At 65.9% G+C, this 114,558-nt stretch carries 97 protein-coding genes and 1 pseudogene (1 of these 98 only partly in view); 45 read left to right on the forward strand and 53 right to left on the reverse strand.

Annotated features, from left to right (window positions below):
• Positions 1 to 412: 412 nt before the first annotated feature.
• Positions 413 to 736: a DUF6457 domain-containing protein gene (locus ACTHQX_RS13655; RefSeq protein WP_236805365.1), complete on the forward strand. Its 324-nt coding sequence runs from the start codon at positions 413 to 415 to the stop codon at positions 734 to 736.
• Positions 737 to 910: 174 nt separating this feature from the next.
• Here ACTHQX_RS13655 and ACTHQX_RS13660 read toward each other — a convergent pair whose 3' ends face one another.
• Complete coding sequence (locus ACTHQX_RS13660; protein WP_236805364.1) at positions 911 to 2,809, reverse strand: BCCT family transporter; 1,899 nt, start codon at positions 2,807 to 2,809, stop codon at positions 911 to 913.
• Between the two features lie 390 nt (positions 2,810 to 3,199).
• On the opposite strand from ACTHQX_RS13660, the gene ACTHQX_RS13665 reads away from it, so the two are divergent.
• Positions 3,200 to 4,450, forward strand: coding sequence for a macrolide family glycosyltransferase (locus tag ACTHQX_RS13665; RefSeq protein WP_236805363.1), 1,251 nt, complete (start codon positions 3,200 to 3,202; stop codon positions 4,448 to 4,450).
• Here ACTHQX_RS13665 and ACTHQX_RS13670 read toward each other — a convergent pair.
• The 3 genes from ACTHQX_RS13670 to ACTHQX_RS13680 all read right to left on the reverse strand — a co-directional run bounded on the left by ACTHQX_RS13670 (position 4,447) and on the right by ACTHQX_RS13680 (position 7,271).
• Positions 4,447 to 5,253: an IclR family transcriptional regulator gene (locus tag ACTHQX_RS13670; protein WP_236805362.1), complete on the reverse strand. Its 807-nt coding sequence runs from the start codon at positions 5,251 to 5,253 to the stop codon at positions 4,447 to 4,449. The genes ACTHQX_RS13665 and ACTHQX_RS13670 overlap by 4 nt on opposite strands.
• 78 nt (positions 5,254 to 5,331) lie before the next feature.
• Positions 5,332 to 5,904, reverse strand: coding sequence for a GNAT family N-acetyltransferase (locus ACTHQX_RS13675; protein ID WP_236805361.1), 573 nt, complete (start codon positions 5,902 to 5,904; stop codon positions 5,332 to 5,334).
• Between the two features lie 47 nt (positions 5,905 to 5,951).
• Complete coding sequence (locus ACTHQX_RS13680) at positions 5,952 to 7,271, reverse strand: LuxR C-terminal-related transcriptional regulator (protein ID WP_440157903.1); 1,320 nt, start codon at positions 7,269 to 7,271, stop codon at positions 5,952 to 5,954.
• Between the two features lie 140 nt (positions 7,272 to 7,411).
• On the opposite strand from ACTHQX_RS13680, the gene hxlB reads away from it, so the two are divergent.
• Both hxlB and hxlA read left to right on the forward strand, forming a co-directional pair.
• Positions 7,412 to 8,029 carry a 6-phospho-3-hexuloisomerase gene (hxlB, locus tag ACTHQX_RS13685; protein WP_236805360.1) on the forward strand — a complete coding sequence of 206 codons (618 nt, stop codon included), beginning with the start codon at positions 7,412 to 7,414 and terminating at the stop codon, positions 8,027 to 8,029.
• A gap of 77 nt (positions 8,030 to 8,106) precedes the next feature.
• The gene (gene hxlA, locus ACTHQX_RS13690; RefSeq protein ID WP_236805359.1) at positions 8,107 to 8,730 is read left to right on the forward strand and encodes a 3-hexulose-6-phosphate synthase; all 624 of its coding nucleotides are present in this window, start codon (positions 8,107 to 8,109) and stop codon (positions 8,728 to 8,730) included.
• On the opposite strand, the gene ACTHQX_RS13695 is transcribed toward hxlA, so the two are convergent.
• Both ACTHQX_RS13695 and ACTHQX_RS13700 read right to left on the reverse strand, forming a co-directional pair.
• Positions 8,727 to 11,246: a family 78 glycoside hydrolase catalytic domain gene (locus tag ACTHQX_RS13695; RefSeq protein WP_440157790.1), complete on the reverse strand. Its 2,520-nt coding sequence runs from the start codon at positions 11,244 to 11,246 to the stop codon at positions 8,727 to 8,729. The genes hxlA and ACTHQX_RS13695 overlap by 4 nt on opposite strands.
• Positions 11,247 to 11,306: 60 nt before the next feature.
• Positions 11,307 to 12,311, reverse strand: a complete 1,005-nt coding sequence (locus tag ACTHQX_RS13700) for an EAL domain-containing protein (RefSeq protein ID WP_440157791.1) — start codon at positions 12,309 to 12,311, stop codon at positions 11,307 to 11,309.
• 101 nt (positions 12,312 to 12,412) lie between these two features.
• Between ACTHQX_RS13700 and ACTHQX_RS13705 the strand changes: the two genes are divergently transcribed.
• Positions 12,413 to 13,057, forward strand: a complete 645-nt coding sequence (locus ACTHQX_RS13705; RefSeq protein WP_440157792.1) for a TetR/AcrR family transcriptional regulator — start codon at positions 12,413 to 12,415, stop codon at positions 13,055 to 13,057.
• A gap of 28 nt (positions 13,058 to 13,085) precedes the next feature.
• Here the strand turns inward: ACTHQX_RS13705 and ACTHQX_RS13710 are convergent, their stop codons facing one another.
• Entirely contained in the window at positions 13,086 to 13,793 is a 708-nt protein-coding gene (locus ACTHQX_RS13710) for a TetR/AcrR family transcriptional regulator (protein WP_440157904.1), read from the reverse strand.
• An 82-nt stretch (positions 13,794 to 13,875) separates the two neighbouring features.
• On the opposite strand from ACTHQX_RS13710, the gene ACTHQX_RS13715 reads away from it, so the two are divergent.
• Entirely contained in the window at positions 13,876 to 15,138 is a 1,263-nt protein-coding gene (locus ACTHQX_RS13715; protein ID WP_440157793.1) for a glycoside hydrolase family 1 protein, read from the forward strand.
• Positions 15,139 to 15,201: 63 nt separating this feature from the next.
• On the opposite strand, the gene ACTHQX_RS13720 is transcribed toward ACTHQX_RS13715, so the two are convergent.
• Positions 15,202 to 16,029 (reverse strand): IclR family transcriptional regulator, encoded by an 828-nt coding sequence (locus tag ACTHQX_RS13720; RefSeq protein WP_440157794.1) that lies wholly within the window; start codon positions 16,027 to 16,029, stop codon positions 15,202 to 15,204.
• A gap of 254 nt (positions 16,030 to 16,283) precedes the next feature.
• Between ACTHQX_RS13720 and ACTHQX_RS13725 the strand changes: the two genes are divergently transcribed.
• From ACTHQX_RS13725 to ACTHQX_RS13775, 11 genes are all read left to right on the forward strand, one after another.
• Positions 16,284 to 17,840, forward strand: coding sequence for an ABC transporter substrate-binding protein (locus tag ACTHQX_RS13725; protein WP_440157795.1), 1,557 nt, complete (start codon positions 16,284 to 16,286; stop codon positions 17,838 to 17,840).
• Between the two features lie 73 nt (positions 17,841 to 17,913).
• A complete protein-coding gene (locus ACTHQX_RS13730) occupies positions 17,914 to 18,855 on the forward strand; it encodes an ABC transporter permease (protein ID WP_440157796.1) in 942 nt (313 codons plus the stop codon).
• Positions 18,852 to 20,858 (forward strand): dipeptide/oligopeptide/nickel ABC transporter permease/ATP-binding protein, encoded by a 2,007-nt coding sequence (locus tag ACTHQX_RS13735; protein ID WP_440157797.1) that lies wholly within the window; start codon positions 18,852 to 18,854, stop codon positions 20,856 to 20,858. The genes ACTHQX_RS13730 and ACTHQX_RS13735 overlap by 4 nt, the downstream gene beginning before the upstream one ends.
• Positions 20,855 to 21,862: an oligopeptide/dipeptide ABC transporter ATP-binding protein gene (locus ACTHQX_RS13740; protein WP_440157798.1), complete on the forward strand. Its 1,008-nt coding sequence runs from the start codon at positions 20,855 to 20,857 to the stop codon at positions 21,860 to 21,862. Before ACTHQX_RS13735 ends, ACTHQX_RS13740 begins: the two co-directional genes overlap by 4 nt.
• A 41-nt stretch (positions 21,863 to 21,903) precedes the next feature.
• Positions 21,904 to 22,875 (forward strand): alpha/beta hydrolase fold domain-containing protein, encoded by a 972-nt coding sequence (locus ACTHQX_RS13745; protein ID WP_440157799.1) that lies wholly within the window; start codon positions 21,904 to 21,906, stop codon positions 22,873 to 22,875.
• 29 nt (positions 22,876 to 22,904) lie between these two features.
• Positions 22,905 to 25,541 (forward strand): family 78 glycoside hydrolase catalytic domain, encoded by a 2,637-nt coding sequence (locus ACTHQX_RS13750; protein WP_440157800.1) that lies wholly within the window; start codon positions 22,905 to 22,907, stop codon positions 25,539 to 25,541.
• Positions 25,538 to 26,545 (forward strand): alpha/beta hydrolase fold domain-containing protein, encoded by a 1,008-nt coding sequence (locus ACTHQX_RS13755; protein ID WP_440157801.1) that lies wholly within the window; start codon positions 25,538 to 25,540, stop codon positions 26,543 to 26,545. The genes ACTHQX_RS13750 and ACTHQX_RS13755 overlap by 4 nt, the downstream gene beginning before the upstream one ends.
• Before the next feature lie 144 nt (positions 26,546 to 26,689).
• The gene (locus tag ACTHQX_RS13760; protein ID WP_440157802.1) at positions 26,690 to 27,547 is read left to right on the forward strand and encodes an alpha/beta hydrolase fold domain-containing protein; all 858 of its coding nucleotides are present in this window, start codon (positions 26,690 to 26,692) and stop codon (positions 27,545 to 27,547) included.
• A gap of 119 nt (positions 27,548 to 27,666) precedes the next feature.
• Positions 27,667 to 28,560 carry a fumarylacetoacetate hydrolase family protein gene (locus tag ACTHQX_RS13765; RefSeq protein WP_440157803.1) on the forward strand — a complete coding sequence of 298 codons (894 nt, stop codon included), beginning with the start codon at positions 27,667 to 27,669 and terminating at the stop codon, positions 28,558 to 28,560.
• Positions 28,560 to 30,335 carry an FAD-dependent monooxygenase gene (locus ACTHQX_RS13770; protein WP_440157804.1) on the forward strand — a complete coding sequence of 592 codons (1,776 nt, stop codon included), beginning with the start codon at positions 28,560 to 28,562 and terminating at the stop codon, positions 30,333 to 30,335. Before ACTHQX_RS13765 ends, ACTHQX_RS13770 begins: the two co-directional genes overlap by 1 nt.
• Positions 30,313 to 31,551 (forward strand): DUF3500 domain-containing protein, encoded by a 1,239-nt coding sequence (locus tag ACTHQX_RS13775; protein WP_440157805.1) that lies wholly within the window; start codon positions 30,313 to 30,315, stop codon positions 31,549 to 31,551. Before ACTHQX_RS13770 ends, ACTHQX_RS13775 begins: the two co-directional genes overlap by 23 nt.
• Before the next feature lie 88 nt (positions 31,552 to 31,639).
• On the opposite strand, the gene ACTHQX_RS13780 is transcribed toward ACTHQX_RS13775, so the two are convergent.
• On the reverse strand, positions 31,640 to 32,710 hold the full coding sequence (locus tag ACTHQX_RS13780; RefSeq protein ID WP_236805341.1) for a quercetin 2,3-dioxygenase: 1,071 nt from the start codon (positions 32,708 to 32,710) through the stop codon (positions 31,640 to 31,642).
• A gap of 265 nt (positions 32,711 to 32,975) precedes the next feature.
• Here ACTHQX_RS13780 and ACTHQX_RS13785 point away from each other — a divergent pair, with 265 nt between their 5' ends.
• Complete coding sequence (locus tag ACTHQX_RS13785; RefSeq protein WP_236805340.1) at positions 32,976 to 33,527, forward strand: hypothetical protein; 552 nt, start codon at positions 32,976 to 32,978, stop codon at positions 33,525 to 33,527.
• 254 nt (positions 33,528 to 33,781) lie between these two features.
• Here the strand turns inward: ACTHQX_RS13785 and ACTHQX_RS13790 are convergent, their stop codons facing one another.
• Positions 33,782 to 34,453: a GntR family transcriptional regulator gene (locus ACTHQX_RS13790; protein WP_236805339.1), complete on the reverse strand. Its 672-nt coding sequence runs from the start codon at positions 34,451 to 34,453 to the stop codon at positions 33,782 to 33,784.
• 144 nt (positions 34,454 to 34,597) lie between these two features.
• Here ACTHQX_RS13790 and glyA point away from each other — a divergent pair, with 144 nt between their 5' ends.
• Genes glyA through purU form a run of 7 tightly spaced genes read left to right on the forward strand, consistent with a single transcriptional unit; the run spans position 34,598 to position 43,407 of the window.
• Complete coding sequence (glyA, locus tag ACTHQX_RS13795; RefSeq protein ID WP_272912726.1) at positions 34,598 to 35,938, forward strand: serine hydroxymethyltransferase; 1,341 nt, start codon at positions 34,598 to 34,600, stop codon at positions 35,936 to 35,938.
• Positions 35,935 to 37,155 carry a sarcosine oxidase subunit beta family protein gene (locus ACTHQX_RS13800; protein WP_111904398.1) on the forward strand — a complete coding sequence of 407 codons (1,221 nt, stop codon included), beginning with the start codon at positions 35,935 to 35,937 and terminating at the stop codon, positions 37,153 to 37,155. The genes glyA and ACTHQX_RS13800 overlap by 4 nt, the downstream gene beginning before the upstream one ends.
• 27 nt (positions 37,156 to 37,182) lie before the next feature.
• Complete coding sequence (locus ACTHQX_RS13805; RefSeq protein WP_102971526.1) at positions 37,183 to 37,554, forward strand: sarcosine oxidase subunit delta; 372 nt, start codon at positions 37,183 to 37,185, stop codon at positions 37,552 to 37,554.
• Entirely contained in the window at positions 37,551 to 40,502 is a 2,952-nt protein-coding gene (locus ACTHQX_RS13810; protein WP_236805338.1) for a sarcosine oxidase subunit alpha family protein, read from the forward strand. The genes ACTHQX_RS13805 and ACTHQX_RS13810 overlap by 4 nt, the downstream gene beginning before the upstream one ends.
• Positions 40,495 to 41,130, forward strand: coding sequence for a sarcosine oxidase subunit gamma (locus ACTHQX_RS13815; protein ID WP_236805337.1), 636 nt, complete (start codon positions 40,495 to 40,497; stop codon positions 41,128 to 41,130). Before ACTHQX_RS13810 ends, ACTHQX_RS13815 begins: the two co-directional genes overlap by 8 nt.
• A complete protein-coding gene (locus ACTHQX_RS13820) occupies positions 41,130 to 42,503 on the forward strand; it encodes an L-serine ammonia-lyase (RefSeq protein ID WP_440157806.1) in 1,374 nt (457 codons plus the stop codon). The genes ACTHQX_RS13815 and ACTHQX_RS13820 overlap by 1 nt, the downstream gene beginning before the upstream one ends.
• A 4-nt stretch (positions 42,504 to 42,507) precedes the next feature.
• Positions 42,508 to 43,407, forward strand: coding sequence for a formyltetrahydrofolate deformylase (gene purU, locus ACTHQX_RS13825; RefSeq protein WP_440157807.1), 900 nt, complete (start codon positions 42,508 to 42,510; stop codon positions 43,405 to 43,407).
• Positions 43,408 to 43,618: 211 nt separating this feature from the next.
• Here purU and bcp read toward each other — a convergent pair whose 3' ends face one another.
• From bcp to ACTHQX_RS13870, 9 genes are all read right to left on the reverse strand, one after another.
• Positions 43,619 to 44,098, reverse strand: a complete 480-nt coding sequence (gene bcp, locus ACTHQX_RS13830) for a thioredoxin-dependent thiol peroxidase (RefSeq protein ID WP_236805334.1) — start codon at positions 44,096 to 44,098, stop codon at positions 43,619 to 43,621.
• Positions 44,099 to 44,183: 85 nt separating this feature from the next.
• The gene (locus tag ACTHQX_RS13835; RefSeq protein ID WP_440157808.1) at positions 44,184 to 44,846 is read right to left on the reverse strand and encodes a winged helix-turn-helix domain-containing protein; all 663 of its coding nucleotides are present in this window, start codon (positions 44,844 to 44,846) and stop codon (positions 44,184 to 44,186) included.
• A gap of 10 nt (positions 44,847 to 44,856) precedes the next feature.
• Positions 44,857 to 46,200, reverse strand: coding sequence for an allantoinase AllB (gene allB, locus ACTHQX_RS13840; protein ID WP_440157810.1), 1,344 nt, complete (start codon positions 46,198 to 46,200; stop codon positions 44,857 to 44,859).
• Positions 46,193 to 47,398 carry a glycerate kinase gene (locus ACTHQX_RS13845; RefSeq protein WP_440157811.1) on the reverse strand — a complete coding sequence of 402 codons (1,206 nt, stop codon included), beginning with the start codon at positions 47,396 to 47,398 and terminating at the stop codon, positions 46,193 to 46,195. The genes allB and ACTHQX_RS13845 overlap by 8 nt, the downstream gene beginning before the upstream one ends.
• Positions 47,399 to 47,442: 44 nt before the next feature.
• Positions 47,443 to 49,221 carry a glyoxylate carboligase gene (gene gcl / locus ACTHQX_RS13850; RefSeq protein ID WP_440157812.1) on the reverse strand — a complete coding sequence of 593 codons (1,779 nt, stop codon included), beginning with the start codon at positions 49,219 to 49,221 and terminating at the stop codon, positions 47,443 to 47,445.
• A 177-nt stretch (positions 49,222 to 49,398) separates the two neighbouring features.
• Positions 49,399 to 50,277, reverse strand: coding sequence for a 2-hydroxy-3-oxopropionate reductase (locus tag ACTHQX_RS13855; protein ID WP_440157813.1), 879 nt, complete (start codon positions 50,275 to 50,277; stop codon positions 49,399 to 49,401).
• A 40-nt stretch (positions 50,278 to 50,317) separates the two neighbouring features.
• Positions 50,318 to 51,118, reverse strand: a complete 801-nt coding sequence (locus ACTHQX_RS13860; protein WP_440157814.1) for a hydroxypyruvate isomerase family protein — start codon at positions 51,116 to 51,118, stop codon at positions 50,318 to 50,320.
• A 263-nt stretch (positions 51,119 to 51,381) separates the two neighbouring features.
• Positions 51,382 to 51,795: an SRPBCC family protein gene (locus ACTHQX_RS13865; protein ID WP_440157815.1), complete on the reverse strand. Its 414-nt coding sequence runs from the start codon at positions 51,793 to 51,795 to the stop codon at positions 51,382 to 51,384.
• Positions 51,792 to 52,115 (reverse strand): ArsR/SmtB family transcription factor, encoded by a 324-nt coding sequence (locus ACTHQX_RS13870; protein WP_440157816.1) that lies wholly within the window; start codon positions 52,113 to 52,115, stop codon positions 51,792 to 51,794. Before ACTHQX_RS13870 ends, ACTHQX_RS13865 begins: the two co-directional genes overlap by 4 nt.
• A gap of 360 nt (positions 52,116 to 52,475) precedes the next feature.
• On the opposite strand from ACTHQX_RS13870, the gene ACTHQX_RS13875 reads away from it, so the two are divergent.
• Positions 52,476 to 52,682 carry a hypothetical protein gene (locus tag ACTHQX_RS13875; protein WP_440157817.1) on the forward strand — a complete coding sequence of 69 codons (207 nt, stop codon included), beginning with the start codon at positions 52,476 to 52,478 and terminating at the stop codon, positions 52,680 to 52,682.
• 52 nt (positions 52,683 to 52,734) lie between these two features.
• On the opposite strand, the gene ACTHQX_RS13880 is transcribed toward ACTHQX_RS13875, so the two are convergent.
• From ACTHQX_RS13880 to ACTHQX_RS13935, 12 genes are all read right to left on the reverse strand, one after another.
• Positions 52,735 to 54,141 carry a UDP-glucose dehydrogenase family protein gene (locus tag ACTHQX_RS13880; protein WP_236805324.1) on the reverse strand — a complete coding sequence of 469 codons (1,407 nt, stop codon included), beginning with the start codon at positions 54,139 to 54,141 and terminating at the stop codon, positions 52,735 to 52,737.
• A gap of 1 nt (position 54,142) precedes the next feature.
• A complete protein-coding gene (locus tag ACTHQX_RS13885; protein WP_440157818.1) occupies positions 54,143 to 55,285 on the reverse strand; it encodes a phosphotransferase in 1,143 nt (380 codons plus the stop codon).
• Positions 55,249 to 56,544: an aminoglycoside phosphotransferase family protein gene (locus tag ACTHQX_RS13890; protein ID WP_440157819.1), complete on the reverse strand. Its 1,296-nt coding sequence runs from the start codon at positions 56,542 to 56,544 to the stop codon at positions 55,249 to 55,251. The genes ACTHQX_RS13885 and ACTHQX_RS13890 overlap by 37 nt, the downstream gene beginning before the upstream one ends.
• Positions 56,541 to 58,460 (reverse strand): ABC transporter ATP-binding protein, encoded by a 1,920-nt coding sequence (locus ACTHQX_RS13895; protein WP_440157820.1) that lies wholly within the window; start codon positions 58,458 to 58,460, stop codon positions 56,541 to 56,543. The genes ACTHQX_RS13890 and ACTHQX_RS13895 overlap by 4 nt, the downstream gene beginning before the upstream one ends.
• Positions 58,460 to 59,641, reverse strand: coding sequence for a glycosyltransferase family 4 protein (locus ACTHQX_RS13900; RefSeq protein WP_440157821.1), 1,182 nt, complete (start codon positions 59,639 to 59,641; stop codon positions 58,460 to 58,462). Before ACTHQX_RS13900 ends, ACTHQX_RS13895 begins: the two co-directional genes overlap by 1 nt.
• Positions 59,641 to 60,861: a glycosyltransferase gene (locus tag ACTHQX_RS13905; protein WP_440157822.1), complete on the reverse strand. Its 1,221-nt coding sequence runs from the start codon at positions 60,859 to 60,861 to the stop codon at positions 59,641 to 59,643. Before ACTHQX_RS13905 ends, ACTHQX_RS13900 begins: the two co-directional genes overlap by 1 nt.
• Positions 60,848 to 62,077 (reverse strand): glycosyltransferase family protein, encoded by a 1,230-nt coding sequence (locus ACTHQX_RS13910; protein WP_440157823.1) that lies wholly within the window; start codon positions 62,075 to 62,077, stop codon positions 60,848 to 60,850. Before ACTHQX_RS13910 ends, ACTHQX_RS13905 begins: the two co-directional genes overlap by 14 nt.
• A 359-nt stretch (positions 62,078 to 62,436) precedes the next feature.
• On the reverse strand, positions 62,437 to 63,381 hold the full coding sequence (locus ACTHQX_RS13915) for an SRPBCC family protein (RefSeq protein WP_440157824.1): 945 nt from the start codon (positions 63,379 to 63,381) through the stop codon (positions 62,437 to 62,439).
• A 271-nt stretch (positions 63,382 to 63,652) separates the two neighbouring features.
• Positions 63,653 to 64,234 (reverse strand): thymidylate kinase, encoded by a 582-nt coding sequence (locus tag ACTHQX_RS13920; RefSeq protein ID WP_440157825.1) that lies wholly within the window; start codon positions 64,232 to 64,234, stop codon positions 63,653 to 63,655.
• Between the two features lie 368 nt (positions 64,235 to 64,602).
• Positions 64,603 to 65,451 (reverse strand): PhzF family phenazine biosynthesis protein, encoded by an 849-nt coding sequence (locus tag ACTHQX_RS13925; RefSeq protein ID WP_440157826.1) that lies wholly within the window; start codon positions 65,449 to 65,451, stop codon positions 64,603 to 64,605.
• 169 nt (positions 65,452 to 65,620) lie between these two features.
• A complete protein-coding gene (locus ACTHQX_RS13930) occupies positions 65,621 to 66,148 on the reverse strand; it encodes a YbaK/EbsC family protein (RefSeq protein ID WP_440157827.1) in 528 nt (175 codons plus the stop codon).
• The gene (locus ACTHQX_RS13935; RefSeq protein ID WP_440157828.1) at positions 66,145 to 66,624 is read right to left on the reverse strand and encodes a hypothetical protein; all 480 of its coding nucleotides are present in this window, start codon (positions 66,622 to 66,624) and stop codon (positions 66,145 to 66,147) included. Before ACTHQX_RS13935 ends, ACTHQX_RS13930 begins: the two co-directional genes overlap by 4 nt.
• A gap of 155 nt (positions 66,625 to 66,779) precedes the next feature.
• On the opposite strand from ACTHQX_RS13935, the gene ACTHQX_RS13940 reads away from it, so the two are divergent.
• Complete coding sequence (locus ACTHQX_RS13940; protein ID WP_440157829.1) at positions 66,780 to 68,546, forward strand: ABC transporter ATP-binding protein; 1,767 nt, start codon at positions 66,780 to 66,782, stop codon at positions 68,544 to 68,546.
• Positions 68,543 to 70,585, forward strand: a complete 2,043-nt coding sequence (locus ACTHQX_RS13945) for an ABC transporter ATP-binding protein (RefSeq protein WP_440157830.1) — start codon at positions 68,543 to 68,545, stop codon at positions 70,583 to 70,585. Before ACTHQX_RS13940 ends, ACTHQX_RS13945 begins: the two co-directional genes overlap by 4 nt.
• 396 nt (positions 70,586 to 70,981) lie before the next feature.
• On the opposite strand, the gene pyk is transcribed toward ACTHQX_RS13945, so the two are convergent.
• The 5 genes from pyk to ACTHQX_RS13970 form a co-directional block, all read right to left on the reverse strand.
• Positions 70,982 to 72,472: a pyruvate kinase gene (gene pyk, locus ACTHQX_RS13950; protein WP_440157831.1), complete on the reverse strand. Its 1,491-nt coding sequence runs from the start codon at positions 72,470 to 72,472 to the stop codon at positions 70,982 to 70,984.
• 474 nt (positions 72,473 to 72,946) lie between these two features.
• The gene (locus ACTHQX_RS13955; RefSeq protein ID WP_236805310.1) at positions 72,947 to 73,837 is read right to left on the reverse strand and encodes a carbohydrate ABC transporter permease; all 891 of its coding nucleotides are present in this window, start codon (positions 73,835 to 73,837) and stop codon (positions 72,947 to 72,949) included.
• Complete coding sequence (locus tag ACTHQX_RS13960) at positions 73,837 to 74,700, reverse strand: carbohydrate ABC transporter permease (RefSeq protein WP_236805309.1); 864 nt, start codon at positions 74,698 to 74,700, stop codon at positions 73,837 to 73,839. Before ACTHQX_RS13960 ends, ACTHQX_RS13955 begins: the two co-directional genes overlap by 1 nt.
• On the reverse strand, positions 74,697 to 75,980 hold the full coding sequence (locus ACTHQX_RS13965) for an ABC transporter substrate-binding protein (protein WP_440157832.1): 1,284 nt from the start codon (positions 75,978 to 75,980) through the stop codon (positions 74,697 to 74,699). The genes ACTHQX_RS13960 and ACTHQX_RS13965 overlap by 4 nt, the downstream gene beginning before the upstream one ends.
• Before the next feature lie 3 nt (positions 75,981 to 75,983).
• A complete protein-coding gene (locus ACTHQX_RS13970) occupies positions 75,984 to 78,197 on the reverse strand; it encodes an alpha-galactosidase (protein ID WP_440157833.1) in 2,214 nt (737 codons plus the stop codon).
• Positions 78,198 to 78,337: 140 nt separating this feature from the next.
• Here ACTHQX_RS13970 and ACTHQX_RS13975 point away from each other — a divergent pair, with 140 nt between their 5' ends.
• On the forward strand, positions 78,338 to 79,456 hold the full coding sequence (locus tag ACTHQX_RS13975) for an ROK family transcriptional regulator (RefSeq protein WP_236805306.1): 1,119 nt from the start codon (positions 78,338 to 78,340) through the stop codon (positions 79,454 to 79,456).
• Here ACTHQX_RS13975 and ACTHQX_RS13980 read toward each other — a convergent pair.
• The 6 genes from ACTHQX_RS13980 to ACTHQX_RS14005 form a co-directional block, all read right to left on the reverse strand.
• Positions 79,402 to 80,265, reverse strand: coding sequence for a LacI family DNA-binding transcriptional regulator (locus ACTHQX_RS13980; protein WP_440174607.1), 864 nt, complete (start codon positions 80,263 to 80,265; stop codon positions 79,402 to 79,404). The genes ACTHQX_RS13975 and ACTHQX_RS13980 overlap by 55 nt on opposite strands.
• Positions 80,249 to 81,262, reverse strand: coding sequence for a UDP-glucose 4-epimerase GalE (gene galE / locus ACTHQX_RS13985; RefSeq protein WP_440157835.1), 1,014 nt, complete (start codon positions 81,260 to 81,262; stop codon positions 80,249 to 80,251). The genes ACTHQX_RS13980 and galE overlap by 17 nt, the downstream gene beginning before the upstream one ends.
• Before the next feature lie 101 nt (positions 81,263 to 81,363).
• The gene (locus ACTHQX_RS13990; protein ID WP_440157836.1) at positions 81,364 to 83,592 is read right to left on the reverse strand and encodes an alpha-galactosidase; all 2,229 of its coding nucleotides are present in this window, start codon (positions 83,590 to 83,592) and stop codon (positions 81,364 to 81,366) included.
• 91 nt (positions 83,593 to 83,683) lie between these two features.
• Positions 83,684 to 85,030, reverse strand: coding sequence for an ABC transporter substrate-binding protein (locus tag ACTHQX_RS13995; protein ID WP_440157837.1), 1,347 nt, complete (start codon positions 85,028 to 85,030; stop codon positions 83,684 to 83,686).
• 74 nt (positions 85,031 to 85,104) lie between these two features.
• Positions 85,105 to 86,007 carry a carbohydrate ABC transporter permease gene (locus tag ACTHQX_RS14000; RefSeq protein ID WP_236805301.1) on the reverse strand — a complete coding sequence of 301 codons (903 nt, stop codon included), beginning with the start codon at positions 86,005 to 86,007 and terminating at the stop codon, positions 85,105 to 85,107.
• Between the two features lie 12 nt (positions 86,008 to 86,019).
• The gene (locus tag ACTHQX_RS14005; RefSeq protein WP_440157905.1) at positions 86,020 to 86,964 is read right to left on the reverse strand and encodes a carbohydrate ABC transporter permease; all 945 of its coding nucleotides are present in this window, start codon (positions 86,962 to 86,964) and stop codon (positions 86,020 to 86,022) included.
• 190 nt (positions 86,965 to 87,154) lie between these two features.
• On the opposite strand from ACTHQX_RS14005, the gene ACTHQX_RS14010 reads away from it, so the two are divergent.
• The 4 genes from ACTHQX_RS14010 (at position 87,155) to ACTHQX_RS14025 (ending at position 90,765) form a co-directional block, all read left to right on the forward strand.
• A complete protein-coding gene (locus tag ACTHQX_RS14010) occupies positions 87,155 to 88,357 on the forward strand; it encodes a Gfo/Idh/MocA family protein (RefSeq protein ID WP_440157838.1) in 1,203 nt (400 codons plus the stop codon).
• Positions 88,358 to 88,371: 14 nt separating this feature from the next.
• Positions 88,372 to 89,391: a LacI family DNA-binding transcriptional regulator gene (locus ACTHQX_RS14015; protein WP_440157839.1), complete on the forward strand. Its 1,020-nt coding sequence runs from the start codon at positions 88,372 to 88,374 to the stop codon at positions 89,389 to 89,391.
• 564 nt (positions 89,392 to 89,955) lie between these two features.
• Positions 89,956 to 90,282, forward strand: a complete 327-nt coding sequence (locus ACTHQX_RS14020; protein ID WP_440157840.1) for a hypothetical protein — start codon at positions 89,956 to 89,958, stop codon at positions 90,280 to 90,282.
• A gap of 180 nt (positions 90,283 to 90,462) precedes the next feature.
• A complete protein-coding gene (locus ACTHQX_RS14025; RefSeq protein ID WP_440157906.1) occupies positions 90,463 to 90,765 on the forward strand; it encodes a DUF4193 domain-containing protein in 303 nt (100 codons plus the stop codon).
• A gap of 958 nt (positions 90,766 to 91,723) precedes the next feature.
• Here ACTHQX_RS14025 and ACTHQX_RS14030 read toward each other — a convergent pair.
• Complete coding sequence (locus ACTHQX_RS14030) at positions 91,724 to 92,608, reverse strand: lytic transglycosylase (RefSeq protein ID WP_440157841.1); 885 nt, start codon at positions 92,606 to 92,608, stop codon at positions 91,724 to 91,726.
• Between the two features lie 1,192 nt (positions 92,609 to 93,800).
• On the opposite strand from ACTHQX_RS14030, the gene ACTHQX_RS14035 reads away from it, so the two are divergent.
• From ACTHQX_RS14035 to ACTHQX_RS14045, 3 genes are all read left to right on the forward strand, one after another.
• Complete coding sequence (locus ACTHQX_RS14035; protein WP_440157842.1) at positions 93,801 to 94,016, forward strand: hypothetical protein; 216 nt, start codon at positions 93,801 to 93,803, stop codon at positions 94,014 to 94,016.
• Positions 94,017 to 94,422: 406 nt separating this feature from the next.
• Entirely contained in the window at positions 94,423 to 94,800 is a 378-nt protein-coding gene (locus tag ACTHQX_RS14040) for a hypothetical protein (RefSeq protein ID WP_236805294.1), read from the forward strand.
• A gap of 10 nt (positions 94,801 to 94,810) precedes the next feature.
• Positions 94,811 to 95,278: a DUF4189 domain-containing protein gene (locus tag ACTHQX_RS14045; RefSeq protein ID WP_440157843.1), complete on the forward strand. Its 468-nt coding sequence runs from the start codon at positions 94,811 to 94,813 to the stop codon at positions 95,276 to 95,278.
• A gap of 318 nt (positions 95,279 to 95,596) precedes the next feature.
• On the opposite strand, the gene ACTHQX_RS14050 is transcribed toward ACTHQX_RS14045, so the two are convergent.
• Positions 95,597 to 96,433 carry an alpha/beta fold hydrolase gene (locus ACTHQX_RS14050; RefSeq protein ID WP_440157844.1) on the reverse strand — a complete coding sequence of 279 codons (837 nt, stop codon included), beginning with the start codon at positions 96,431 to 96,433 and terminating at the stop codon, positions 95,597 to 95,599.
• Between the two features lie 188 nt (positions 96,434 to 96,621).
• On the reverse strand, positions 96,622 to 97,281 hold the full coding sequence (locus ACTHQX_RS14055; RefSeq protein ID WP_440157845.1) for a TetR/AcrR family transcriptional regulator: 660 nt from the start codon (positions 97,279 to 97,281) through the stop codon (positions 96,622 to 96,624).
• 545 nt (positions 97,282 to 97,826) lie between these two features.
• Between ACTHQX_RS14055 and ACTHQX_RS14060 the strand changes: the two genes are divergently transcribed.
• Both ACTHQX_RS14060 and ACTHQX_RS14065 read left to right on the forward strand, forming a co-directional pair.
• Entirely contained in the window at positions 97,827 to 99,020 is a 1,194-nt protein-coding gene (locus ACTHQX_RS14060) for a S1C family serine protease (RefSeq protein WP_440157846.1), read from the forward strand.
• A 604-nt stretch (positions 99,021 to 99,624) separates the two neighbouring features.
• A complete protein-coding gene (locus ACTHQX_RS14065) occupies positions 99,625 to 100,326 on the forward strand; it encodes a hypothetical protein (RefSeq protein ID WP_440157847.1) in 702 nt (233 codons plus the stop codon).
• Between the two features lie 1,449 nt (positions 100,327 to 101,775).
• Here the strand turns inward: ACTHQX_RS14065 and ACTHQX_RS14070 are convergent.
• Complete coding sequence (locus ACTHQX_RS14070) at positions 101,776 to 102,300, reverse strand: cupin domain-containing protein (protein ID WP_440157849.1); 525 nt, start codon at positions 102,298 to 102,300, stop codon at positions 101,776 to 101,778.
• 478 nt (positions 102,301 to 102,778) lie between these two features.
• Between ACTHQX_RS14070 and ACTHQX_RS14075 the strand changes: the two genes are divergently transcribed.
• Complete coding sequence (locus ACTHQX_RS14075; protein WP_236805289.1) at positions 102,779 to 102,928, forward strand: hypothetical protein; 150 nt, start codon at positions 102,779 to 102,781, stop codon at positions 102,926 to 102,928.
• A 608-nt stretch (positions 102,929 to 103,536) separates the two neighbouring features.
• Positions 103,537 to 103,713, forward strand: coding sequence for a CsbD family protein (locus ACTHQX_RS14080; protein ID WP_111902233.1), 177 nt, complete (start codon positions 103,537 to 103,539; stop codon positions 103,711 to 103,713).
• 136 nt (positions 103,714 to 103,849) lie between these two features.
• Here ACTHQX_RS14080 and ACTHQX_RS14085 read toward each other — a convergent pair whose 3' ends face one another.
• The 4 genes and pseudogenes from ACTHQX_RS14085 to ACTHQX_RS14100 form a co-directional block, all read right to left on the reverse strand.
• Positions 103,850 to 104,146 carry a hypothetical protein gene (locus tag ACTHQX_RS14085; RefSeq protein ID WP_236805288.1) on the reverse strand — a complete coding sequence of 99 codons (297 nt, stop codon included), beginning with the start codon at positions 104,144 to 104,146 and terminating at the stop codon, positions 103,850 to 103,852.
• A 140-nt stretch (positions 104,147 to 104,286) separates the two neighbouring features.
• Positions 104,287 to 104,402: pseudogene (locus tag ACTHQX_RS14090) on the reverse strand (threonine aldolase); the annotation flags it as partial.
• Between the two features lie 64 nt (positions 104,403 to 104,466).
• Positions 104,467 to 105,225, reverse strand: coding sequence for an SDR family NAD(P)-dependent oxidoreductase (locus ACTHQX_RS14095; protein WP_236805287.1), 759 nt, complete (start codon positions 105,223 to 105,225; stop codon positions 104,467 to 104,469).
• Positions 105,222 to 106,625, reverse strand: a complete 1,404-nt coding sequence (locus ACTHQX_RS14100) for a DUF6421 family protein (protein ID WP_440157850.1) — start codon at positions 106,623 to 106,625, stop codon at positions 105,222 to 105,224. Before ACTHQX_RS14100 ends, ACTHQX_RS14095 begins: the two co-directional genes overlap by 4 nt.
• Positions 106,626 to 106,880: 255 nt before the next feature.
• Between ACTHQX_RS14100 and ACTHQX_RS14105 the strand changes: the two genes are divergently transcribed.
• Positions 106,881 to 108,452, forward strand: coding sequence for an amino acid permease (locus tag ACTHQX_RS14105; RefSeq protein ID WP_440157851.1), 1,572 nt, complete (start codon positions 106,881 to 106,883; stop codon positions 108,450 to 108,452).
• Between the two features lie 130 nt (positions 108,453 to 108,582).
• On the opposite strand, the gene ACTHQX_RS14110 is transcribed toward ACTHQX_RS14105, so the two are convergent.
• Complete coding sequence (locus ACTHQX_RS14110; protein ID WP_104137503.1) at positions 108,583 to 108,732, reverse strand: lmo0937 family membrane protein; 150 nt, start codon at positions 108,730 to 108,732, stop codon at positions 108,583 to 108,585.
• Positions 108,733 to 108,951: 219 nt separating this feature from the next.
• Positions 108,952 to 109,878 (reverse strand): LysR family transcriptional regulator, encoded by a 927-nt coding sequence (locus ACTHQX_RS14115; protein ID WP_440157852.1) that lies wholly within the window; start codon positions 109,876 to 109,878, stop codon positions 108,952 to 108,954.
• Positions 109,879 to 110,139: 261 nt separating this feature from the next.
• Between ACTHQX_RS14115 and ACTHQX_RS14120 the strand changes: the two genes are divergently transcribed.
• The gene (locus tag ACTHQX_RS14120; protein WP_236805284.1) at positions 110,140 to 110,481 is read left to right on the forward strand and encodes a CBU_0592 family membrane protein; all 342 of its coding nucleotides are present in this window, start codon (positions 110,140 to 110,142) and stop codon (positions 110,479 to 110,481) included.
• Between the two features lie 89 nt (positions 110,482 to 110,570).
• Entirely contained in the window at positions 110,571 to 110,921 is a 351-nt protein-coding gene (locus tag ACTHQX_RS14125) for a hypothetical protein (protein ID WP_440157853.1), read from the forward strand.
• Positions 110,922 to 110,946: 25 nt separating this feature from the next.
• On the opposite strand, the gene ACTHQX_RS14130 is transcribed toward ACTHQX_RS14125, so the two are convergent.
• Positions 110,947 to 112,377, reverse strand: coding sequence for an MFS transporter (locus tag ACTHQX_RS14130; protein ID WP_440157854.1), 1,431 nt, complete (start codon positions 112,375 to 112,377; stop codon positions 110,947 to 110,949).
• Positions 112,378 to 112,594: 217 nt separating this feature from the next.
• Here ACTHQX_RS14130 and ACTHQX_RS14135 point away from each other — a divergent pair, with 217 nt between their 5' ends.
• Both ACTHQX_RS14135 and ACTHQX_RS14140 read left to right on the forward strand, forming a co-directional pair.
• Positions 112,595 to 113,617 (forward strand): 3-oxoacyl-ACP synthase III, encoded by a 1,023-nt coding sequence (locus ACTHQX_RS14135; protein ID WP_236805281.1) that lies wholly within the window; start codon positions 112,595 to 112,597, stop codon positions 113,615 to 113,617.
• A protein-coding gene (locus tag ACTHQX_RS14140; RefSeq protein WP_440157855.1) for an alpha/beta fold hydrolase crosses the window boundary here: on the forward strand, positions 113,611 to 114,558 show its 5' end (the start). It continues 1,722 nt past the right edge of the window; the window shows 948 of its 2,670 coding nt (coding positions 1-948); the start codon lies at positions 113,611 to 113,613; its stop codon lies beyond the right edge, outside the window. The genes ACTHQX_RS14135 and ACTHQX_RS14140 overlap by 7 nt, the downstream gene beginning before the upstream one ends.

Genomic DNA, 114,558 nt, shown 5'->3' on the forward strand with positions numbered 1-114,558 from the left:
CTCCACCGACACCGGAGCGTCCTTCGCCCTGACAACAACAGCCTTGACTTTATGAACCATGAGTAAGTGTTCCTTTCGGGTTTGCGGCCCGCCACAATCGACCCGTCGCTATCAGCAGCGCTTACGCGCTGCCCTACGAGGGGAGCTGGCGGTTGCCGGAGGTCTCTGGGTGCGGCGTCAGCGGCGCCGCAAGCGGCTGATATGCCATTGGTATGTGTGAGCTAGATAACTGATATATAAGTGATCGTATGCCCCGGACCTTGGCTCCGTCAACGTATCTGGGGAGCGGCGCAGACCTGCGGCAGAGTGTTACGTCGTTGGCAAGTAAAAGCCCGGTGACTTACCGTGGCCATGCCTTGTAGGGTCAGGGAACCAGCTCCAAAAGCGGAAGTGTCCTGTACAAGGAGAGATCATGGCTGTCGATGATGAGATGCAGATCCTGGGCGAGTGGTGCGAGCAGTTAGCGAGGGCGTTGCAGATCCCGGATCTCGACGTCGATCAAGAGCTGCTGCTGGATCTGGCAAGGAAATCTGCCGATTCAGTAATTCATGCTGCAGCACCGGTGACAGCCTTCATGGTGGGCTACGTGGCCGGACAGGAAGCCGGAACGGGAAACGCTGGTTCTGAGGCGTCCAGGGCGGCGACCGTCCGGGCCGCAGGCATCGCGTTCGGGCTGTGCGAGCAGCGAGCCGGCAGTCAGTCGGTCTCGGGGCCGGAACAGAAGAAGCAGCCGTGATAGTCGCAGTCATCAACGGTGCGTTCTTTGTCCGCTTCCGTTTCAGCGTGTGTGATTGTGGACGTCGATGCCATACGGGATGCCTTTCCTAGGGCAGCGAGTGCGTTTCTATTAGAGGACAAGCGGTAGGGCGGCCTGCCCCCGGTCGTTTCGGGAGCAGGCCGCCCTCTGTACTCAGTGCTGCTTGTCCCCTCCGGGCTCAAGCTCATTCTTGGCGCACCGTTCATCACATTCGTGTTTGGTCACCAGATCGAACTGGACGCCGCCGTGCTGTTCCACCCCACTGCGAATGGAGCGCTCGACGACGGACGTCACCAACCGCGCGCGCAGCGACAGCGGGTCCCGGCGCAGGTCCCTCGTGAGGGCAAAGCACATCAGGAACATCACCACCACGAAGGGCAGGGCTGACACGATGGTGATCCGCTGCAGTCCGGCGAGCGCCTCGGCAGGCTTGTCGCCGCCGGCGAGGAGCATCACTGCGGCAACGGCTCCCGTAAGGGCACCCCAGAAGATGACGACTCCGCGGCGTGGTTCTTCTGCGCCGTCGGAGCTGAGTGACCCCATCACGATGGAGGCCGCATCGGCGCCGGTGACGAAGAAGATGGCCACCAGGACCATCGCCAGGACGGCGACCGCGCCGGCAATGGCATTGGGCAGGGGGAGGTGGTGGAGCAGGTCGAACAGGGCACCGTCGAAGGAAATCGAGGGAGCCCCGTCGACGATCTTGGCCAGGCCATCGCCGGTGTCCGGGGTGGCGTCTGCGGTGGCCTGGATGTTGATGGCGGCCCCGCCGAAGATGCCGAACCAGATGACGCTGACGATGCTGGGGACCAGCAGGACGCCGGTGACGAACTGGCGGATGGTGCGGCCGCGGCTGATGCGGGCGATGAACAGGCCAACGAAGGGCGTCCAGGAGACCCACCAGGCCCAGTAGAAAATGGTCCAGCCGGACATCCACGTGCGCAGGGCGTCATCGCCGACAGCCTCAGTCCGGGAGGCCATCTCGGCCAGGTCCCGTGCATAGTCGCCGACTGCGGCCGGGATCAGGTTAAGGATGAAGAGCGTCGGCCCCGCCACGAACACGATGACGGCCAGGACTGCAGCCAGGACCATATTGATGTTGGACAGCCACTGGATGCCGCGGCTGATGCCGGAAACCGCCGAGGCCACGAAGCAGGCTGTGAGCACGGCAACGATGACCACCAGCACAGGAGTGGCAAGCTGGCCGTTGATCCAGCCGTTGGACGCCATTCCGCTGCCGATCTGCAGCGCACCAAGACCCAGCGACGCGGCGGTGCCGAAAAGTGTGGCGAAGATGGCCAGCATGTTGATGACCTTGCCGATGGGACCTTCCACCCTGCGGATGCCGAACAGCGACGTGAAGACGCTGGAAATGAGCTGTTTGCGGCCAAGGCGGTACGTTCCGTAGGCCATGGCAACGCCCACCACCGCGTACATGGCCCATGGGTGCAGGGTCCAGTGGAAGATCGAGGTTGCCATCGCCGTCTGGACCGCCGCGGGAGTCTGGCCGTCCACCGTGCCCGGCGGCGGGGAGATGTAGTGATAGAGCGGCTCGGCCACGCCGTAGAACATCAGGCCGATGCCCATGCCGGCCGCGAACATCATCGAGACCCACGAGACCATGGAGTACTCGGGCTTTTCCGCGTCTTTCCCCAGCGGGATGTTCCCGAAGCGGCTGACCGCCAGCCAGAGAACGTAGACCACGAACAGGGAGGAGAGCGCAACGAAGAGCCAGCCCGTGTTCTTCATGACCCAATCAAGGACCACCTGGGAGGTGGTGGCCAGGTTCTCCCTGCCGGCAAATCCCCAGATAACGAATGCCAGCGTGAGCAGTCCGGCGACGCCGAAGACTACCTTGTCGATGCCTCCCTTCCGGAACAGTTGGCTGCTGCGCCGCGCTTCTTCATGTTCTGATTCGGTTTCCCGCAGGGCCTGCAGGATTTGCAGGTCTTCCTGGGGAGGAACAGGCTCTCGTTCCAACGCCGGTTCCGCCCCCGAGGCCCGGTCGTCTTCACTGCTTTCATCGATAGTGACGTCACTATTGATTGTCATGAGGGGTTTCCTTCACTGAATATGAGGGACGGCCCAGCCGTGGCCGTAGGCGGTTACGCCCGGCGTTCGGTTCGGCTCGTCCTCGGAGTCGATGGTCATGACGGTCGCCGTCGACGATCATGACCTCGTGAATGCGGATGGGCAGCTCACCAGAGCGTCTGTCCGACGAGTTCCGCAGTAATCAACACACTTCGCCTTCAGCAACAGAGTGCGCCAGCTCATACGCGTTGTCAAGGATTTTTTATTGCTGACGTCACCTTTTGACAGTGCGACTGTCATGAACAAGCCTGTTGCTTGAAGTGGCCTGCGTTGCGCATAAAGCAATTGCGGGAAAGGCCGTGCGAGGCGCGTACGATGATCCTGTCACTGCCGGGCGGAGGAGTATCTGTCATGCATTTCGCCTTCGTTTGCCTGCCAGCCACGGGCCATGTGAACCCAACGCTGCCTTTGGTCGCAGAGCTGGTTAGGCGGGGCCACCGCGTCACGTATGTCACCTCGGCCAAGTACGCAGCCGCCGTCGAATCTGCCGGGGCCAGCTTCTTCGAGAACGGCGAGGACCTGTCCGCGCAGTTCCCCCGGTTCGGCAATACGGCGCCGGGCAGTCCCGGGGACGACGCCGGCCGGTCGCCTCGGGTGGGCATGCTCGCGGGGCTGGGGGCGGGGATGATGTCTGGACTGCTCGACCGGCTGCTGGAGAGGGCGCGCGAAGATTTTCCCGCCTTGCTGGCCAAGCTCGCTGCCGATCAGCCGGACGCCGTCTGCTACGACGCCATGACCCTCGCCGGGAAGATGGCCGCCATGAAGCTTTCCCTGCCCGACATCGCGTTACTGCCGACCTATGCCACCAACGAACATTTCTCCATGCGGGAGCTGATGCCCACCCGTCCGCCGGCAGAAATGCTGCGGGCCTGGAAACAGGCACGCCAGCTCATCGGGGATTTCGCCGCGGAGCAGGGTCTGGCAGGATTTAACTTCATGGAAGGACCGCCGGCTTCCTTGAACATCTGTTTCATCCCGCGGGAATTCCAGCCCGCAGGAGACACCTTCGATGACCGCTTCCACTTCGTGGGACCCAGCCTTGGCCGGAGGGTGGACGGGGAGGAATGGGAGCCCCGCGTGAAGGAAGGGCCACTGCTGTTCATTTCGCTGGGAACGACGCCGCTGAACGACCGGCCGGATTTCTTCCGTATGTGCCTGGAAGCCTTCGCGGGCACCAAATGGCAGGTGGCCATGGCCATCGGCGACCGAATGGATGGGGCTGAACTGGGGGAGATCCCGGAGAGCGTGGAGGTCCGGCCTTTCTTCCCACAGCTGGATGTTCTGCGGCATGCCGATGTGTTCCTCTCCCACACGGGGATGAACTCGACCATGGAGGCGCTGTATCTGGCCGTCCCCATCGTGGCGTTTCCGCTGCAGCCGGAACAGGAGGCCAATGCGCGCCGCGTCGAGGACCTGGGGCTGGGACGCCGCCTTCCCACGGACGCCGTCACGCCACAGCTGATCCACGACGTCGTGACGGACGTCAGCCGGGACCAAGGGATCCGGAGCGCCGTTGCGGCGATGAGCCAACGCGTCGGCAGCTCTGGCGGGGCAGCGGCAGCCGCCGACGCCATGGAGCAGTACCTGAGCGCCCCAGCCTAACGCCGCGTGTAGCCCATGTTGGCGCTGATCCGCTGGCCAGCCTGGCCCAGGCCCTCGATGAGGCCGGGTGTCTTTTTGGGGTCGAAGCGGAAGGCCGGGCCGGAGATGCTGACCGCCCCGATCGCCGTTCCCAGGTGGTTGTAGACGGGCACCGCCATGGAGTTCAGCCCTATTTCGAACTCTTCGAGGGTCACCGCGTAGCCGTTGTGGACGACGTCGATCAGCTGCTTTTCGAGCTTGTCCCGCTTGGTGATGGTCCGCGGTGTCCGGGCCGGCAGTCCTGTCTCTTTCAGGATGCGCTCACGTTCGTCTGCGGTCAGCGCTGCCAGCAGGACCTTCCCGCTCGACGTCGCGTGCAAGGGCGTCAGGCTTCCCACCCAGTCGAAGGTGGCCAGGGTTGACGGCCCCATGGCCTGGTCTACGTTGACGGCATAATTGGAGCGCAGGACGGCGAGGTTGACGGTTTCCTTGAATTCCTCGGCCAGGTTTTCGAGTACCGGGCGCGCCTCGCGGACCAGGCTAAGCCGGCCGGGAATGGAACTGGCCAGGCGAAGGATGCCGAATCCCAGCTGATACTTGCCCCGTTCGCTGTTCTGGTGAACCATCTCCCTGACTACGAGCGAACCGAGCAGCCTCGAAACGGTGGACTTGTGAATGCCCATTTCCCCGGCGATTTCGCTCACGCCTGCATGGCCGTCGCGGGCCAGTATCTCCAGCACAGCGAGAGCCCTGTCGACGGACTGGACGCCGCCCTGGCCGCCCTCACCCTCGGCATCGGAATCAAGGACATTATTCGAAGCCATGACCTGATCCTATGCTGGGAAGTGTGACGGAGCCGACATCGCGTCAAGCCGGGTAACGGCGTCGGGCGCCATGCCCAATCAGCCCAGCTCAAGGCGCATGAGTACCCGCGGGAAGCCGTTGAGGACGGAGTCCGTCTCCGCGGCCTTGGTGAAACCGGCCTCCTCAAATAGTTTGCGGGTGCCCACGTAGGCCATGGTCAGGTCCACCTTCTTGCCCCCGTTGTCCACCGGATAACCCTCAATGGCGGGCGCGCCGTAGGAGCGCGCAAAGTCGACGGCGCCCTGCAGCAGCCGATGGGAGAGTCCCTTTCCCCGATGCCCAGGCCGGACCCGGATGCACCACACCGACCAGACGTCCAGATCGTCCACGTGGGGGATCCGGCGGTTGCGGGCGAAGCTGGTATCGGCGCGGGGATGGACACCCGCCCACCCAACTGCCTCGCCGCCGTCGTATGCCAGCACCCCGGGCGGCGGATCCTGTGTGAGCAGTTCCTGGACCAGCTCCCCGCGGGCGGTGGCCCGAAGCTCCACGTTCTGCTTTGACGGGATGCGGTAGCTGAGGCACCAGCACACCGTTGCGTCCGGCCGCTTGGGCCCGAGCACCGCTTTCACGTCCTCAAACTGCGTCGCCGGACGAATTTCGATCGCCATGCCGCCACCCTGTCACCGGTTTACGGAGGGGACAAGCTGCAGTTTCCCTAGCGCAGGCCGTTGCTGTGCGCCAGGGCGATCGCTTCGGTGCGCGACGTGGCGCCGAGCTTGCGATAGATGTTGCGGAGATGAAACTTCACCGTGTTCTCGCTGACGTGCAGCTTTGCCGCGATCGCCCGGTTGCGCTGCCCGGCCGCGAGCAGCTGCAGCACCTCGAGTTCGCGATCGCCCAGGTTCCAGGCGGCGACGTCGGGCAGCTTGCGCCCGGGCGGGTCCAGCGGCAGGGCGACTGCGACGTCGGCACCCCAGCCCTGCATCAGGTCAATCGTCATCCGGCCGTCCAGGACCTCCACGCGTTGCGCCAGGCGGGCGATGCTGGGGGCCTCGGCCGAAAGGCTGCCCAGGCCGTCATCGCGCACGTTGATGAGGAGGTTCTCGCCGTCACAGTCCCACTGGGTGCGGATGCGCCGCACGTCCGGCTGTTCAACCATTGCCAGCACGAGGCCCCGGACGATTGCCCTGGCAGCATGCGCAACTTCCCCGGGAAGTGCCCGGCCATTGACCGGCGGCTCGATGAACTGGACGTCGATGCCGCTGAAGTGCATGAGCGGGCGAAGATCCTCACGGAGGCGCTGGAACGCCGTGGCAACAGGTTCTTCGACGAGTTCGGTGGTGCGGTCGTTCAACGTCCGCAGTTCCACGAGGGCCTTGGCGGCGACGTCCGTGGCGGACTTCCGTGCCACCTCGTCAGCCAAGGAGGGGGAGCGCAGCGCGGCGAGCAGGGTCTCCAGCGTCGTCGAATGCCGGTCCACCAGCTCCGCCGTCACCCTGACCCGTTCGGCGGACGCCGCCCGGGACTCGATGAGGTACGACGGCGGTGCATCCGCCACCTTTTCGCGGATCCGCTCGGCCGCGAGGGTCCACAGGTAGCGGACCAGCCACGGCACCGGAACTTCCTGCCCGGAAGGTCCCGCTCCGGCTTCGCCCGCCGCCGGCTGGGGATCGACCAGAACCAGAAGAGCATTTGTGGGTGAGGGGAGGGCGATGACAGGGCGCTCCTGCCCGCCGATCGGTGTCCGGCCATGCCACGTTTCGCTTCCTGAAAGTGCCGCCCTGATGGCGTCCAGTTCGGCGATGGACACCTGGCTGATGACGGCCTCGTCGCCGGACTTCTTCTGCGGCCGGCCTGTGCAGTCTTCGGTAAAGATCACCAGGGCGCTGCTCCGCAGGTAGGGGAGCGTGGCCTGGTGCAAGCGCTGGGCAATCTGGGACAGCGGAGCGGCCGACAGCCGCGTGATCGCCCCAAGCAGGGGCTTCAGGCCTTCGGCGGTCTCGGGCGCGGCGGGCGTAACGGTGGCTTCGGTGATGGCGGACACCCGTCCATTGTAGGGGAATCTGTGGCGATGCCTATCCCTTTGGGTGGGTCAAACCGTCCGATCATGCCGTGGTGCCCACCCGATTGGCGTTCGAAGATGGAAGGGCAACATCGTCCCGAAGGAGGTAACCCTTGAGTGTCATCACAGACACCGTTCCCGCCACGCCGGCAGGAACGTCCACCGCAGTTCCGGCAGCATCGGTCACCAGGAACCAGCTCCTGGTCCTGGATGAGATCCAGCGGACCGCCGCCCGGGTGGATCCGGAGCAGGTTGCCGCCCTGGCTTCGGAAATCAAGGATGCAGAACGGATCTTCGTCACAGGCGCAGGCCGCAGCGGCCTCGTCCTGAAGATGGCCGCCATGAGGCTCATGCACCTGGGGCTGACGGTGCACGTGGTGGGCGAGACCACCGCGCCCGCCATCCGCACCGGGGATGTCCTGCTCGCTGCCTCCGGTTCCGGCACGACGTCGAGCGTCGTGAAGGCAGCGCAGACCGCCGCCGCGCAGCGCGCTCGGGTAGCTGTGTACACCACCAACCCCGGTTCCCCGCTCGCAGAGGCGGCGTCCGCCGTCGTCGTTATCCCGGGCGTGCAGAAGACGGACCACGGGTCGGGCGCCTCGCGCCAGTACTCAGGGAGCCTGTTCGAACAGGTGCTGTTCACCACTACCGAGGCAGTATTCCAAAGCCTCTGGGAAGAGGATGCTGCTGCTGCGGAAGACCTCTGGCTGCGCCACGCAAACCTCGAGTAGCCCTGCGGGTTCCGAACCCGGCTAGCCCATTACGCCACCAATCCACCAAAAACCCTCGCAAACCAAGGAAGAAACACATGAAACTGCAAGTCGCAATCGACCTCCTCACCACCGAAGCCGCCCTCGAACTTGCCGGCAAGGTCGCCGAGCACGTGGACATCATCGAGCTCGGCACGCCCCTGGTGAAGAGCGAAGGGCTTTCCGCCATTACCGCCATCAAGAACGCCCACCCGGACAAGATCGTTTTCGCGGACCTCAAGACGATGGACGCCGGCGAACTCGAAGCCGACATCGCCTTCAAGGCCGGCGCCGACCTGATCACCGTGCTGGGTGCCGCCGACGACTCCACCATCGCCGGTGCCGTCAAGGCGGCCAAAGCCCACAGCAAGGGCGTCGTTGTGGACCTGATCGGTGTCGAGGACAAGGTGACCCGTGCCAAGGAAGTCCGGGCCCTGGGCGCGAAGTTCGTCGAGATGCACGCCGGCCTGGATGAGCAGGCCAAGCCCGGTTTCGACCTGAACGTGCTGCTGAGCGCCGGCGAGGAAGCCCGCGTCCCGTTCTCCGTCGCCGGTGGCGTGAACCTCTCCACGATCGAAGCCGTCCAGCGGGCGGGCGCCGATGTGGCCGTCGCCGGCGGTGCCATCTACAGCGCCGCTGACCCGGAGCTGGCCGCCAAGGAACTGCGCGCGGCCATCATCTAAGTCCGGTCCAGCTGCAGGGAGGGCGTGCCGGAACGAGCCGTGTTTAGGCGAGTTTCGGTGCGCCCTGCCAGCCGGCAGGAAAATTGACGCCTTCCTCCGAACATTGGACTGCTGCTGCCGTCCGGAAGTTCGACGGCGGCCCGAACGCCGTCGGGCAGGTCCACTTCGAGCGTGAACTGGCTGTGCTCAAGCGTCCAGGAAACGCTGATGCGGCCCTGGGGAGTGACGACGGCGGCGCTCGCCGACGTGATTCCGCCGCCGGGCTGCGGGGCGATGGTCACCCTCCGGTAGGCGGTCTCCTCCGGTGCCGGATCCTCCGGCAGGCGGATGCCGGCCAGGTGGGTGTACAGGAACGCCCCCACCGCACCCTTGCTGTAATGGTTCAGGGAACCGCGGGCTCCCTGCTCCGTCACCCCGTCCCACCACTCCCACATGGTGGTGGCACCGGCCTCCAGCATTCCCAGCCAGGAAGGTGTCCCGGTGGAGAGCAGCAGCTCGTAGGCGACATCCAGGTAACCGTGGTCCGCAAGGACGGGCAGCAGCAGCCCAGTGGCCAGGAATCCGGTGCCGAGCCGGTTCCCGTTGCCGCCGATTAGCTCCACCAGCCGGGCCGCCGTCCGGTGCGTAAGCGCTTCCGGCACCAGCCCGAACGCCAGGGCACGAACATAGTGCCCCTGGGACTCCTCGCCCAGGATGCCGTTTTCGTCCAAATATTCGGTCCGCCAGGCGGCCTGCACCTGCTCCGCCAGGACTTCATAGTGTGCGGCCGCGGCCGCGTCCCCCAGCACCTTGGCGGTACGGGCCAGGACACTGGCGGAGCGGAACAGGTAGGCCGTGGCAACGATCCCGTGGTCCCGCGACGGGTCCGGGTTGGGCGGGCTGTCCGGCTCGAGCCACTCCCCGAAATGGAAGCCGGTGTCCCACAGGAACCCCTCATGCGCCAGCGGCACGGGACGCCGGCCGGACCGTTCCGGATGGCGGGCACCGGCTGCCGCCGCGGCTGCGTAGTCGACCCATCCGCGCATGGACGGGAACGCCCGGGCCAGCGCCGGCTTGTCCCCGTAAGCCCGCCAGAGGGACCACGGGACGAGCACGGCGGCATCACCCCAGCCCGCAGAGCCCGCGGCCATGTCTTCGAAGGCGTTGCCGGAGGGGCCGTCGCCGGCGGGATTGGGCACGACGGTGGGCACCCGCCCGTCCGGCCACTGGTCGGCAGCGAGATCCCTCAGCCACTTTTCGCTGAACGCGGCCACATCGAACATCAGGGCCGCCGTGTCCACAAAAACCTGCCAGTCGCCCGTGAAGCCCGACCTCTCCCGTTGCGGACAGTCGGTGGGGACGTCGCAGGCATTGCCGCGGAAGCTCCAGGAGATGGCGTCATGCAGGGCGTTCAGCCGCGGATCGCTGCATTCAAACCAGCCCGAGCGGTCGAGGGGTGAATGCACCACCACGGCGGTGATGTCCTCCGCGGTGAGGCTCCCGGGCTGGCCCTCGACCTGGACGTAGCGGAAGCCGTGGGTGGTGTGCCGGGGTTCGAAGACGTCCCCGGGCCGGCCGGCAGAGACAGCCTCGTCCACCTGTCCGGCGGGAAGTGGCGTCTTGGTGGCGAAGTTGAAGGCGCGGATGTTCGCCGTGGCAACCAGGCCGTCCTTGTCCAGGACTTCGCCGTGCCGGAGGACCGTCCGTGTCCCTTCCGGCCCCAGGCTGCCCAGCCGGACCCAGCCGTTGATGTTCTGCCCGAAATCGACGACGGTGATGCCCGGTTCCGGGGTTGCCACCGAGACGGGCCTCAGCTCCTCGATGCGCCGTGCCGGCGGCGAGACCGGCAGGACCAGCCGGGAGCGGTCCTCATGCAGCGGACCGGCTGGCCGGGCCACCGGAACCCAGCCCTCCGCCGTCGTTCCCGCTGTCCCGGCATCGCCAGGGCCGGCATCGCCGGACGGGCTGAGCCAGGCGGGCTCCTTGCGGCGGAAATCGGTGGTCTGCCCGTCCATCAGGTCGGCGCGGGTGATGTGGCTTTCGCGGCAGAGCCAGCTGTCGCCGGTGCTGAGGAAGGTCTGCGTGGCGGGGGTGTTGGTGACCGACGCCAGGAAGGCGGTCTCGGTGCCGAAGCCGTCCGGCCGGCGCTCGAAGCCGTGCCGGCCCCGGAACCACCCGTCCGAGAGCAGGGCGGCAACGACGTTTGGGCCGCTGACCAGCAGTTCGGTGATGTCCCACCGCTGCACCTGGAGCCGCTTCCGGTAGGACGTGAAGCCGGGGGTCAGTTCGTCCTCGCCAACTCGCGTTCCGTTGACGAAGAGCTCGTAGATGCCGTGGGCGGTGGCATGCACAACAACGCGTTCGTCGTCAGCGTTCGGGGCGTCCGGGTTCTGGTTGGCGGCAGTCCGGTCGAAGGTGCCACGGAGCCAGTACGCGGGCCGGCTGCCGGCTTCCGTGCAGCCCGTCTCAGCAGGGGAAATCCAGGCGGCATCACGCAGCGAATTCTGGACGGAGGTGTGCGAAGCAGCGGCAGTCACGGTTTCTCCTTGAAAAGTGTGCTCAAAGAGTATCCGATTAAAACCGAGTACGCACTGTTTTTATCCGCGGTCCTCCACCGGGTCAGTTTTGCCGGTCCACGCGGCCCAGTCGCGGGGATCAACCGATGGCCTGCCGAGCAGATAGCCCTGGCCTCTGGTGATTCCCAGTTCCACAACGGCGGCGAGCTCCTCTGCGCTTTCGATTCCCTCTGCCGACAGCGTCGCGCCGGTCTGCTCGGCCAGGGCAAAAACGAAGGGGGGTGCAGCAGGCTGGTGTCCTGAAGCGGCGGCACCGGCGAGGAAGTCGCAGTCGACTTTGATGATGTCGGGTAGTAGATGGAGGATTTGCTTCGCCGAGGTGGCCGCCGGTCCGGAGCCGTCCACGGCAAGACGCACACCGTCCTGGCGCAGCGGGCTCAGGACCGTGGTGAGGGCCGTCAGGTCGCGGTCCGATATGTCGCCCATGATTTCGATGACCATCCGCTCCGGGTCGACGGTCCCTCCCAGTATCAGTGCCTGGACGCGGGGATCGGCGCAGGCGGTGGGGCTGAGGTTGACTGACGCGAAAAGGTGGGGCGGAATTTCTCCTGCCGCGGAAAGGGCGAGGTGCAGGGCTGCGATTTCCAGGTCGGGCCCCAGCCCCATGGCCGCGGCTCCCCGGAACCAGACGTCCGGGCTGGTCCCTTCGTGGCTGACGAACCGCGCCAGCGCCTCAACGCCGATCACTTCTCCGCCCGGCAGTTGCCTGATGGGCTGGAAGGCCGTCAGCAGCATTCTCTTTGCCGGTGCGGCCGGGGTGTTCGCGGGAGGATCCTCGGCTGAATCCTCGTGTGAGGAAGCGGGGACGTTCCTGGTGCTGATCAGGTGGTGCAGCAGCGCCTGTTCGGGGTCGTCCATGTGGGCCGCCAGCAGGTGGAGCAGTTGCTCCCTGGCCCAGGCCTTCTGCGGATCGGAGTCTGCCAGCACATCGCTGATGATCTCCAGCACCTGGCGCCGGAGCGTTTCCCCGTCCACGTTGCGGAACAGTTCCGGTGTATGTTCACCGTCCGGAGGCGACTCGTCCATGGCCTTCACACTACTCCTCGGTAGTTGATGCCGCGATCGAGGGGTGTGGCCCTTGCGGCCGTCCTTTACGTTGACGCACTGCGGGCCGTTACCCTGAAGCGGTGCGGACGAGGCGAAAAACAGGCAGCTACGAGGTAGGCAGGGCCAAACGCGCGGAGATTCTGGATGCCGCCACGCGGCTCTTTGCCGCTTCGGGTTACCACCGGGTGCCGTTGGCGCAGGTAGCTGCCGACGTCGGGCTCAGCGAAAGCGGCCTGCTCCACCACTTCCGCTCCAAGAAGCACCTCCTGCTGGCGGTCGCCGAGCGGCGGCTGGAGCAGACTGCGCTGTGGTGGAGCTCCGTCCAGGCCGAGGGCGGGGACGATCCGCATGAACTGTTCCGGTCCATGGTGGAATCCACGCGCAGGCTGGTGGCCGAGCCGGGGCTGATCGAGTTATTCGTGCTGGTTTCGGCCGAAGCCGCTGACCCGTCCACCCCCGCCCACCAGCTGTACGGCAAGTGGTATGAGCAGGCAGTTAACGAGACCGCGGCGCTCCTCGTCCGCGGGGTGGAGCGCGGCTTCTTCCGGCCGGATACCGATGCCCAGGCCATCGCACGGGAAATTATCGCCGTCAGCGACGGGCTGCAGCTGCAATGGGTTCTCTCCGGAGGCAGGCTGGATCTGGTCGAGGGGATCCGGGACTACGCCCGCCGGCTGGCCCGCTCGGTTCTGGTAAACGGGGACGACGGCGAACCAAGCCTCTGAGGGGCCGGAAACCCAGGCGCCATGCGCCCTAGTCTCCGGGCGCCTTAATCAGCCGCATGAACCCTTCCAGGTGCGCGGCCATGTCCACGGACTCGTCGTACAGCCATGCCAGCTGGACGCCTTCGATGAGCGCGGCGACCTGCCGGGCCAGCACCGCGGGGTCGAGGCCGGAGGCAATGCGGCCCGCGGCAACCTCCCGCTCGATCTCGGCATGCAGTGAGCGGATGATTTCCTCGTCGCGGCGCCGGATGAAGCCGTGGGCCGGGTGGTCCGGGCGGACGGCCTCGGCGCGCAGGGTGGCATCCAGCTGGATTACTCCGCGAATGCCTGCGTTGCGGCGCATGACCTCCGGCACCGTTCCGAGCAGGCCCTGCTCCGCCAGCAGGGTGCGCCGCCAGGGGCCTTCCTGCTCCTCGCGCCGGACCAGGACGGCCTCCAGCAGTGCATCCTTGCTCCCGAAGTGGTGCAGCAGGGCTGTGTGGCTGGTTCCGATTTCCTCTGCGATCTGGCGGATCGACAGGCGCTGGAAGCCCTTCTCGGCGAACACGGCTAAGGCCGAATCCACCAGCTCGGCCCGCTTGCGCTCGCCGTTGGCGTAGGGCGCCCGCCGGCCGCTGCGCGCCGGCTGCCGCGCCGCCGTCGTCTCCGTCGTCTCCGTCACGCTCCGCCTCCTCCCGGCCGTGGCCGCCGTGGCCAAAGTCTTGCCTTCCATGAGATTACCAAGTTTCTTTTCCACTTTGGTCAAGAAATTTTCCTCAAAGTATTCCAACTTGGAAAATGTTTGTCTACAGTGAAGGTCAACCACGGAAAGGAACACCATGACCGACCTCCAGCACTTCCCCGACACCTTCCTCTGGGGTGTGGCCACCGCGGCCCACCAGGTGGAGGGGAACAACACCAACAGCGACACATGGCTCCTCGAACACCTCCCCGGCACGATCTTCGCCGAGCCCTCCGGTGACGCGATCGACCATTACCACCGCTACCGCGAGGACATCGCGCTGATCGCCTCGCTCGGGTTCACCACCTACCGCTTCTCGCTGGAATGGGCGCGCATCGAACCCGAGGAAGGGCACTTCTCCGTGGCCGAACTGGACCACTACCGGCGGGTGCTGGAAACCTGCCATGAGCACGGGCTGACGCCGGTGGTCACCTTCCACCACTTCACCTCGCCGCGCTGGCTTCTCGCTGCGGGCGGCTGGGAGGATGAAGCCACGCCGGAACGCTTCGCGCGCTACTGCAGCCGCGTCACCGAGCACCTCGGCGACCTCATCGGCGTGGCGTGCACGCTCAACGAACCCAACCTGCCGTGGCTGCTCAAGGCCCTCGGCATCGGCGGCGAGCCGGCCGACCGCCGTGCGGACGTGCCGCTCTGGGCTGCGGCCGCCGGGCGCCTGGGCATCGAGGCGGCCAGGGTCGCGCCCTTCCAGTTCACCGTGTCCGACGCCGGGTTCGACATCAAGCTCGCGGCCCACCAGGCCGGCCGCGACGCCATCAAGGCCCTGCGGCCGGAGCTGCCGGTCGGCTGGACCCTCGCCAACTCCGACATCCAGGCGGCCGAGGGCGGCCGGCAGGTGGCGGACCAGGTCCGCCGGGACGTCAACGAACGCTTCCTCGAAGCCTCCCGCGGCGATGACTTCGTGGGCATCCAGACCTACGGCCGGACCGTGTTCGGTCCCGACGGCGTGGCCCCGGCCCCCGAAGGTGCTCCCGTCAACGCGATGGGGGAGGAGATCTATCCGCAGGCCCTCGAGGTGACCATCCGCGAGGCCCACCGGATCGCCAACATCCCCGTCATGGTCACCGAGAACGGGCTGGCCACCGACGACGACACGCAGCGGGTCGAGTACCTCCGCACGGCCGTTGCCGGCGTCTCCGCGTGCCTCGCCGACGGCATCGACGTCCGCGGCTACATCGCCTGGACCGCGTTCGACAACTTCGAGTGGATCTTCGGCTACGCACCCAAGTTCGGCCTCATCGCCGTCGACCGCACTACCCAGGAACGCACGCCCAAGCCCAGCGCGCACTGGCTCGGCGGCGTGGCCCGCGCCGCCCAGGAGCGGCTCACCGCGGTGGGCTGAAACAGCCCCAACAAAGGCACGACGGCGGTCCGCACAGAAAGTGCGGGCCGCCGTCGGCCGTGGTTAAGGCCTTGCCGGGATCCCCAAGGTGGGCTGCGCATTGTAGCCCAGGTTTCGCGAGACGGCCCTGGCCGTCGCCTGGACGGCCGGTGCCAGGACGTTGGGGGGAGTGGCGCCGTCGGGAACCACGATGGAAAGTGCCGCGGCCACGGAGCCGTCAGCGTCAAAAATGGGCGAGGCGACGGACACCGTGAGGGACGGCGCGGACCTCCTGATCATCGCGACGCCGGTCCGCCGGACGTCGGACAGCGTCCGCCTCAGCTGCCCCTCCGGCATGGCGTCCACCCCGGGCTCGGCGTCCGGCGGCTGCCGGATGACCGTTTCCTGGAATGCCGCATCGGCTCCCGCCAGCAGCACCAGGCCCACCGCCGTCGACCTCAGCGGCGCCCGGCCGCCCACCCGGTACGCCACCTCGGTGGCCTCCTTCGAGGACAGCCGTTCGATCAGCACGGCCTCGCTTTTGTCCCGGACGGCCAGCAGCACGTGGTGCCGGGTGACGGCGAAAAGGTCCTCGAGGTACGGCAGGGCGATCTCCCGGACGCCGTGCCCGCGCGGCGACAGGGACGCCACCTCCCACAGCCGCACGCCCACCACGTACCGCCCGTCCTCGAGCCGCTCCAGCGCGCCCCACGCCACCAGCCGGGCGATGAGGCGCAGCGCCGTCGGCGCCGGCATGCCCGCGTGGCGGGCCATCTCGGACAGCGTCAAAGCCCGACGGCGGTCGGTGAAGACGGCGAGCAGGCTCAGTGCCCGGTCAATCACCGGTTCGCCCTGCTTGGGGCGCTTGCCGCGCTGGGGGGCCTCCGCTTGCGGTCCTGGTTCTTCCGCCACTGCCATCCCTTCATTTTGTTATCGACTCGTTCAGCTGCCCGAGTGACCAGCACCACAATATCGTTTCAACCAATGAAATTCCCGTGGGGCCAGTGAGGCGGTCCAAAGGATTCTTGAAGAAGCCGGTCACCGGAAGCCATCTGACGAGAGGGCGCCGACCGAACGGCCCGTGATGTGGTCGATGCCGACCGCGGCGGGCCCCGGCCCCCAGATGTTGATTCCCGTTCGTCATCGAGAATGCAAAGGCGCACCACATGAAACTTCTTTCCACCCCTGCCCGCCGGAGCGCGGCCATCCTGGCCGGTGTGCTCCTCATGAGCTCGCTCACCGCCTGCGGCGGCGGGACCCAGGCGGCATCCACCGTGAACAAGGACGCCCTGACCATCGCGGTGGACAGCGACTCGGCCTCCTTCGGGTTCGATCCGCTGCGTGTTGCCGACGCGCAGCGCCAGTTCTTCGAAGGCCTTTACGAGAACCTCATGACCCTGCAGCCGGACGGTTCCGTGGCACCAGGCCTGGCCAAGGAGTTCAGCTACAGCGCGGACAACACGGTCCTGACGCTGACCCTCAAGGAGGGCGTCACCTTCACGGACGGCTCCACCCTGGACGCGGCACTCGTCAAGGCGAACCTCGACCGCCGCAGCGACCCGGCGCTCAGTGCCTACTCGGCGATTACCAAGGGCGCCGCGCAGGAAGTGACCTCGGTGACCGCGGTCAGCCCCATGAAGGTGGCCATCAAGTTCGCCAAGCCGCAGCCAGGATTCGAAAAGAACCTCACCGGCACCATGGGCATGATCGTCGGCAAGACGGCCACCGCCAAGAGCGCCAGCCTCGCCGCCACCCCGGACGGCTCGGGCCCCTACACCCTTGACGCCACCGGGACGGTGAAGGGCAACAAGTACGTGTTCACCAAGAATGAGAAGTACTCGGATGCCGCCAAGTACCCCTACAAGAAGATCACCTTCACCGTCATCCAGGACCCCCAGGCCCGCGCCAACGCGCTGGTTTCCGGCCAGGCCGACGTCGCGGCGCTCACCTCCCCGACAGTTGACTTCGCCGAGTCCAAGGGGCTCGGTGTGTCCCAGATCGGTGGAACCCTGCACACCATGGTCTCCTTCGACAAGATCGGCAAGACCTCCCCGGCCTTTGCCAAGGAGAAGGTCCGCCAGGCATTCCAGTACGCCATCAACCGCCAGGCCCTCGTGGATGCCCTGCACAAGGGAGACATTGCGGCGTGGAACGCCCTGCCAAAGGATTCGGCCGGGTACACCGAGGAACTGAACACCCGGTTCGCCTACGACCCGGCCAAGGCCAAGAGCCTCCTGGCTGAGGCCGGCTACGCCAACGGCTTCGAGTTCACCATTGTGGGCAGCGCCGAAACCCAGACCGACCTGCAGGCCGTCCAAAAGGACCTGGCCGCCGTCGGAATCAAGATGAACATCAAGATGGCCAGTTCTACGGACGAAGCCTTCGCGGCAGTGGCTACCACTCCCCTCGGTTACGCCGCACTCGGCTGGGACAACCCGGTGGGCCTGATGTACGGCGTGGTCCTGAACGGATTCACCAACGTGCAGAAGGCCACTGATGAGCAGTTGAGCGCCGCCACCGGCGAGGCAGCAGCCGCGAAGGACGACGCCGCAAAGAAGACCGCGCTGACCAAGCTGAACACGCGCCTGGTGGAATCCGGCTGGATGATCCCGCTCTACGAGTCCCTCACCAACCAGGGCTACAACACCAAGAAGGTCCAGCAGGTGAAGTTCGCCGGTACCAACGCCTACCCGCTGCTCTCCTCCTACGCCCCCACCAACTGATCCATCCACCGGCCGGACGTCTTCCCCGCACGGAAGACGTCCGGCCGGACACCTGACCAATGGAGGTCTTCCCATGGCAATGTTCATCGCCAAGCGCCTGCTGATGGCGTTCGCCACCGTGCTGGTGGTCGCGGTGCTGGCATTCCTGCTGGTCCACGCCATGCCCGGCAGCCCGGGCGCCGTGTCGCTCGGCGCAGGCGCGGCGCAGGAAGCCATCGACGAGGTCAACCAGCGGCTCGGCTGGAATGATCCCCTCGTGGTCCAGTTCTTCCGCTGGCTCGGCGACGCCGTCCAGGGCAACCTCGGGACCTCCCTGATTGACGGAAGGTCGGTGAGCGCCGACCTCGCCAGCCGCCTTCCGGTCACGGCATCACTTGCCGCCGGCGCCACGGTGCTCAGCGCCGTCCTCGGGATCGGACTGGGCGTCACCGCAGCCGTGCACGGCGGCCTGGCAGACCGCATTGTGGGCGGCGTGGTCGGTCTCCTGGTGGCCCTCCCCGCCTTCTGGATCGGCATCATCTTCGTCTACCTGTTCGCCGTCCAGTCGTCGGTGTTTCCCGCCACCGGCTACGTTCCCTTCGAGGTCTCGCCGCAGGACTGGGCGCTGTCCCTGGCTTTGCCCGTCATCACCCTCGCCGTCGGCGGGGCGGCCTTCATCGCCCGGCAGACCAGGGCCTCCATGCTTGAGGCCCTCCAGCAGGAACACATCCGTACCCTGCGGGCCACGGCCACCCCCACGTGGAAGATCCTCTACGTCCACGCGCTGCGCTACGCCAGCCTGCCCATCGTTGCCGGCATTGCGCTGCAGTTCATCGGCCTGTTCGGCGGCTCCGTTATCGCGGAGCAGCTGTTCGCGATGCCGGGCCTCGGCCAGGCAGTCCAGTCCTCGGTCAACACCCATGACGCCCCGGCAGTCCAGGGCGTGGTCGTCATCGCCACGGTTGTGGTGGTTGCCGTGAACCTGGTCCTCGAACTCGCCACCAAATTCCTTGACCCGAAGTTGCGTGCCTCATGATCCCCTCCATTGCACCCACTGCAGCCCCGCGGAAGACCGCCCTGGCTAAGTTCTTCGGGCACCGGCTCCTCGCCTCCCCCGGCGGCCTGGCCGGCACAGTCTGGCTCGCCGCCCTGGTGGCCGCTTCCCTCACCGCATCCTGGTGGCTGCCGTACAAGACCGAGGACCAGGACTTCACAGCAGTCCTCTCCGGCCCCACCGCCGCCCACTGGCTGGGCGCGGACGAACTCGGCCGTGACCTGCTCAGCCGTATTTTCGCCTCAGCCGCCGGAACCCTGGGGACGTCGTTCATCACGGTGCTTGTCGGCGTCGGGCTTGGGACCATCCTGGCCATGGCCGCCGCTGCCGCCGGCGACCGCGCCGAAGGGGTCATCAGCAGGGTCACCGAAATTATGATGTCGCTGCCCGGCACCGTCATCATCCTGGCCGTCATCGGAGCCGTGGGGACGAACATCCCGCTGATTATGGCCATCCTCGGCGTCCTCATGTCGGCCGGCATCTACCGGGTGATGCTGGGCCAGGCCAAGTCGCTGCAGTCCCAGCTCTACGTGGACGCGGCGAAGGTCGACGGCGTCGGCACACTGGGCATCAGCGTCCGCCACGTGCTCCCCGGACTGACCAACACCATCGTGGTGCAGTCGGCCCTGATCTTCGCCGTCGGCATGCTGATCCAGGCGGGCCTGGCGTTCATCGGCTTCGGCCCACCCATTCCCGAGCCGAGCTGGGGCGGCATGATCCAGAGCGCCTCCCAGCACGTCTACGACGCGCCCTGGCTCATGGTTCCCAGCGGCGCGGTGCTGGCCCTGACTGTCCTTTCCGCCAACGCGATCGGCAACGCCCTGGGCAAGTCCCCGAACGCCGCCGCATCACACCTGCCCTCGGCGGCCATCCGGCGCAAGCGCGCCGCCGATGCGGCAGCTGGCGCGGCCGCCGCACCCGCCGTCGAAAGCCTGCCCGCTGCCGGCCGGCTCAGCGTCCGCGGCCTCTCCGTAGGGGTCGACGGCGGCACCCCGCTGGTCACGGACGTAACCTTCGACGTCGCACCGGGCACTGTGCTGGGGCTCGTCGGCGAATCCGGCTGCGGCAAGACGATGACCGCGCTGTCCCTGCTCGGGCTGCTGCCATCCGGCGTTTCGGTCACCGGCGGCCAGATCCTCTGGAACGGCAGGAACCTCGCGTCGGCCACCGAGAAGGACCTGGAGGGCATCCGGGGCCGCGACATCGCTCTCATCTCGCAGGAACCGATGCGGGCCCTGGACCCCATGTTCACCGTGGGTTACCAGCTGACCGCCGCCATCCGCCGGCTGGGGAAGGCCGGAAAGGCCGAAGCCGGGGCCCAGGCGCTGGGCCTCCTGGAAAAGGTGGGCATCGTCGACGCCGGGCGCATCCTCAAGGCGTACCCGCACCAGATCTCCGGCGGCATGGCCCAGCGTGTGGCCATCGCGCTGGCCCTCTCCGGCAAGCCGCGGCTGCTGGTGGCCGACGAACCCACCACCGCCCTCGACGTCACGGTGCAGGCCGAGATCCTCTCGCTGCTGCGCTCGCTGGTGAAGGACACCGGCATGTCCGTGGTGATGGTGACCCACGACCTCGGAGTGGTCGCGGACATCTGCGACAACGTCGCCGTCATGTACGCGGGCCAGGTGGTGGAGAGCGGCCGGACCGCCGGCATCCTGGACAACCCGCGCCACCCGTACACCCTCGCGCTGCTGGCGGCCGACCCGCACGCCAACACCGCCTCCGACATGCCGGAACGGCTGGCCACCATCAAGGGCCAGGTCCCGCAGCCCAAGGACTGGCCCGCCGGCTGCCGCTTCGCCGCCCGCTGCCAGTTCGCCGGCTCCGCCTGCACAACCCCGGTGCCGCTGCTGCCCTCCGGCTCGGAGGACGGCGAGGTCCGCTGCGTCAAGGCGGACGAGCTGGCCGTGGAGGGCCTTGAATGGGTTGCCACCGAAGTGCCCACGCACCGCGTACTCGAGATCGTTGAAAAGGACATGGCATGAGCATCAGCACCGTAGAACGCGAGGACGCCGAAGCTCTGCTGCCCGCCCCCGCCATGCTGGAGGTCAAGAACCTAACGGTCCGCTACGGCCGCGGCCGCAAGGCAGCCTCGGCCCCGGCCGCGGTGGACGGGGTGAGCTTCACCATCCGCCCCGGCGAAACCGTCGGCCTGGTGGGGGAGTCCGGTTCCGGGAAGTCCACCATCGGCAAGGCAATCCTGGGCCTGCAGAACGTGTCCGGCGGCTCCATCAGCTTCCAGGGCAGCGACATCACCCATGCCAGCTCCACCCGCCGGCAGGAACTCGGCGGCGATTTGCGGGCCGTCTTCCAGGATCCCAACTCCTCACTCAACCCGCGGAAGACCATCGGGGCCTCGCTGGCCGAACCGCTGCGGGTCCGCGGCGTCGCGGCCGCAGAGGCACGGACCCGGGCCGGGGACATGCTGGAACGGGTGGGGCTTCCCCGCGACGCCGTGGACCGGTACCCCAGCCAGTTCTCCGGCGGCCAGCGCCAGCGCATCTCTGTGGCGCGTGCCCTGATCTGCGAACCGCAGCTCGTGGTCTGCGACGAGGCGGTGAGCGCCCTGGACCTCTCCACCCAGGCCCAGGTGCTGAACCTCCTCGCCGACCTGCGGGATGAGCGCGGCCTGAGCTACCTGTTCATCGCGCACGACATCGCGGTGGTGCAGTTCCTGGCGCAGCGCGTGGTGGTGCTCTACCGCGGCCAGGTCATGGAGGCAGGGCCGGCCGCCGCTGTCACCGAAAACCCGAGGCACCCGTTCACCCAGGCCCTGGTTGCGGCGTCCCCGGTGTCACGTCCCGCGGAGCAGGCCGAACGGCGGAAGGTACGCGAGTCGCTCGGCGTCCGGACGGCCGCCGCCGTGGCCGCCTCGGCGGGCGGCTGCCCGTTCAGCCAGCGCTGCCCGCTCGCCACCGACCTGTGCACCGCCGAACGCCCTGCCCTGCGCACGGTGGGCCAGTCCGACGTCGCCTGCCACTACGCCTGAACCGCTTTGACCACCAACCGCAAGACTTCAAGGAGTGCCGAGTGACCCCGGAAACCGTGACCGCTGATGAAGCAACTACCCGCCGCATGCCCGCCCCGCCGCCGTTTCCCGCCTTCCAGACGCCCGGCACACCCGAGGAAGTCTCCGGGCACTCGCTGGTGCACCGCGAGCTCAACTACGCGATCGCCGTCGGCTTCCGCCGCCTCTCCATGGACGTCTGGCTCCCGCGCAACACCGGCGGCGCCCCGGTCCCGGTGGTGGTGTGGATCCATGGCGGAGCCTTCCAGCTCGGCGACCGCCGCGAACTGCCGCCGACGTACGAGCCCGATTCGGTGTTCCGCCTCCTGAACGAGGCCGGCATCGCGTGCGCCACGGTGGATTACCGGCATGCCCTGGAGGCGCCGTTCCCCGCCCAGCTCCACGACATCAAGGCCGCCGTGCGGTACCTCCGGCACCACGCCGACGTGCTGGGCATCGATCCCGGACGCATTGGCGCGTGGGGCGAGTCAGCGGGCGGCCACCTCGCCGCGCTGCTCGGCCTGACGGGCAGCCGGGAGGACCTGGAGGGAGGCCTCGGCGTCCAGGGGCAGCCCAGCTCGGTGGGCGCCGTCGTCGACTTCTACGGCGTCTCCTCGCTCACACAGATGCCGCCGATGGAGGCAACAACCAGCTTCATGAGCGGCCCGCTGCTCGCGGCGGTGCCGGACGGCGTGTCACTGGAACCCGGCCCCATGCTAGTCGGCAACTCACACGATCCGGCCCTGCTGGATGCCGCCAGCCCGCTCGGCTACGTCACCGCCGGCGCCCCGCCCTTCCTGCTCATCCACGGTGACAGCGACGGCCTGGTCCCGCTCGCGCAAAGCGAACTCCTGGCCGATGCGCTGGCCAACGTTGGCGCTCAGCAGGAACTCATCGCCGTCGAAGGCGGCGACCACTGCTTCTTCTTCGCCGAAGACCATCTGGACCGCATTCTGGAAACCGCCGTCTCCTTCTTCACGAGGGAACTCACTTAGCCATGACAACCACTACAGGAGCCACCCCAATGACCACCCCTTCCGCCCTCCGCTTCGAGCACCACGAGGAGCCCTTCGGCATTGGTAAGGACCGGCCCCGGCTGTCCTGGCAGGTCCGAACCGACGCTCCGGGCTGGGTGCAGAAGGCCTACGAACTCGAGCTGGGCCCGGCCGAGGGCACCCTGGTCAGTTACGGGCGGGTTGACTCCACGGAGCAGCTCCTGCAGCCGTGGCCGGCGGCGCCGCTGGCCAGCCGTGAGCGTGTCGCGGCCCGGGTCCGGGTCTGGGGCAATGACGACGCCGGGCCCTCCGCCTGGAGCCCGGTCGCCTTTGTGGAGGCCGGACTGTTGAACGGAGACGACTGGCACGCGTCCATGATCCGCCCCGGCTGGGAAGACGACAGCGCGGCACCCGAACCGGCAGCCCGCCTCAGCCGCACCTTCGAAGTCACCGGGCCGGTGGCCTCCGCACGCCTGTACGCCAGTGCGCACGGCATCTACGTCGCGTCCATCAACGGCCGGCGCGTGGGCCGGGACCTCCTCGCCCCCGGCTGGACCAGCTACCACCACCGCCTCCGGTACCAGACCTACGACGTGGCCGAATACCTCCGGCAGGGCACCAACGTGATCGGCTTCGAGGTGGCCGACGGCTGGTGGCGCGGCCAGCTCGGCTTCCAGGAGAAGCGCAATACGTACGGAAACCGCACCGGCGTGATCGGCCAGCTGGAACTGCGCGACGCGGACGGGCAGCTGACCGTGCTGGGTACCGATGACTCCTGGCTGGCCGGCCGCGGCCCCGTTGTGGCCGCCGGCCTGTACGAGGGGGAAACGTACGACGCGCGGCTGGCCGACGCCGGCTGGGCCGGAGCTGGAGCCTCGGCGGCCGGTGAGGGCGGCGCCCGGCTGGAGCCCGCCGTCGTCGACCACTTCGACACAGCGCTCCTGGTGGCACCCGACGGGCCCGCGGTCCGCGCCACCGAGGAGCTGCCCGTACGCGAAATGCTGTCCACGCCGTCCGGAAAGACCATCCTGGACTTCGGCCAGAACCTCGTTGGCCATGTCCGGTTCAGCGTACGCGGCGAGGCCGGCACGGAAGTGGTGCTGCGGCACGCCGAGGTGCTGGAGCACGGCGAACTCGGCATGCGGCCGCTCCGGACAGCCATCCAGACGGATACCTATATCCTCCGCGGCTCCGGAACGGAAGAAGTCTGGGCGCCCGAATTCACCATTCACGGCTTCCGCTACGCCGAGGTGAGCGGCTGGCCCGGTGAGCTGGACCCGGAAGCCTTCACCGCCGTCGTGGTCCATTCAGAGCTTAAGCGCACCGGCTTCTTTGAGTGCTCCGAGCCGATGCTGAACCAGCTGCACAGCAACGTGGTGTGGGGCATGCGCGGGAACTTCGTGGATGTGCCCACCGACTGCCCGCAGCGCAACGAACGGCTGGGCTGGACGGGCGACTTCCAGGTGTTCGCGCCCACCGCCTCCTTCCTCTACCGGATTCCCGGCTTCACCACGTCCTGGCTCAAGGACCTGGCCGCTGAACAGGGAACGGACGGGCCGCCGCCGCTGGTGGTCCCCGAGGTGGTCAACGACATGCCACCGTTCCCCACCCGTCCCGTGATGGCCGCCTGGGGTGACGCCGCGGTGCTGGTTCCCTGGGTGATGTACCGCCAGACGGGAGACCTTGAGTTCCTGAGCCGGCAGCTGCCCGGCATGGTGGCGTGGCTCGCCGCAGCGGCAGACGCCGCCGGCCCGGAGCTGCGCTTCGAGCAGGGCTTCCAGTTCGGCGACTGGCTGGATCCGGCGGCGCCGCCGAACAATCCCGGCGCCGCCAGGACCCCCTGGCAGCTGGTGGCCCAGGCCTACCTGGCCTACTCGGCGTCGATCGCGTCGCAGGCCGCGGACCTGCTGGGTGAGGATGGCGAAGCCGTCCGCCTCGCCGAGGTGTCCCGCCAGGCGCGGGCCGTATTCCGCAAGCAGTACATCGCCGACGACGGCAGCCTCCGGCCCGCCACGCAGACCTCCTACGCGCTGGCCCTGCGCTTCGGGCTGCTCGAGCCGGAGGAGCACTCCGCGGCCGGCGAACGGCTGGCCGAAACCGTGGCCGCCGACGGCTACCGGATCGCCACCGGCTTCGTCGGGACACCGCTGGTCACCGACGCGCTGAGCGACGAGGGCCAGGTGGAGGCGGCCTACCGCCTGCTGCTGCAGACCGAGTGCCCGTCCTGGCTGTACCCCGTCACGATGGGCGCCACCACCATCTGGGAACGCTGGGACTCCATGCTCCCGGACGGCACCATCAACTCCGGCGACATGACCTCCTTCAACCACTACGCGCTCGGCGCCGTGGCCGACTGGATGCACCGCACTGTCGCCGGCCTCGCCCCCGCCGATCTCGCCGGCCGGAAACTGCTGGTCCGGCCTCTGCCCGGCGGCGGTCTGACCTGGGCAGCCGCCCGGCACGAGACCCCGTACGGCGAGGCGGCGGTGCGCTGGGAGCACGACGGCGGCACCTTCACCCTGTCCCTCACGGTCCCTGCCGGCTGCACGGCCTCGGTGCACCTGCCGGGCGGCTCGGCGGCAGTGGAGGTTGGGTCCGGGACGCACTCCTTCAGCTGCGACCTGGCTTCGGCTGAGGGAGCTCCGCAACTGTCGGTATCGCCATGACGGAGGCGGGCACGGCCCTGGATCCGGAGCTGGCCGGTCTTCTGCACCACCTGGCCGGAGTGGAGTCCGTCCCCGCGCTTCTGACCGAGCCCGGCGGGCCGGAACGGCTGGACGCGTTCTGCGGCGGCCTGCTGCCGTACAGCCCGCCGGACGTCCCTGTCCACGACCTGGAGGTGCCGGGCCCCAACGGCCCGGTGCCGGTCCGGATCTATGGCGCAGGTACCGGCGGCGGTTCACCCGACGGCGGTTCGCCCGCCCTGGTCTGGATGCACGGCGGGAATTTCGCCGTCGGCAGCCTGGACATGCGGGAATCCGACCAGCTGGGACGGGAGGTCGCTGCCAGAAGCGGCGGCGTTGTGGTCTGCGTGGGCTACCGGCTGGCCCTGGACGGCGTCCATTTTCCTGTTCCGCATGAGGACGTGCTGGCAGCCTGGTTCTGGACCAGGAAGCACGCCCGGGAACTCGGCGTTGACCCGTCCCGGATCTGCCTGGGCGGGGCGAGCGTCGGCGGGAACCTGGCCGTCGGCGCGGCCCTGTTCCTCATGGACGCGGGTCTGCAGCTGCCGGCCAAACTCGTGCTCGCGTACCCGTTCCTGCACGGTGAACTGCCGGCCGGACTGCCGTCTATACGTCCGGCCAGCCAGGAACGGGAGGCGCCCGCCATGGATGAGTTGCCGCCGTCCCTCCGGTTCACAGACGAGGACTGCCGGGACATGGTGGAGAACTACATCGGCGGGCCGCTGGCCATGGCGTCGTCGTACGCCATGCCCGGGCACGCCGACCCGGCCGGGCTGCCGCCAGCCGCCGTGCTCGCCTGCGGCCATGACGACCTCCGCTTCTCTGCAGAGGCCTTCGTCGAGGGGCTGCGCGCGGCAGGCATCCCGGTTAATTACAGAGTCGAGCGCGGAGCCACCCACGGCTACCTCAACCACTCCGCGGCGCTGGGGGTGGTCCAGCGCGGCCTGCAGTTCCTGGCTGACCAGCTGGCGCACCGAGGACTTTGACTGACGGACCGGCGCCCAGGCAGACGAGGCCAAAGCCCTTTCAATGATTGAAATGGCTGCTACTGGCCCCGTTCCTGATCCGACAGTCTTAGAAGGACAGGCCGGGCCAACGAGGAACCGGCAGAGGCAGCAAAGGAGTCGAAGATGACGGAAGGCCGTGTGCTCAAAGGCGTGGAGTTCGCCACCGCTGATGGCCCCGCCGCCCGCCCGCTCCTGATGGACCTGTACCTCCCGGAACCGGCCCACAACGATGCCGGGAACGGCGCCGCGCTCCGGCCGGCCATCGTCCACTTCCACGGGGGCGGCTGGCGGGTCGGGGCTCGGTCATCGCTGGGTCCCGTCGCGGACGGCTTCGGGCTGTCACCCTTCGAGGTCCTTACTGAAGCCGGCTTCGTCGTCGCCTCGGCCGACTACCGGCTGAGCGCTGAGGCCCACTACCCGGCCCAACTGCACGACGCCCAGGCCGCGGTCCGCTGGCTGCGGGACCACGCCGCCGACTACGGCGTTGACCCCAACCGGATCTACGCCTGGGGTGACTCCGCCGGCGGACACCTGGCGAGCCTGGTGGGCCTGCTTGCCGGCGACAGCCCGGTCGCGGCGGTGGCGGCCTGGTACCCGCCCACAGACCTGAACCGCATGGGGGAGCAGGCCCTGCCCAACGCCGTCGCGCGAGCCAGCGACCCGGCCTCCCGCGAGGAACAGCTCATCGGCGCCGTGCTGGCAGACGAGCCGCAGAAGGCAGCAGCGGCCAGTCCCATCAGCTATGTCGGTCCCGGCGCTCCGCCCTTCCTCCTGGTCCATGGCACAGCCGACCGCTTTGTCCCGGCCGCCCAGTCCGAAACCCTGGCGGCCGAACTCGAAAAGGCGGGCGCCGCCGTCGAACTTCTCCTCCTCGACGGGGCGGACCACATGTGGTCCCTTCCGGACGGCAGCCCCGCCGCGGCGGAGAAGGCACTGGCCGCCACGGTCAGCTTCTTCCGCCGGCAAGCCGCCGTTCCGTAGTTTGACGCAGCCCCCTGATTTTTCGGTAACACCCCCGCTTCGGCAACTGCCTCAAGGGAGGCTCTACTTGCCGTGCCCTCCGACCAACACCGCCCCCGGGCGAACCTGAAAGGCCCTCCATGCAGTACATAGGCATCAATCACGACGGCGACACCTGGGCAGCCGCCCTGAACGGCACCGGTCCCGGCAACGCCAGGGTGTTTCCGCTGGCTCCCGTGACGGACTTCTGGGCGGACGCCGAGGGCTGGCAGGAAAAGGCACTGTCCCTCACTGCACTGTCCCTCACTGCAGGGTCGCTCGCGGATGGCTCGCTCCAGCGCGGCAGCGTCGCTGAGGTGCCCCTGGTTCCGGCCTCGGCCCGCGTCATCTGCGTCGGCCTCAACTACAAGGCGCACGCCGCAGAAGGCAGCTACAAGGACCAGGAATTGCCTCCGTACCCCACGCTCTTTGGGCGCTGGACGGCTTCGCTGTCCGTCGGAAACGTCCCGGTCCCGGTGCCCGGCGGTGAGGCAGGCCTGGACTGGGAAGGCGAAGTGGCCGCGTACATCGGCAAGCGCGCGGAGTCCGTGACCGAAGCCGAGGCCGCGGAGGCCATCTTCGGCTACTCCACCTTCAACGACATCACCGCCCGGCGCGCCCAGAAACTCACGACGCAGTGGACCCTCGGCAAGAACGGCGACTTCACCGGTCCGCTGGGACCGCTGGTCAGCCGCGACGAGGTGGGTGACCTGCGCGAGGGGCTCGAGGTCCGGACCCGCGTCAATGGCACCGAAGTCCAGCACGGAAACACCCGGGACATGATCTTTTCCGTGCCCGCCATCATCTCGCTGATCAGCCAGACGTTCACGCTCCACCCGGGCGATGTGATCGCCACCGGCACCCCCGAGGGCGTCGGGTATGCGCGCACGCCGCAGTGGCTGCTGCAGCCGGGGGACACCGTTGAGGTCGAGATTGAACGGCTCGGCACCCTGGTCACCCCCGTCGGCGAACCGTTCCTCCGGGCGAGGGCCTGATGACCGCCGTCAACTACGCCGAACTGCAGGACGTCCCGGCCGAGACACCGGTCCTCATTTCCGGGGGAGGGCCCAGCGGGCTGTTCCTGGCCCTGGACCTGGCCAGCCGAGGCATCCGCAGCACGGTCATCGAACCCCGGACGCTGATCGATCCGGACCGGCCGCGCGCCAAGACCACCAACGCGCGCACCATGACGCACCTGCGCAGGCTGGGCCTGGCCGACGCGCTCCGGGAGACCGCGCCGCTGCCCGTGGGTTTCGCCCAGGACGTCATCTTCTGTTCCGCCCTGACCGGCCGCGAAATCCGGCGGTTTCCCAACGCCTTCCAGCTCGAAACCGGCCGCTACCAGCCCCAGCCCGAGTGTGGCCAGCAGGTGCCGCAGCCTGTGCTGGAGGCGGTGTTGCGGGAAGCCGTGGCGGCGTCCGCCCACGCCACGCTCCTCACCGGACTGCGGGTGGACAGCTTCGCGGCCCTCCCCGGCGGCGGGCAGCGCGTGACGGTGGCCGACGCTTCCGGGTACCGCACCGCCGTCGACTGCGCCTTCCTGGCCGGTGCCGACGGCGGCTCCTCCACGGTCCGCCGCGGCCTGGGCCTCCGGCTCGAGGGGGAGTCCGCCGCCCTGTCCAACATCAGCGTCCTCTTCCGCTCCCGCGACCTGGCCGCCACCATCACGCTTGACCCCGCCGTCCAGTACTGGGTGCTGGGACCCGGCGCGGCCGGCATGGTGGGACGGATGGACCTGGACCAGACCTGGTGGGCGATCATCCAGGGCGTTGGCACCCAGGGCGTTGGCACCGACGGCGACGGCATCGATGGCGACGCGCCCGGGCCTGATCCTGCCGCCCTGGTGCGGTCGCTCGTGGGAGCCGACGTCGACGTCGACGTGATCGCCACCGATCCCTGGACCGCCCGCATGCTGCTTGCCCCGTCCTACGGCACAGGTTCCTCCGGCACGGGCGGCGTCTTCCTGGTGGGGGACGCCGCGCACCAGAATCCGCCCTGGGGCGGCCACGGCTTCAACACCTGCATCGGCGACGCCGCCAACCTCGCCTGGAAAATCGCCGCCGCCTTCGAGGGGTGGGCGGGGCCGGGACTGCTGGAGAGTTACGGCCTGGAGCGCCGGCCCGTTGCCGCGAGGACCATCCGCGACGCCGCGGCCAATGGAAAAGCCCTCGCCTACCACTTCGCCGATTCCGCCCTGGCGGCTGCCGGGGTGGAGGGGGAGGCCGCCCGCGCCACCGCGCACGACGCCCTGGCCGTCAAGCAAAGCGAGTTCGATTCCCTGGGCCTGGTGCTCGGGTACAGCTACTCCGCCTCGCCGCTCGTGGTCCCCGACGGCGCCCCGGTGCCGGCCGAGGACCCGATCCGCTACGTGCCCTCGGCCAGCCCCGGGGCCCTGCTGCCCCATGCCTGGCTGGACGGAAACACATCCCTCTACGACGTTCTCGGGCCGGGATTCTCGCTGCTTGTGGAGGCCGGCAGCACGGCGGGCATCGCACCGGAGGAGGCCTTCGCGCCGGTCCTCGCGGCGGGTGCCTGCCACGGCATCCCGGTGACCGCCACCGCCGTCGGGCCTTCCGACGACGGGACGCCGATGGCGGAACTGTGGGCGGCAGAGGCCGTCCTCGTCCGGCCGGACCAGCACGTCGCCTGGCGCGGTTCCTCCGCTGAGGCGGCCGCCGCTGCCCTGGCTGTGGCGGCCGGCTGGGGAACCGCCGTCGAACCATTCGAGCAACTGAAGGAGGGCACCAATGCCGGCGCCGTCGTTTCGTGATTTCCTGTACCCGCCCAGCCATCCGCGCGTGGCGCACCTGCGCGGACTGGACGCGCGCTCCTATGCCGAGGAGGCCAAGTCGGACTCCTTTGCCGGCCCGATGATCGAGGGCTGGCAGAAGCTTTACCCGGAGCCTTTCACGGGCATAACCAACGACGGCGTCATCCGGCCCGGGCTGTTCAGCCTCGCCGAGGCAAGGGCAGGGGAAGAGGCGCCGACGGCGGAGATGGTGGCCGCCGCGGGCAAGCTGCTCGCCACTGCCTCGCCGGAACAACTCGACCGTCTGAGCTATCCCGTGGACGCGCACGAATGGCAGAGCTGGGCGAACCCGGAATTCATGCAGCACGACACAGGGCTGCGCCTCGAGGACCTGGACCCGGCCGTGCGCGATGCTGCGCTCGGCGTGATGGAAGCGAGCCTCAGCCCGGAGGGGTACGCGCTGGCACGGAACCTGATGCGCATCAACGGCTTTCTCGGCGAGCTGGTGGAACTGCCGGAGCTGATGAACGAGTACAGCTACAACTTCGCCCTCTACGGGGAGCCGTCGGAATCGGAGCCGTGGGGCTGGCAGCTGTTCGGCCATCACGTGGCGCTCAACTGCCTCGTGGCCGGGACCCAGCTCGTTTTGTCGCCGATGTTCCTGGGCGCCGAGCCGGACGTCATCGACGCCGGGCCGCACAAGGGCGTAAAGGTGTTCAAGGAACGGATCAGCCTGGCCCGTGAACTGATGGCGTCACTGCCCGATTCTTTGCGGGGTGATGCCGTTTCCTTCGCGGAGATGGTGGATCCGGCCATGCCCGAGGGCCGGCTGCATCCCGGGGACGAACGCCACCTGGCAGGATGCTTCCAGGACAACCGGGTGATCCCCTATGAGGGCATTCTGGCTGAGTCCACGCCGCCGGAATCGCTGGCGCTGCTGGACGGGCTGGTGGAGGACTTTGTTGCCGCCCTTCCCGCCGGGCCCCGTGCCGCGCGGATGCGGGAGATCCGGGAGCACTACGGCGAGACCCGGTTCTCCTGGATCGGCGGCTGGCAGGGCGAGGACGCGTTCTACTTCCGGATCCAGAGCCCCGTGGCGGTCATGGAGCTGGACCACCACACGGGCGTGTTCCTCAGCAACGACAAGCCGGCACCGTTCCACATGCACACCGTGCTCCGCACGCCCAACGGCAACGACTACGGCCGTGCACTGGTCCGGCAGGCGCAGGAACGGTAACCCCTTTAAAGACCGCAACGCGGGGTCACTTTCCGCCCAATAAACCCTTGTTATTGGGCGGAAAGTGACCCCGCGTTGCTTTTTGCGGTTAGGAGATGTCCAGGGCCGCGCGGCGCTGGGGCGGCGGGCCGACGACGGTGAGGTCCATTTCCGCCTGGGCCCGGCCGAACCCTTCCATGTCCATGTAGGGCTCGCCGCCTTCCGTGTACATGTAGTCGTCCGTGGGCTTGTTGAAGTACTCGAAGAAGCCGTTGAAGACCGACGGCGTCAGGAAGCCGACCATCTGCGTGTTGTGGGAGTCGAACGCGAAGGAGTGGACGGTGCCCGCCGGGGCGTGCAGGAAGTCGCCCTTGGTGAGCAGGACCTCACGGCCATTGGCGTAGAGCCACATGCGGCCTTCGGTGCAAAGGAAGTTCTCGGTGTGCTCCGAGTGGAAGTGCAGCGGGATGTATGGGGACTTGGCGCCCTTCGTGTGGACGGCGAAGTAGTTCGAGCCCGTGTTCTCCGGCCGGGAAAGGTAGCTGAACATGGTCTGGTAGCTGACCAAGCGCTCGCCTTCGCCGGCACTGAGGAAGTAGGGGCTCAGCGTGGCAGGCAGCCCGGCATTCTGCTGCAGGGACGGTGCCACCCGCTCCACGTCCGGGAAGGTGATACCGAATTCGGCGCCGACTTCCGCAGCTTCCCGGGAGCTCAGCCGGTGGCCGGCGTGGACCGGCGGAACGTGCGAATCGATGGGCGTGCCGACCCGCTCGTAGTAGGCCTCGGCACCGCCGGGCGTCATCCAGTTCAGGAAGCGCGTGTAGTGGCTGGCCATCCGGTACGCGTGCGGTGTTCCCGGCGGAATCACCACAGAATCACCCGGGGTCAGGATACGGCTTTCGCCGGGAAGCCAGACATGGAGGATGCCGTCAAACACGTACAGGGTCTTGTGCTCGATCCGGTGGCTGATGAAGGGGGATTCGGCTCCCATGCCACCGGAAATGTAGGCGGCGCTGAAGATGCCGCCGGTGTCCGCGGCGCGGGCGATCACGGTCACCAGCTGCCCGTCGATTTCGTAGCGGGCACCCTCGCCGGAGGCCATGTAGTAGGGCACGGCTTCGCCGGGCAACGCATTGGCAACCGGCAGCTGCTTGTTCATTTCCTCGACGCTGAGGGTCATTGCTTCCTTCTTTCTTCGGCATGGCCGCGGGGACGTCTTTCCGGACAAGCTTGGCGGACCAGGGGGGCCAAAGTATGCCCGGATTTCATTGGTTGAAAATTTCCGTCAGTCGTACCAAGGGTCGGTTTTGCTGCCGCCAGGGTTCACAGCCTCCTGACAGTTTCCGAACAGCGGCGCCCTAAGCTGCTGCCGGATCTTTGATGAAGGGCTAGGACAGATGCCCTTCCGTTCAAAGCCGTACCGCACGGCCGATTAAGGAGACACCATGTCACGAACCAAGAGAATCACCCTCGGCATCACCGCCGGCGCCCTGGCGCTGGGCGCCGGCCTGGGGGTCACGGGAATGGCCTCAGCCGCCACCACTCCGAGCCCCAGCGCAACGTCCAGTACGACGGCGGACAGCAGCGCATCGACTGACGGCCACGGCATGCGCGGCGGCCACAAGGGCGGGGACCGCGGCCAGATCGCGGCGGACCTTGCCACCAAGCTGGGTGTTGACGAAGCGAAGGTGACCGAGGCGATCCAGGCGTTCCGCGAGGCCAACAAGCCAACGACGGCGCCGACTGAGGGCACCAAGCCTGACCACACCGCCCAGGACGCGGCAATGGCGAAGTCCCTGGCGACGGCCCTCGGCGTCGACGAATCCAAGGTCACAGCGGCGCTGACGGAAATCCGCGCCGCCGGCCAGGCGGAGCGAGCCGCAGCCTTGAAGACCAGGCTGGACGCGGCCGTCAAGGACGGCACCCTGACCCAGGCCGAAGCTGACGCGGTCACGAAGGCCGTCGAGAAGGGCGTGATCGGGGGCGGTGGCCACTAACTTCCTTTGAACACCCGATGAGGCGGGAATCCCCCGGGGAACACCCCGGGGGATTCCCCCGAAACCTGAGGAAGCGTTTGGGGGTTAAGAAGCGTGAGGTGGGACGCGGCCTCAGGTCCTGTCGTTTGATGCCGAACGCGTCCTCAGGTCCTGTCGCTTGAGGTGGGACGCGGCCTCAGGTCCTGTCGCGTGAGGTGCGACGCTTCCGCACTGATGCGACTGGTCCAGGCGGCGTAACGGCGCGGCGTCCTGTTCTACAGCACCTTGCGGATGGTCTCCTCGAAGCTCGTCACGTGATGCAGCGCGAGCTCGCCTGCCTTGTCCGCGTCCCCCTCCGCCACAGCCTTCAGCAGGTCCACGTGCTCGTTGATGTGGCCGCTCACCGAGGGGACCTTGTCCAGGACCAGGCACCAGATGCGCGTGGCCAGGTTGTCATAACGGATCAGGGTGTCCTCGAGGTGCGGGTTGGCGGCGGCACGGTAGATCAGGCGGTGCACCGTCAGGTCGTAGCGCATGAGCTCCCGCGACTGCGCGGGGGTGGGCGCCAGCTCCGAGATGGCCTTCGCGACGTCCAGGAGCTCCTCGCGCATGGCGGTGTTCGCCCGCTTGGCCGCCCGGCGCGCCGCGAGGGGCTCCAGCAGTTCCCGGATTTCGGAGACGTCGGCCAGTTCCGTGAAGTCCACGGTGGTGGCGAATGTTCCACGGCGCGGGTAGGACACCACGAGGTGGTCCACCTCCAGCCGCTTGATGGCCTCACGCACCGGCGTGCGCCCGAACCCCAGCTCAGCCGCCAGCTGGCCGTCGTTGATGGGCTCGCCCGGCCGGATGTCCAGCATGATCAGTTTGTCGCGCAGCTGCCGGTACGCAGCCTCGGCCTGGGACAGTGTTTCGTCCTCGGCGGGCGGCATGGCGGGAAGAGCATTCACAGCGGGACTCCGTTCGTGGGCTCCAAGCGGAAGCTGGTTGTCATTTTGCTCCCTGCTATTGACTCTGTTGTGAGCTCAATCATACCATTGACCTCACACTGATATATCAGTCCCAAGCTAAGTGGTATTTCATAAGGAGCATTCGTGGTTGAGCAGTTGAACGACCGACTTTCCGCAGTCGATCCCGAGATCCAGCAAGCCGTCGCCCGCGAGCTGGACCGCCAGCAGTCCACGCTGGAAATGATCGCCTCGGAGAACTTTGCTCCCGCGGCCGTCATGGAGGCGCAGGGTTCGGTCCTCACCAACAAGTACGCCGAGGGCTACCCGGGCAAGCGCTACTACGGCGGCTGCGAGCACGTCGACGTCGTTGAACAGCTGGCCATCGACCGCGTGAAGGCACTGTTCGGCGCCGAGTTCGCCAACGTCCAGCCGCACTCCGGCGCCCAGGCCAACGCCGCCGCCATGTTCGCACTGCTGAACCCGGGCGACACCATCCTCGGCCTTTCCCTGGCCCACGGCGGCCACCTCACCCACGGCATGAAGATCAACTTCTCCGGCAAGCTCTACAACGTGGTCCCGTACCACGTGCGCGAATCCGACCTCCGGGTGGACATGGCAGAGGTCGAGGCCTTGGCGCTCGAGCACAAGCCCAAGCTCATCGTGGCCGGCTGGTCCGCCTACTCCCGCCAGCTCGACTTCGCCGAGTTCCGCCGGATCGCCGACCTGGTCGGTGCCTACCTGATGGTGGACATGGCCCACTTCGCCGGCCTCGTCGCCGCAGGCCTCCACCCCAACCCGGTGCCGTACGCCGACGTCGTCACCACCACCACGCACAAGACCCTGGGCGGCCCCCGCGGCGGCGTCATCCTCGCCAAGGAGCAGTACGCCAAGAAGATCAACAGCGCCGTCTTCCCCGGCCAGCAGGGCGGCCCGCTCGAGCACGTCATCGCCGCCAAGGCCGTGGCCTTCAAGCTCGCCGCAACCGAGGGCTTCAAGGAACGCCAGGAACGCGTCCTGGAGGGCGCCAAGCTGCTCGCCGAACGCTTCCTGCAGCCCGACGTCGAAGCCGCCGGCATCACGGTGGTCAACGGCGGTACGGACGTCCACCTGGTCCTCGTTGACCTGCGGAACTCCGAACTGGACGGACAGCAGGCAGAGGACGTGCTGCACCGCATCGGCATCACCGTCAACCGCAACGCGGTCCCGTTCGACCCCCGCCCGCCGATGGTCTCCTCCGGCCTCCGGATCGGCACCCCCGCGCTGGCCACCCGCGGCTTCGGCGCCGCCGCATTCACCGAGGTCGCGGACATCATCGCCAACGCCCTCACCAGTGCGGCGGGCACCGGAACGCTCGACGACGGCACCGCCGCCGAGCTCCGCGCCCGCGTCACTGCGCTCGCCGAGCAGTTCCCCCTGTACCCCCAGCTCAGCGGCGCCAACGAGATTGCCGCCTTTGAAAACGACATGATTGGAGCAGCCCAGTGAGCACCCAGCAGCTCCCGGAGCACCCGGACTTCCTGTGGCACAACCCGGAGCCCAAGTCCTCCTATGATGCCGTGATCGTCGGCGGCGGCGGGCACGGCCTGGCCACCGCGTACTTCCTGGCCAAGAACCACGGCATGACCAACATCGCCGTCCTGGAAAAGGGCTGGCTGGCCGGCGGCAACATGGCGCGCAACACCACCATCATCCGTTCCAACTACCTCTGGGACGAGAGCGCCGCCATCTACGAGCACGCCCTGAAGCTGTGGGAGATCCTGCCCGAGGAGCTGGAATACGACTTCCTCTTCAGCCAGCGCGGCGTGATGAACCTGGCCCACACCCTGGGCGACGTGCGTGAGAGCATCCGCCGCGTGGGCGCCAACAAGCTCAACGGCGTGGACGCGGAATGGCTGGACCCGCAGCAGGTCAAGGAACTCTGCCCCATCCTGAACATCCGGGACGACATCCGCTACCCGGTCATGGGCGCCACCTACCAGCCGCGCGCCGGCATCGCCAAGCACGACCACGTAGCCTGGGCCTTCGCCCGCAAGTGCGACGAGCTGGGCGTGGACATCATCCAGAACTGCGAAGTCACCGGCTTCGTCAAGGACGGCAACCGCGTGGTGGGCGTCAAGACCAACCGCGGCACCATCAACACTGAGAAGGTGGGCCTCTGCGCCGCCGGGCACAGCTCGGTCCTGGCCGAGATGGCCGGCTTCCGGCTCCCCATCCAGTCCCACCCGCTGCAGGCACTGGTCTCCGAGCTGCACGAGCCCGTCCACCCGACGGTGGTCATGTCCAACCACGTCCACGTGTACGTCTCCCAGGCACACAAGGGCGAACTGGTCATGGGCGCCGGCGTCGACTCGTACAACGGCTACGGCCAGCGCGGCTCCTTCCACGTGATCGAGCACCAGATGGCGGCCGCCGTCGAGCTGTTCCCGATCTTTGCCCGGGCACACGTTCTCCGGACCTGGGGCGGCATCGTGGACACCACGCTGGATGCCTCGCCGATCGTGGGCACCACCCCGGTGGACAACATGTTCGTCAACTGCGGCTGGGGAACCGGCGGCTTCAAGGGCACGCCGGCCGCCGGCCTGACCTTCGCGCACACCATCGCCACCGGCGCACCGCACAAGCTGAACAAGCCTTTCGCCTTGGAACGCTTCGAAACCGGTGCCCTGATCGACGAACACGGCGCTGCCGCCGTCGCCCACTAGCCACGGTCCACAAGAAAGAAGACGCACATGCTGCTTATCTCCTGCCCCAACTGCGGCTCGCGGGACGAAACCGAGTTCCACTACGGCGGCCAGGCCCACGTGCCGTACCCCGAGAACCCCAACGACCTCACCGACCGGGAATGGGCCGAGTACCTGTTCTACCGCGAGAACACCAAGGGCACCTTCGCCGAGCGGTGGGTGCACAGCACCGGCTGCCGGCAGTGGTTCAACATGCTCCGCGACACGGTCACGTATGACATCCAGGCCGTCTACCCGATGGGGGTGCCGCGGCCCGCCGCGCCCTTCCCCCCGGCAGCTGACACCGGCACCGCAAGCACCGGCGCCGCCAGCACCACCCCCCTCAGCCCCAGCACCGCCCCGGAAGGAGCGACCAAGTGACCTCCCAGAACGCGCGCCTCAGCAGCGGCGGCCGCATCGACCGCAGCATCTCCTGGCGCTTCACCGTGGACGGCGAGGAATTCACCGGACACCCGGGCGACACCCTGGCCTCCGCACTGCTGGCCAACGGCCGCGTCGCCGCCGGCAACTCCCTGTACGAGGACCGCGCCCGCGGCATCCTGGCCGCCGGCGTGGAAGAACCCAACGCCCTGGTCCGCATCGAGGCCCGGTTCCCCGGCGACGTTGCCGAGTCCATGCTCCCCGCCACCACCGTTTCCCTGGTGGACGGCCTGAAGGCCGGCTTCCTGAACGGCCTGGGCAAGCTGGACCCGGCGGACGACCGCGCCGAGTACGACAAGAAGTACGTCCACGCCGACATCCTGGTGATCGGCGGCGGCCCCGCCGGCCTGGCCGCTGCCCGCGAAGCTGTCCGCAGCGGCGCCCGCGTCATCCTCATGGACGACCAGCCCGAACTCGGCGGGTCGCTGCTGTCCGGGTCGACCGCCCCCGACCTGGCGGAAACCATCGAGGGCAAGCCCGCCCTCGAATGGGTCGCCGACGTCGAGGCCGAGCTGGTTTCCGGCGCCGAAAGCACCGTGCTGAACCGCACCACCGCCTTCGGTGCCTACGACGCCAACTACGTCATCGCGGTCCAGAACCGCACCGACCACCTCACCAGCCCGGCCGCAGCAGGCGTCTCCCGCCAGCGTATTTGGCACATCCGCGCCAGCCAGGTTGTCCTGGCCCCCGGCGCCCACGAGCGTCCGCTGGTGTTCGAGAACAACGACCGCCCGGGCATCATGCTCGCCTCGGCCGTCCGCAGCTACCTGAACCGCTACGCCGTGGCCGCCGGGCAGCGCGTGGTCATCAGCACCACCAACGACAGCGCCTACGCCCTGGCCTCGGACCTGGTCGCCGCCGGCGTCAAGGTCGCCGCCGTCGTCGACGCCCGTCCCGCCCTCACGCCGGTGGCTGCCGCCGCCGCCGAAGCCGGCACCCGGGTGCTGATCGGCAGCGCGGTTGCCAACACCTCCTCCTCGGAGGACGCAGCAGACGGCCGGCTGAACAGCGTCACCGTCCGCAGCATCAACGACGACGGCGAACTCACCTCGGGCATCGAAGAGATCGCCGCCGACCTGCTGGCTGTCTCCGGCGGCTGGAGCCCGCTGGTGCACCTGCACTCACAGCGCCAGGGCAAGCTGCGCTGGGACGAGGACCTGGCAGCCTTCGTGCCGGCCACCGTGGTCCCGAACCAGCAGACCATCGGCTCCGGCCGCGGCAGCTTCGAACTGGCTGACTGCCTGGCCGAGGGCATCTCGGCCGGTGCGGCCGCCGCGATTGCCGCCGGCTTCGAGTCCGCCGTCGAGCCGTCCACCCTGGCGGAGCCGAAGGCATCCGCCCCGACCCGCCAGCTCTGGCTGGTCCCCGGCCAGACCGGAACCCCGGACGACTGGCACCACCACTTCGTGGACTTCCAGCGTGACCAGTCCGTGGCCGACGTCCTGCGCTCCACCGGCGCAGGCATGCGGTCCGTCGAGCACGTCAAGCGCTACACCTCCATCAGCACCGCCAACGACCAGGGCAAGACGTCCGGCGTGAACGCCATCGGCGTCATCGCCGCGGCGCTCCGCCAGGCCGGCGAGGCCTCCCGGGGCATCGGCGACATCGGCACCACCACCTACCGTGCACCGTTCACGCCGGTGGCCTTCGCGGCACTGGCCGGACGCCAGCGCGGCGAGCTGTTCGACCCCGCCCGCGTCACCTCTATCCACCCGTGGCACGTTGCCCAGGGCGCCCTGTTCGAGGACGTCGGGCAGTGGAAGCGTCCCTGGTACTACCCGCAGAACGGCGAGGACATGGACGAGGCAGTGCTTCGCGAGTGCGCCGCCGTCCGTGATTCCGTGGGCTTCATGGACGCCACCACCCTCGGCAAGATCGAGATCCGCGGCAAGGACGCCGGTGAGTTCCTGAACCGGATCTACACCAACGCGTTCAAGAAGCTCAAGCCGGGTTCCGCCCGCTACGGCGTCATGTGCCTCTCGGACGGCATGATCTTCGACGACGGCGTGACCCTGCGCCTGGACGAGGAAACCTTCTTCATGACCACCACCACCGGCGGCGCCGCCAAGGTGCTGGACTGGCTGGAGGAATGGCTGCAGACCGAATGGCCGGAACTCGACGTGCACTGCACCTCGGTGACCGAACAGTGGAGCACGATCGCCGTCGTCGGGCCCAAATCCCGCGACGTCATCGCCAAGGTTGCCCCGGAACTGGCCGCCAACGGCGGACTGGACGCCGAGGTGTTCCCGTTCATGACCTTCCGCGAAACCACCCTCGCGTCCGGCGTGAAGGCGCGCATCTGCCGGATCTCGTTCTCCGGTGAACTGGCCTACGAAATCAACGTGCCGTCCTGGTACGGGCTGAACACCTGGGAATCCGTGGCCGCGGCCGGTGCCGAATTCAACATCACCCCATACGGCACCGAAACCATGCACGTGCTGCGCGCCGAGAAGGGCTACCCGATCGTCGGGCAGGACACCGACGGCACCGTCACCCCGCAGGACGCCGGCATGGAATGGATCGTCTCCAAGGCCAAGGACTTCATCGGCAAGCGCTCCTACTCCCGCATCGACCAGCACCGCGATGACCGCAAGCACCTGGTCAGCGTCCTGCCGGTGGACGGCTCGCTGAGGCTGCCGGAAGGAACCCAGCTGATCGAGAAGGGCATCCCGGCGAACCCCGCCTACGGCCCGGTCCCGATGCAGGGCTTCGTGACCTCCAGCTACCACAGTGCCGCCCTCGGCCGCTCGTTCGGCCTGGCCCTGATCAAGAACGGCCGCAACCGGATCGGCGAGACACTGGTGGCCGCGGCCGGCAACCAGCTCGTCGACGTAGTCGTGGCAGAAACCGTACTGTTTGACCCCGAAGGGACCCGCAAAGATGGCTAACACCGCAGCCTTCACAGGCATCAATGGACTCCGGGAAATCCGCCGCAGCCCGGCCTCCCACCTGGCCGAAGCATTCGACGCCGGGTCCGTGCAGGGAACACTCACCCTCAACGAGGGCCCGTTCCAGACCATGGCCGGTGTCCGCGTGGACCCCAACTCCGAGGCCGGCACCCGGATCGGCTCCGTCACCGGCGGCCTGCCGGTGCGCTGCGGCGAAGTCCGCGGCACGGACCGGCTCAGCGTTCTGTGGCTCGGCCCGCAGGAGTTCCTGGTCGTGGCGCCGGAAGACGCCCACGACTCCCTGGGCGGGGACCTGATCGGCTCCCTCACGTCCGCCCTGGGCGACGGCGCCGGGCAGGTGGTGGACCTGTCCGCCAACCGCACCACGTTCGAGCTGTCCGGACCGCAGGCCCGGGCAGTGCTGGAAAAGGGCTGCGCCCTGGACCTGCACCCGCGCGTCCTCAAGCCGGGCACCGCCCTGAACACCGAGGTCGGCAACATCCCGGTGGTCCTGTTCAAGACCGGGGAGGAAAGCTACCGGCTGTTCCCCCGCGCCTCGTTCGCTGACTACCTGGGCCGCTGGCTGCTGGACGCCATGAGGGAGTTCGCTTCCCCCGAGGTGCCCTAATGGCGCTTAGCGCCCTGGACCTGTTTTCCGTTGGCATCGGGCCGTCGTCTTCACACACGGTCGGCCCGATGCGGGCGGCGAAGCAGTTCGCCGACGGGCTCAAGGGCGGCGGGCTGCTGAGCGCCACCACCCGGGTCCAGGCGGAGCTGTTCGGGTCGCTCGGTGCCACCGGCCGGGGCCACGGCTCCGACAAGGCCGTGGTGCTGGGCCTGCAGGGCCTGGACCCGGAAACGGTGGACACCTCCACTGCCGATGACCAGGTGGCAGCCGCCGCGCTGGACGCCGAACTGCGGATCGGCGGGGACCACCGGGTGGACTTCAACTGGGACGAGGACGTGGTGCTGCACCGGCGCAAGTCGCTGCCGGCCCACCCCAACGGCATGACCTTCCGCGCCCTGGACCATGCCGGCACGGTGCTCAGTGAACGGAGCTTCTACTCCATCGGCGGCGGCTTCGTCGTTGACGGTGATGCCGACGCCGGCGCCAAGGTGGTGGCGGACGAAACCCCGCTGCCGTACCCCTTCACCACGGCCAATGAGCTCCTGGAGATCTGCAGCCGCGAAAACATGTCGATCTCGGACGTGATGCTCGCCAATGAACTGGTGTGGCGCAGCGAGGCGGAGCTCCGCGAGGAGCTGCTGAAGCTGTGGGCCGTCATGCGCGAATGCGTGGACAACGGCTGCGCCGCGGAAGGCATCCTGCCCGGCGGGCTGAACGTGAGGCGGCGGGCGCCGCAGCTGTACCAGACGCTGACGGCGGACACTGGTGTGACGGATCCGCTCCGGGCCATGGAGTGGGTGAACCTCTTCGCGCTGGCGGTCAACGAGGAGAACGCGGCCGGCGGCCGCATCGTCACCGCCCCCACCAACGGGGCGGCCGGAATCGTGCCGGCGGTCCTGCACTACTACGTGAAGTTTGTTCCGGGGGCGGACGACGACGGTGTGGTCCGCTTCCTGCTGGCGGCAGCCGCCGTCGGGATTCTTTTCAAGATCAACGCCTCCATCTCCGGTGCCGAGGTGGGCTGCCAGGGCGAGGTGGGCTCGGCCTGCTCCATGGCGGCCGCCGGGCTCTGTGAGGTGCTGGGCGGTACGCCCGAGCAGGTGGAGAACGCGGCCGAGGTGGGGATCGAACATAACCTCGGGCTGACCTGCGACCCCGTGGGCGGCCTGGTGCAGATTCCGTGCATCGAGCGGAACGCGATCGCCAGCGTCAAGGCCATTAACGCGGCGCGCCTGTCCCTGCACGGGGACGGCAGCCACAAGGTGTCCCTGGACAAGGCCATCAAGACCATGCGCGAAACCGGCGCCGACATGAAAACCAAGTACAAGGAAACCTCTCGAGGAGGCCTCGCCGTGAATGTAATTGAGTGCTGAAACCATGACTGCTATTCAGACTGAGAACCGCGCCTCCGAACAGGCGAACAGCGGCGTCGAGCACGTCCTGACCCTCGACTGCCCCGAAGGCCCGGGCATCGTGCACGCCGTCTCCGGCTTCCTGCTGGAGTACGGCTGCGACATCATCGACAACAAGCAGTTCGGCGACCGGTCCGAAGGCCACTTCTTCATGCGAGTCCACTTCGCGTCCGACGGCAACGAAGCCACGCTGGAGCAGCTGCGTGCCGCGTTCACCCCGGTGGCGGAGAAGTACGACATGAAGTGGCGGCTGGAGCGGAACGGGTCCCGCCGCAAGGTCCTGATCATGGTCTCGAAGTTTGGCCACTGCCTCAACGACCTGCTCTTCAGGGCCCGGGTGGGGGAGCTTCCCATCGAGGTTGTGGGCGTGGTGTCCAACCACACCGACCACCAGACCCTTGTGGAGTGGCACGACATCCCCTTCTTCCACGTCCCTGTCACGGCGGCCACCAAGCCGCAGGCGGAGGCGCGGCTGCTGGAAATCGTGGACGAGCTCGACGTCGAGCTGGTGGTGCTGGCCCGCTACATGCAGGTCCTCAGCGACGACCTCGCACGGAAGCTGGACGGCAAGGCAATCAACATCCACCATTCGTTCCTGCCGTCGTTCAAGGGCGCCAAGCCGTACCACCAGGCCTATGCCCGCGGCGTGAAGACCGTGGGCGCCACCGCGCACTACGTCAACGCGGAGCTCGATGAGGGCCCGATCATCGCGCAGCAGGTGGTGGAGGTGGACCACACCTTCGGTCCCGAGGACCTGGTCGCCGCCGGGCGCGACACCGAGTGCAAGGCGCTCAGCAACGCCGTCCGCTGGCACTGCGAAGGCCGAATCATCCTGAACGGCAACCGCACCGTGGTCCTGAAATGATCCTGGTCCTGAAGTAGGACCCTTCCTCACGTCTTGCCGCTTCAAACAGGCCCCTTCCTCAGGTCCTGCCGCTTAACCCGAAACGCTCCTGCAGTTGATGCAGGAGCGTTTCGTTTTAAGCGACCAAAGTTGAGGACGCGTCTGGGATTAGGCGACCAAAGGTGAGGACGCGTCTGGGACTTGGCGACGAAAGGTAACGAGAGCGTTGGGGCTAGACGCCGAGCTGTTCGCGGAGCGCCTGCACGTGGCCCTGCGCCTTGACCTGGTACTGGGCCAGCGTGACCTTGCCTTCGGGATCCAGGACCACAGTGGAGCGGACGATGCCCTCGTGGACTTCGCCGTCGATGAGTTTTTCGCCCCAGGCACCGTAGGCCAGGGCCACGGCATGGTCCTCGTCGGCCAGCAGCGGGAAGGTGAGATCGAAGTCGCCCGTGAAGTTGGCCAGCTTCTCCGGCGCGTCGGGGGAGATGCCCAGCACCGCGTAGCCGGAGCCCTGGAAGGAAGCCAGGTTGTCGCGGAAGTCGCAGGCCTCGGTGGTGCAGCCGGGGGTGGCCGCTTCCGGGTAGAAGTAAACGATGACGTTCTTGCCGCGGTAGTCGGCCAGCGCGGTCTGCTTGCCTTCCGCGTCCTGCAGGGTGAAGTCGGGCGCCTGGGTTCCGGGCTGGAGCTTGGTGGTCAGTTTGGGGCTCATGGCATTCCTTCTGATGGATCTGGGTCGAGCGAAAAATCTGGTCAAGCACAATGACTGATCGTCACTGATGTAGATAACAGCGGCCCTAGATACTGTATTCCGCCGGGCCGCGCACGGTTGCTGCGGGTCCGCAGATGAAGCGGTAGCCGCCGCCGCGGACCGTGGCGATCGCGTGCCGGCCGCCGCGCAGCTTCCGCCGCACCCGCCCCACGTAGACGTCGATGGAGCGGGTCGCGGCGCCGGGGCTGTCGAACGACTCCAGGAACAGCCGCAGCTCCTCCCGGTCGACGGTTTGCGAGCAGTGCTCCACGAGGTAGCGCAGCAGCTTGAACTCGACGCCGGTCAGCGGCACCCGCTCGCCGTCGAGCAGCACTTCGGACCGGGAAAGGTCCACGGCCACCCGGCTGACGTGCCCGGCCGACGGCGGGAGGTGCGGTGCGCCGTCGTCGTCCGTTTCCGGGGAGTCCTCCGGAACGGACGACGACGGCTCCTGGGTTCCGCTGCCAGCCGCACCCTCCCCTGGGGCGGCGGCAGCGGAGGTTGCAGCTCCGGCGGCGGGCCAGACATGGACTTCCGCCTCCGGAGCAAACTTCAGGGCGCGTGCCAGCAGCAGTTCCGCCGCACGCGCCAGGACCGTTTCATCGATGTCCTCGTCATCCGGGGTTACCCAGACGGCAAGCCCGTGGGCCTTGAGCGCGGGGCCCGTCTGCGCACCTGTGCCGCGCGGTGAATGGGCATGCACAGCCACCGCACGGTCCTCAGATGCCGCCGCGGCGGATCAGCTTGCCGCCGGGGGTCTGGCCGTCCACCACGTTGCCGCGCAGGTACGTGCGGCGGACCACGCCGGAGAGTGCCTTGCCGTCGTAGGGGGTGATGGGGTTCTTGTGCTTGAGCTTGGACACGTCCACCACGAAGGCCTCGTCCTGCGCGAAGACGGAGAAGTCGGCGTCGTACCCCAGGGCCAGCTGGCCCTTGTTGGAAAGGCGGGCCAGATTGGCAGGCTTCTCGGCCATCCACGACACCACCTGCTCCAGCGGGATGCCGCGGTGCCGGGCCTCGGTCCAGATCAGGGACAGGCCCAGCTGCAGCGAGGAGACGCCGCCCCAGGCCACGGCGAAGTCACCGTTTTCCAGGTCCTTCAGATCCAGTGTGGACGGCGAGTGGTCGGAGACGATGCAGTCGATGGTGCCGTCCTGCAGGCCCTGCCAGAGCAGCTCGCGGTTGGAGGCCTCGCGGATGGGCGGGCAGCACTTGTACGCGGTGGCGCCGTCGGGGATTTCCTCGGCCATCAGCGTGAGATAGTGCGGGCAGGTTTCCACGGTGAGGTGCACGCCGTCGCGCTTTGCCGACGCGATCATGGGCAGCGCGTCCGACGACGAGAGGTGCAGGATGTGCGCGCGGGCGCCGGTCCAGCGGGCGCGCTCGATCACCTCGGCGATGGCTTTGTTCTCGGCGCCGCGGGGGCGGGAGGCCAGGAAGGTGGAGTAGTGGGCGCCGCCGGGGTGGGGTGCGTGGTCGATCGCGTGCGAGTCCTCGGCGTGGACGATCATGAGGGAGTCGAAGGACTTCAGCTCGCGCATGTCCTCCTCCATCTCGTCCGCCTCCAGGTGCGGGAACTCGTCCACGCCGGAGTGCAGCAGGAAGCACTTGAAGCCGAAGACGCCCTCGTCGTGCAGCGGGCGCAGGTCGGCCTTGTTGCCGGGGATCGCGCCGCCCCAGAATCCGACGTCCACGAAGGCCTGGTCCTCGGCCACCTCGCGCTTGAGCTTGAGGCCGTCCACGTTGGTGGTGGGCGGGATGGAGTTCAGCGGCATGTCGATGATGGTGGTGACGCCGCCGGCCGCGGCGGCGCGGGTGGCGGAGGCGAAGCCCTCCCACTCGGTACGGCCGGGCTCGTTGACGTGGACGTGGGTGTCCACGAGGCCCGGGATCAGGGTTTCGTCGTCGGCGAGTTCGATGACCTCGGCGCCGGCGAGCCCGTTGCCGAGCGGTTCCAAGGCAACGATCTTGCCGCCGCGCACGCCCACTTCACGGGCTGCGATCCCGGCGGTGGTGAGGATGCGCCGGCCCCGGATGACCAGGTCAAAGCGTTCTTCAGACATTCAGGGGCTCCTTCGTGTAAGCACTGTGGGTCAGGTGCACGCCGATGTGCTGACCCAATTCTTCAAGCAGGCGTCCTGCTTCGGCTATACATATCTCTACATTGCTCTCCAGCGCCGTCAGGGGATAGACCTGCCGGAAGCCGGAAGTCTGCTGCTGTTCCTGCGAAAGGGTGGTCCGGCCGCAGACGGCGAGAACCGGCACGCCGGCTTCGGCGGCTGCCCGGGCCACGCCCATGGGCGTCTTGCCGAGCAGGCTCTGTTCGTCGAGGCTGCCTTCGCCGGTGATCACCAGGTCCGCTCCGGCCAGCCGCTCTGCCAGCCGGGTGAATTCAAGCACGACGTCGATGCCCGGGCGGCGTGATGCCGCCAGTGCCGCGATGGCGGCATAGCCGACGCCGCCGGCCGCTCCGGCACCCGGTGCGTTGGCGGCCTTGACCGCGCGCGGCCCGATCTCCGCGGCGAGGACCTGGACAAAGTTGGCCAGTGCGGCGTCCAGCTCGCCGACGTCGGCGGCGGTGGCGCCCTTCTGCGGCCCGAAGATGGCCGCCGCGCCTTCCGGCCCGAGCAGCGGGTTGTCCACGTCGCTCGCCAGGATGAAGCGGGACTCCTCCAGCCGGGTGTCGAAGCCGGAGAAGTCGATGGAGGCGAGGTGCGCCAGGGCGGCGCCGCCGACGGGCAGTTCGTTGCCGTCGGCGTCGAGCATCCGGGCGCCGAGTCCCTGCAGGACGCCCGCGCCGCCGTCGGTGTTGGCGCTGCCGCCAACGCCCAGGATGATCTGCCGGCAGCCGGCGTCGAGCGCCGCTCGGATCAGTTCACCGGTTCCCACGCTGCTGGCGGTGCGGGCGGTTGCGGAACCCGGCCGCCCGCCGTCGTAATTCGGCAAAACCGCGAGGCCGGACGCCGCGGCCATTTCGATCACGGCCTCCCGGCCGCGGACCGCGAACTCCGCCGTCAACGGCTGCCCGGTGGGGCCGCTGACCACGGCGCTGCGGCGGATGAAGCCGGAGCCGACGGCGGCGTCGAGGGTGCCCTCGCCGCCGTCGGCCACGGGAATCCGCAGGACCTCAAGGGTGCCCTCTTCTCCGAGGGTGCCGGGGCGGTCCGCTGTGGCGGAACGCAGCCCGGTTTCAAGGTGCCGGGCGACGTCCGGGGCGGAGAGTGAGCCCTTGAACTTGTCCGGCGCGATCACGATGCGCATTGCTTGCCTATCTTCGGTACGGTGCCTGCGAGTCCTGCAGGGTGTTAGTCCTGCAGGGCCAGGATGGCGGTGGGGGCGTCGGCGGCGGTGGCGGCCAGCTCCTCGAACTCGTTCACGGCGTTGATCTCGAGGCCCATGGAGATGTTGGTGACCTTTTCCAGGATCACTTCAACCACCACGGGAACCTGGAATTCGCCCATGAGGGCCTTGGCCTTGTCGAACGCGGCCGGCATGTCCTCCGGGCTGGTCACCCGGATGGCCTTGCAGCCCAGGCCTTCGGCCACCTTGATGTGGTCCACGCCGTAGCCCTCGGTCTCGGGGGAGTTGATGTTGTCGAAGCCCAGGGACACGTTCTGCTCCATGTTGAACCCGCGCTGCGACTGGCGGATCAGGCCCAGGTAGGAGTTGTTCACCACCACGTGGATGTACGGCAGGTTGAACTGCGCGCCCACGGCCAGTTCCTCGATCATGAACTGGAAGTCGTAGTCGCCGGACAGGGCCACCACGGTCTCGCCCGGCTTGCCGCGAACCACGCCGAGGGCGGCCGGGGCGGTCCAGCCCAGCGGGCCTGCCTGGCCGGCGTTGATCCACCTGCGGGCGCCGAACACGTGCAGCATCTGGGCGCCGGCGATCTGGGACAGACCGATGGTGGACACGTAGGTGGTGTCCTTGCCGAATGCCTTGTTCATCTCCTCGTACACGCGCTGCGGCTTGATCGGCACGTTGTCGAAGTGGGTCTTGCGGTGCAGGGTGGCCTTGCGCTCGGCGCACTCGGCAGCCCAGCCCTTGTAGTCCGGGAGGGGTCCGGCGGCTTGGCGTTCGCGGGCCAGTTCGAGCAAGCCGTCCAGGGCGGCGCCGGCGTCCGAGGCGATGCCGAAGTCCGGGGAGAACACGCGGCCGATCTGGGTGGGCTCGATGTCGATGTGCACGAACGTGCGGCCGGCGGTGTACGTGTCCAGCCCGCCGGTGTGGCGGTTGGCCCAGCGGTTGCCGATGCCGATCACGAAGTCGCTGCGCAGGAAGTTCTCGTTGCCATAGCGGTGGGAGGTCTGCAGGCCCACCATGCCGGCCATCAGCTCGTGGTCGTCCGGGATGGCGCCCCAGCCCATCAGTGTGGGGATGACGGGAACATTCAGCAGCTCGGCCAGTTCCACCAGCTGCGCGGAGGCGCCGGCGTTGATGATGCCGCCGCCGGCCACGATCAGCGGGCGCTCACCCGCGGTCAGCATGTCCAGTGCCTTTTCCAGCTGCTTGCGGGAGGCCTTGGGCTTTTCAACGGGCAGTGGCTCGTAGGTGTCGATGTCGAATTCGATCTCGGCCATCTGCACGTCGATAGGCAGGTCCAGCAGCACCGGGCCCGGGCGGCCGGAGCGCATCAGCTGGAAGGCCTTCTGGAACGCGCCGGGAACCTGGCCGGGCTCCAGGATGGTCATGGCCATCTTGGTGACGGGCTTGGCGATGGACTCGATGTCCACGGCCTGGAAGTCTTCCTTGTGCAGCTTGGCCACGGGGGCCTGGCCGGTGATGCAGAGCATGGGGATGGAGTCGGCCCACGCGGCGTACAGGCCGGTGATCATGTCGGTGCCGGCGGGGCCGGAGGTGCCGATGCAGATGCCGATGTTGCCGTCTGCTGCGCGGGAGTAGCCGTCCGCCATGTGGCTGGCGCCTTCGACGTGCCGGGCCAGCGTGTGGCGGATGCCGCCGTGGGCCCGCATGGCGGAGTAGAACGGGTTGATCGCCGCACCCGGCAGGCCGAACGCCTCGGTGGCGCCCTCCTTTTCCAGGATGGCGATGGCAGCGTCTACGGTGCGCATCTTGGTCATGGTGTGCTCCTAAAAAGTCTGTGTTTTGCCCGGTTCGGGGCGGATTTTGGGTGTGCTGGGGGAGCCGCCGTCGTTGACGTACGACGGCGGTTCTCGAGTCCTGCTGTTGGTGGGAGTTTTTGTCCAGATAATGGCCGCTAAAGGGCCTTAAGGGCCGATTATCTGGACAAAAACTCTTTACTCCCGGCCGGAGAGCTGCAGGACCTGCTTGAAAAGTCCCGAGTGGTCCAGGCCGCCGTCGCCCTGGTTGACGGTGGCGGCGACGAGCTGGGCGACGACGGCGCCGAGCGGGATGGAGACGTTGGCTTCGCGGGCGGCGGAGGTGACGATGCCGAGGTCCTTGTGGTGCAGGGCGAGGCGGAAGCCGGGGTCGAAGTTGCGGTCCAGCATCTTCTGGCCCTTCTGGTCCAGGACCTTGGAGCCGGCCAGGCCGCCGCCGAGGACCTTGAGGGCGGCGTCGGTGTCCACGCCATAGGCCTCAAGGAACGCGATGGCTTCGCCGAGGACCTCGATGTTGACCGCGACGATCAGCTGGTTGGCTGCCTTGACGGTCTGGCCGGAGCCGGAGGGGCCGACGTGGACGATGGTCTTGCCGACGGCGTTCAGGACGTCCTGCGCTGCCTCGAAGTCGGCCTTCTCGCCGCCGACCATGATGGAGAGGATGGCGTCGATGGCACCCTGTTCGCCGCCGGAAACCGGGGCATCGAGGGGACGGATGCCCGCTGCGGTTGCATCGTCTGACAGGCGCTTGGCGACGTCGGGGCGGATGCTGGACGCGTCAATCCAGAGGGTGCCCTGCTTGGCGTTGGCGAAGACACCGTCCGCGCCGCTGACGACGCCTTCGACGTCGGGGGAGTCCGGCACCATGGTGATGACGACGTCGGCGTCCTTGACGGCGTCGGCGATGCTGGAGGCGCCCTTGCCGCCTTCGGAGACGAGCTTGTCGATCTTGTCCTGGCTGCGGTTGAAGCCGGTGACGGTGTGGCCCGCCTTGACGAGGTTGATGGCCATGGGCAGGCCCATGATTCCGAGTCCGATGACTGCAACGTTGCTCATGATGGTTCTCTTTCTGAAGTCTTTGTTGTGCGGGTGGGGACTAGGATGCGGCGTGTTCGCGGATCGCCCAGCTGAAGGCGGATTCCTGCGGTTCCTTGTATTCGAGGCCGATGTAGCCGTCGTAGCCCAGTTCTCGGCTGCGGGCGATCCACTCGCCGAGGGGAAGCTCACCGGTTCCGGGAGCCCCGCGGCCGGGGTTGTCGGCAATCTGGATGTGGCCGAAGTCCTTGGCGTGGTTCTCGATGACCGCGGCGACGTCGTCCCCGTTGACGGCCAGGTGGTAGAAGTCCGCGAGTAGTTTGATGTTCTGGGCGCCGGATTCCGCCTTGACCCTGGCGATCACGTCGAGCGCATCCTGGGCCTTGAGGAGCGGGTACCGCGGGGCTCCGCTGACGGGTTCGAGGAGGACGGTGCCGCCGATGCGGGCCACGCCCTCGGCTGCCGCGGCCAGGTTCTTGGCTGCGAGTTCGTCCTGCTCCTCCGGGCTGAATTCCTCCTGGCGGTTGCCGTAGAGGGCATTAAAGGCGGTGCAGCCGAGGCGCTCGCCGATGCCGGCGACGACGTCGACGTTGTCCTTGAACTCGGAGCAGCGGCCCTTCCAGGAGACCAGGCCACGGTCGCCGCCGGGCATGTTGCCGGCGTTGAAGTTCAGGCCGGAGAGCTGGACGCCGGCGTCGGTGATGGCGCGCTCGAAGGCTGTGGTCTCGGCGTCGGAAGGGACGGAGCTCTCAAAAGGCCACCAGAACTCGACGGCGTCAAAACCGGCCGCCTTCGCGGCGGCGGGGCGCTCGAGCAGGGGCAGCTCCGTCAGGAGGATGGAGCAGTTCACTGTGTACGTCATCGTAGGTCCTTCCGGGGAGGGGCTTTGATCTATCTTCCCTGCTTCTCGGCTTCTTTACCGTTTCCGCTTTGTGGAATTTAGATTCTGCTTTATGAAAAGTGTAGGGAAGGAGTGGTGGGGTAGTCAAGGGGAGCGGCCAGCGTGGAAGGACAGCGCAGGCGATGGCGCAGTTCTGGAGCCAGCACAGAAGCGCAGAAAGGGCCGGCACTCGACGTGCCGGCCCTTTCTGATGTGTGTGGTCTGTATTTTTGCCGTGGGGGGTGTTACGCCCGCGCTGCCTCGACGAGGACGCCGTCGATCCGCGACAGTACGCCGGGCCAGCCGTTGCCCATGCCCTCGAAGGCCTGCTGGCCCATCGGGGTGTCGAGCTTGAAGCCGGCGTGCTCAAGATGCAGGACGGTTCCGTCTTTCACGGCCTTAAGAGTCCAGGTGACGGTGGTGTCCAGGCCACCTTCGGCGAAGAGAAAACTGATGGAGGTGCCGGGGTCGACGCTGAGGATTTCGCACTGCTGGGTGCCCCAGGCGCCCATGTCCAAGGTGAACCGGTGCCCGACGGCGGGGGCGATGTCGCCAGGCGCCCACCAGCGCGCGAGCAGTTCCGGCGTGGTGAGTGCCTTCCAGACTGCCTCCGGCGGGTGCGGGAAGTGGCGGGTGAGGCGGATCGTGTTGTCGGTCATGGGTTCTCTTCTTCCGATAGTTCGTCCAGTAGGTTGCCCAGCGCATCGAAGCGCTGGTTCCAGTAGTGCTCGTAATGCTTCAGCCAACCGCCCACCTCGGCCAGGCCGGCGGCCTGAAGGTGATACACCCGGTGCCGTCCTCGCCGCTCTTCCCGGACGAGTCCGGCCTCGCGGAGCACGGCGAGGTGCTCCGATGCTGCGGAGCGGCTCTGCTCGAGCAGCCCCGTGAGGTCGCCCGCCGTCCGCGGCCCGTTGCGGAGCTCGTCGAGAATGGTGCGCCGTGCCGGGTTGGCCAGGGCGCCGAAGATGTCGGGAGGCACGGTTGTAGAATATGTCGGAAATTTCCGAAATGAAAGTGCGGGCCGCGTCCTGATGCGCTTGGCCGGGGAGTCCCGGCGGATTTCCGGGGCGGCCCCTGTGGCTCGCGAGCAAAGCGGCCGGGTCCCCGGCCGCTTTCGGATGCTGGGTGGAAATATCGCTGCCGGGAAACCGAAAAAACCCCTGTTTCACGGAGCTCCGCGCTCGTAAAATAAAGGTGGGGCCGACGGCACGAGCCCCGGAGAGCGATCCTTACGAGCCCGGGGCGCCTTCCCAAAACGCCGCCGGCCCTTATGAACGCCGCCAGGTTTCGATCCGGTCACGGATCTTCCCGCCAGATCACGCCCATGTGACCATTGGGCATGAGCGAAGAACTTATGGCGGCGGCACCCTCCGGCGGTGGCGCTCCCCGCAATAGAACGGCCGGACTGATCCACTCCGAAGGCTCCGAGGCCACACGGCAGATGCGCGAGCGAGCCAAACGGCGCCGGGAAGCAGAAGCGAAACTGCAGCTGCGCCTGATGGACACCCGCACCAAGTCAGCAGGAACGCCGGACCCGGCACTCTAGAGCATCACCCAAGAAGGCATCACCCAAGAGCGGGGGACGTACCGGACGCCCGCTACGCCTCTTGCGCCACCTGCCCAACCAGTACCTGCCCCTGCGAACCACGCACCGGCAGCCGGCTGGGGGCGCCGAGTGCGCGGTAGTCCCAGCCGGCGGCGCGGTACGCTTCGGCGTCCAGCGCGTGCCGGCCGTCCACGATGTTCCGCAGCTGCACCAGAGCGCCGAGCGCGGCCGGATCGGCGCGGCGGAACAGGTCCCATTCGGTCAGGAGCGCCACGATCTCCGCCCCGGTCACGGCGGCCTCGAGGGTCTCGGCATAGGCCAGGTCCGGGTAGCTGCGCCGCGCGTTGTCCATGGCCTTGGGGTCAAACACGGTGACCTTCGCCCCGGCTTGGTGCAGCATGCGGGCAACGTCCAGCGCCGGGGCATCCCGTACGTCGTCCGAATCCGGTTTGAACGCGGCGCCCAGGACGGTGACGCGGACCCCGGACAGGTCCCCGCACGCCATTTCGGTGATGAGATCCACGGTGCGCTGGCGGCGCCGTTGGTTAATGGCGTCCACTTCCTGGAGGAACCCCACAGCCTGCCCGACGCCGAGTTCCCTGGCCCGGTGCGTGAACGCCCGGATGTCTTTGGGCAGGCAGCCCCCGCCAAAGCCGAGGCCGGGTTTGAGGAACCGGCCGCCAATGCGGCTGTCATAGGAGAGGGCTGTAGCGAGCTGGCTGACGTCGGCACCGGTGGCTTCGCAGATCTCGGCCATCGCGTTGATGTAGGAGATCTTGGTGGCCAGGAAGGAATTCGCCGCGGCCTTCACCAGTTCGGCGGTGGCTAGATCCGTCACCACCACCGGAGTGCCGCCCCGGATGACCGGCGCGTAGCAGGCGGCGAGGAGCGCGCGGGCCTGCTCGGAGGCCACGCCGAAAACCAGCCGGTCCGGATGCAGCGTGTCCTCTACCGCGTGCCCCTCCCGCAGGAACTCCGGGTTCCAGGCGAGTTCAACACCCGCGCCGGCCGGAGCGTTTTGCTGCAGGAACGAGGTGAGGCGTTCCGCAGTGCCGATCGGGACCGTGGACTTGCCGGCGACGAGGCACTCCCGGTCGAGGTACGGTGCGAGCCCGGCAACGGCGGCATATACAAAATGGAGATCAGCGGCCGGCGAATCGGGCTCCTGCGGCGTGCCGACGCAGAGGAAATGGATATCAGCGCCCCTCGCTGCCGCGAAGTCCGTGGTGAAGCTCAGCCTGCCGGTCTCCAGCATCCGGCGCAGCAGTTTTTTCAGTCCCGGCTCGTAGAACGGCAGCTCTCCGGCCGACAGTAGACGGATCTTGTCGCTGTCGACGTCGATCCCTACCACCCGGCGCCCCAGCAAGGCCATGCAGACGGCATGCGTTGCGCCAAGATAGCCCGTCCCCAGGACGGAAAGGGAAAGTCCGCCCGGGCCCCGTGTTGGGAAATTGATCATGTCAGGTTCCAAACCGTGTCTGTTCCGGATGAGCCGCAACCAGGGACGTCGGATACGAAGCTGGCCGCGGTCCCCATATCGGGCGGAACGAGTACAGGCAGGCCAGCCGTAGGCGTGCTGACGCGCAATAGGCGGCAAGCCTGCCGGGGCTGACATCTAGGCGTTCGGCCGCGGACATGATGCTGGCGTGGGCGATGATGTACCGGCCGGTGGTGAGCAGGTGTTGCCGCCACCTGAGTTCCACGTGCACGTCCAAGTTGGCCAGGTCCAGGGCAGCCTCGGCCCGGCAGGACTCGTCGAAATCCAGCAGGCCGGGGGCGCCGGGGTGGTCTGTGCCGAGCATTTGCTTCTCGTGCAGGTCTCCGTGAGCCCAACCCAGGGGGTCCCGGGGTTGGGCGAGGAGGCCGGCTGTGACTGCATCCGCCTGCACCATCAGGGCAGCGCGTGCCTTGGCGGCTTGGGCAATGCCCTCGCTGTGGTGCAGCCAGTGGTCGATCCAACGCCGCATGCTGACGGCTTCTTCCTCCGCATCGTGCAGCGGAAGCCGCTCCAAGTCCGTCCGGAATGCCGGACTGCTCGCGCTGGCCACGGTCTCAGTCCACGCCCGCTGCCACTGCGCCCACTTGGCGGCATAGAACGCGTCCGTGATTCCGGTCCTGTCTTGGCCGAGCTCGTAGAAGGAGCGGCCGGGGACGGCACTGAAGACCAGGACGTCCCGCCCTGCGGTAATGAGTCGGGGCGTGTTAAACCCGGCCGCGGCCAAGGGAGCGGCGGCAATAGTGTGACTGGCAGCCGCAGTTGGCGCCCACCCCGGCGGAAGCACCTTGACGTAGCCGGCTGGGGTGCGCAGCACGGCGCGCCTGTGGGCACGGTGAACCACGACTTCGCCTTTGGCTGACTCTGCGGCGAGGGCGGGCAGGCGGCGGTCAGTCACCGTGACCGGGTCGAACCGGCCCTCGGCGAAGCGTCCCGCCAGGACACCCGGCCAGCCCGGTTTGCGGACCTCAAGGACATACCGGCCTGCCGCCATTTCGGGCCATGCACGCTGGACGGACCAGATGCCGCCTGCGGCGTCGGTCACGCGGCGGGGGACCGGAGGATGCCAGTTCATGGGATCAGCGCCCTTGCCCTGCTGAGATGCCATGACATGTCTGCTGCCCATTCCGGGGACCGGTCGCGGAAGGGGTCAACGCTGCTGTTGAAGAGCCGGAAGGCCGCCCAGGCATCCACCCCGGATTGAGTGAAGCGCCCGCCCGCCTGGAGGTAGCCGTCCACAAGACCGGCGGTTTTGGGGCCGCCGGCAGATGCACTGCGGGCAGGTCTATTTCCACCAGGAGCGCCGCCGGCCGCAGGCAGAACCGTCTCTTCCGCCGCGGCGAACGATCCCAGGTCGGCCTCGGCCGTCCCGGCGTGCGCCCGGTCGAAGTCAATAAGGCGCACCTCCGAACCCCCCACCAGCACCTGATCGGGCGAGAAGTCGCCGTGCACCAGCACGTGGCCGGGCTGGCCGTTAAGCAGCAATGCACTAAGTTCGGCTTCGATGCGCCTTGCCGGTTCCTCCAGTGCAGGCAGGAGGGAGGAAACCATGTTGCGGGTGGCCTGCAGCTGCGTGCTGATCCCCGCCGGCCAACTCCCCGCACCGTCCTGGAGGCGCGCATCAGCAACGCCGTGCAGCGTGGCCAGGGCTTCCCCGGCAGCGAAGGCGCTGGCGTCGTCGTCGAGCCCCGCGAGGTCACCGCCGCCCCAGGCGACGCACGCGCTGATTCCGTGGTCCAGGCACTCCGCGTCGCCCAGCTGGGGGAGGAGCGGGACCCCGTGCAGACGGAGGCGATCCAGGAAGTGGGTCTGCTGTCCGGCGGTGGCAGGTTTCGCCGCGGCCTTAATTACGACGGCGGTGCTCCCCTGGTGCGCGGACAGCACCAGCCGCCGTTCCGGCTTGTACCGCAGCACGCTGCTGCCCGTGAGCAGAGTCCCGCCCGGTCTGTTGGAGATGCCCAGCCGTTCGGCGCCGTGCTCGCGCAGCCACAGGAGGTTCTTGTACAGGGCCCAGTCGTCCTCCACTCCACCTACCGCCACCAGCGTGTCCTGTTGCCCGGGGGCCGGCCGGAGGACGCGCATGTTCCCGCCGCGGGACCGTGACGTGCTTTCGCGCCGGAGCAGCTTGGCGGTGGGCGCGGCCAGCGTATACGCCCAGCCGTAGTCGAAGCTGCCGTTGCGGATCCTGCGGAAAGCCACCAGCAGGGAAGTGCCGGGCTTGTAGCGGACGCGGGTGACACGCACGGTCTCGCCGAGCAGTTCGGACAAGCGGCTGTTGTCCAGCAGCCAGGAAAGGGCAGGCAGCGCCGCGTCGCGGCTGGCCAGGGAACGGTCCGGGCCGCTGAAACCGGATGATGAGGCGGTCACGGCACCTCCTGCCTGAGTTCGCCGGGGTTAGGGCCGGCCGCCATGCCGGCTTCGCGAGGCGGGTGGTGCACGCCGGGGTCCTGGTCCGCCATCCAGCGGGCGAACCGGGTGCCGGAATCCCGAAGCAGGTCTTCGGGCCGCCCGGCTTCGACGATGCGGCCGTGTTCTAGCCAGACGACGCGGTCGCAGGACCGCGCGGAGTGCGCATCGTGGGTGATGGTGATGGAGGTGCGCCCCCGGGTAAGGGCGGCGAGGGCCTGCAGGACGGAGTTCCGCGACACGGGATCGAGGCCTGCCGTGGCCTCGTCCAGAATGACGATGGGCGCTTCGCGGAGGATGGCGCGGGCGATGGCAATCCGTTGCCGCTGGCCGCCGGAGAGGTCCTTTGCCGCCTCGCCCAGGACGGTGTCGTAGCCGTTGGGCAGGGCGCGCACGAATCCGTCTGCCTGGGCCAGGGCAGCGGCCTTCTCGATGTCCTGGTCTGTGGCGTCGAGCCGGCCGAAGCGGATGTTGTCCCGCACGGAGGTACCGAAGAGCACCGAGTCCTGCAGCAGGATGGACACGTGCGAACGGACGGAGGCGATCCTGAGATCGCGCAGGTCTTCGCCGCCGATCCGGACGCATCCGGTGCTGGGGTCGATCATGCGCAGGATCAGGCTGGCCAGCGTGGACTTGCCGGCGCCGGAGGGGCCCAGGATGGCGAGGTGTTCGCCGGCCGGGATGGTCAGGGTGATGCCGTGCAGCACCGTCCCGTCGCCGTGCCCGGCGAAGACGTTGTCCAGGACGATGTCCGGGGCGGCGCTGCGCAGGGGGCGGGCGTGGGGGGGCTCAGGCAGGTCCGTCTGGGCCTCGAGGAGGTCCGCGACGCGCTCGCCGGAGGCGGTGGCGCGCGCGATCCGGCCGGTCTGTTTGGCCAGGTCCTTCAGCGGCTTCATTCCGGTTTTGAGGTACATCAGGAACACCACGAGGTCGCCGGGGGTGATCGCATGCTCCAGGACGCGCCAGCCGCCACCGGCCAGGACCACCGCCGTCGCAATCCCGATCAGCACGTCGGTGCGCCGCTCCAAACCGGCCGCCAGCCGCAGCGCGGCGACGCCGGTTCCGAGGGTGGCCTGGTTGCTCTTGCGGAAGCCGGAGCTGATGGTGTCCTCCAGCCCATAGGCCTGGACTTCACGGATCGCGCCGAGAGTTTGCGCCGCCGTGGTGGCGAGGTGTCCTTCGCCTTTGCGGGAGCTGCCGGCGGCCGCGGTGATGGGGCCCGAGCTGGCGCGGGAAAGCAGCGCGAACACCCCGCCGGCCAGGAACACCACCAGGGAGAGCAGCGGGTCGAGCCACAGCAGGACGCCGGTCATCAGAACCAGGGTGATGGTGTTGCCCAGCAGAGGCAGGCCGGCGGTGACCGCGACCTCCTGCAGCCGGGACACGTCCCCGACGAGCCGCTGGACCGTGTCGCCGGTGGAGGCGCGCGTGTGGTGGCGCATGGAGAGGCTTTGCACATGGCGGAAGGCCCTCGCCCGCAGATCGGATGCCACCCTGGACCCGACCAGTGCGAAGCAGATGGCCGACCAGTAGTTGGCAATGGCGCGTCCAATGCTGATGGCCACCACCGCCGCCCCACACAGGATGAGTGTCTGCACGTTGGCGTCCATGGAAGGCCCGGGCTTGTGCAGGGTGGCGCCCAGGGCGCGGGAGACGGCGTCCACCACCATCTTCACCGGCCATGGCTCCACTAAGCGGAAGATGACGTCGAACGCCAGGGCGGAGAAGCCGCCCGCCATCAGCCACCGGTGGCCCTGCAAGTGCGGGGGCACACAGCGCAGCGTGCGGCGGAGCCCGGATTCCGGCCTGGCGGGGCGAGCACGCCTGGCCCGGCGCGAGGAGCGGGCGGGGCTTGCCCGGGAGGGGGTCGCGCTCATCATGCCACCTCTTGGGTGATGGGCAGCGCAGCGGTAATCCGGGACAGCACGCCGTCCCAGCTGTAGAGCCCGACGGCGGCGGCCCTCGCCTGGGTGCCCAGGCGCTCGCGGAGCGCGGCGTCCGCAGCCAGGCGCCGCAGCGCCGCGGCGAAAGCCGACGCGTCACCGGGCGGGACGAGCAGTCCGGTGCGTCCGTCCTCCACAATGGACGGTATCTGGCCCACTGCCGTGGCCACGACCGGCATGCCGGCGGCGAGGTACTCGTAGACCTTCAGCGGCGAAAAGTAGTCGTCCCGGCCGGGGACGGGCCGCGGGTACGGTGCGGCCGCGGCATCACACTGGTGCAGCAGCCCGGGCACGTCATCCGGGGGCACCGCTCCCGTGAACTCGGCCTCCACGCCCAGTCCAGCTGCCGCCCGTTGCAGGTCCTGCCTGCCGGGTCCGTCGCCAATGATTTTTACAGTCCATCTGCAGCCGGCGCCCGCCAGGGCTCCGTTGGCGGAATCCTCGTTTGCCATCGCCACCGCTGTGAGCAAGCCCGGGACTCCGTGCCACGGCTTCAGCGTTCCCACAAATCCCACGGTGAGGTGGCCGGGATGCCGGCGGCCGCGCGGCCGGGCCCGTACCCGTTCGGTGTTCACGCCGTTGGGTGCCAGCAGCGTCCTGGCGCTGGGAACCCTGCGCTCCACCCACTGCGCCACGGGCTCTGAGACGCAGGCCACCACGTCAGCGGCCAGCGCGTTGCGGCGCAGCGCGGCATCAGCGAGGCGGACGTCGAAGAGTTGCCGGTACCGCTGCTGCTCCTCGATCAGCGGCGCGTTGGCTTCGAGGACCGCGGGGGCACTAAGCGCGTCCGCCACCGAGGCCAGGGCTACGCTGAACAGCGAGTAGCGCTCATAGACCACGTCGCAGCCGTCGCGGATCACGGCATCGGCCAGACCCGCCGCGGCCTCATCGATGGCACGCTCGCGCTCTTCCCCGTCGGCAGGGCGGGGAGGAAGTTCAACGACGGCGAGATCGGCCAGATCGGGAGGCCGGCCGGCTCCAGCGCGGGTGCAGTAGACCGTGACCTCGGCTCCGGCCCGGCGCCAGGCCCGCGCGATCTCCTGCAGATGGACGGAGGATCCCTTGGTGCCGAAAACGGGAACTCCGGGGTCGGCGCAGACGTAGGCGACGCGCATCAGGCCACCTTCCTTGCGTCCAGCGACAGGGCCCGGAGCGCAACCGCCTGCCGCCGCACGTCGTAGTCCTTTTCGATCAGCGCCCGGGCGTTGCGGGCCATCGCAACCCGGTCGGTGGCAGGCGAGCTGATGCGGCGGATCGCCTGGGCCAGCAGATGGGGCTGTCCGGGCCGGGTCAGTATCCCGGTGCGCCCGTTGCGTACCGCCTCGGGGATGCCGGTGACGGCCGTGGAGATGCACGGAACACCGGCGGCCATGGCCTCGAGCAGGACTGTGGGCATGCCGTCGGCGTTACCGTCGGACGCCACCACGCAGGGTGCGATGAAGGCATCGGCCGAATCCAGCAATTCGTGGACCTGGTCCTGCGTCTGCGGGCCCAGCAACCGCACACTCCGCACCAGCCCGAGCTGTTCCACCGTGGACTGCAGCTGTTCGGCCAGCACCCCCGTGCCGGCGATCCGCAGGTCCAACGGAAATCCCTGGGCCACCAGCTCCGCTGCGGCTGGCAGCAAGTACTGGAACCCTTTCTTTTCCACCAGCCGGCCGACGGCGGCCACCCGGACAGTCGCCCCTGGCGGGCGAGGATCCCGGTAGGGGAACCGGTCCAGCTCCAGGCCGTTCCGCACCAGGTGGAGGCGGGAGGTGGCGTCCGGGAAGAGGCGGCGCAGAAAGCGCAGGTTGTACTCGCTGATCGTCACGGAATGGTGGGCCTGGGCGAACTTGATCCGCAGATCGTCCTGGCTGACGGAGTCCAGGAAGATGTCCACAGCATGCGCCGTGAAGGAATAGGGGATGCCGGTGATGGCCGAGGCCAGCCTGGTCACGCTGGTGGGGGTGGACGCAAAGTGGACGTGCAGGTGCCGGACGTTGCGGTCCTTCAGGGCGACGGCGAGGCTGATGGCCTGGATGGCATCATTCGATTCGGTGGTGGCCAGTTCCGAGAAAAGCCGGGCGACGGCGGGGGCCAGACCGGCGGCCTCGGCCGCGCGGAATACATTCCACACGCCGATGGCACTTTTCGGCCGGCCGATATATGTCACGGGAGCTTTGACGCGGGCGAGTTCGGGATGGAACCGCGGATCGTCGGGCGGGCGCAGGGAGAAGATCTCGATCCTGTCCCCGGCTGCCTCGCGTGCCAGAATCTCCGAGACGATGAACGTCTCGGAGAACCGCGGGTACATCTTGAGGATGTAGGCAGTGGCCGGTTCAGACTGCAGCATGTGCTGCACCTTCCCTGACGCTGCTGACGCTGCTGGCACTGTTGACGCTGCCGACGGCGGGGACCAGCGCGGGCTGCAGGAGTTCGGCCGCCAGATGCGGCACGCGGACCAGCCCGTTGAGCAGCGCCCGTCCGCGGTCCACCTTCGTGCCCAGCCGGCGAGCCAGCCAGCGGGAGAGGGCGCCCGGCGTGAGCGTGCCGATCTCGCGATATTCCATGTAGCCCGCGGAAGCCAGGGAAGCGGCCCTGATCCGCTGCTCGGACCGCGAGTGGATGCGCGGCACAATCAGGGCGGGAACGTCGGTGCTCATGATTTCGCAGACGGTGTTGTAACCGCCCATGGACACAATGGCCTGGGCACCGCGCAGGTGGGGCACCATGCCATCAAGCCTCTCGATGATCCTGACGCCTGCTCCGGCCCGCCGGCGCAGGTCTGCGAGCTGCTCTGCCGGCATCTGGGGTCCCGCGACGATCAGGTGCCCGACGCCCTCCGGCAGTTCCGCCTCCGCCGCCAAGGCGGCCAGCGCGTGTCCGTCGGAACCGCCGCCCACCGTCGTCATGAAGTAGGGACCCGGCATTGTTAGGTTTCCCGGAGCCGCCGGTCTGCCGGCCGCGAGGTAGCCCGTGAAGTGGATCAGTTGTTGCACGGACGGCGGGATCTCGCCCGTGGCAACGGGGTTATGCACGGCGGGATCGCCGTAGACCCAGATGGCGTCAAACAGGTCGTTGACCACGGGCGCGCCGCCCACCCTCTCCCACTCGGCGATGGCCGCTTCAGGGGCATCCAGGATCTCCCGCAGCCCCAGCACCGTGCGGACGGACCCGGCTGCGCGCGCGCGGCGCAGGGCTGATTCCAGTTCACGGTGGATGCCCGTCGCGTGGCGGTCAACCACCACGAGGTCGGGGAGGAACCCGCCCAGCACGGAGTCGAGCAGGCCCGCCCGAAGCGAGACCAGGTCCTGCATGGGGACGCTAAGGTTGCGGGGCTGGTAGCCGGCCGGCCCCTTTTCCACCGCAGGCAGGATGATCCAGTCCCAGCCTGCAGGAACGTCGAACCCGGGAGCCAGCGCCGTGCCGGAAACGAGGATGCCCGTCACATCGCGGCCGGTCAGGACGGGAAGCTGGTTACTCAGGGCATGGGCCAGCGCGAGGTTGCGCCGCACGTGGCCGAGGCCCACCGAGTCGTGTGAATAAAGAACAATCCTTAAGCGGTCCATGTGGTCCCCCACTGCCTGCCGAATCGAATGACAACTTTTGTTTCGGCAGGCCTCAATGAGACGACTTGCTCGGATACGGGAGAACGGCTGAAGAACTCCCATAGTGTCCGGGCGCTGCGGCATCTATGCCGCGACTATTGAAATATCGAGTGGTGCTTGCCGGGCGCAAGCGGGGCAAGCAATGGCCTGTGCGGAGCCCCCGCCATGGGGCATGAAAGGTAAATCTCACGTTGCCACTGCACCCCGCGGAGGTCAATGCTCAAAATAAAGCGTTCAGGCAGGGCATTTAGGGCGGTGAATGGAAAAACGACGGCGGGGAGAGCCCGCCGTCGTTTTTGGTGTTTCTGTCCTGGTGCTGCCTAGTGCTGGCCGGACGTACCGCCAAGGGGCGGGAGGGTGCCGGGGCCGCCGTCTTCCCGTTCGGCCCGGTCTGCCGCGCTTCGCGTGTCGCTTGCCGCGGTTTCGTCCGAGTCGCCTTCGTCGTCAATCAGGCCGTTGGTCTGGTCGAAGGGATGGGCGACGGTCTCGTCCGTCAGTGCCGAACCGGCGCCGGCCGCAGACGTGCCCGAAACAGTGTCCGCCGCCGTTCCTCCGGCGAAGCCCGGGGTACCCGTCGTGTCTGTGACCACCGTGGTTTCGGTGTACTCCGGCACCACAGGGGTGACGGTTTCGTCGACGACGTACACGGTGTCGGCGTCCTTGTCCTTCCCGCCCGCGGCAACTGCCGCGGCTGCGCCTGCTGCAGCGGCCACGCCGGCTGCGGCAGCCATCTTGCCGGAGACGCCGGCCTTGCCGCTGTCGCCGAGCGATCCGGCAGCGTGCTCAACGCCCGGGGTGCCCACCGAGCCGCCTTCGTTGACGGAACCCCGCCAGGCGCCGCTGGCGTAGCCTTCGTCCTCGATGAATGCCTTGAACCTCTTGAGGTCGGACTCCGCCTGGTGTTCCACGACGTGCAGCTTGTCGCCGATCTTCTCCACGATCCCTTCGGGTTCGTAGTCGATGAACAGCCTGATGGAGGTCTGGCCGCCGCCCACGTCTTCAAACTCCACGGAGCCCGCGTTGGTGGCACCCTCAGTGGCAGCCCAGGCAACCTTCCGGTCCGGCTGCTGCTCGAGGATCCTGGCCTCCCACTTGCGCTTCACGCCCGCGATCTCGGCGACCCATTCGAGGCGGTCGTCGCTGAGTTGGGTCACTTTTTTGACGCCGCCCATGAAGTGCGGGAAGTCTTCGAACTGGGTCCACTGGTTGTATGCCGTGCTGACCGGCACGTTCACCAGAATGCGCTTCTCAACCCTCGTGCTCATAGTGTCTCCTTCGTCGAAGTGAACAGATGATGGTCCGGAATCCGAAGTCATCAGCTTGCTTACTATATCGTCGACGGCGGAGCGTGGCCAGAGCCGGCGGTGCCCGGACCGTGGTTGCGTGGGGGAAAAGGGGAAGCCTCCGCGCGAATCAAAGGACTCCAGCGCGGAGGCTTCCAGCGCTCCGATTTGGGGGGAAAGAGGAGAGCTGGCACTAATGTACAGCCGGATGGACGTCCCGGAAGGCGTATTTGGCTGTTTCGGGAATTCTTGACTAAACCTTGAGTTGCCCTTGCGAATCGACCGCGTCGGTCAGCCCGGCGAGCACATCGGCAGGTGGGCCGCCGGCGTCGATCTTTACCATGTCCGCGTACTCGGGCAGCGCGCGGTAGGCGTTCCGCAGGGCTGTCAGGTCGGCCAGGGATTCCTCGTCCGTGCCGCGCGCCAGGATCCGCCGGTGCGCCTCGTCGGGACTCACGTCAAGATGGAGGACCAGGTCCGGGGCCGGGAGGGTGCGGAGCAGCCAGGGGAGAAACCGTCCGCGGCGCAGGCCCCTTGCCTCACGCAGCGCCAGCTGGCAGTGGAGGTGCCGGTCCATAACAACCAGCCCCTCAAAGCGGGTGGCCCGGCCCGTAGACACCAGCACGTTGAAGACGCGCATGGTGGTTTCCGCCGCGTCGGCAAGCCGGGCAGGCAATTGGATGCCGAGCCTGGCGGTGAGCAAGGACATCCGCCGCCGGCCTGCATAGTTGCTCAGCAGCAGTGCCCTGCTGCCTTCCGCGCGGGCCGCCGCCACCAGGGAACGGGCCGCCGTCGTCTTTCCCGAACCGTCGATTCCTGTCAGAACAATGAGCATGTGCCTCCTTCCGTCTCCGAGTCCAACGGCCAGCGCCCGGGCAACGTTGCGGCTTTGAGTCCCACCTCACGTTGATGGGCCGGATTCACAGGCGGCGCACAGGTGCGCAACCGGCATAGGGCCCGCCGTCATGATCGGCCGACGGCGGCGCCCGCCGGATCTTGCGGCGATCCTGCCGCAATGTTGCGCCAGGCTTGAGCCTGCGGCGCGACAGTATTCCCAGGGGCCGTGCAGAAGCGCCGCGGCCCCGCAAGAGACCTCGACGAAGATCAGCAAAGAGACACCACAGACTGGGGCGGGCAGGTTCAATGGGGCACCGCCCGTCCCCGGTAGTTCTTATTCCAGTCTTATTCCAGCCGAGTATGAAATTACAGGGAGACGCTGCCCCTGATGACGGTGCGGCTGGTGCCGCCCACCCAGATGCTGCTGCCTTCGGTGGTGATGGCCAGCCGGCCGTCGCGGCCCAGGACGGTGCCCTGGCTGACGGTGTAGCCGCCCTCCGCCACACCTGACCCGATGAGCCACTGCGCAAGGCCGGCGTTCAGGCTGCCGGTGACCGGATCTTCGGGGACGGCCAGGCCGGGAACGAACCCGCGCACCTCAAAGTCCGTTGGGCCGCCGTCCCCGTAAGCGCCGATGACGCCGACGTTCAGCTTGCCCATGGCCACGAAGTCCGGCGTCAGGTCCAGCACCTGCCGGGCCGAGGCGAGCCGGATGCCGAGCCAGCCCGGGCCGTTATCCACCCAGTTGCTGTCCAGGACCTGCTCAGGCGTGATGCCCAGGCTGGCGATGGCCTGCTCCAGCACCTCGGGTTCCACGGGACCGGAACGGCGCAGCGGAGGGGCCTCGAAGAACTGTTCGCCGGCCGTCTGGCTGATCCTGACGAGGCCCACCCCGCATTCCTGCACGAGTTCGCCGGGGCGCTGCGGCTGGCCGCCGTTCTCCAGCCACGCGTGCGCGGAGCCGAGCGTGGGGTGGCCGGCGAAGGGAAGCTCGGATGCCGGGGTGAAGATCCGGAGCCGGTAGTCCGCCTCCGGTTGCGTCGGCTTCAGCAGGAAGGTGGTTTCCGAGAGGTTGGTCCAGTTGGCGAAACTTTGCATCTGCTCGTCGGACAGGCCGTCGGCGCCATGGACGACGGCCACCGGGTTGCCGGGCCTGGGCCCGGGGGCAAAGACGTCGACCTGCGAGAAGGGGTACTCGTTCACGGTGGCGGGCATGCTGGTCTTTCTGTGGAGATTCAACGTCGGCTGGAACTCACGTGGAGTCCCCAACCACGGTAGGCAGCCTGCCGGACCGCGCGCCAGAGCCAATTCAGGAAAGTGGCCCTGACCAGTTGCCCTGACCAGTGCCGCGGCCGCGGTGCCGCTACAGCGGGGCCGGCGACAGTCAGGAGCCGGAGTCAGCCCGCGCCGACGCCGGTTCACGAGGCGTGGCGAGCCCGTCCACCACCTCGACCCCCGGCAGTTTGAGGAGCTCGGCGGGGTCGAGGACGATCTTGCTGGACCTGTTGCCGCCGCCCATGACCACCCGGGGCACGTCCAGCACGGCGCGGTCCACGTAGACGGGCAACCCCTCGATGCCGGGCACGGTGACGCCGCCCACCAACATGCCGGTCAGCGCGGTGGTGGTATCGGCGTCGGCAAAGGAGGCCCGCTTGACGTCGAGCAGGGCCCGCACCGAACGGTTCACGTCCAGCCGGGTGGTGCCCAGGACCACGCACACCGCATACCGCGGCGGCTCCACCTTCTTGGAGCCGACCAGGATGGTGTTGGCCGCCTGCTCCAGGCTGAAGCCGTAGTGGGCGCAGAACTCCGCCGTGTCCGCCAGATCCGGCGAACACTCGAGGACCTCGTGGGCCACGCCGTGGGCGGCCAGGGCCTTGGCCACGGCGGGGAGCAGAAGGGCGTCAGTCACAGGAGTTCTCCCTTGAGGGCGGGGTCCGGACCAGCGACAGCAGGTACCGGATAGGCAGGAATACGGCGCAGCAGGAAGTACCGGTTGGACGCGGGCAGCCACATCAGCGTGGCACCCGCCAGCGTCAGCACCAGGCCGGCAAAGATCAAAGCGGTGAGGTCGACCGGTGCGCCGAGCGCCGACAGGGCGGCGGCGACGGTCAGGAGGATGCGGGCCCAGCGCGCGCCGTGCAGCAAATGCTGGGCCGCCAATACCTGCAGGGCCGTCAGCGGAACGGCGAACGCCACGAGATAGGGCACGGCCCAGTCCGGTATTGACTGGCCGAAGTCGATACCGGCCACCTCCAAGATGACAGGCATCATGCCGGCCACCACGGCGCTGGCCACCCAGCAGGCGGCCGCGAGCCGGACAGCCTGCGGTACGTTTGCCGGCCCAATTGTTCCGGGCTCGTGAAAGCCCAGCTGCTGATCGCTCAAAGAAGTCCCCATTCTTCAATTTGCGGTGTTCATTCGCGGTGTTCAACTGCCGCGTTTCCGGAATTCCGCCGATGGCCCCAGCCTACAGGCTGCCCCAAGCCGCCGGACGTAAACTGGCCTTCCGATCACTTCGAGGACCTGCTGCGAGGGCCTGCATGCTGTGGAAGCTTCTTGTCCGGTACCTGCAGCCGCAACGGCGGCTGCTGATCGCCGTCGTCGTTTTCCAGCTGGCTCAGTCCATTGCCTCCCTGTATCTCCCCACCCTGAACGCGGACATCATCGACCTTGGCGTGGCCACGGGGGACACCGGCTACATCCTGCGCGTCGGCAGCCTCATGCTGTTCATTACCCTGCTGCAGATCGCGTGCGCGGTGACGGCGGTGTACTTCGGGGCCAAAGCGGCGATGGGCATGGGGCGGGACCTGCGCATGGCGATCTTCACCCGGGTGGGCGGGTTCTCCGAGCAGGAGGTCACCAGGTTCGGCCCGGCCAGCCTCATCACCCGGTCCACCAACGACGTCCAGCAGGTGCAGCAGTTGGTGCTGATGTCCGCGACGCTGATGGTGGCCGCGCCCATGCTCAGCATCGGCGGCGTGGTGATGGCCGTACGGCAGGATGCCCAGCTGTCCTGGCTGATTGCCGTGAGCGTGCCGGCGCTGCTGCTCGGAGTCGGGGTGATCATCAGCCGGATGGTGCCGCTGTTCCGCCTGATGCAGCTGCGGATCGACGCCGTCAACAGGGTGCTCCGCGAGCAGCTGGCGGGCATCCGGGTGGTGCGGGCGTTCGTGCGCGAGGACCTGGAAACGGAGCGGTTCGCGGGCGCCAACGCGGACGTCACGGACACGGCGCTGCGGGCCGGGCGGCTGATGGCGCTCGCCTTTCCCGTGGTGATGCTGGTGCTCAACGTCTCGAGCGTGGCGGTGATCTGGTTCGGATCGTTCCGGATCGAGGACGGCTCCATGCAGGTGGGCACGCTGGTGGCGTTCCTCAGCTATCTGCTGCAGATCCTGATGTCCGTCATGATGGCCACGTTTATGGCCGTGATGATCCCTCGCGCTGCAGTCTCGGCGGACCGGATCGGGGAGGTGCTGGAGACGGAGTCGTCCGTGCGGCCGCCGGTGAACCCGGTGGTGTTCACTTCCGGGGACGGCGGCACCGGGACTGGAACCGGCACTTCCCGCGGTGAGCTGGAAATGCGTGACGTCGGATTCGCCTACCCTGGTGCCGAGCGGCCGGTCCTGAGCGGCATCAGCTTCACTGCCCCGGCGGGGCGGACAACGGCGGTCATCGGCAGCACGGGCTCGGGGAAGACCACCCTGGTGAACCTCATGCCGCGGCTCTTCGACGCCACCTCGGGGTCGGTGCTGATGGGCGGCGTGGACGTGCGGGAGCTGCACCCGGACCTGCTGTGGGGACACATCGGCCTGGTGCCGCAGCGTCCCTACCTGTTTTCCGGAACGGTGCGGAGCAACCTGCTGTACGGCAAGCCGGACGCCACCGAGGAGGAGCTGTGGCACGCGCTGGCCACCGCCCAGGCCGAGGACTTCGTGCGCGAAATGGAGGGCGGCCTGGACGCGCCCGTCTCGCAGGGCGGCACCAATGTGTCCGGCGGGCAGCGGCAGCGGCTGGCGATCGCCCGGGCGCTGGTGAAGCGGCCCGAGCTGTACATCTTTGACGACTCGTTTTCCTCGCTGGACACCGCCACGGACGCCCGGCTCCGGCGGGCGCTGCACCGGGATACCGCCGGCGCCACGCTGGTGATCATCGCGCAGCGCGTCTCCAGCATCGTGGACGCGGACCAGATTCTGGTGCTCGACGGCGGCAGGATCGTGGGGCGCGGAACGCACAGTGAGCTGCTGGAGAGTTCGGAGACGTACCGCGAAATCGTGTCCTCGCAGCTGGCGGCGGAGGAGGCGGCATGAGCGGGCGAAGCACCCCCACGCGGCCGGGACCGGTCCCGGAAACCGGGGCCGCCGCCGTCGGACGCCCGCCCCGTCCGCCGATGGGACCGGGACGCGGCGGACCGTTCGCCGGGATGAACGTGCCGGCGGAGAAGGCGCTGAACTTCGGGCCGTCGGCCCGGCGGCTGCTGGGGGAGCTGCGCCCCGAGCGGGCGTGGCTGGCGCTGGTACTGGCGCTCGCCGTCGTAAGCGTGGCGTTTTCGGTGACCGGGCCGCGGCTGCTGGGTGAGGGCACCAACCTGATCTTCGCCGGCGTGGTGTCCAGGAACCTGCCGGCCGGGGTGAGCAAGGAGCAGGTGATCGCCGGGCTGCGGGCGTCCGGGCAGAACGCGCAGGCGGACATGATCGGGGCGATGACGCTGACGCCGGGGGCGGGGATCGACTTCGCGGCGCTCGCAAACGTGCTGCTGTGGGCGCTGGCGCTGTATGTGTTGGCGTCGGCGTTCGGTTGGATCCAGGCGTACGTGCTCAACGGCGTGGTGCAGCGGACCGTGTACCGGCTGCGGGAGCGGATCGAGGCGAAAATTCACCGGCTGCCGCTGCGGTATTTCGACTCGATCCAGCGCGGCGAGCTGCTCAGCCGGGTGACGAACGACGTGGACAACATCTCGCAGAGCCTGCAACAGTCCATCTCCCAGGCGGTCACGTCGCTGCTCACGGTGGCGGGCGTGCTGGTGATGATGTTCCTGCTCTCGCCGGTGCTGGCGGTGATTGCGCTGGTGACGGTGCCGCTGACGCTGGTGACGACCGCGCTGATCGCCAAGCGCTCGCAGAAGCTGTTCGTGGCGCAGTGGAAGCACACGGGGGAGCTGAACGGGCAGATCGAGGAGACGTACACGGGGCACGCGCTGGTGAAGGTGTTCGGCCGGCAGCGGGAGGTGGAGGAGCGGTTCCGGCAGAAGAACGCGGAGTTGTTCGAGGCGAGCTTCGGCGCGCAGTTCATTTCCGGCCTGATCATGCCGGCGCTGACGTTCATCGGGAACCTGGTGTACGTGGGGGTCGCGGTGGTGGGTGCGCTGCAGGTGGCGTCCGGGGCGATGCAGCTGGGCGACGTGCAGGCGTTCATCCAGTACTCGCGGCAGTTCACCCAGCCGCTGGCCCAGCTGGGCTCGATGGCCAACCTGCTGCAGTCCGGGGTGGCGTCCGCGGAGCGGGTGTTCGAGCTGCTGGATGAGGAGGAGCAGTCGGCGGATCCTGCTTCTGTTGTTGCGGCCTCCGGCCGTTCGTTCGACGGCGGCCGTCCGTTCGACGGCGGGCGGGGCCGGCTCGTGTTTGAGAACGTCTCGTTCTCCTATTCACCGGACAAGCCGCTGATTTCCTCCCTTTCTTTGGTGGCCGAGCCGGGGCAGACGGTGGCGATCGTGGGCCCCACCGGGGCGGGCAAGACCACCCTGGTGAACCTGATGATGCGGTTCTACGAGCTGGATGCGGGGCGGATAACGCTCGACGGCGTGGACGTCACCTCTGTCCCGCGGCGCGAGCTGCGCTCCCGGATGGGCATGGTGCTGCAGGATACGTGGCTGTTCGGGGGGACGATCCGCGACAACATCGCGTACGGCCGGCCGTCGGCGTCGGAGGCCGAGATCGTGGAGGCGGCGCAGGCGACGTACGTGGACCGGTTCGTGCGTGCCCTGCCGGAAGGGTACGACACGGTGCTCGAGGACGAGGGCTCCAACGTGTCGGCAGGGGAGAAGCAGCTGCTGACGATTGCCCGGGCGTTCCTGTCCCGGCCTTCCGTATTGATTCTCGACGAGGCGACTTCCTCCGTTGACACCCGCACGGAGCTGCTGGTGCAGAAGGCGATGAGCGCTTTGCGTTCGGATAGGACTTCGTTCGTTATTGCGCACCGCCTGTCCACCATCCGTGACGCCGACCTCATCCTGGTGATGGAGGCCGGCCAGATCGTGGAGCAGGGGACGCACGCTTCACTGCTCGCTGCGGGTGGGGCATATGCGCGGCTGTACGAGGCGCAGTTCGCGGCGCCGGCGGCGGAAGTTTAGAGTCGCCTGCGGGCTGCCGCTACTCATCCGGGGAGCCTCCAGTTGCGAAAGTGTCAGGTTGGGGTCTGAGACCTTCGAATGGGTGCGTCAGGAGATGCATTATCAGACCCTATTCTGACGCTTTTTAGGCGGTGGCCTGACATCAGGTTGGGGTGTACTCCAGTCTGACGGCCGCCAACGATATGCGCTTCCGGGATCTAACGCCGGCGCTTGAAGCGTCTCGATGGAAGCCGCTGACAGGCAATGCCTTCGGCCTTCCTCCGACTCCGACGGGAGAGCGGCACCGATGGTTCAGGATAGGTACACGCCCTCCGCCGCTGCAGGTTTGCTTTTGCTTTCCTGGCAAAGGCGAAAGGAGGATGCGGCTAACCGGATCCTCCTCTCGTTCTTTGAAGGCTAGGGCCTTTTCTTCTTTTCCGGCCAGGGGCCGAGCTTTTCTTTGTTGTTGGTGGCTCTGCCAGTACGGGTTGAATCGGCGAGGTCGCCCACCTTGTGCACCTTCAGCGAGTTGGTGGAACCAGCCTTTCCGGGAGGCGAACCGGCGGCAATAACTACCAGGTCGCCGTCCTCAATGAGGTCCATTTCCAGCAGGCTGCGATCAACCTGAGCGGTCATCTCATCGGTGTGGTCCACCATCTTCACCAGCACCGGCTGGATGCCCCAGGTCAGCGCCAGCTGGTTCCAGACCTGCTCCACCGGAGTGAAGGCGAAGACCGTTTTGATCGGGCGCAGTCGTGAGAGACGGCGGGCGGAGTCACCGGACTGCGTGAACGCACAAATGTACTTGGCGTCCAGCTGGTCAGCTATTTGGACGGCGGCACGTGTGATGGCACCGCCTCGGGTCTTGGGCTTGGTGCCCAGTGGAGGAACGCGCTCGAGGCCATGGACCTCGGTGGACTCGATGATCCGGGCCATGGTCTTGACGGTTTCGATGGGGTACTTGCCCACGCTGGTCTCGCCGGAGAGCATAACCGCGTCGGCACCGTCGAGCACTGCGTTGGCGCAGTCCGAGGCCTCGGCGCGGGTCGGGCGCGGGTTGTCGATCATGGACTCCAGGACCTGGGTTGCCACGATGACCGGTTTGGCCCAGCGGCGGGCCAGTTCGACGGCCCGCTTCTGAACGATGGGCACTTCCTCCAGCGGCAGCTCGACGCCAAGGTCACCGCGGGCCACCATGATTGCGTCAAACGCGTCGATGATTTCGGAAAGCTGCTCGACCGCCTGCGGCTTTTCGATCTTGGCGATGACTGGCACGCGGCGGCCTTCTTCATCCATGATCTCGTGGACGCGAATGATGTCAGCGGCATCGCGTACGAAGGACAGGGCCACCAGGTCGACACCGCGGCGCATGGCCCAGCGAAGGTCGTCCTCATCCTTCTCGCTCAGGGCGGGAACGTTGACGGCCACCCCCGGAAGGTTGATGCCCTTGTTGTTGGACACCATACCGCCGACGGTCACCTCGGCGATGACCTTGACGGCGTCGACCTCAACAGCGCGGAGCGCTACCTTCCCGTCATCGATCAGGAGGGCGTCGCCCACGTTGACATCCTCGGTGAGGCTCTTCAGGGTGGTGGAGCAGATGACTTTGGTTCCGGGAACATCCTCGGTGGTGATCGTGAACGTGTCACCGACCCCCAGAGCGTGGGGGCCGTCGATGAACCGGCCCAGGCGGATCTTGGGACCTTGGAGGTCCGCCATGACCGCAACCGGCTTACCCAGTTCCGCGGCTGCCTTTCGGACGTTCTCGTACGCGTTGTCGTGCACGGTGTAGTCGCCGTGGCTCATGTTCATGCGGGCTACATCAACGCCGGCTTCCAGCACCGCGAGGGTGTTTTCATAGCTGGCGATTGCCGGGCCGAACGTAGCCACGATTTTGGCGCGTCTCATTTACGTTCCTTTGTCTGTCGGTTGTAGCCGTTCGGGTGTTTCTCTGCACCGTCTCGTGAGCCCTAGAGCGCTGAGTCCTTTTCGTAGGTGAGGCCGTAAGGAACTTGATCACTGAGTTCGAGCAGGTAGAGGTCGCGCCGGCGCCTAGTCACCAAAATGCCATGTGTTCCACGGCAAATGGCACGCGTTCGCAAGTCGTTCTCTGCGGCGTTCAATAGCTCTTCGAGCTGGCTGGGGCAGGGAATTCGAACTTCCCGGTGCGCGAGTTGGGGTCCCATGTCGGTTGTGTCCTTCCTCGAGGGCCTATTCGTTGCCTGCCGCTGTGAACAGGTGATTGGTTGGTCGGCGATATTTACAAAAGGGGCACTTGCAGTAGTGGCTTTGGAGCGGGTCCTGGTTGTGCCGGAGAAGCAAGGAGTGTGGTGCTGCCCGCGCAGGGCAGTTTGAGACCGGCTGTTTGGGTAGCGGCTGGTGTCATTTGATGGAGCCTCGCATGACGCCGGAAATCACCCAGCGTTGCGCGAAGAGGTAGACCAGCAGCAGGGGCGCCAGGGCCATCAGGTAGGAAGCAAAGGCCACTGTGTAGTTGGTGTTGAACTGGCTTTGGAACACGTATTGCGCCAAGGGGAGCGTGCGCGTTGCGGGGTCCGAGAGGATGACGAGGGGCAGCAGGAAGTCGTTCCACGCCCAGAGGCAAGTGAGGATTCCTACGGTCGCGTTCATCGGCGTGAGCAGCGGGAAGATGATGCGGCGGAAGATGCCCCAGGTGGATGCCCCGTCCATGGTTGCCGCTTCCTCGAGCTCGCGGGGGATGGAGCGGATGAAAGCGGTGTAGACGAAGACGTTGAAGCTGAGCCCGTAGACCGTGTAGAGCAGGAACAGTCCCACGGGGTTGTCGAGGCCGAGGAGTGCGGTTTCCTTGGTGGCCGGCAGCATGATGATAGGAAACGGCACGAAGAGTGCCGCGACAAAGAAGTAGTAGAGGAACTTGAAGAAGCGCTTGTGCAGGTTCCGTGCAATGGCGTAGGCCACCAAGGAGTTGGACAGGATGGTCAGGACCACTGCACCCACGGTGACGATAGCTGAGTTGAGCAGGGCGCGGGGGAAGTTGGTCAGGTTCCAGGCATCGGAGAAGTTCTGCAACCGGACGCGGGTGGGCAACTCGAAGCCGGAGCCGCCTAGTTGGTCCGGGGTCTTGAGTGCGGTGACGACCGTGAGGTACAGCGGGATGAGCACGGTCAGCGCGAGGACCGCTGCCAGGGCTGTCAGCGGCCAGTTCACGCCGTCGCTCAGCCGGCCTCGGCGCCGCAGGCCGCGGGTATCCGGTACGGTTCGGGCTGATGCTGCGGTCTCGGTTGTAGTCATTAGAAGTCCGCCTCTTTGCGCTGGAGTGTCCGGAGCTGGATCAGGGACACCGCCACGATCACCAGCAGGTAAACAACTGAGTTGGCCATCTGGTAGCCGAATTCCCCGCCTTGGAAGCCTCCTCGGAAGATGACCATGGAGACGGATTCGGTGGAAGTGCCGGGGCCGCCGCCGGTCAGTGCGACAATCTGGTCGAAAGCCTGCATGAAGCCCTTGAGCGCCAACACCATGTTGATGGTGAAGAACGCCCCGATCATCGGAAAGGTGATGGAGCTGAACTGCCGCCAATAGCTGGCTCCGTCCAGGCCCGCCGCCTCGTACAGCTCCGCCGGGATGGTCTGCAGCCCGGCGAGGTACAGGATGACGCTGAACGCGATCGACTGCCAGGCCGAAACTGCCACGATGCCCAGCCACGCGAGGTCCTTGTTGGCCAGGATGGACGTCGAAAGCCAGTCGATCCCCAGCGATTGGCCCAGCAGGGGGAGCGAATTGGAGAAGATGAAGTTGAAGACGTAACCGATGACGAGGATCGCCAGGACGTTGGGAATGAAGAACAGGCCCCGGAATGCCGTCTGGAACTTGATCTTGGCGTTCAGCAGCATGGCGACGCCCAGTGCCAGCACGTTGACGATTACTGTCGCCGTGATGGCGAACAGGAAAGTGAATCCGTAGGAGGCCAGGACCCGGTCATCCTTGAAAAGGCTGAGGTAGTTCTGCAGGCCCACGAAGTTCCATTTTCCGTAGCCGGCGTAGTCCGTGAGGCTGAAGAACATGCCGGTGACCACCGGGACGGTGTGCAGGGTAACGAAAAGAACCAGCGCGGGAACGGCCATCCAGTAGAAGGCCTTGGTGGAATGCGTCATTGCTGGTCACCTCGTTTGGGCGTGCGGGCGGCGATCTTGAACCATTCGTTGTCCAAGGTGTTCAGGTAGCGGGATTTATCGGCGTCCAGGACGAACTGCTGGGTGATGTTGACCAGCGGAATGCTCGGCGGCAGCCGGTGGTCCATGTAGCCGGCGACCTTCCCGGCGGTGAAGTAGCTGGCCAGGCCCTTCAGGGCCGGGTCCTGTTGCGGCGCAGCTGACTTGATGGGGGCGAAGGCGCTCTGGTTTTTGGCGTACTTGTCAATCACTTCCTTGGACATGAGGAAGTTGATAAATTTTTGCGCTTCAGCCCGGTGCGGTGTCTCCCTGCCCATGGCCAGTGCGACGTCGACGCCGGACACCACGGTGGTGTGGGCGGCATCGTTCGTCACGGGGTAGGGAAAGGAGGCGATTTTTGCGTCCCGGTTAGCGGCTCGGATGGCTGGCACGGCGAAGCTGCCATTGAGGTACATCGCGGCCTTGCCGTCGGCGAAGGCCTTGTTGCCTGACGCGTAGTCCACTCCGATCGCGCCCGGCTGGGCGTACTTGAAGAGCCGGAGCAGCTTGTCGGCAACTTCCTGGTAATCCTTGCTGAAGGATACGGGGCTGTTGGCCCGGTCGGCGCCGGCCGCGTTCAGCCGGTCAAAGAATCCTTCGGGCTGCAGTTGGGCGGCAAGATTTACCAGAGCCGGGGAGGTGGTCCAGGCGTCTTTGAGGGTCATGTAAAACGGTGCGACGCCATGGGCCTTGAACGTTTCGGCCGCCGCAATGAGCTCGTCCCAGGTCCGGGGAACGGAAACCCCGTACTTGGCGAAGAGTTCGGGGTTGTACAGGATGCCGCTGGCATTGTTCGCCATGGGAAGACCGTTGATCTCCGAGTCATTGCAGCGACCGTTGGCGTTGAGGATGTCCTGCACAGCGGGAAGGACCTCTTTTGCTGAGGGTTCCTTGCTGAGGTCGGCGAACACGCAGGCTTTCGCGAGGAGGCCAAAGCTGGCGTTTCCGTTAAGGGTCAGCACATCCGGTGTCTTGTCTTTCACAAGGAGGGTTCGAATGGCCGTATCCGGGTCGGGGACGTTATTCTGCAGCACCCGGATACCGGGATTCGCTGCCTCGAACTCGTCGATGAGACCGGCGAATTCCTGTATTGCTTCGGGTTTGAACTGAAAGAAATTGAGCGTGACCTCGTTTCCCGCCGGTGGCGGGGCGCAGCCGGCCAGCAATGCTGCGGCAAGTGCGGCGGTGAGGGCTTTAGCCCGCCCTTGCTTGAGCTGGAACATGTGTTAGTCCTTGGTCCTGATGGAGGCCGGGGTGAGCGGCGTTGCCGGGCCGCCCGCGGATTCAACGGTGATGATGGCGGCGGTTTCGGGGAAGAGCACAGGTGCCTGCAGCCCGACGGTCTCGAGGACGCGGCCACTGAGGAGCACGGGTTTCTGGGCCCATTCCAGCGCCGACTGTCCCGGGCTGGCTGCGTCGGTCAGCGGTGCGCTGAGGGCAACCGAGTAGAGGGTGTCCGGATCCAGGCCCGGCAGCGTGAACGCCCCGGACGGGTAGGTGACGCTGGCACTGCGCTGCGTGTAGATGAAGACGGCCCGCTGCTGGTCTTTGGCCACCACACCCCTGAGGTCGGCGGACTGGTCCGGATGATCCGAATGCACGCTTCGGCCGGTGTGGAAGAGGGACCGGTTCGCCTTGTGGAAGTCCACCCAGCCGCGCAACGCAGCCAGTTCCTCCGGTGGGAGGCCGGAAATGTCCCATTCGATGCCGTAGTGGCCGAAGAGGGCGGTGGCGGCGCGAAAGTCGAGGCTGTGGCTGCGGCGCGTGGAATGGGAGGCAGGTCCGCCGATGTGGGCTCCCATTAGTTCGTAGGGGACAAGGAGCCCTGTGTAGGCCTGGTTGTCCAGCCGTTCTAGCGGATCAATGCAGTCGCTTGTCCAGATCCTGTCCGTCCTGTCCAGCACGCCCAGGTCGACCCGTGCCCCGCCGGAGGCGCAGGACTCGATTTCCAGGCCGGGGTGATGTTCCTTGAGTGCTTCCATCAGCCGGTACACGGCATGCGTGTTGGCGTGCACCGCTGCCTGGCCCGATGCCGCGCTGGCGGGGTCAAGCAGGTCACGGTTGTGATCCCACTTGATGTAGTCGATCGGGTACTCATCCAGAATGCTGTGCATCGCCTGGAAAATGTACTCCCAGGCTGCCGGAAGGGCCAGGTTCAGGACCTGTTGCTGGCGGGCTGAAACGGGCATCCGCCCGTTGACCTGCAGCATCCATTCGGGGTGGCTCCGGGCCAGTTCGCTGTCCGGATTAACCATCTCGGGCTCAAACCAGAGCCCGAACTGCATTCCGAGGCCGCGGACGTGATCAATGATCGGGCTGAGACCCTCGGGCCAGACCGATTTGTCCACAATCCAGTCGCCAAGACCCGCGGTGTCGTCGCGGCGCCCCAGGAACCAGCCGTCGTCGAGAACGAAGCGTTCCACTCCTGCCGCAGCCGCGGCGGTGGCTATTGCCTTCAGCCGGGGGAGGTCATGGTCGAAGTAGACGGCCTCCCAGCTGTTCATCGTGACAGGACGCGGAGAGCTGGGGTGGTGTTGGCGTGCCCGGAGGTCCTCATGGAAGCGTGCGGCAAGTTCGTCCAGTCCGTTGCCCCATGAACCGATGGCCCACGGGGTGCTGTAGCTCTCGCCTGGCTGCAGGCGCACTTCCCCCGGCAGCAGGAGCTCGGAGGCTGTGAGGAAGTTCTGCGCGTTGATGCTTCGCTCAGCGCTGAGGCGGTGGTTTCCGCTCCATGCCAGATGCACGGCGTGGACCAGGCCGCTGCGGAAGCCGAAGCCTTTGGTTCCGGCTGCCATGAGCAGTGATGCGTCGGCGCCGGGGCGCCCGCGCCGGCTTTCGCGCACATGTGCGCCGACAGTGAGATCCCGCCGTTGCGGGGAACGTTCCTTCAGGTGCCGCCCAGTGGTGTCCAGGATTTCCGCAGCGGCGGGCGGCAACGGAAAGAACAGGGCGAGTGAGCCAAGGTCATAGCTGCCGTCTCCGGTGTTGGTCACCGTTTGCTGCTGTTTGAAAAGTCCAGATGCCGTCACTTCGAGCCGGCTGGTCAGGCTCAACGCCGCGTGGGGATCCGTTGCCGTGATGGTGAGGCTTCGGCCTGACCCTGCGGTTTCCGTGACCTTGAAGTCCGGTGAGAAGCCGGTTCCGGAAATGTCGCTGATCTGAAAGTCAGGCGAGAAGCCGGTACCGGAGCGGTGGCCCGAGAGCCCGGGGGCCAACTGCCAGCCCTGGGCTTCCTGAGGCAGCAGCGTGAGCCGGGCCGGGTGGTCAATTCCCCCTGAAACCCTTTGGGGTTTAGCGGCCGCGCTCATTGCGTCCAGCTCATCCCGGCCGAGCGGACCCAGCTCGGGGCCCCAGTGAAGAATTGCAGGCATTCCGGCAACGGAGGCATCGACGATTACCGAAGTTCCGCCTGCTTGGAGGTGATAGAGGGGAGAAGACATGGTTTATTTTTACGGCAAAACAAATCCTGTGTCAAAGGTCATATACTTTAGGGGCCGGGTGGCGTCGAAAGTCCTGCTTTTTGAGCTGATTAGCTTCAGAATGAAATAAACTAGCAGGTGTGCTCAGCTAAGGAGCTGGTGTGGAACTTGAAGAATCCGTACGGGAACTCACCCGTGCCGTCCTCGTTAACGGCCCGATGTCCCGTGGGCAACTGGCCGAACGGCTCGGCTTGTCGATGGCCAGTCTCACCAGGTTAGGGAAACCTCTGATAGACGCAGGCCTCCTCGTTGAGGGCCCGCTCGTGAACGACGGCACCGTGGGACGCCCCGTCCGGCTCCTCGATATCCGGCAGGAGTCCCACCACTTCATCGGCGCGAAAATCACCGGCGACAAAATCGCCTTGGTGCTCACCGACATGAGGGCCGAACAGCTGGAAAGTTCGGAACTTCAGCTCACTGACCGCAGTCTGCACGGCGTGGTCCATGCCTTGGCGGAGGGCGTCCGCACCCTGACAGGATCGGGGGAGATTGCAGTATCCGGGATCGGCATCAGCATCGGCGGACATGTCGACGGTGCCGGAACTGTGCTCCGCGCTCCATTTCTGGACTGGCGCCACGTACCACTGCGGCCGGCCTTGGAGAAGGAGCTCGCGCTGCCGGTAGTCATCGAAAACGACGTTGTCGCCCTGACCGTTGCTGAACAGTGGTTCGGTGTGGGCCGCGGGGTCGAGAGCTTTGCCCTGATCACCATCGGTGCCGGAGTTGGCTACGGCTTGGTCATCAACAACCGGGTTATCAGCGTCCCTGACACCGGTCTGGGACTTGGAGGGCACTTTCCGCTCGATCCGGCCGGGCCCCTGTGCGTTGCCGGGCACCGGGGTTGTTCCACCGCTTTGCTTTCGACCCACAGCATCTGCTCGCAAACGGCTTCCGCGCTGGGGCGGCCAGTGGAATACCAGGATGTGCTCAGCCTGGCCGCGGAAGGCCATCCTGCTGCTGCCTACGTAGTGAACTCGGCAGGACGCGCATTGGGCAGGATGATAGCCGCGGTCGCGAATCTCGCCATGGTGAATACGGTCGTCCTGGCCGGAGAAGGAATAGGCATCCTGGAGCTGATTGACGGGCCCCTGCACGAAGCCATGGCCGCCGACCGGGATCCTGAGGCCCGGCCAGTCGATATCCGGTTGGAATCCCTTGGGTTCAATCAGTGGGCACGCGGCGCTGCTGCCGTCGCCATCCAGCGCTCTGTGTCCGGTTGAACCCGTATGGATTGGACGGCTGAGTCCAGGTAGTCGATGGCCAGTTTGTAGCCGTAGATGCCCGCGCCGGAAATCAGGACCGTGCAGGCGAAGGACGGAGGGCCGCTGCCAATTTTCCCGGGGTGGAGGTTGTTGGTGCGGATTTCGACAGTAGGAACGGACACGGAGGCCAGCGCAGCGTGCAGCTCGGTTGATACGGGGCTGAGGCTGCCCGTGTTGATGATAATTCCGACGGCAGAGGCAGCGGCGCTCCGGACAGCATCGGGCATGCGTGCGTACTGGCAGGACTTGACGCACACAGTGAAGCCGTGTGCCGACGCGATTGACTGGACAAGTTGCTCGATACCGGCTGGCGTTGGCACGCCGCGTTCGTCCGGTATGCCCGGCTCGGTCAAGGGCCCGTTGACAACGACGATGGTGCCCCGGCCGGGTGACGCAGGGTGCCCGGGAGCGGCCACGGAGCCGGTCCGGGAGAATTCTGCGGTGCCCGACGCAGGAGGTTGTACCCGCATCAGCTGCTCCGGGAGCGTGGCCCTGCGGTCACCCCGGCGCCGCGCAAGCTCCGATGCCGCGGAAGAAGCGACGTAGCCGAGGTTGGCTGCGGCAGCCTCGATTCTTTGGCGGGTGGATTGTGAGACTCGGGGGAGTCCCCGGAGGGCACGGGAGACGGTGGCGGTGGAAACCCCGGCGGCCGCCGCAACCTCCCGGATGCCTGTGGACTGTTGGGCGTGGACATGCACGTCCGCTGCCCTGGCCGCAGGGCTGCCGGGGTTGGCCGCGGGAATCTCGGTTTCAGGTGCCATAGCCATTGGGATTGTTCTTCTGCCAGCGCCAGTGGTCCTCGCACATCTGGTCCAGGGTCTTGGTGGTAGCCCAGCTCAGATCCGCAAGTGTCGAGGTGGCGTCAGCCCAGAACGCTGGCAGGTCACCGGGCCGCCGTGCGGTGACCTCGTACGGAATCGGCTGGCCCGCCGCCTTCTCGAAGGACCTGATGACCTCCAGCACCGAGGATCCTTGGCCTGAGCCCAGGTTCCAGCGGAAAACGCCGGCGGGTTCGGCCACGTGGTTAAGGGCGGCAACGTGCCCCTCAGCGAGGTCGACGACATGGATGTAGTCGCGCAGGCACGTGCCGTCCGGCGTGTTGTAGTCGCCTCCGAAGACCATCAGTTTCTCACGGCACCCCACGGCCACCTGGGCGATGAAGGGCACGAGGTTATTGGGAATGCCTTGGGGGTCCTCGCCGATCCGGCCGGACGGGTGGGCGCCCACCGGGTTGAAGTAGCGCAGCAGGGCGATGCGCCAGCGCTGATCCGCGCCGCCGAGGTCCGAAAGGATGTCCTCTATCTGTTCCTTGGTTCTGCCGTAGGGGTTGTTGGCGCCGATTTCCATTTTTTCGACATAGGGGACGGGGTTATGTTCCCCGTACACAGTGGCCGAGGAGCTGAACACGAGGGAGCGAACGTCATGGCGGTCCATGGCACGAATGAGGTTGAGGGTGCCCACGAGGTTGTTGTAATAGTACTTCAGGGGTTCGCGGACCGATTCGGCCACGGCTTTGAGCCCGGCGAAATGAATGACGGCATCGAAGTCGGCGGCGGCAAAGACGTCTTCCAGGGCTGCTTCGTCGACGAGATCCACGTTGTGGAATTCGGGCGTCCTACCGCTGAGCTCGGCGACGCGGCGCACCGACTCCTCGCTGGAGTTCACCAGATTGTCGATGACCACCACGTCGTGGCCGGCTTCCTGCAGGGACAGAACTGTGTGGGAGCCGATGTATCCGGTGCCACCTGTGACAAGTACTTTCATGCGCCTTCCATTTTGACTGGCGAAGACTGCCCCGACGCCCCGGGCCACCCTTGGGGGGCCGGGGCACGACGGGGCAGTCTTCGGATGGGTTTTGTGGACTGCTAGAGCGCCGTGAACTTCAGCACCAGGGCGTGTTCCGGATTCAGGACCGGCATGGGGAGGCCGATCTCGGCGAGGAAACTGCCGCTGGCTTCGGCGGCCGAGGCCAGCCATGCCGGCGGCTGGGCCTGCGTGAACGTGTGGGCGTAGTCGGCGTCACCGGGCGCCGGGTAAATTGCTTCCACCCGGTAGGTACGGCCGCCCTCCAGACCTGGAACGGTGATCCGTCCGGGCTGTTCGGCGAACGATGTCCGTGTGCTCACGAGAGCAAACAGCGCCGCTGTCGTACCGGCGGCAACGGTGCCGGCCGCGCCGGCTGAAACACTGCCTCCCGCTGGGGTGTCTGCGACAACGCCGTGCAGCATCAGCGACTCGTCGGGGACATCAGCGCGGACCATCTTGCCGCTGTGGATGAGCCCCCGGTGTTCCTTGTAAAGGCCGATGAAGCGCCTGAGCTCCTCACGTTCTGCTCCTTGCACCTGCCGGACGTCCCATTCCATGCCGAAGTGGCCAAAAAGGGCCGTGATGGCGCGGAAGGACAGGTCGTGGGTGCGGGCGGTGGTGTGGGATGTGGTGGGGCCGATGTGGCTCCCGACGAGCTCCGGCGGGACTACCAGGCCGGTCCAGCGCTGGATGATCTGGCGTTCCAGGGCGTCGTTGCAGTCCGACGCCCAGATCCGGTCCGTGCGCTCCAGGATTCCCAGGTCCACGCGGGCGCCGCCGGAGGAGCAGCTTTCAATTTCGACGCCGGGATGGGCTTTGCGGAGTTCCTCGAAGAGCCGGTAGGCGGCGAGGGTCTGCTGGTGGACCGAGGAGCGCCCGGTGTGGCCGTGCTCCAACTGGTCCCGGTTCTGGTCCCATTTGAGGTAGCTGATGTTGTTCTCGCGCAAAAGGGCGTCAATGCGCTCGTAAATGTACTGCCAGGCTGCGGGGTTGGCCAGATCGATGATGTGCTGGTGCCGCCATTCCAGGGGCAGGCGCCCGCCGTCCTTGTAGCTTTGAACCGAAGGTCCCACGATCCACTCCGGGTGAGCCCGGACAATGTCGGAGTCCAGGTTGACCATCTCCGGTTCCACCCAGAGGCCGAATTCCATCCCGCTCGAGGTCACGGCCTCGATCAGCGGCGTGAGCCCGTTGGGCCAGAGCGTCTCGTCCACGTACCAGTCGCCCAGGCCGGCGTGGTCATCGCGGCGTCCGCGGAACCAGCCGTCGTCCAGGACGAAGCGCTCCACGCCGAGCTCGGCAGCGGATCCGGCAAGCTCCATGAGCGTGTCGAGGTCGTGGTTGAAGTAGACGGCTTCCCAGGTGTTGAGGACCACAGGACGTGGCTTTCCGGAAGGCAGGCCCGTGGCAGCGGCCGGCAGGACATGGTGCGGCCGGGAACGGAACCAGCTGTAGAAGGCCTCGCTAATCCCGTCCAGGCCGCGGTCCGAGTAGGCTGCAAAGAGCGCAGGGGTGGTGTAGCTCTCACGGGGACCGAGGATGGCTTCAGCGGGGCCCAGCAGCTCCGAGCCGCCGATCATGGTGCGGCCGTCGGCCAGGGTATCCGCGAACTCTTCGTGGTTGCCGCTCCAGGCGAGGTGGGTTGCCCATACCCTGCCGTGGCGGTTGCCGAAACCGGCCGTGCCGGCAGCAAACAGCAGCGAGGAGTCGTGCCCGGTCCGCCCGTGGCGCCCGGTGCGGACCCAGGTTCCCTGCTGGACGGGGCGGCGCTGCGGGTGCCGTTCCCGGCACCAGCGTCCGGTGAGGTCCAGAAGCTCGACGGCGTCCGGAGCCACCGGCAGGACAGCGGCCAGCTCGTCGACCTGGAACGGCGACGTTCCGGTGTTGGTGACGGTGTGCCGCAGTTCCAGCAGCCCGCCGTCGTGCAGCGTGAGCGTGGACTCAACGGTGATACCGGCGTCCGCGTCCTCTTGGACGATGACAGCGGAGTTGCCGTTCACCGCCGTGTGCAGGGCGCGCAGGCGGACGGAGAAGTCCAGGCCCGAAACGCCGTCGGCAATCCGGTGGCCGCGCAGGGCCGGACGCCCGCGCCAGCTGGACGATGCCTGGGGCAGCAGGCCGGTGGGGACCGTGGCGTCGATCGCGGAGGGCGGGACGGCTTCGGTGAGGATGGCGAGGTCCGGCAGCCGGCTGTCAAGTTTGGCGCCCCAGTGGATGACCTCGGCCTCCCCGCTGCTGAAGCCGATTAGCAGGCTGGTGCCGGCGGTACGGAGGTGGAGGGGTTCCATGAATGCTGTCCTTTGCTTGGAAGTAAGGGGTGGGCTGCGCGCCGCGGGGAAGGAGAGGCGCCCGCGGCGCGCAAGCTGTGTGGCGGGTTGCCTACTTGAAGAGGGCGTTGACCTTCTCGTTGGCCTCGCTCAGGCTGCTGGCGTCCTTCTTGCCGGACAGAACAGCGTCCATGGCCGGTCCCATGAGTCCATCGACCTTTGCCGAGTTTTCGGTGATGGGGAGGAGGACTGTGGTGCCGTCCGTGACGTGGGTGGTGAACGCCGTAACGTCGATGCCCTTGGCCTTGAACGCTGCGGCGGCCTTCTCGGAAGAGGATGTGATCGCAGGGAAGACCACAGCCTTGGAGGCGACAACATCCTGGCAGGCCGGGGAGGCGAGGTACTCGACCCATTTCATCGATGCCACAGGGTATTTGGTGCCGGCGTAGATGGAGTCGCCCAGGCCGTTGAACATGCTGGCGCGCTTGCCATTGGGCCCCTTGGGGGTGGGGGCAATGCCCGTTTCAATGCCCTTGTAGCTGGTGTACTGGCCGATCATCCAGGATCCGTTGGTGTTGATGGCGGCCTTGCCGGCGCCGAAGGCGTCTGCCACGCTGGCGCCCACGGTGGTTTCCAGCTTGGGCATGTAGCCCTTGTCGGCCAGCCCCTTCCACCACTTGATGGTTTCCTGGAACCTGGGATCGTCGTAATTGAACTTGGTGCCCCACGGGTTCTTGTCGGTGTGGGTCCAGCCGGTGGTCGCTGTCAGGAAGCTCCACTGGGTCTGTCCCATGCCGGTGCCGGAATTTTCCAGGCCGAGCCCGTAGACGGCAACCTTGTTCTTGTCGAAGCCAGCCTCGTCGCCGCGCTTGCCGTTCTTGTCCACGGTCAGGTGGGCGATGGCCTTTTCGTAGTTGCCGCCGTCTTGCGGGTTCCAGTCAAGGTTGCCGAGCTGTTCCTCGGTGTACCCGGCGTCCTTGACGAGTTTCTTGTTGTAGAACATGGCGACGGTGTCCCAGTCCTTGGGCAGTCCGTAGCGCTTGCCGTCCTGACCCACCCAAAGATCAGCGAGGCCCTTGTTGTAGATGTCCAGTTTGACCCCGTCCTTGTTGACGGCGTCGTCGAGGGCCAGGAGCTGCTTCTTGGCGGCGAATTCCGGGTACTTGGACAGGTGGTCGGCGAAGACGTCCGGGGCGTTTCCGGCGACAAAGCCGTTGGTCAGGGTGGTCCAGTAGTCGCCCCAGCCGCGCTGGGTGATCTTGACCTTGATGTCGGGATTGGCCTTGGTGAAATCGGCGGCGCACTGTTTGTAGGCCGGGAGCTGGTTGGCGTCCCACATCCAGTAGTTGATGTCGCCCTTGGCCTCACCGGCGGTGGCGGAAGGGGATCCGCCCCCGCAGGCGGAGAGGGAGATGGCGATGGCTGCGGCGGCGGCGACGGCGCCCAGGGTTTTTTTCATGATTGACCTTTCGAAGAGGGCATGGGGTTGCCCGGAACGGAGTATGTACAGGGAAGTGCTTGGGGTTTGGCGGTCTACTTGATGCCGGAGAATCCGATGGAGTTGACCACTTTCTTACCGAAGGCGAGGAACAGGATGAGGATGGGCACCGCCGCAACGATGGTGGCCGCCATCAGTCCGGACCAGTCGGGAGCACCCTGTGGGGACTGGGACTTGAAAACGCTCAGGCCCACGGTGAGAACGCGGACGTTTTCGTCGTTGCCGACCAGCAGTGGCCAGAAGTATTCGTTCCATTGGCCGATGAACGTCAGCAGAGCGAGGGTTGCCAGAGGTGCGGCGGCGTTGGGCAGGACGATCTGGAAGAAGATGCGCAGGTGCTTGGCCCCGTCGAGCATGGCTGCCTCTTCCACTTCGCGGGACATGCTCAGGAAGAACTGGCGCAGGAAGAAGATGCCGAACGCGGACATGAACAGGAAGGGCAGTGTTAGCCCGGCGAACGTATTCAGCAGACCCAGGTTCTTTATGAGCAGGAAGTTGGGCAGGGCGGTGAAGATCCCCGGAATCATCATGGTTGCCAGGAACACGGAGAAGACCTTGTCCCGTCCGGGCCAGCGGAGCCGCGCGAACGCGTAGGCGGCAAGTGCGCTGAAAAAGACCTGGGCTGCGGTGGTCACGGTGGAAAAGAGTATGGAGTTGCGCAGGTACAGCCAGAAGTCGATGGCGGCACCGGAGCCGCCTTCGGCGATCGCCTCGTCTGTGGTCTGCATTCCGAAGACGCGCTTGAAGGCACCCCAGGAGAAGTCTGCCGGTAGGAGATTCGTTGAGTTGGAGGCCAGTGAGTGGTTGCTGGAGAGGGCTGTCCGGAGCATCCAGAGGAACGGGAGGATGGTGACGGCCAGTGCGATGGCGATGATGGCCCACGCGCCGATTCGGTGCCAGTTGAGGGGTTTGCGGGTGGTGAGTGTCTGGGTGGTCATGGCGGGGGTTCCTTAGTCCAGATCCGTTTCGTTGCCCTTGAGGAACTTCATTTGGATGAAGGCCACGAGTGCGAGGATCACGAAGAGAATGACGGACAGGGCTGAGGCGTACCCGAAGTCCGATTCGCCGAAGGCTTTTTGGTAGATGTACATCTGGATGACGCGGGTGGCGTTGACGGGGCCGCCGCCGGTGGTGACGGCGACGGTGTCGAAGACCTGGAATGAGCCGATGACGGTGACCACCAGGACCAGTGCCAGGACCGGGCGCAGGAGTGGCATGGTGATGGACCAGAAAGTCCTGGTGGGCGAGGCGCCGTCCAGGGAGGCCACTTCGTAGACATGGTGGGGGATGGCCTGGAGGCCGGCGAAGATGAGCAGGGCGGTGTAGCCCATGTGGCGCCAGACGTTGACGAAGGCGATGGTGGGGATGGCCCACTGTTCACTGCCGAAGAAGGCGATGCGTGGAAGTCCCATCCAGCTGATGATCTCGTTCACGATGCCGAGCTGGTAGTCGAGCATCCAGAACCACAACAGGGCAACGATGACATTGGCGACGAGGAACGGCAGCAGGAGGGCTCCGCGGATGAACGTGGATTTGGCCACCCGGTGCATCAGCAGCGCCAGGCCAAGGGCGATGACGGTCTGGAAGACGATGTTGATTGCGACGTACTGGATGGTCACCGCCATGGCGTTCCAGAACAGCTCGTCCGCGAAAATCGCTGTGTAGTTCGTGATTCCGATCCACTCGGGTTCGCCCAGCAGGCTGTATTCGGTGAAGCTCAGGTAGACGCCGCGGATGGTCGGGACCAGACAAAAAGCAACGAGGCCGATCATCGCCGGAAGGATGAACAGCAGCGCGATCCTGAGGTCACGCAGTTTCGTGATGCCGCGGGGTCGGGTTGAACGATGCGGCGCCTTATGCGCTGCGGTGGGTGGGTGCTTGGTAAGGGTGGTCATCATCGACCCTTCCTGAGTGTGTGATGTGACTAACAATTGGCAGCGAATCTACACGGGTAGAAGTCCAAGGGCAAGACTTTTCTGCTTAATCGCACTATTTTTTCGTACTTTCAGCGATACACGTTGACGCGTGTAGATCCCTTGCGCGAAGATGAGGCAAACAGCTGTATCGAGTTAGAGGAGAGAAACAATGACGTTTTCCATTGGAGTGGTGGGCGCCGGTCAGTTCGGTGGCCAGTTCGCGCACCTGTTCCATTTGCACCCGGGTGTAAGCGAAGTATTCGTCGTGGACGAGCGGCCGGAGCGGGCAGCCGAAGCGGTGGAACGCTACGGCCTGTCAGGTACCGTAGGCAGCTTCGAGGAGCTTCTGGAGTCAGCCGTCGACGCTGTGGCCATCTTCACCCAGCGGTGGACCCACGGCCCACTGGTGGAGCGGGCCCTCCGGGCCGGCAAGCACGTCTACTCGGCAGTTCCCATGGCGGTCTCCGAGGATGAAATTGCCCGCATCATCGAAGCGGTCCGGGAGACCGGCAACGTCTACATGATGGGGGAAACTAGCTATTACAACCCAGCCACCGTCTACGCCCGCGAGCAGCACGCGGCCGGAAAGTTCGGCAGGGTTTTCTACACCGAGGGCGACTACGTCCACGACATGGACCTCGGCTTTTATGACGCCTACCAGTACAGCGGCGGTGAGCGCTGGAAGGAAACCGCCAGCTATCCGCCAATGCTCTATCCGACGCATGCTATCGGTGGAGTCTTGGGCGCGATTCCCGCCCACGCTGTCAGCGTCAGCTGTGTGGGCGTGAAGGATGACCGGCAGGACGGCGTGTTCGATAAGGACATCAGCATGTTCGGGAACGATTTTTCGAACGCAACGGCGCTGTTTGAACTCAACGACGGCGGCGTGATGCGTACCAACGAAATGCGGCGGGTGGGTTACCCATCCCACCTTCGGGAGTCCCGGTTCAGGTTCTTTGGCACAGAGGCCAGCTTTGAACAGCTGGCCAAGGTCACGGTCTGGCAGGACAAGACCAATATCCACGACATTTCGGAGCAGGTGGAGTCCAGGCCCAGCATGGCCCTGGACGACCCATCACTGGCCAATGTGGCACCCGAACTCCGCGATGCCTTTGTCTCCGGCCTGGCGCCGGTCCACGACAGCAGTCGCCTTCCTGAGGAATTCAGCGGAGCGCCCAACGGACACGAAGGCAGCCACCACTTCCTCGTTGATGACTTCGTCACGGCGGTCAATAACCGTACACTTCCGCCGGTCAACGCATGGACCGCGGCGCGGTTCACCCTGCCGGGCATCGTGGCCCACGAGTCCGCCCGGCGCAACGGCGAACGCCTGCCCGTCCGGGACTTTGGCGATGCCCCGGCCTCACTCTAGCTAGCATGGACCTCATGACAACATCAGCAGTGCCCGCCCCGCGTACCCAAGTGACCCGCAAGGATGTCGCCAGGTTCGCCGGGGTGAGCACCGCTGTTGTCAGCTACGTCGTCAATAAAGGTCCCAAAAAGGTCGCCCCCGCCACAGAAGCCAAAGTGCAGGAGGCCATCCGCCTCCTGGGCTACCGGCCCAACGCCGCCGCCCGTGCGCTTAAGCTCGGCTCAACCGAGACGATCGGCCTCATCGTCCCGGACAACGGCAACCCCTTCTTCTCCCTGCTGGCCCGTGCCGTGGAGGACGCGGCAGCCAACCTCGGCTACGCCCTCCTGCTGACCAACTCCGACGGAAATCTCACCAAGGAACGCAGGAACGTCCGCAACCTCGCCGCCCGGCAGGTAGACGGCGTGATTCTGTCCAGCGTCCTGTTCGAGCCAGACCTCACCGAACTTGAAGCGGCAGAAATCCCAGCCGTGCTCCTGGACCACGATGCCGACATACCCGGTTTCAACAGCGTGGGCGTAGACCGGGTCGCAGCTGCAAAATCCGCAGTGGAGCACCTCATAAGCCACGGGCATACGAACATCGCCCTGGCAATGGGCATCAACGCCGGCAACTTTTCCGACGGACGTGAACAGGGCTGGCTGCAGGCCCTTACCGAGGCCGGGCTGCCCGAAGGCCCCATCGTCCGCAGCTTTTTCACGCGCGACGGCGGCTACACCGCAGGCCAACGCCTGCTGGCCGCCGCAAACAGGCCGACCGCGATTTTCGCTAGCTCGGACATGCAGGCCATTGGCATTCTCCGGGCGCTTCACGAAGCCGGCGTATCGGTGCCCGAGGACATAGCCCTGGCCGCATACGACGGCTCCGCGGAGGCTGAATACAGCTGGCCGTCGCTGACCACGGTAGAACAGCCCGCACAGGCCATGGCCGAAGCGGCCGTACGAGCACTTATCGGAGCCCGACGCGGGGAAAAACCGGAGCACCGGACCTTTCCCACGCACCTGCGCGTCCGGAACTCCTGCGGCTGCCACTAAAGGCGCAACCTCAGACGAAGGCATCCGACGAATTGCCGGGGTGCCGCCGGACCAATGAGCGACATGAAGGTGGGGCAGGCCTGAGCCAGAGATACGGCCGGCAGGCGTCGGGTGGTGCGACACCGCGAACGTCATACAGGATGGCGCGCCGGTCGCCTCCAACCTCCACGCACTTATGTACGTGCAGGACATTCATTCTGCGGCCTCTACGCAGGCTGCGGCCCTGACGAATTTCACGGTAGGCCGCTGGTCGTCCTGACAGTTGGCACGGGGGAGTCTGCTCGGGTGGTGCTTCGCAGGAAGCCCATCCCTCCCTGTCCCATCAGCCTGCATCGCGTCAACGACGGGGACACCCACGCGTCATTCATCACCGATCAGGAGGACGCGTCCGCGAACGTCCGCCGAATCCTCGGCGCTGACCATTTGCTTCATAGCTAGCTTCCTGCGGACGCCGCTCCTCCGAGGAGCCCAGAAAGGGTTAGGCAACCGTGACCCTCGGGGCGTTCCTCGGCGGCGCTGCACCCATTACTGTCAATGGACCATCGGGACGAAGTTAGAGGCACCATGACCATCGACATCGGGCTCATCCTCAGTCATGAGGACGAAGTGCACTTTGCAGCCCAGACCGAAGCTGTCACCGCAGCAATGCAGCAGGTGCGTAAACTGCACCCGGCATACAGCTGGGTGGGCACCGATGAGATTCGCTGCAGAGGATGCAATGCCGGCCTCGACATACCGTCCCTCGCCAGCACGAACGCCAACGCCGATAAGGCCTTTCGGGCGCACCAGACGGCCCAGGTCGACGCCGTGCTGGCCGCAGACGCGCATCATTCGACTCAATACTATTCGGCGAGTCATGATCCGATGCGGGACTTGAACCTGACCGGATGACCTATGGGCGCCCGGCGCGGTGTCCTGCTTTGGACACGAGGCGGAGGTTCCACCGGCGCTGCCTGTCTGGGCCGGCACGGCCTCACGGTCCTGGATACGGGAACAACGACGCATTGGTAGGCGTTGCAGTCTCGTCAGAAAAGAACATCAACGAAAACATCAGAAATGAGAATCACCCAAGTGGCAACCGATTACGACGAAGTCCGTTCCGACGTCAAGGAATCCCAGGACCGGTCGCTGGAGGCGTTGCAGTCTGCGAACGCTCCGGACGCCCGCAGTGTCGTCAAGGAACTGGACGAAGCCGATGCATTCGATGAAGGACTGACCCCCGGTGGAGAGATCGTCTCCGAGGAACTCATCGTCCAGGTCATTCCAGAGGCCGCGGATGAATTCACCTGCTATTCCTGCTTCCTGGCCCGGCACCGGTCCCAACTCGTGCGCGAGAGCAACGGCCATTCATACTGCATTGAGTGCGAAGGCTAAGGCCGCTCCCAGCGGAGTGCGGTGAAACTGGCGGAGGCAGTCAATCCTCCGGTGCCGACGCTGGCCGGCAGCGCCGTCGACCGCCCCGGCAGCACGGGCACAATCAAAGCGGACCAGAACCAAATGCACCGCGTCAGTTGCCTGTCGCGCGATCGCCCCAACATTCCAGAATGAAAGCGGCTGAAAATATGGGTTGACTTCAAAACCGGCGGGCCTGCCGCATTGGCCGCCTCTTTCTTTACGCGCTGCAAGAGAGGGGTACAAGCGGCTGGAGCCGGTGAGCAAGAAACAGTTTGCGGCGTCTTCAGCTTTCCACCGGGCATGGGGCAGCGCGGGCGGCTTGCCCTTGATGCCCCAGAAGACGTTCGGCTGTCAAGCATTGATGCGAGCCATCAGGGGATCTTGAGGAAGGATGTCTTGGAGTTCTACCTGGCGCAGCCAAAGCGAACTTTGATGACGAAGCCTCATCCTGGGGCACTCAAGGACCACTCGCTGTCGAGCTAGGTGAGGGCAGAACTGTGCTCGTCGACGGCAATCATCGCTGGGCTGCGGCCCCCATCAGAGATGAACCGTCATTCCTTGTTCAGACACTACGAGGGAAGCCAATCTCCTGACCCAGATTTTACGTGGCCCTTAGCGGGGCAGGGCACTCCCCTCGCCATTCTGCAACGCCGATAATCGATGTTCCGTCACCCTGAACGGGCGGCGCCGGGTCGGCCCAAGGGACAAGCTGGCGCAGCGCTATGCGGAAAGGCCGGCAACACCTGAGATTTACGAGAGCTGCGGTAAAGCGTCTTGTCGCGGGACAGTCGGAGAGCGAGCGAGGGTACCCCCAGCCAGATCACCGCCGCCGTCGAAGGGCCGGTAGAACTGCGGCCAAACGTGATCTGCCGGGCGGGGGTAGCCCGGGCTTCACCAGGACGTACGGCGCCGGTGTCTGGGTCATTCGATTATCGGGTCAGCGGAATCTCCTCTCGTGATTCAGTACCGAGGCGACGTAGGCACGGGTGTCCCTGTACATGCCGCGGGTCATGACGGACCGCTGTCCCTGGTAATAGGAAGCGATCGCGATTCGCAGGTTCGGGCTGGTCCAAATCAAAACCCGGATGATGGCCACCCCGGCGGTGATATTGTCCTGGGCGTTGCGCAGGTTCAGGGGCCGGCCGACGAGCTGGGACGCCCAGACACCCGAGCTCGGCATGATCTGCATGGTGCCAATTGCACCTGCCCAGGAGGTGACGTTCTGCCGGAAGCTGGACTCCTGCAGGGCGATGGCCAAGGCCAGGGACGGCCTGACACCCATCCGGCGGGCCGTGTTTGCAACCATGGACTTCAGCTGCGCAACACTCGGGTTCGTTGCCGGGGCCCATCCCCGACCCGACCGGCTGATGATGATCCGCTGACCCGGGTAAATGACGGTGCGAATGTTCATCCGGTTGACCGCAAGGATTGTCCTGAGGCTGATCCCATACCTCGCCGCGATTCCGCTGAGGGTTTCTCCGCGCCTCACAATGTGAATTGCGGATCGAGCCGCGGTGCCGATCCGGATCCGGATCCTCTGGCCCGGATAGATGATAGTGCGCATGTTCATTCGGTTGATGGCGAGGATGGTCCTCAAGCTGACGCCGTGGCGGGCGGCGATTCCGCTGAGGGTGTCACCTCGTCTGACGACATAGACGCCGGCTGCCGCTGCCCTTAGCGGCGCCTGGACTTGGATCGGTGCCTGGATTTGCGATGGTGTGGCTGGTTGCGCGGCTGGGCCGCTGAACAGGGTGGAAAGGACGGCCGCGGAGACTGCTCCCGCGGTCAGAGTGGCGCGGGTGCGCCGGGGGGCGTTATTCATGGGTTTTCTTCTCACAGGTGGTGGCTGCTGCCCGCCAGGCATTGGCTTTTGGGCGCGGCAAAGCCAGGCCGCACCGAAGGTGTGCGGAACCGTCGACTTTGACTTCGGTCCTCGGGACCGGACGCTCACCCGAAGGACAACCGCACCACCCGCGTGCTGGCTCCTAATTGGGCGCAACCCCCTGCTGCACATACCGTCCGCATGGATGAGATCGGAGCCCCTCTTCCGGAAGGGCGCGGCCGGCACGGCTCACTTGGAAAGATGCAGTTGTGGGCACACCAAAGGGCACGGAAAGTCCACTGCAAGGAGCGGTCGGACAGAAACGCCAGCGGTGCTGCCAGATTGCCACCGGATGGGTCAGGTAATCGCCATCAGGGGCGGGGTGAGGATCAGAGGCCGGACCGATTGCGTTTCCATCCCGGCCTATGAGCGATTTTATCCCCACCTGCCGGGTCTGCACCGGGCCGATCCCGGCCAATCGCTTACCCTGGGCCCGCGTTTTCCTTGTCCTCCGCACTCGCGGCGGAGGGTCTAACTACGAGTGGCTGTTGCCGCGATCTCGACGATGTCGGGCCCCGCATACTGGCGGGGTCGGGTGATTGCGGGGCGCTGCTTATGGTAATGCCGAATTAGTCTTTTGCGGGCAATGAAGGCGTCCGTTCCAGGGACGGTGTACTGTACGAGCCCATCTTCGGGGGCGAAAATGATCCCCTTTTCGATGAGGCGGGGGCGCTGGCTGGTGAGGGAGCTGTGGTCCTTCCCGAGGCGCCCCCGCTCAGGTCTGCCGTAGCCGAGGGGCCTTCATCGTCCTGGCTCATCGCGCGCAGACAGTGCCGCTCGGCAAGTGTGGCCCGTTGCCAGCGTGCGACGAACCCGTGGTCCAGGTCGGCTGTTCCGGGCTCTACGGCAAGCCGGGCATCACCGACCGTGATCACCTTCTCGGACGCTGTCTCCCAAGGGGGTGCGCCCGTAGGCCTGCAGAAAGTAGGCCTAACCGCCGGCATCGTCCAGCACGATCTCCAGGGCCTGGCCCTCGAGAACGGCTGGACTGCGATCATTGCAGGCGCGGCTTCCTCCTGCACGCCTTTGCGCTGTTCGCCACGCACCCCGGAACCCCGGCCCCGGTAGCTCCCACCGAGACGCTGGTCGAGGCAGGGCCCTACCGGTTCGTACGCAACCCCAGTACCTGGCGGTGCTCACCATCATCCTGGGCCAGACCCTCCTGTTCGGCAGCTGGCCGCTCGCGCTCTACGCCGTGATCGTCTTCATTGCCGTCGCCGCGTTCGTGAAGGGCTACGGGGAATCAACCCTTACCAGCACCTACGGAGAGCAATACCTCAACTACCGCCGGAACGTGCCAGGCTGGCGGCCGCGGCTCAAACCGGGGAGGGGCCTTGGTCTCATGTAAGCAACGGGGCCCGATAGACTGTTTTCCGCGATCGAGACGCGGAAGTTAACGTGATATCCCCTATCCCCGTTCGGTTGCTGACGCCGGTTGCGGTGCTGTGAGAGAGACACCCTGATGTCCGCTCGGCAGCGTACTCCGCGGCCCTTGGCTGGAATTGATTGGAAAAAGCAGGTTACCACCTACCAACAAACATTGACTTCCCGTAAACGCATTAAATAGGTCTTGATTTCTATGGTCGGCAGGTCCATGATACGCAGCAGAACCCCAAGTATCCGCGGGTTCAGCGCGCTTTCCATCCTGTGCCGCAACGGACGTATTCATGGAAAGCCCACACCGAGATTATAGGGAAATCCAATTCCCTATAATGACATTGGCGGGGCTGGTGCCGCGTCACAAACATCGTTCTGTGAACCTGTACCAGGGCGTGGTTGCCCTTGGTTTTGAGAAAAGGCAAACAATAGCGGCGTCTTATTCTCCTCCGGATTCACATCTAAAAGGTGGTTTCGGAAAAGAACGCGCCCTGTTGTGGGTGGCAAATGACGCAGCAGGTCGCTGGACCTTGGGGAAAATGCCGCCGGAAGAGACGCCGAAGCGGCAGACCAGACGCAGCGACCTTCATGCCCAGTCGGCCCGCAATCCGGTCCAGCCATTGAATGTGCTCGAAAAAGTTATCGGTCCCGAAGGGAAGGCTCGCCTGACACTGGCCGTTCCCGGGTCACCAGACCTGGCTCACTTCACCCAGCCACACCTTCATGAAGACCCCCGCCACCAAGTGCAGGGGTAAAGGATTCACCATGAAAACAAGTCCCGGACGCCGTCGTCCACTCGCCATCGTAATCCTCCTCATGGCCTTTCTGTTCTCCGGCAGCGGTCTGACGGCCGCGGCTTCGCCCCTGGCAACGCCCGCTCAGTCCACTGTGCAGGCTAAGGCCGCCGCCGCAGACCGCTACGTCTCCTTCGCTTTCTACCCCGGCAACTTCGCGGGGTGGCAGGCCTTTGCATCTTCGGGTGAGGAAGCACGCAACATCGCACTGGACCAATGCAACCGCAATCAATCGGAGGGCAAATACAACTGTATCTCCACCGGTTACGCCCATAACGCGTACCTCGCAGTCGCGGTTTCAAAGCCGTACGGAGCTTGGGGTTCTAATGCCAACACTTCGGCAACCTACGCCGGCCAGTGGGCGCTTTACTACTGCCAGAAGTATGGAGGTGGCAACGACTGCCGCGTAATCTATAACCGGCACTCCAGCGAGGGATAGCCCTCGCCAGGCTCCGGAACGCGCAAACCCGGAACCGCCGCCTGCTGCAGCATGCGCTGGAAACAGCAGGACGACACCCAAGCAGGCTCCCGCGGCGAATCCTCAAAGGGAATTCCCGACCCGCGGGGGCCTCTCGCCTGGCAGTTTTTGGAACGCCGATAATCGAGATTCCGTTAACTAAACCGGCACAGTATCCCGTAGGGAGATTTAGTGCATGCCATAGGGGTGGCCAGGCGAGGCAGCTCGGCGTGGCGTACACACTGGGTGGCCAGGTGGGAAGAAGGCTGCAAGTTGAACGTGCTGGGCCCGTGGCGCCCGTCAGGAGCGGGTACCGAGGTAGTGCAGAATCGCCCGGGCCGTTTCCTCCGGCGCGCTGACGTGGGGGCAGTGGCCGGTGGCCTGAAGCTGCACCAGGGTGCTGTGTTCCAGATTCTTGTGCAGGTAGGTGCCCACTTCCGGCGGGGCAAGCCGATCGTCGGAGCACTGCAGAATGAGGCAGCTGGTGCGCATCTTTTTCAGTTCAGGGCGGGTGTCAGAAAAGAAAGTTACCCCAGCGAAGTGCCGTGCGATTGACGGATCTGTCCGGCAAAAGCTGACGCGCAGGTCCTCCGCTAAGTCCGGCTCCTGCAGGTTGCCCATAACCACGGGCGCCAAGGCCGCGGCCCAGGCAAAATAGTCGCTGTCCAGAGATGCCAGCAGGGCCTCGATGTCTTCCCGTGAAAACCCGCCCACGTAGCCGTCGTACGGGTCATCCGTATGCCGGGGTGAAGGAGCAAGCAGGACCAGATGGGAGAAACGGTTGGGGTCCTGCACGGCGGCGATCACCGCGAACATGGTGCTGACACTGTGGCCCACGAGGATGACGTCCTCGAGTTCAAGGGCGGCGCAAATCTCCAACATGTCGGCCGCGTACCCATCTAGGGACCTGTACTTCTCCCAGTCATAGGCGCTGATGTCGGAGTGTCCGGCACCCACATGATCAAACAGCACCAACCGGTAATCATCAACGAAATAGGGCACCAGCTTCCGCCACATACCCTGATCACAGCCAAAACCGTGGGCAAACATCACTACCTGCCCATCAGCCCGGCCAGAGAGGGTGACATTGTTCCGACGGATAACCGCCGCAGCTGCCTCACTTGATGCCTTGACCATACCCTCACTCCCGTCTGGATGAGTTTTAGGCCCGCCTTGAAGTAAGTCATTTTTGGGAACCCTGTTCGCGGTGGATGCGCTTCGGGGCACCGACGAGATCTCCGGGTACAGGAGGTTCCTTCTCATCATCGGAACTCATGAGGCTCATCCTAGCCCGCATGCACAGGTAAGTCGGGACTGCGGGCCTGTCAGGGCAAGCTGCGGCGGTGGCGCGCGATGATGATCCCCGCCATGTCCTTGGCCAGGCTGGCCGCCTGCTGGTCCCCTTCCATGGCCGAAATGATGGAGCCCTTCAACAGGAGGTGCCATGCCCGGGCGAACAGCTCAGAGTGCTCCAGGCCGGCGTCCTCGGCCACGGCCTGGACGTGCCCGCGGATCCTGGCCAGATATGTGACGCTCGCCTGGCCCAGCGGATGGTCGGGGCCCATTTCCATGAGGACCTTGATCAGCATGTTGGTTTTATAGCCGCCGTCCCCGAGCCGGTCGGCGAAAACGTCGAAGATGACAAGCAACTCCTCTTCCGGGGTAGCACTGCGGCGCTGAGCTTCGACAACGATTTCGCTGAACCAGATTTGGTCCCGAAGGGCCAGAACTGCCAGGACAAGATCGTCCTTTGAGGGGAAGTGCCGGTAGAACGTCGACTTGGCAACTTCGGATGACTCGATCAGTTCGTTGACGCCGACATCCCGGATACTCCGCCGGGAGAAAAGCTCGTATGCGGTGCTCAGGATGCGTTCCCTGGTATCGGCGCCAGCCGACGAGTGCTGGCTCGGATCTGCAAAGCCGCGCCGGGCATCCGCGCCGGTCCATGAGGCAGACGTGCCAGGTTCGCGTGCTGAATTAGCCATTGGAATCCCCCAAAAATAGGCACCATTTCGACGGGCGCCGGCAAATGCCGGGTCCTCTCCTCTATTGAAGCCCGGCGAAACGCCGTGCCCCTCGCAGACAATAGAACTTACTCGATGGCTACGCTGGTCGCTGCCTCTCCAATGTTGCCGCGCTGTGCGACCGAGACGGCGATTTTGCTCCGGAAAACCCATTAGTGATGTCAGGACAAAATCACCTCACGGCAACAGACACCTACAAAATTCAAGCTCCGGAACGCAGAACCTGGTTTTCCCGGTGTTACGCTGTCATCGCTGGGGTACTTGAGTCAGGATAAGTGGCAGCCGATTCGAACAATGGAAAGGTCCCGCAATTTAGCTCCTTGCTAGAAACAGCACTTCGTGCCGCTTTCACAACTTAAGAATAACCTTGCGGGGCAGCAGGCAGGCGTGACCCACAATCACGACTGACAAGGGTGCCCCGTTCCTTCAGGACCGGGAGGCAATTGATGAGCACTAAGCGGAGTCCTATCGGGCGTTGTGCGATTGCGGCAGTTATGAGCCTTTGTATGTCGACCACGGGCTGCACAAATCTGCCTGACCCCCCGCCCCCACCTGATTCATCGCCCAGTCTGTCTACACCAGCGCCGGCGCCTACGCCCGTTCCAAGCCAGAGCACTACCCCCAGTGAGAGCCCCGCCCAGAGCCCGACTGCAAGCACGGAAGCTGTTCCCAAGAGCTGGCCCGAGGTGGTTACCCAGGTGCAATCGGGCGTGGGGCAGTTCAGCGTCACAACATGTGAGAACAGTTTCACGGGCACGGGATTTCTCGTTGGTCCTGATCTGGTCGTTACCGCCGCACACATGGTACGGGACGCTTCCGCCATAAGCATTTCGTTTGGTCGAACCTCCGTCAATGCCACGACTCTCGGCGTGAATGAACTAGCTGATTTAGCGCTTGTGAGAACCGAGACTCCTGTTCAAGGCCATCAGTTTCAGTTCAGAACGACTGCACCGCCAATAGGGACGGATGTCGCGGCCCTAGGATTTCCCTTAGGGCGGCCATTCACCTTGACGCGAGGGACAGTGAGTGCTTTGAACGCGGAACAGAAAATTGGAAATCGAATCCTCAGTAACCTGATTCAAACTGACGCCGCTATCAACCACGGGAACAGCGGTGGACCGCTAATTACCCAAGATGGTGAGGTTTCAGGTGTTGTTGTCACTATCGAATTCGACCAAGATGTCCGGGCCGAAGGGATCGCCTACGCGGTGACTGCACCGCGAGCTGCTGTGGCCGTTCAGGAATGGGAGGCACGATCGGTGCCGGTAAGGCTCAAAGAATGCGGCAACGCCCCGGCACCAGGGTCAGGATTCTTCCCGCTGACGGTCTTGGCCAGCCACGATCAAGCGCGCAACATCGGACAGAGCCTCTTACTTCATGGCCAGGGCATCAACCAAGGGGCCTACCCCGCTGCATTCAAGCAATTCACCCCCGAACTTCAAGCAAGTTTCGGTGACTCAGTTGCGTGGAGTGCCGACCTCGGATCCTCGTACTGGCGAAAGGCCGAAATCGTTGACGTCACCGGAAGCGGCGATACCCTTTCCGCAGATGTAAACCTACAAACCAGCCAGGATGCTGCGCACGGCAGAAACGGCCAAACGTGCTCAAGCTGGAAAATCCGCTACGCCATGCATTGGAACGGAAGCGCTTGGCTCATAGCCGGTACGTCACTGCCCTCCGGAGAACCGACTGCCTGCTGATAACAGCGCGCTGCGCAGCAGCGGCGCCGTAACTGACCACATCGAGGGCGGCCGCTTACCGCAAATTGCCGGGGCCCCGGTTCCTCGAATGGCTACGTCACAGCAGCTGCTGGGAAGCCGAAGGACCAATCTCGGCTAGCCCTGTGCTACCGCGCATTCGCTTCGGGACCGAGCCAAGGCTATTAATAGATGCGCGATTCCCTCGTCTCACGACGCGTACTCTGAACGTCGATAACCGGCGTTCCGTCAACCTGTTTGTCCCGACAGCGGTTGCAATCAAAGGCACATGGCCGAGGCGCTCTCGTGCCTGGTCGCTGCAGCACCCTGACCATTCCGCATCGGCCTATATGTCTCGTCCTCCCGGACGTGGAACTTCTAAGGCAATTTCCATGGAAGGCCTCAGATTCTCCTCAGGTATATCGGGGATGATCGAGTAACTCTCCGCTGGATGAACCCGCCAGCATCGACCAGCGGGATGGACAGTCGGTTCGGGCACGACAATCCCCAGTGGCTGCTCGCTCCAGGGTGTCCAACACTTGCATACCTCCAGCTGGCTGCTGCGTGATTCCGTCTAATAACAGCCGAGGGTTGAAGGGAGATAACCGTGATTCTTCAAACCGAAAGCATTGTAGAGGAACCAGGTGAAATCACTCGCATTGCCGTCCATATCAGTATGCATCAGCCCGAGTGGAATAGCATTGGTGAGTTTTTGTTAGAGGCTCGGGAAGGGTGCTCAGGGTATGCAGTACACGAATTAGGGGAACATGATCTTCTCCTCGCATTCGACACTCGTCGAACGCAGCCACGAAATTTGTCAACCAGACTACAAGAATTACAGTCCATGACGACCCCTCTCATTTACACTCTGACTCAGATGATTCAGGACCCCATAGCAGGCTTTATGGGACCAGTGGGCTATCCAGTATCTGCCGAGGTTCACGCTGCCCTCCTAGAGCAAGAACTCATCGTAATCCGCCTTGTTGACCTATCACTTCTCCAAGGAGACTTTGCGGCTGCTGGCACGCCGATCAGCATGCAGCCGGTGGAGTGCGATGAAGGCTATGAACTGGCTGCTGTGGTTGCCGGATTGGAGCGGTTCCGTTTCGCGCCAAGAATGGTCGAGCAACTACTTGCGCACCCTGTCCCGTTGTCTCTTTCCTTGGAGTCTCTCATTGCAGTGGTCAACCAGGTTCTTTCACAAGCCGAAGATGGTGGAGATGAAATGCTAAATAAAGCAGATAGGGCCCACTCGGCTGGTGAAAACGAACCAGTTTGCTCTGGAGTACGAGCCTGTGACCTTCATTGATGTCTGCATTGTCCCCAGTGTCGACGCCAACGGCCGGGTCCACTTTGCCGGGACCGACTCCAACTGCAGGTGCGTTAGCTTTACCGTGCCTTAGCATGAAACCCAGGCCAACGCGGGCCTGCACAACTGGGGGGAGTGCGTCATAGCGGAAATCAACGCAGTGTTAGCCCGACTAACAGCAGCGGAACTGATGAGATTCAGGCGCTCGGGCCCAAGGGGCATCTCGGCCGTCACCTCATCGACGCTCTTGACCGGGCCGCCGGAGGTCCAGATGCTGGGAGGGGCCTCTATGTGCTGGGCGGCACAGTCAACGACAATGGTGGGCAATTCCACATTCTCCGTAACGACATCAGCGACCGAATCTTCAATACTCGGACAGCCCAAAACTAGCTGGCGTCCAAGGCCTTTGTGTTCAGGGCATCGGCACCGACCGCGCGCACATGGGCAACAGGACCCGCAGGCCACTTCGGGGTAACAAGGCAGGCCTCCGGCAAAGCCGGTCCCGGCGTCCTCAGCTTGATGAAATATGCGCTTTCAGCGTTCGCGGCGCTCGAGTCACGGCGAACGTAAGAACACCCAGCCGCCAGCTTGAGGTGAAGGCCCAAGCCGACGATCTCCCGCCAGCGAGCTACAGTCTCGTACCTGATAACTCCCGCTGACAAACGGAACCGTGTTGGCAAAAATCTTCAGCCCACCCGCATGCAGCGTTTGTTCAGAAGTCGCGAATAGCTCGAGATCGCATAAGCGTAGTCGTGCAACAGTGCTCTGCACACTACCGGGGAGCCTCCCGGGTAGGCTCACCGCTAGTGCAGGGCGCCAGCAGCCAGCGGGGGAATCGCTTGTCAGCTGCTGGCTGGCCAAGTTCACCCGGCCCGGTCGGGGCCTAGGAGGTCGGGCTCCAGTCGCGGTCGTTGACGAATTCGGCCGGGCGGAAGTCAACAAAGTTGGCGCCGTCCAGGCCCAGTCCGGCTGCGGCGCGCTGGAGGTTGGTGGTTGTCTCCACGGATGCCCAGTTGTCAACCCGAACCCGGCTGCAGAGAAGGCTGTGATTTTGCCGGCGGGAGGTCCTTCGCCGAGCTCATCGGGGAGGCCAAACATGTCATCGCCGATTCCGGCTAGGAATCCGGGCGTGGCCCTTCGGGAGATGACAGCCCCCCGTGTGCCCGGGCGATCCCCTTTGGCTGCGCTCAACATCACCGTCTTGCCGATACCCCTGAACCCAGTGATGATGGTCAAAAGCCCCGGTGCCCCTGCGCGACCGACCAGTGTTGGCGGTGTGGCTCCCGCTGTGGGCTTGAACGGGTTCTGCACGGTACCGCCGGGTGAAAGTAGGTGAAACTTTCCCCACCTTTAGGCATGGCCACTCGCTCCAAGCAAGGGGGGGCAGGTGGTTTCTGCGTCGCTGCCGATTCAGGCGTGCGTCGGCGGTCTGGACGGCCAAGCCCCTTTCTACGTGGGTGCTTCGCCGTCCATTTCCAAGGGCCGGATCAAACCGAAGCGATTGATGAGCTTGGGCAGGGATTCGAAGTCCATGCGCAGCCCGTACTTTGCGTTGGCTGCTGCCATGCCTTCGAGATCCGGTGCAGCGTCGTCGGGGAAGAACGGTCCAATCTCTTGGAAGTATTCTTCGAAACCAGCAGGTGAAATTACCTCCAGAACCTGGGCCGGTTCGTCACCGGCGTTCCAGAAGGTATGCCACTGGCCCCTGGGCTTTCGGACGAGTTGGCCTGGGCCTGCGTGAAAGACTTCCTCGCCCAGGAGGAACCCAATACGACCCTTCATGACCACGGTGAACTCGTCTTCGCGGCTGTGCATATGGAGCGGTGCTGCGAGCTCCTTCGGTGCGAGCAAATGTTCGACCACGGCGAAGCCTCCTGACGTTGCTCCTGCTGCGAGTATCGTCCGGGCAGTCATGGCGTCACCGAAACGGACCAACGGGCCGGCGTCGGCGGGTCCGAAGTTGTGTGCGTTCATGGGAACATGGTCCGCTTGCCCACGCATGCCAAACAACCCTTGACAGGTGGAGCGGGTGGAGGCGGCAGGCAAGGCCCCCCTTGCCAGTCTGCAGCATGCGAGGAACAGCCCCTTTTGAATGCACTCCCCAGCTCAAGTCCGAACGCCGATAGCGGGCCTTTCGTCAGCCTGAACAGGGACCGGGGCCGCCCGCAGCCCCGGCATCTGGGATTCCGAATGGTTGCGGGTGCCTGAAGGGATGGGCTGAGGGGGTGTTGCCGATGGCGTGCAGGGATCCGAATTGGCCGATGGCTCAAACTTGGAGCCACTCGGAAAGGCCAAAGCCACCTTGGTGCCGCTCCTTCCTGTCGGGCCCGACCTAAACAACGGGTGTTTACAGGGGTTATCTCCACGAAATTCCCAGATTCGCCCAGCACCATGGGTGCTACATCGACTACTGACCCGGAGTAGCCCAAGACGGAAAGTTGAGGGAATAGCCATGGTTGAAAACCCAGAGCGACATCCATCCAGCGTCCTGCTTTGGATCGTGATGATCCCGGTCGCGGCGGTTATGGTGGCCGCACTCATTTACTTTATTGTCACTACAGCTATCCCTGTCATAGGCGAGATATGGGAAGCAATTTTCTAGACACGACCCTGAGGCAATAGTCCCGCTTCGTCGAGTTCTCGACCAAATGGGGCCGGCAGTAGCCGGCAATCACCCGGCTAGGGATAGGCGCCTGGAGCGAGTTGGTGCCGTTCCCAGACTACGACGTCGAAATCCGGCGAGTTCGTCAGTGCGTGCTCAGCTGAAAACAATCGCCCGGGCGCTGAAGAAGGTGTCTGAACGCGCACCGGTTTCCTCCACATGAAGGAATGCTGTGGTTCCTTGCGAACGGACTCTGGGGGAGTGCGGTGCCGAGCTCAGCCCCAAGGTTGCCCAACATTTTCCCGAGGTGGCGGGCAAATACTGACAGCGTCCTAAAGGAGCCGGAAATAAGCGCCGGTCTCTCTTTCAGCACTGCCGGGTCCGGCGCATCCCCCAGCTCACCGGACCCGGCAACAAACCCACACAGCTACAAGGTTCAGAGCGCGTGGCACCTATCGCTGGCCGCGCCCTTCAGCGATGGTGCAGGCAACGTCTGGTTCCATATTTCCTGTCACCAGTACGCTCCAAAGTTTGAAACAGAATGCTAAGCATGCTTATGTTGTTCCTATGGCCGAATCGAACGGCCGCCAACCAGAGGAGGAAACACCATGGGACTAGGCGACAAGATCGAGAACGCTGCTGAGAAGGCCGGCGGCAAGGGCAAGGAAGCAGCAGGCGCCGCATCCGGCGATGAAAGCCTGCGCACCGAAGGCCAGGCCGATCAGGCCAAGGGCGATTTGAAGCAGGCCGGCGAGAAAGTCAAGGACGCCTTCAAGAAGGACTGACCCGAACGCAAGCGAAAGGGTGCACCCCGTCGGTGCACCCTTTTGTGCGTCGGCATGATCAGCCAGCTGACTTTCACTGGGTCGCAGCTCCGGCCTAGGCGCCCCAAACTTTCGAGGCAACGGCCGGTGGTTTCGATCACGAACCGGAGCGGGCGGGTTCTGAAACGCGGGCGATCTTTACCTCGAAGTCTAAGCCGGCGTCACCTCCGGCGAGCCTGTGCAGCAGATATGCCCGGAGTGCGCCATTGCTGGTCGTGTGCGGGGCAGGAAGGGCTTCGCCGCTGAACAGGGCATATGAGTCGCTGATGTGAAACACGGACAGAATGCAATCCTGGAGGTCACTAATCCGCAGGCTCATGACGGTGTCGCGGAAGCTGCCCTGTGCGCCGCTTTTGGGCATGGCCGTCACGGAGAATGACACCGCCTTTGCCATAAATCCGATCCTTCGAAGATTCCCCGCCCGAGATCGTTGCCTCGGGCCACCATCGAAAATGTTAGTCCCTGCGTCCGGCGAACATAAGCCTTACCCGTCAGTAAGTTGACCGGATCCAAGCGGTCCAGCCGCCCCGGCAAGACAACGGCCTCGCCGAACAGCGGCCCGTCTTGGTGCCGCCGAAGGACAGGACGTCAACGCCGACGTCGGTGGTGAATGCGCGCAAAGGAAGCCCAAGATGTGCTGCAGCGTTGGCCGGTTCGGGTCGTGCAGGCGGCCCGCCAGTACGTGCGGGCCGCCTGCTGTGGAATCGACGTTGCTTATGTCTGTGCACCCACAAGGTGACCGGTGGTGAGTGGCAAGCGCTGCCCGTTGATCTGTTCTGCCTCCAGGTCGAAGATCCGCGCTACGGCGTCGGCAAGGACGCTGACATCGGTGAATCCCGGAAATTTGCGTTCCGGCTGGGCTGCGCGCATCCGGTCATCGACCAGTGCCTTGACCACGAAGACCACGGCGGCTGAGTGCTGAGCGGAGGCGGGGCTGTCTTTTTCTCCCCGCAGTTGCCGGAATCCGTCGGCCACAGCCAGGGTCCATGCCTCGGCGGCAGACTTAACGGCAGCATAGGCGGCACCATCCGCTGTCGGCGAGGAAGCTGACTGTGCTGAAACGATGGCCAGGCGACCCGCAGGGGAGGCAGCCAGGTCATCGTAAAACGCCCGGCTGGTGTTCCTCAGGGTGGTGAGGACGCTGGTGTGCAGGAAGTCCCAGTCTTCGTCCGTCTGGCCTTTAATGCCTGCGCCACCGCGCCACCCTCCCACAAGATGGATGAGGCCATCCACGGGACCCAGATCCTGCCGAACAGACTTCGCCAAGCCTTCGACGGCTTGCAGATCTGCGAGGTTGCAGACATAACCTGTGACGTTCTCGTAGGCGCCCGAGAGCTCCTGCACCCGGTCCTCAAGAATGTCCACGGCGGCTACGCGTGCCCCTGCCTGCGAGAGGGTGCGGACCGCCGCGACGCCGGCAGCGCTTGTGGAACCGGCGACGACGACTGTGCGACCCGACAGATCCTGGCTCATGCGCGTGCCTCACCCTCGGACTTCACGGGGCTCGTACCGGTGATCCCGGCAGTTGACTCAATGACCGCGCGCATCTTCTTCTCCAGTGCCTCATAGAACATTGACAGGGGAAATTCGTCATCGAGGACCTGGTCGGTCAGTCCCCGGGGAGGGCCGTCGAGCGGAAGGGCGTCCGGCCCCTTGGCCCAAACGGAGGACGGGTTGGGCGTGAGGGTTTCCGAGACGAGCTCATAGGCGGCCAGCCAGTGTGCCGGCTTCGGCCGGTCAATCGAACGCCAGTAGAGTTCCTCGATGCGTACGCCCAGTTCGACGACGACGCCGGCGACGTCCTTCCAGTCGATGCTCAGCATTCCATCGGTCCAGTGCAGGACCCGGTGCTGGTGCATCCAGGCGAACAGCAATTGGCCGCCCACGGCGTCGTAGTTGCGGACCCTGTTCCCGGTGATCGCGAAGCGGAAAATGCGATCGAAGATCACTGCGTACTGGACCAGCTTGGCGTGCTTGCGGGCGTCATCGGAAGCCGTTTCGTCCCGCTCGATGATTACTGATTCGCGGAAGGCGGTCAGGTCACAGCGGAGCTCCTCGAGGGAGTACAGGAAGTACGGCATCCGCTGCTTGATCATGAACGGATCAAAGGGCAGGTCACCGCGCATGTGGGTCCGGTCGTGGATCAGATCCCACATCACGAAGGTCTTCTCCGTGAGGTGTTGGTCCTCGAGCAATTCCGCGGCGTCATCCGGCAGGTCCAGCGAAGTAATGTCGGCAGCAGCTTTCAGGACGCGCCGGAAACGGGCAGCTTCGCGGTCTGCGAAGATGCCTCCCCAGGTGAACGAGGGGGTGCTCCGGACGGCTACGCTCTCGGGGAAGAGCACTGCGGAGTTCGTGTCATAGCCGGGCGTGAAATCCGCGAAGCTGATGGGGACGAACAGCTTGTTGGAGTAGTTTCCTGCCTCCAGGTCAGCGACGAAGGATGGCCAAATAACCTCGATGAGGACGCCCTCAAAGTATCGGTTGGCGCTGCCGTTCTGCGTGTACATCGGGAACACCACCAGGTGCGGCAGCCCATCGATGCGCCACTGCTCAGGGTGGAAGGCCACCAATGAGTCGAGGAAATCAGGTACGGCGAAGCCCGCGGACTCCCACCGCTGGAAGTCCTGCACGAGCAGTTCGAGGTATTCCGAGTCGTGGGGAAGATGCGGACGCAGGTCCTCGATTGAGCCGGTAATGATGCTGAGATTCTGGCGGGCTAGGTCGTGGTTAGCGGGCTCCGGAACGGAACCGTCCTGCGCTTGAACCTGTTGCAGTCCAATGACGGCTGCCTTGAGAGCCTGCCATGCCGGGAGCGCCTTGAGGTCTTCTGCCCGGGTGGTCGACACTTCGGGGTTTGCGATGACAGACATGTCTTCCTTCCGTTGAGGGGTCCGGAAGAACGTAGCAATGGGTAAGCATTCTTGATGCGTTTTTTGGCGGAGCCTAAGTAACTCTTGTTCTCAGGCCGGGGCTTCTGCGGCCTGAGAACAAGACTTAGACCATTCGGCGGGCAACATTCGCTTCGCCAGCGGGCTCGTTCTCTCTTTGTGTTAGCTTGATCACCGTCCTTCCCGGCCGGGCCCGCCGGAAAGCACATCCACCGCAGCTACCTTCCCGGAGGCATCATGGGACTCAGCTCCCTCACGCAAACAACGTCCACAGAAATCAAAGACGATGAAGTGGCACAAGCCGGATACGCCCCAGCGACAAGGGCAGGCCGCGCCCCCGACGAAACCGCCAACGAACTCAAACGCGGGCTGAGCAGCCGCCACCTACAGATGATCGCCATAGGCGGTGCGATCGGTACCGGGCTGTTCGTGGCCTCGGGCGGCACCATTTCCCAGGCAGGCCCCGGTGGTGCGTTGACCGCCTACGCGCTGGTCGGGCTGATGGTATTCCTGTTGATGCAGTCACTGGGCGAAATGTCGGCCAAAATCCCGGTCGCCGGTTCCTTCCAGTTCTTTGCCACCCGTTTTGTCTCCCCGTCCTTCGGGTTCGCGATCGGCTGGAACTATTGGTTCAACTGGGCCATTACGGTGGCCGCCGAGCTGGTCGCAGCCGGAATCATCATGGACTTCTGGTTCCCGGGGGTCCCCGGCTGGGTCTGGGCCGGAATCTTTCTGCTGATGTTGGCGGGGCTCAACGCCCTCTCGGCGAAGTCCTTCGGAGAGGCGGAGTTCTGGCTCTCCCTCATCAAGGTCACCGCAGTGGTGCTCTTCCTGATCGCCGGAGTGCTGATGATCTCCGGCATCCTCGGGGGCAACTCCCCGGGACTGAGTAACTGGGAAAACCGCGATGAAGTGTTCCACGGGGGATGGGTCTCGATCATCTCGGTCTTCATGATTGCCGGGTTCTCCTTCCAGGGCACCGAGCTGGTGGGCGTGGCCGCAGGGGAAGCCAAAAACCCGCGCCGCGAAGTGCCGAAAGCTATCCGCACTGTCTTCTGGCGAATCATGCTTTTCTACATTGGTGCCATCTTTATCGTCGGCTGCCTGATCCCTTTCACCGATCCGAGCCTGCTGGCCTCCGGCGAGGCCGATGTTGCAGCATCGCCCTTCACCCTGGTCTTCTCGCGCGCCGGCATAGCCTTCGCGGCCGCCTTGATGAACGCCGTGATCCTGACCGCCATCCTGTCCGCGGGCAACTCCGGACTCTATGCCTCCACCCGGATGCTTTACGCCATGGCACACGACGGCATGGCGCCAAAGATCTTCGGCCGGACCAACGCACGTGGCGTGCCGATCCCGGCGCTGCTGGCGACCGCGGCCGTGGGACTCTTCGGGTTCCTCTCCGCGATCGTCGGTCAGGGCGCGGCTTACTCCTGGCTGCTGAACATGTCAGGCCTGTGCGGCTTCATCGTCTGGGCGGGGATCGCGGTCTCCCACTACCGTTTCAGGCGGGGATTCCTGGCCCAGGGGAACAAGCTCAGCGACCTGCCGTACAAAGCCTCCCTTTTCCCCATTGGCCCGCTGCTGGCCTTCGCCCTGCTGGTCCTTGTGATCGCGGGACAGAACTACGAGGCTGTCCTTGCCGGGAGGGTGATGGAGGTGCTTTCCTCCTATATCGGGCTGCCGGTCTTCATTGCCCTATGGCTGGCTCACCGCTTCATGACCAAGTCCAAAGTGGTGCCGCTGCTCGAGATGGATCTCGCAGCACCTAAAGACCTCGAGGACGAACGAAGCGCCGGCACGCAGTAATCATGCTGCCGCGGGGCTACCCCACGCAGTGATCGGGAAAATTGATCGGGAACCAGGGAAGCCGGGCGAGAACTGCGCCCGGCTTCCTGTTACCCGCGGAGGTCAATCACGCCGGGTGATAAGTCTTGCACTACACCCGGGAGGACCTGCCGCGGACGAAGTGGAAGATCAGGACCACCACCGCTATAACCAAAAGCAGGTGAATTAAGCCGCCGCCGATGTTGCCGAGCAGGCCGAGAAGCCAGAGAACCGCGATAATGATGGCTATCCAAAGCAACATGAGAGTCTCCCTTGTTTTGTACGCGGGTGGAAACGCTAGTTCTGCGTCCCGGCCACTCTGCGTAGATAGGCGGCTGGCAGTAATGACCTGACTGCCAGAGGGACGCTGCCGGTAAGGATCATCCCCGTAACCCTCGCTCTCATGGGCCCGACTCCGCATCTACTGTGGTGCTTATCAGCCTATGCCTGGATCAGCTTGCCGGAAATAGGGCGGGACCAATCACGACGTCGAGCGCGTGTCGAAGGCCGCAGCCGATTCCCGCAGAAGGCGCGCCACGGTGTCCACAGGCAGGCTGGCTGACCGTCGCCGGTCGAACCGCCGCAGAACGATGCGCCGCGTGCCCAGCCCGGGAACGTCTAGGACGTCCACCCCGTCTTGGACGAGACCGGTCAACGCCAAGGTGGGCACGATGGCAACGCCCTCGCCCGCCGCGACGAGTGCAAGAGCGGTCAGCGTGTCCTGGTACTGATGTACGGTCTCCAACTGGGCGCCCGTTGATTCACGGAGCCGGCCGAGGACCGAAGCGTTGGCTGCTGAGGACTCGACGCCGAGCCAGGGAAGGGGCAAGCGGCCAAGGTCGATGTTCTCGGTGGTGAGGAGCGCACCCGCGGGAACCACCAGTTTCCAGGGCTCGTCCAGGAGAGGTTCCTCGATCATTCCGGCGCCCAGTGAACGCTGCCCGGCCGTCGTCGTCGAATCGAGCTCGATCACGACGGCGTCGAGGGCGCGCTGCCGGAGCAGCCGCATCAAGGCGGGGAAGTCGTCCTCAATCATCCGGATCTGTAATTGCGGGTACTGGATGCGCCACTCGGGCAGGCGCGGGATCACCACCGTGCGGACAAAGCTGGTGAAGCCGCCCACTCGCACAACCCCTGCGATGTTGGCCCCGCCTTCCATCCGCGCGCGGGCGACGCTGAGTGCGCGTTCGATCTCCTCGCCGGCCTCGGCTACGGCCAGGCCGGCGGGTGTCAAAACCGAGCCCTTGGGTGTGCGTACCACCAGGGCGTGCCCCGTCTCGTCCTCCAACTTATTGAGCTGCTGGGACACGGCCGAGGGCGAAATTCCCAGTTCGTCAGCGGCGGCGAGCACCCCGCCTGTGCGGGCAACCGCAAGAAGAACTCGCAGCCGGCGCGGATCAATATCCATGTTAAGTAGTTCTAAACCATGTCTTCAGCGGAATGCAATTGATCTAAAGACCCTTCTTCCTCATAATTGCTGTTAAAACTAGGGGTAAGGGACAGGCCGGGCGGTCCAGCGGATGACGTCCCGCCCGGACGGCTGAGCACAAACTGTTCAGCGATGCCTGATCCCGTCGGCAATGGCGCCCCTTACGAACAAAAACATATGGCCCGTCATCTGCACTCCGCCCAGCGGATGGCAGCCGGGCATCAACCCTGAAAGGACATCATGGAACTGCTGTGGGAAATCTCCGGTTGGGCAGGCGCTGTTGCGATTCTGAGTGCGTACCTGGCTGTGTCCATGGGTTGGCTGAAGGCCGGCAAGGGCTTCCAGACCGCGAATCTCCTCGGTTCGTGTGCCTTCATTGTCAACGGCGCGTTCCACGAAGCCTGGCCGTCCGTGGTCACCAATGTCGCCTGGTTCCTCATTTCCGCGGTAGCGCTTGTTCGCATGCGCTCCCAGCAGGAGCCGACGGTTGCCGCTGCTGAGCCCCAGCACGTGCAGTTTCCCGGTGTCCCGGAAACCGGCCAGATGGCCATCATTGAAGCCCCCCAGGCACGCTGCGCCTAAGCGAACGACGACGGCGGGACGTGCCGCCGCCGTCCGCTTCAGGACAATTCCCCTTATGATTTCGGTACTGCCGCTATCTAGGGAGTGATGTGCGAGATACAACGGTCCGGCGGAATTTCGCCGTATGGCAGGTCTGGCTCTGGCTGATCGGAGCCGGATTCGCTGTGCTCCTTGCCGGGATCGTCTTCGGACTGCAGCAGACCGGCCCGCTTTGTGGCAGCCCGTTGCTACCGGACAGTCGTGCCGCTGAAACCTTCGACGCGCTCCACCGCGGAGCCAAAGCAGCGGCGGACTGCTACCGCAGCATCGAGGTGGCAGCGGTTCCTACTTGGATCCTGATTGCGCTCGGCGTCGTCCTGGTCTTGGCGGGCGTCGCCGTCCGGATCGTCGCCATCAGCCGGACCGCCGCCTCGATTCAGAAAATGGGCGGGACCCGTTAGGGCAACCCCTTAAAGCGCCGTTTACTCACGCAGAGGCCTCCGGGGCGTCCGCGGCCGCCTGGGCATATGATGCCGAAACCCGGCGGTAGACCGGCGTCAGAAAGGCCGCCAATGCGGCCGCGATCATGATGATTCCAGCCACCAGGAACACCAGAGCGATGCCGCGGGAGGTGCCCTCGCCCAGGAGCGGCGCCAGCTGGGCTGCGCCCTCGGCGGACCGCGCGTACGGGATGATCCAGAACTGGGCGATCGGGGCAATGAGGAACGCGGTGACCGGCGCCGCGGCGGATTCGAAGGCCATCGCAAATCCGAACACCCGGCCCTGGCGGGGCAGGGGCACCACCTGCTGGATGACGGTCTGCTCGGCGGCCTCCACGAACGGTATCAGGACCAGGTACAGCCAGATGCCCGCGACGTACAGCCAGGCCCACTCCCGCAGCGTGAACACCGCACCGAGGAGCCCCATCACGGCCACGGCGATGAGCAGGGTGCGCAGCGGGTTGGCGCCGAGCCCGAATTTGCCGATCAGTGCGCCGCCCACGATGAACCCGGTGGAGCCGAGCGCGAAGACGGCCCCCCACACCTCCACCGAAAACATCTCCAGTCCGTACGGATCCATCAGCGCCATGTAAACGCCGCCGATGAAGTTGTTGAATGTGGAGAACAGGATGAGCGCGAACAGTCCGGCGATGGCAAGCACGGCGGCGAGTGAGCCGCGCAGATCGAATCCGCCTTGTGCATCCGTGGCGGCTGCGCGCAGTTCCTCGGGCATGCGCAGGGTGAGCAGGTGCGCGAACGCCAGGGCGGTAAGCACCAGGGCGACGACGATGGTCCACCCCATGCCCAGCAGCCCGACGGACAGCCCGGAGAGCAGGGACGTGACGATGAACATCAGCCCCTGCACCATGCCCACCAGCCCGTTGGCGTTGGCCCTCCGGTCGGGCTCGATGAGGATGGTGACCGTGGTGGACAGCGCGATGTTGCGCATGTTTTCCACTACCGCCCCGACCAGGATGATCAGCGTAAAGACCCAGAACCAGGGCTGGGACAGGTCCAGGATCAGTTCGGCGGGCGCCAGGAGGAACATGACCCCGGAAAGCGTGAACATCACCAGGGTGAAGGCGGCGGCGAAGCGCATCACCGCCAGCTTGCGGTAGCGGTCCACGAAGGTGCCGAAGCTGATGCTGGAAAGGGCGATCAACAGCATGTACGCCCCGCCGACCACCCCCGTGGCGATCACGTTGCGCGTCCCCAGGTACACCCAGAACGTCAGCGCGAACCAGAGGTAGCTGGTGGTGACGTTGGCAAGCGCGGTATTCACCAGGATCCCGGTAAAGGTGTGGGACCGCTGTGCCGGACTGCGCAAGGAGGTATCGACGGCGCCGGGATCGGTCAGCGTCGGAGCCTCGGCGTCAGTGTCAGCATCCTGGACCGGGGCGGGTTCCTGCTCGGTCATGCGTCCCAGTGTACTGACAGCTGACGGGCACGGATACGGCCCTTAAGCGGACGACGGCGGGACGTCCCGCCGTCGTCGGCCTGCCTTAAGTAAAAGGGTGCCACGGGCGGCAAATGTGGAGGATCCGGGTTTGCACCAGCATAGTTAAGTTCTTGAGCTTGCAGTTATGGGTACAGTCACCGCATGAATGCAGGACAGAAACGAACAGGGGCTTGAATTGGCAGGGAATGCAACCTTCCGGCACAGCAACACCGCGCTGCTTTCGGTGAGCAGTGTCGAGGCTCCGAAGATCGTGAGTTCCACGGATTTCGACCGGAGGCTGGCTTCGACCCTGCAGCGGCTGAAGTTCCCGCCGCGGCTGCTTGAGCGCGTTGCCGGCATAACGCACCGCCGCTGGTGGGCCGCCGGGACGTCGTTCGACGATGCTGCGGTCGAAGCTGGCGCGAAGGCCCTGGCCGAGGCCGGCGTCGAGGCGTCCGAAATCGGCCTGCTGATCAACACCTCGGTCACGCGGCGCAACCTCGAACCGTCTGTCGCGGTGAAGATCCACCACGGACTAAGCCTGCCGTCGTCGGCCATGAACTTTGACCTGGCCAACGCCTGCCTTGGATTCGTCAACGGCATGACCCTGGCGGCCAACATGATTGACTCCGGGCAGATCAAGTACGCGATGATCGTCAACGGTGAGGACGCCCAGGCCACGCAGGAGGCCACTTTGGCCCGGCTGCAGCGCCCCGAGACCACCCGCGAGGACTTCAACCGCGAGTTCGCCACCCTCACCCTGGGCTCCGGCGCCGCCGCAGCGGTGTTGGGCCCCGCGGACCAGCACCCCGGCGCGCACCGGATCGTCGGCGGCGTGGTGCGGGCCGGCACTGAGCACCATGAACTGTGCGTGGGCGGCATCGACGGCATGGCCACCGACACCAAGGGCCTGCTCGATGGCGGCCTGCAGCTCGTGGTGGACGCCTGGCACGAGGCCCAGCCCGAGTGGGACTGGGGCTCGATGGACCGCTACGTCACCCACCAGGTGAGCAATGCCTATACGAAGGCCATCATTGACGCCATCGACCTTGACCCGGACAGGGTGCCCATCACGTTCCCGCACTGGGGCAACGTGGGGCCGGCGTCCCTCCCCATGACCCTGGCCGCGGAAGCCCAAAGCCTCGAAACGGGGAACCGCGTGCTGTGCATGGGGGTCGGGTCCGGCCTGAACACCGCAATGATGGAAATCGTTTGGTAGCCGCGGGCTGGCCCGGCGTCGATTGGCCCGGCGTCGACCCCGAATGGTCGCGCGAAATTGCGGTGGCGTCCACCTCCGCCGCGGATGACCCGGGAACCGTGCGCCGCTGGCATCTGCTCGACAATGGCGCCCAGCTTTCCCGCCGCGGCCTGGCCCCCGCCGGCACCCTGCTGTGCGTGCACGGCAACCCGACGTGGTCCTACCTGTGGCGGACCCTGCTGGCCGCCGGAACCGACCCCGCGCATCCGTGGCGTGTGGTGGCGGTGGACCAGCTGGACATGGGCTACTCGGAGCGCACCGGCACCTTCCGGCGCCTGGCCGACCGGATCAATGACCTGGGCGACCTTACCGACGCACTCGGCCTGGACGGGCCGGTGGTTACGGTGGGCCACGACTGGGGCGGCGTGATCAGCCTCGGCTGGGCCCTGGCCCATCCGCAGCAGCTGGCCGGGGTGGTGCTGACCAACACCGCCGTCCACCAGCCCGCCGGCTCCCGCATCCCGCCGGCGCTGCGGCTTGCCCTGCACCCGGCCGTGCACCGCTGGGGCACCACGACGTCGGACACCTTCCTGCGCGTGACGCATGCCCTGGCCCACCCGCCGCTCGCCGCTGATGTCCGCAATGCCTTCATGGCCCCCTACCGTGGTGCCGGCCGCCGCACCGGCGTGGGGAACTTCGTCGCGGACATTCCCGCCGACACGTCCCATCCCAGCCATCCGGCGCTCACCGGCGTCGCCGAAGGGCTGCGCGACTTGAGGGTTCCGGCCCTCATGCTGTGGGGCCCGCGGGACCCGATCTTTTCCGACCGGTACCTCAAGGACCTCATCGGCCGTCTGCCGCATGCCAAGGTGCACCGCTTCGAGGGTGCCGGCCACCTGGTCGCGGAAGACCGGGACATCGCCGCTCCCGTCGTCGAGTGGCTTGCCGAGCTGGGCCGGGAC

It is taken from the genome of Arthrobacter sp. SAFR-023 (assembly GCF_051965295.1).
In the GTDB taxonomy this organism is placed as follows: domain Bacteria; phylum Actinomycetota; class Actinomycetes; order Actinomycetales; family Micrococcaceae; genus Arthrobacter.

Excerpts from the sequence above, each read along its gene's own strand:
- ACTHQX_RS13655 (WP_236805365.1), top strand. The coding sequence starts at position 413 with ATGGCTGTCGATGATGAGATGCAGATCCTGGGCGAGTGGTGCGAGCAG.
- ACTHQX_RS13660 (WP_236805364.1), bottom strand. The coding sequence starts at position 2,809 with ATGACAATCAATAGTGACGTCACTATCGATGAAAGCAGTGAAGACGAC.
- ACTHQX_RS13665 (WP_236805363.1), top strand. The coding sequence starts at position 3,200 with ATGCATTTCGCCTTCGTTTGCCTGCCAGCCACGGGCCATGTGAACCCA.
- ACTHQX_RS13670 (WP_236805362.1), bottom strand. The coding sequence starts at position 5,253 with ATGGCTTCGAATAATGTCCTTGATTCCGATGCCGAGGGTGAGGGCGGC.
- ACTHQX_RS13675 (WP_236805361.1), bottom strand. The coding sequence starts at position 5,904 with ATGGCGATCGAAATTCGTCCGGCGACGCAGTTTGAGGACGTGAAAGCG.
- hxlA (WP_236805359.1), top strand. The coding sequence starts at position 8,107 with ATGAAACTGCAAGTCGCAATCGACCTCCTCACCACCGAAGCCGCCCTC.
- ACTHQX_RS13700 (WP_440157791.1), bottom strand. The coding sequence starts at position 12,311 with ATGGACGAGTCGCCTCCGGACGGTGAACATACACCGGAACTGTTCCGC.
- ACTHQX_RS13715 (WP_440157793.1), top strand. The coding sequence starts at position 13,876 with ATGACCGACCTCCAGCACTTCCCCGACACCTTCCTCTGGGGTGTGGCC.
- ACTHQX_RS13725 (WP_440157795.1), top strand. The coding sequence starts at position 16,284 with ATGAAACTTCTTTCCACCCCTGCCCGCCGGAGCGCGGCCATCCTGGCC.
- ACTHQX_RS13730 (WP_440157796.1), top strand. The coding sequence starts at position 17,914 with ATGGCAATGTTCATCGCCAAGCGCCTGCTGATGGCGTTCGCCACCGTG.
- ACTHQX_RS13735 (WP_440157797.1), top strand. The coding sequence starts at position 18,852 with ATGATCCCCTCCATTGCACCCACTGCAGCCCCGCGGAAGACCGCCCTG.
- ACTHQX_RS13740 (WP_440157798.1), top strand. The coding sequence starts at position 20,855 with ATGAGCATCAGCACCGTAGAACGCGAGGACGCCGAAGCTCTGCTGCCC.
- ACTHQX_RS13750 (WP_440157800.1), top strand. The coding sequence starts at position 22,905 with ATGACCACCCCTTCCGCCCTCCGCTTCGAGCACCACGAGGAGCCCTTC.
- ACTHQX_RS13755 (WP_440157801.1), top strand. The coding sequence starts at position 25,538 with ATGACGGAGGCGGGCACGGCCCTGGATCCGGAGCTGGCCGGTCTTCTG.
- ACTHQX_RS13760 (WP_440157802.1), top strand. The coding sequence starts at position 26,690 with ATGACGGAAGGCCGTGTGCTCAAAGGCGTGGAGTTCGCCACCGCTGAT.
- ACTHQX_RS13765 (WP_440157803.1), top strand. The coding sequence starts at position 27,667 with ATGCAGTACATAGGCATCAATCACGACGGCGACACCTGGGCAGCCGCC.
- ACTHQX_RS13770 (WP_440157804.1), top strand. The coding sequence starts at position 28,560 with ATGACCGCCGTCAACTACGCCGAACTGCAGGACGTCCCGGCCGAGACA.
- ACTHQX_RS13775 (WP_440157805.1), top strand. The coding sequence starts at position 30,313 with ATGCCGGCGCCGTCGTTTCGTGATTTCCTGTACCCGCCCAGCCATCCG.
- ACTHQX_RS13780 (WP_236805341.1), bottom strand. The coding sequence starts at position 32,710 with ATGACCCTCAGCGTCGAGGAAATGAACAAGCAGCTGCCGGTTGCCAAT.
- ACTHQX_RS13785 (WP_236805340.1), top strand. The coding sequence starts at position 32,976 with ATGTCACGAACCAAGAGAATCACCCTCGGCATCACCGCCGGCGCCCTG.
- ACTHQX_RS13805 (WP_102971526.1), top strand. The coding sequence starts at position 37,183 with ATGCTGCTTATCTCCTGCCCCAACTGCGGCTCGCGGGACGAAACCGAG.
- ACTHQX_RS13815 (WP_236805337.1), top strand. The coding sequence starts at position 40,495 with ATGGCTAACACCGCAGCCTTCACAGGCATCAATGGACTCCGGGAAATC.
- ACTHQX_RS13820 (WP_440157806.1), top strand. The coding sequence starts at position 41,130 with ATGGCGCTTAGCGCCCTGGACCTGTTTTCCGTTGGCATCGGGCCGTCG.
- purU (WP_440157807.1), top strand. The coding sequence starts at position 42,508 with ATGACTGCTATTCAGACTGAGAACCGCGCCTCCGAACAGGCGAACAGC.
- bcp (WP_236805334.1), bottom strand. The coding sequence starts at position 44,098 with ATGAGCCCCAAACTGACCACCAAGCTCCAGCCCGGAACCCAGGCGCCC.
- allB (WP_440157810.1), bottom strand. The coding sequence starts at position 46,200 with ATGTCTGAAGAACGCTTTGACCTGGTCATCCGGGGCCGGCGCATCCTC.
- ACTHQX_RS13845 (WP_440157811.1), bottom strand. The coding sequence starts at position 47,398 with ATGCGCATCGTGATCGCGCCGGACAAGTTCAAGGGCTCACTCTCCGCC.
- gcl (WP_440157812.1), bottom strand. The coding sequence starts at position 49,221 with ATGACCAAGATGCGCACCGTAGACGCTGCCATCGCCATCCTGGAAAAG.
- ACTHQX_RS13855 (WP_440157813.1), bottom strand. The coding sequence starts at position 50,277 with ATGAGCAACGTTGCAGTCATCGGACTCGGAATCATGGGCCTGCCCATG.
- ACTHQX_RS13860 (WP_440157814.1), bottom strand. The coding sequence starts at position 51,118 with ATGACGTACACAGTGAACTGCTCCATCCTCCTGACGGAGCTGCCCCTG.
- ACTHQX_RS13865 (WP_440157815.1), bottom strand. The coding sequence starts at position 51,795 with ATGACCGACAACACGATCCGCCTCACCCGCCACTTCCCGCACCCGCCG.
- ACTHQX_RS13875 (WP_440157817.1), top strand. The coding sequence starts at position 52,476 with ATGAGCGAAGAACTTATGGCGGCGGCACCCTCCGGCGGTGGCGCTCCC.
- ACTHQX_RS13880 (WP_236805324.1), bottom strand. The coding sequence starts at position 54,141 with ATGATCAATTTCCCAACACGGGGCCCGGGCGGACTTTCCCTTTCCGTC.
- ACTHQX_RS13885 (WP_440157818.1), bottom strand. The coding sequence starts at position 55,285 with ATGGCATCTCAGCAGGGCAAGGGCGCTGATCCCATGAACTGGCATCCT.
- ACTHQX_RS13895 (WP_440157820.1), bottom strand. The coding sequence starts at position 58,460 with ATGAGCGCGACCCCCTCCCGGGCAAGCCCCGCCCGCTCCTCGCGCCGG.
- ACTHQX_RS13900 (WP_440157821.1), bottom strand. The coding sequence starts at position 59,641 with ATGCGCGTCGCCTACGTCTGCGCCGACCCCGGAGTTCCCGTTTTCGGC.
- ACTHQX_RS13905 (WP_440157822.1), bottom strand. The coding sequence starts at position 60,861 with ATGCTGCAGTCTGAACCGGCCACTGCCTACATCCTCAAGATGTACCCG.
- ACTHQX_RS13910 (WP_440157823.1), bottom strand. The coding sequence starts at position 62,077 with ATGGACCGCTTAAGGATTGTTCTTTATTCACACGACTCGGTGGGCCTC.
- ACTHQX_RS13915 (WP_440157824.1), bottom strand. The coding sequence starts at position 63,381 with ATGAGCACGAGGGTTGAGAAGCGCATTCTGGTGAACGTGCCGGTCAGC.
- ACTHQX_RS13920 (WP_440157825.1), bottom strand. The coding sequence starts at position 64,234 with ATGCTCATTGTTCTGACAGGAATCGACGGTTCGGGAAAGACGACGGCG.
- ACTHQX_RS13925 (WP_440157826.1), bottom strand. The coding sequence starts at position 65,451 with ATGCCCGCCACCGTGAACGAGTACCCCTTCTCGCAGGTCGACGTCTTT.
- ACTHQX_RS13940 (WP_440157829.1), top strand. The coding sequence starts at position 66,780 with ATGCTGTGGAAGCTTCTTGTCCGGTACCTGCAGCCGCAACGGCGGCTG.
- ACTHQX_RS13945 (WP_440157830.1), top strand. The coding sequence starts at position 68,543 with ATGAGCGGGCGAAGCACCCCCACGCGGCCGGGACCGGTCCCGGAAACC.
- pyk (WP_440157831.1), bottom strand. The coding sequence starts at position 72,472 with ATGAGACGCGCCAAAATCGTGGCTACGTTCGGCCCGGCAATCGCCAGC.
- ACTHQX_RS13955 (WP_236805310.1), bottom strand. The coding sequence starts at position 73,837 with ATGACTACAACCGAGACCGCAGCATCAGCCCGAACCGTACCGGATACC.
- ACTHQX_RS13960 (WP_236805309.1), bottom strand. The coding sequence starts at position 74,700 with ATGACGCATTCCACCAAGGCCTTCTACTGGATGGCCGTTCCCGCGCTG.
- ACTHQX_RS13965 (WP_440157832.1), bottom strand. The coding sequence starts at position 75,980 with ATGTTCCAGCTCAAGCAAGGGCGGGCTAAAGCCCTCACCGCCGCACTT.
- ACTHQX_RS13970 (WP_440157833.1), bottom strand. The coding sequence starts at position 78,197 with ATGTCTTCTCCCCTCTATCACCTCCAAGCAGGCGGAACTTCGGTAATC.
- ACTHQX_RS13980 (WP_440174607.1), bottom strand. The coding sequence starts at position 80,265 with ATGGCTATGGCACCTGAAACCGAGATTCCCGCGGCCAACCCCGGCAGC.
- galE (WP_440157835.1), bottom strand. The coding sequence starts at position 81,262 with ATGAAAGTACTTGTCACAGGTGGCACCGGATACATCGGCTCCCACACA.
- ACTHQX_RS13990 (WP_440157836.1), bottom strand. The coding sequence starts at position 83,592 with ATGGAACCCCTCCACCTCCGTACCGCCGGCACCAGCCTGCTAATCGGC.
- ACTHQX_RS13995 (WP_440157837.1), bottom strand. The coding sequence starts at position 85,030 with ATGAAAAAAACCCTGGGCGCCGTCGCCGCCGCCGCAGCCATCGCCATC.
- ACTHQX_RS14000 (WP_236805301.1), bottom strand. The coding sequence starts at position 86,007 with ATGACCACCCAGACACTCACCACCCGCAAACCCCTCAACTGGCACCGA.
- ACTHQX_RS14005 (WP_440157905.1), bottom strand. The coding sequence starts at position 86,964 with ATGACCACCCTTACCAAGCACCCACCCACCGCAGCGCATAAGGCGCCG.
- ACTHQX_RS14010 (WP_440157838.1), top strand. The coding sequence starts at position 87,155 with ATGACGTTTTCCATTGGAGTGGTGGGCGCCGGTCAGTTCGGTGGCCAG.
- ACTHQX_RS14015 (WP_440157839.1), top strand. The coding sequence starts at position 88,372 with ATGACAACATCAGCAGTGCCCGCCCCGCGTACCCAAGTGACCCGCAAG.
- ACTHQX_RS14020 (WP_440157840.1), top strand. The coding sequence starts at position 89,956 with ATGACCATCGACATCGGGCTCATCCTCAGTCATGAGGACGAAGTGCAC.
- ACTHQX_RS14030 (WP_440157841.1), bottom strand. The coding sequence starts at position 92,608 with ATGAATAACGCCCCCCGGCGCACCCGCGCCACTCTGACCGCGGGAGCA.
- ACTHQX_RS14045 (WP_440157843.1), top strand. The coding sequence starts at position 94,811 with ATGAAAACAAGTCCCGGACGCCGTCGTCCACTCGCCATCGTAATCCTC.
- ACTHQX_RS14050 (WP_440157844.1), bottom strand. The coding sequence starts at position 96,433 with ATGGTCAAGGCATCAAGTGAGGCAGCTGCGGCGGTTATCCGTCGGAAC.
- ACTHQX_RS14055 (WP_440157845.1), bottom strand. The coding sequence starts at position 97,281 with ATGGCTAATTCAGCACGCGAACCTGGCACGTCTGCCTCATGGACCGGC.
- ACTHQX_RS14060 (WP_440157846.1), top strand. The coding sequence starts at position 97,827 with ATGTCGACCACGGGCTGCACAAATCTGCCTGACCCCCCGCCCCCACCT.
- ACTHQX_RS14070 (WP_440157849.1), bottom strand. The coding sequence starts at position 102,300 with ATGAACGCACACAACTTCGGACCCGCCGACGCCGGCCCGTTGGTCCGT.
- ACTHQX_RS14075 (WP_236805289.1), top strand. The coding sequence starts at position 102,779 with ATGGTTGAAAACCCAGAGCGACATCCATCCAGCGTCCTGCTTTGGATC.
- ACTHQX_RS14080 (WP_111902233.1), top strand. The coding sequence starts at position 103,537 with ATGGGACTAGGCGACAAGATCGAGAACGCTGCTGAGAAGGCCGGCGGC.
- ACTHQX_RS14085 (WP_236805288.1), bottom strand. The coding sequence starts at position 104,146 with ATGGCAAAGGCGGTGTCATTCTCCGTGACGGCCATGCCCAAAAGCGGC.
- ACTHQX_RS14095 (WP_236805287.1), bottom strand. The coding sequence starts at position 105,225 with ATGAGCCAGGATCTGTCGGGTCGCACAGTCGTCGTCGCCGGTTCCACA.
- ACTHQX_RS14100 (WP_440157850.1), bottom strand. The coding sequence starts at position 106,625 with ATGTCTGTCATCGCAAACCCCGAAGTGTCGACCACCCGGGCAGAAGAC.
- ACTHQX_RS14105 (WP_440157851.1), top strand. The coding sequence starts at position 106,881 with ATGGGACTCAGCTCCCTCACGCAAACAACGTCCACAGAAATCAAAGAC.
- ACTHQX_RS14110 (WP_104137503.1), bottom strand. The coding sequence starts at position 108,732 with ATGTTGCTTTGGATAGCCATCATTATCGCGGTTCTCTGGCTTCTCGGC.
- ACTHQX_RS14115 (WP_440157852.1), bottom strand. The coding sequence starts at position 109,878 with ATGGATATTGATCCGCGCCGGCTGCGAGTTCTTCTTGCGGTTGCCCGC.
- ACTHQX_RS14120 (WP_236805284.1), top strand. The coding sequence starts at position 110,140 with ATGGAACTGCTGTGGGAAATCTCCGGTTGGGCAGGCGCTGTTGCGATT.
- ACTHQX_RS14130 (WP_440157854.1), bottom strand. The coding sequence starts at position 112,377 with ATGACCGAGCAGGAACCCGCCCCGGTCCAGGATGCTGACACTGACGCC.